This window comes from Clostridium thermobutyricum (genome assembly GCF_000371465.1).
GTDB classification, from domain to species: Bacteria; Bacillota; Clostridia; order Clostridiales; family Clostridiaceae; genus Clostridium; species Clostridium thermobutyricum.
Map to the genome: position 1 here is coordinate 1147960 of NZ_KB850956.1, position 115343 is coordinate 1263302.

108 protein-coding genes, 1 tRNA gene, 1 riboswitch and 2 other annotated features (2 of these 112 only partly in view) are annotated in these 115343 nt (G+C 26.4%); of the genes, 89 read left to right on the forward strand and 20 right to left on the reverse strand.

Annotated features, from left to right (window positions below):
* The 11 genes from HMPREF1092_RS05280 to HMPREF1092_RS05330 all read left to right on the forward strand — a co-directional run.
* A protein-coding gene (locus tag HMPREF1092_RS05280; RefSeq protein WP_002597595.1) for an FUSC family protein crosses the window boundary here: on the forward strand, positions 1–754 show its 3' portion. Its footprint begins 1181 nt before the window's first position; 754 of the gene's 1935 nt are visible here — the last part of the coding sequence; the start codon falls outside the window, past its left edge; the stop codon is at positions 752–754.
* Positions 755–810: 56 nt separating this feature from the next.
* Positions 811–1107, forward strand: a complete 297-nt coding sequence (locus tag HMPREF1092_RS05285) for a metal-sensitive transcriptional regulator (protein ID WP_002597596.1) — start codon at positions 811–813, stop codon at positions 1105–1107.
* A 159-nt stretch (positions 1108–1266) separates the two neighbouring features.
* On the forward strand, positions 1267–2118 hold the full coding sequence (locus HMPREF1092_RS05290) for a DMT family transporter (RefSeq protein WP_278244374.1): 852 nt from the start codon (positions 1267–1269) through the stop codon (positions 2116–2118).
* A 54-nt stretch (positions 2119–2172) separates the two neighbouring features.
* On the forward strand, positions 2173–2367 hold the full coding sequence (locus tag HMPREF1092_RS05295) for a hypothetical protein (protein WP_002597598.1): 195 nt from the start codon (positions 2173–2175) through the stop codon (positions 2365–2367).
* Positions 2358–3431, forward strand: coding sequence for an alkaline phosphatase family protein (locus HMPREF1092_RS16740; protein ID WP_081606291.1), 1074 nt, complete (start codon positions 2358–2360; stop codon positions 3429–3431). Before HMPREF1092_RS05295 ends, HMPREF1092_RS16740 begins: the two co-directional genes overlap by 10 nt.
* An 80-nt stretch (positions 3432–3511) precedes the next feature.
* The gene (locus tag HMPREF1092_RS05305; RefSeq protein ID WP_002597600.1) at positions 3512–4489 is read left to right on the forward strand and encodes an ABC transporter substrate-binding protein; all 978 of its coding nucleotides are present in this window, start codon (positions 3512–3514) and stop codon (positions 4487–4489) included.
* Positions 4464–5231 (forward strand): ABC transporter permease, encoded by a 768-nt coding sequence (locus HMPREF1092_RS05310; protein WP_002597601.1) that lies wholly within the window; start codon positions 4464–4466, stop codon positions 5229–5231. Before HMPREF1092_RS05305 ends, HMPREF1092_RS05310 begins: the two co-directional genes overlap by 26 nt.
* Positions 5221–5784: an ATP-binding cassette domain-containing protein gene (locus HMPREF1092_RS05315; protein WP_002597602.1), complete on the forward strand. Its 564-nt coding sequence runs from the start codon at positions 5221–5223 to the stop codon at positions 5782–5784. Before HMPREF1092_RS05310 ends, HMPREF1092_RS05315 begins: the two co-directional genes overlap by 11 nt.
* 99 nt (positions 5785–5883) lie before the next feature.
* Positions 5884–6435, forward strand: a complete 552-nt coding sequence (locus HMPREF1092_RS05320; RefSeq protein WP_002597603.1) for a hypothetical protein — start codon at positions 5884–5886, stop codon at positions 6433–6435.
* A 92-nt stretch (positions 6436–6527) separates the two neighbouring features.
* Complete coding sequence (locus HMPREF1092_RS05325) at positions 6528–7073, forward strand: cysteine hydrolase family protein (RefSeq protein ID WP_002597604.1); 546 nt, start codon at positions 6528–6530, stop codon at positions 7071–7073.
* A gap of 77 nt (positions 7074–7150) precedes the next feature.
* A riboswitch (SAM riboswitch) is annotated at positions 7151–7254 on the forward strand.
* A gap of 108 nt (positions 7255–7362) precedes the next feature.
* Positions 7363–8757 carry an amino acid permease gene (locus HMPREF1092_RS05330; RefSeq protein ID WP_002597605.1) on the forward strand — a complete coding sequence of 465 codons (1395 nt, stop codon included), beginning with the start codon at positions 7363–7365 and terminating at the stop codon, positions 8755–8757.
* A 35-nt stretch (positions 8758–8792) separates the two neighbouring features.
* On the opposite strand, the gene HMPREF1092_RS05335 is transcribed toward HMPREF1092_RS05330, so the two are convergent.
* Positions 8793–9755, reverse strand: coding sequence for a D-alanine--D-alanine ligase (locus tag HMPREF1092_RS05335; protein ID WP_002597606.1), 963 nt, complete (start codon positions 9753–9755; stop codon positions 8793–8795).
* A gap of 167 nt (positions 9756–9922) precedes the next feature.
* Entirely contained in the window at positions 9923–10648 is a 726-nt protein-coding gene (locus HMPREF1092_RS05340) for a sulfite exporter TauE/SafE family protein (RefSeq protein ID WP_002597607.1), read from the reverse strand.
* Positions 10649–10837: 189 nt separating this feature from the next.
* Here HMPREF1092_RS05340 and HMPREF1092_RS05345 point away from each other — a divergent pair, with 189 nt between their 5' ends.
* Entirely contained in the window at positions 10838–11272 is a 435-nt protein-coding gene (locus HMPREF1092_RS05345) for a UDP-N-acetylglucosamine pyrophosphorylase (protein WP_195970305.1), read from the forward strand.
* 44 nt (positions 11273–11316) lie between these two features.
* On the opposite strand, the gene HMPREF1092_RS05350 is transcribed toward HMPREF1092_RS05345, so the two are convergent.
* Positions 11317–11628, reverse strand: a complete 312-nt coding sequence (locus HMPREF1092_RS05350; protein WP_002597609.1) for a DUF1540 domain-containing protein — start codon at positions 11626–11628, stop codon at positions 11317–11319.
* 179 nt (positions 11629–11807) lie between these two features.
* Between HMPREF1092_RS05350 and HMPREF1092_RS05355 the strand changes: the two genes are divergently transcribed.
* The 5 genes from HMPREF1092_RS05355 (at position 11808) to HMPREF1092_RS05375 (ending at position 15210) form a co-directional block, all read left to right on the forward strand.
* Complete coding sequence (locus tag HMPREF1092_RS05355) at positions 11808–12431, forward strand: DedA family protein (protein ID WP_040413619.1); 624 nt, start codon at positions 11808–11810, stop codon at positions 12429–12431.
* A 76-nt stretch (positions 12432–12507) separates the two neighbouring features.
* Positions 12508–13155 (forward strand): Dph6-related ATP pyrophosphatase, encoded by a 648-nt coding sequence (locus HMPREF1092_RS05360; RefSeq protein ID WP_002597611.1) that lies wholly within the window; start codon positions 12508–12510, stop codon positions 13153–13155.
* 210 nt (positions 13156–13365) lie between these two features.
* Positions 13366–13785, forward strand: coding sequence for a hypothetical protein (locus HMPREF1092_RS05365; RefSeq protein ID WP_002597612.1), 420 nt, complete (start codon positions 13366–13368; stop codon positions 13783–13785).
* A gap of 152 nt (positions 13786–13937) precedes the next feature.
* Positions 13938–14606, forward strand: a complete 669-nt coding sequence (locus HMPREF1092_RS05370) for a TVP38/TMEM64 family protein (RefSeq protein ID WP_002597613.1) — start codon at positions 13938–13940, stop codon at positions 14604–14606.
* A 196-nt stretch (positions 14607–14802) separates the two neighbouring features.
* Positions 14803–15210, forward strand: a complete 408-nt coding sequence (locus HMPREF1092_RS05375; protein ID WP_002597614.1) for a hypothetical protein — start codon at positions 14803–14805, stop codon at positions 15208–15210.
* A gap of 34 nt (positions 15211–15244) precedes the next feature.
* Here HMPREF1092_RS05375 and HMPREF1092_RS05380 read toward each other — a convergent pair whose 3' ends face one another.
* On the reverse strand, positions 15245–16090 hold the full coding sequence (locus tag HMPREF1092_RS05380; RefSeq protein WP_002597615.1) for a patatin-like phospholipase family protein: 846 nt from the start codon (positions 16088–16090) through the stop codon (positions 15245–15247).
* A 173-nt stretch (positions 16091–16263) separates the two neighbouring features.
* Between HMPREF1092_RS05380 and HMPREF1092_RS05385 the strand changes: the two genes are divergently transcribed.
* From HMPREF1092_RS05385 to HMPREF1092_RS05410, 6 genes are all read left to right on the forward strand, one after another.
* Positions 16264–19731 carry an AAA family ATPase gene (locus HMPREF1092_RS05385; protein ID WP_002597616.1) on the forward strand — a complete coding sequence of 1156 codons (3468 nt, stop codon included), beginning with the start codon at positions 16264–16266 and terminating at the stop codon, positions 19729–19731.
* 86 nt (positions 19732–19817) lie between these two features.
* On the forward strand, positions 19818–20957 hold the full coding sequence (locus tag HMPREF1092_RS05390; RefSeq protein ID WP_002597617.1) for a tetratricopeptide repeat protein: 1140 nt from the start codon (positions 19818–19820) through the stop codon (positions 20955–20957).
* A gap of 142 nt (positions 20958–21099) precedes the next feature.
* Complete coding sequence (locus tag HMPREF1092_RS05395; RefSeq protein WP_002597618.1) at positions 21100–22416, forward strand: APC family permease; 1317 nt, start codon at positions 21100–21102, stop codon at positions 22414–22416.
* Positions 22417–22542: 126 nt separating this feature from the next.
* A complete protein-coding gene (locus HMPREF1092_RS05400) occupies positions 22543–23544 on the forward strand; it encodes a glycosyltransferase (RefSeq protein ID WP_002597619.1) in 1002 nt (333 codons plus the stop codon).
* A gap of 163 nt (positions 23545–23707) precedes the next feature.
* Positions 23708–25027: an efflux RND transporter periplasmic adaptor subunit gene (locus HMPREF1092_RS05405; protein ID WP_002597620.1), complete on the forward strand. Its 1320-nt coding sequence runs from the start codon at positions 23708–23710 to the stop codon at positions 25025–25027.
* Positions 25027–28029 carry an efflux RND transporter permease subunit gene (locus HMPREF1092_RS05410; RefSeq protein WP_002597621.1) on the forward strand — a complete coding sequence of 1001 codons (3003 nt, stop codon included), beginning with the start codon at positions 25027–25029 and terminating at the stop codon, positions 28027–28029. The genes HMPREF1092_RS05405 and HMPREF1092_RS05410 overlap by 1 nt, the downstream gene beginning before the upstream one ends.
* Positions 28030–28084: 55 nt before the next feature.
* Here HMPREF1092_RS05410 and HMPREF1092_RS05415 read toward each other — a convergent pair whose 3' ends face one another.
* Together HMPREF1092_RS05415 and HMPREF1092_RS05420 are read right to left on the reverse strand one after the other, a co-directional pair.
* Positions 28085–28558 (reverse strand): threonine/serine exporter family protein, encoded by a 474-nt coding sequence (locus HMPREF1092_RS05415; RefSeq protein ID WP_002597622.1) that lies wholly within the window; start codon positions 28556–28558, stop codon positions 28085–28087.
* Positions 28559–29323, reverse strand: coding sequence for a threonine/serine exporter family protein (locus HMPREF1092_RS05420; protein WP_002597623.1), 765 nt, complete (start codon positions 29321–29323; stop codon positions 28559–28561). It abuts the gene before it with no gap.
* Between the two features lie 188 nt (positions 29324–29511).
* Between HMPREF1092_RS05420 and HMPREF1092_RS05425 the strand changes: the two genes are divergently transcribed.
* The 4 genes from HMPREF1092_RS05425 to ymfI all read left to right on the forward strand — a co-directional run bounded on the left by HMPREF1092_RS05425 (position 29512) and on the right by ymfI (position 33469).
* The gene (locus HMPREF1092_RS05425; protein ID WP_002597624.1) at positions 29512–30747 is read left to right on the forward strand and encodes a serine hydroxymethyltransferase; all 1236 of its coding nucleotides are present in this window, start codon (positions 29512–29514) and stop codon (positions 30745–30747) included.
* A gap of 105 nt (positions 30748–30852) precedes the next feature.
* Positions 30853–31761, forward strand: a complete 909-nt coding sequence (locus HMPREF1092_RS05430; RefSeq protein ID WP_002597625.1) for a metallophosphoesterase — start codon at positions 30853–30855, stop codon at positions 31759–31761.
* 46 nt (positions 31762–31807) lie between these two features.
* Positions 31808–32719 (forward strand): dipeptidase, encoded by a 912-nt coding sequence (locus tag HMPREF1092_RS05435; protein WP_002597626.1) that lies wholly within the window; start codon positions 31808–31810, stop codon positions 32717–32719.
* Positions 32720–32728: 9 nt separating this feature from the next.
* Positions 32729–33469, forward strand: a complete 741-nt coding sequence (gene ymfI / locus HMPREF1092_RS05440) for an elongation factor P 5-aminopentanone reductase (RefSeq protein ID WP_002597627.1) — start codon at positions 32729–32731, stop codon at positions 33467–33469.
* A 63-nt stretch (positions 33470–33532) separates the two neighbouring features.
* On the opposite strand, the gene HMPREF1092_RS05445 is transcribed toward ymfI, so the two are convergent.
* Both HMPREF1092_RS05445 and HMPREF1092_RS05450 read right to left on the reverse strand, forming a co-directional pair.
* Positions 33533–35047 (reverse strand): HAMP domain-containing sensor histidine kinase, encoded by a 1515-nt coding sequence (locus HMPREF1092_RS05445; protein WP_002597628.1) that lies wholly within the window; start codon positions 35045–35047, stop codon positions 33533–33535.
* Entirely contained in the window at positions 35047–35718 is a 672-nt protein-coding gene (locus HMPREF1092_RS05450) for a response regulator transcription factor (protein ID WP_002597629.1), read from the reverse strand. Before HMPREF1092_RS05450 ends, HMPREF1092_RS05445 begins: the two co-directional genes overlap by 1 nt.
* Positions 35719–35885: 167 nt before the next feature.
* Here HMPREF1092_RS05450 and HMPREF1092_RS05455 point away from each other — a divergent pair, with 167 nt between their 5' ends.
* From HMPREF1092_RS05455 to HMPREF1092_RS05465, 3 genes are read left to right on the forward strand one after another with little or no spacing between them, the layout of a single operon-like run.
* Entirely contained in the window at positions 35886–37133 is a 1248-nt protein-coding gene (locus HMPREF1092_RS05455; protein ID WP_002597630.1) for a M16 family metallopeptidase, read from the forward strand.
* A gap of 4 nt (positions 37134–37137) precedes the next feature.
* Entirely contained in the window at positions 37138–37773 is a 636-nt protein-coding gene (gene recX, locus HMPREF1092_RS05460; RefSeq protein ID WP_002597631.1) for a recombination regulator RecX, read from the forward strand.
* Positions 37774–37785: 12 nt separating this feature from the next.
* A complete protein-coding gene (locus HMPREF1092_RS05465; RefSeq protein WP_002597632.1) occupies positions 37786–38847 on the forward strand; it encodes a transglutaminase-like domain-containing protein in 1062 nt (353 codons plus the stop codon).
* 33 nt (positions 38848–38880) lie between these two features.
* Here the strand turns inward: HMPREF1092_RS05465 and HMPREF1092_RS05470 are convergent, their stop codons facing one another.
* Complete coding sequence (locus HMPREF1092_RS05470) at positions 38881–39234, reverse strand: tetratricopeptide repeat protein (protein WP_002597633.1); 354 nt, start codon at positions 39232–39234, stop codon at positions 38881–38883.
* A gap of 193 nt (positions 39235–39427) precedes the next feature.
* Here HMPREF1092_RS05470 and HMPREF1092_RS05475 point away from each other — a divergent pair, with 193 nt between their 5' ends.
* Together HMPREF1092_RS05475 and HMPREF1092_RS05480 are read left to right on the forward strand one after the other, a co-directional pair.
* A complete protein-coding gene (locus tag HMPREF1092_RS05475) occupies positions 39428–43657 on the forward strand; it encodes a 2-hydroxyacyl-CoA dehydratase (protein ID WP_002597634.1) in 4230 nt (1409 codons plus the stop codon).
* Between the two features lie 77 nt (positions 43658–43734).
* Positions 43735–43953 (forward strand) — a binding site (T-box leader).
* A 45-nt stretch (positions 43954–43998) separates the two neighbouring features.
* A complete protein-coding gene (locus HMPREF1092_RS05480; RefSeq protein ID WP_002597635.1) occupies positions 43999–46644 on the forward strand; it encodes a valine--tRNA ligase in 2646 nt (881 codons plus the stop codon).
* A 37-nt stretch (positions 46645–46681) separates the two neighbouring features.
* Here the strand turns inward: HMPREF1092_RS05480 and HMPREF1092_RS05485 are convergent, their stop codons facing one another.
* Positions 46682–47896 carry an FprA family A-type flavoprotein gene (locus HMPREF1092_RS05485; RefSeq protein ID WP_002597636.1) on the reverse strand — a complete coding sequence of 405 codons (1215 nt, stop codon included), beginning with the start codon at positions 47894–47896 and terminating at the stop codon, positions 46682–46684.
* Between the two features lie 255 nt (positions 47897–48151).
* Here HMPREF1092_RS05485 and HMPREF1092_RS05490 point away from each other — a divergent pair, with 255 nt between their 5' ends.
* Positions 48152–49459, forward strand: coding sequence for a bifunctional folylpolyglutamate synthase/dihydrofolate synthase (locus HMPREF1092_RS05490; protein WP_002597637.1), 1308 nt, complete (start codon positions 48152–48154; stop codon positions 49457–49459).
* 45 nt (positions 49460–49504) lie between these two features.
* On the opposite strand, the gene HMPREF1092_RS05495 is transcribed toward HMPREF1092_RS05490, so the two are convergent.
* On the reverse strand, positions 49505–49750 hold the full coding sequence (locus HMPREF1092_RS05495) for a TIGR03905 family TSCPD domain-containing protein (RefSeq protein ID WP_002597638.1): 246 nt from the start codon (positions 49748–49750) through the stop codon (positions 49505–49507).
* Between the two features lie 152 nt (positions 49751–49902).
* On the opposite strand from HMPREF1092_RS05495, the gene HMPREF1092_RS05500 reads away from it, so the two are divergent.
* Positions 49903–50754, forward strand: a complete 852-nt coding sequence (locus HMPREF1092_RS05500; RefSeq protein WP_002597639.1) for a YncE family protein — start codon at positions 49903–49905, stop codon at positions 50752–50754.
* Between the two features lie 19 nt (positions 50755–50773).
* On the opposite strand, the gene HMPREF1092_RS05505 is transcribed toward HMPREF1092_RS05500, so the two are convergent.
* Positions 50774–51310: a DUF4364 family protein gene (locus HMPREF1092_RS05505; protein ID WP_002597640.1), complete on the reverse strand. Its 537-nt coding sequence runs from the start codon at positions 51308–51310 to the stop codon at positions 50774–50776.
* A gap of 127 nt (positions 51311–51437) precedes the next feature.
* Between HMPREF1092_RS05505 and HMPREF1092_RS05510 the strand changes: the two genes are divergently transcribed.
* Together HMPREF1092_RS05510 and HMPREF1092_RS05515 are read left to right on the forward strand one after the other, a co-directional pair.
* Positions 51438–52154, forward strand: coding sequence for a polysaccharide deacetylase family protein (locus HMPREF1092_RS05510; protein WP_002597641.1), 717 nt, complete (start codon positions 51438–51440; stop codon positions 52152–52154).
* Positions 52155–52291: 137 nt separating this feature from the next.
* Entirely contained in the window at positions 52292–52963 is a 672-nt protein-coding gene (locus HMPREF1092_RS05515; RefSeq protein WP_002597642.1) for a single-stranded DNA-binding protein, read from the forward strand.
* A gap of 35 nt (positions 52964–52998) precedes the next feature.
* Here the strand turns inward: HMPREF1092_RS05515 and dapD are convergent, their stop codons facing one another.
* Positions 52999–53709, reverse strand: a complete 711-nt coding sequence (gene dapD, locus HMPREF1092_RS05520) for a 2,3,4,5-tetrahydropyridine-2,6-dicarboxylate N-acetyltransferase (RefSeq protein WP_002597643.1) — start codon at positions 53707–53709, stop codon at positions 52999–53001.
* A 147-nt stretch (positions 53710–53856) separates the two neighbouring features.
* Here dapD and HMPREF1092_RS05525 point away from each other — a divergent pair, with 147 nt between their 5' ends.
* The 7 genes from HMPREF1092_RS05525 (at position 53857) to HMPREF1092_RS05555 (ending at position 61570) form a co-directional block, all read left to right on the forward strand.
* Positions 53857–54393, forward strand: coding sequence for a cob(I)yrinic acid a,c-diamide adenosyltransferase (locus HMPREF1092_RS05525; protein WP_002597644.1), 537 nt, complete (start codon positions 53857–53859; stop codon positions 54391–54393).
* Positions 54393–55526 (forward strand): pyridoxal phosphate-dependent aminotransferase, encoded by a 1134-nt coding sequence (locus HMPREF1092_RS05530; RefSeq protein ID WP_002597645.1) that lies wholly within the window; start codon positions 54393–54395, stop codon positions 55524–55526. Before HMPREF1092_RS05525 ends, HMPREF1092_RS05530 begins: the two co-directional genes overlap by 1 nt.
* Positions 55527–55942: 416 nt before the next feature.
* Positions 55943–56872, forward strand: a complete 930-nt coding sequence (locus HMPREF1092_RS05535; RefSeq protein ID WP_002597646.1) for an ABC transporter permease — start codon at positions 55943–55945, stop codon at positions 56870–56872.
* Positions 56873–56884: 12 nt separating this feature from the next.
* The gene (locus HMPREF1092_RS05540) at positions 56885–57826 is read left to right on the forward strand and encodes an ABC transporter permease (RefSeq protein ID WP_002597647.1); all 942 of its coding nucleotides are present in this window, start codon (positions 56885–56887) and stop codon (positions 57824–57826) included.
* A 12-nt stretch (positions 57827–57838) separates the two neighbouring features.
* Positions 57839–58861 (forward strand): ABC transporter ATP-binding protein, encoded by a 1023-nt coding sequence (locus HMPREF1092_RS05545; protein WP_002597648.1) that lies wholly within the window; start codon positions 57839–57841, stop codon positions 58859–58861.
* Position 58862: 1 nt separating this feature from the next.
* Positions 58863–59840: an ABC transporter ATP-binding protein gene (locus tag HMPREF1092_RS05550; protein ID WP_002597649.1), complete on the forward strand. Its 978-nt coding sequence runs from the start codon at positions 58863–58865 to the stop codon at positions 59838–59840.
* 59 nt (positions 59841–59899) lie between these two features.
* Positions 59900–61570, forward strand: a complete 1671-nt coding sequence (locus tag HMPREF1092_RS05555) for a peptide ABC transporter substrate-binding protein (protein ID WP_002597650.1) — start codon at positions 59900–59902, stop codon at positions 61568–61570.
* Positions 61571–61615: 45 nt separating this feature from the next.
* On the opposite strand, the gene dapB is transcribed toward HMPREF1092_RS05555, so the two are convergent.
* The 3 genes from dapB to HMPREF1092_RS05570 are packed head-to-tail and all read right to left on the reverse strand — an operon-like array spanning position 61616 to position 64264.
* Positions 61616–62371, reverse strand: coding sequence for a 4-hydroxy-tetrahydrodipicolinate reductase (gene dapB / locus HMPREF1092_RS05560; RefSeq protein WP_002597651.1), 756 nt, complete (start codon positions 62369–62371; stop codon positions 61616–61618).
* Between the two features lie 11 nt (positions 62372–62382).
* A complete protein-coding gene (gene dapA / locus HMPREF1092_RS05565; RefSeq protein ID WP_002597652.1) occupies positions 62383–63261 on the reverse strand; it encodes a 4-hydroxy-tetrahydrodipicolinate synthase in 879 nt (292 codons plus the stop codon).
* A 16-nt stretch (positions 63262–63277) separates the two neighbouring features.
* The gene (locus tag HMPREF1092_RS05570; RefSeq protein ID WP_002597653.1) at positions 63278–64264 is read right to left on the reverse strand and encodes an aspartate-semialdehyde dehydrogenase; all 987 of its coding nucleotides are present in this window, start codon (positions 64262–64264) and stop codon (positions 63278–63280) included.
* 184 nt (positions 64265–64448) lie between these two features.
* On the opposite strand from HMPREF1092_RS05570, the gene HMPREF1092_RS05575 reads away from it, so the two are divergent.
* From HMPREF1092_RS05575 to hslO, 3 genes are all read left to right on the forward strand, one after another.
* Positions 64449–64706 (forward strand): alpha/beta-type small acid-soluble spore protein, encoded by a 258-nt coding sequence (locus HMPREF1092_RS05575; protein ID WP_002597654.1) that lies wholly within the window; start codon positions 64449–64451, stop codon positions 64704–64706.
* A gap of 72 nt (positions 64707–64778) precedes the next feature.
* On the forward strand, positions 64779–65522 hold the full coding sequence (locus tag HMPREF1092_RS05580; protein WP_002597655.1) for a class I SAM-dependent DNA methyltransferase: 744 nt from the start codon (positions 64779–64781) through the stop codon (positions 65520–65522).
* A gap of 3 nt (positions 65523–65525) precedes the next feature.
* On the forward strand, positions 65526–66413 hold the full coding sequence (gene hslO / locus HMPREF1092_RS05585; protein WP_002597656.1) for an Hsp33 family molecular chaperone HslO: 888 nt from the start codon (positions 65526–65528) through the stop codon (positions 66411–66413).
* Between the two features lie 198 nt (positions 66414–66611).
* Here the strand turns inward: hslO and HMPREF1092_RS05590 are convergent, their stop codons facing one another.
* Entirely contained in the window at positions 66612–67313 is a 702-nt protein-coding gene (locus HMPREF1092_RS05590; protein WP_002597657.1) for a DUF6873 family GME fold protein, read from the reverse strand.
* Between the two features lie 162 nt (positions 67314–67475).
* Here HMPREF1092_RS05590 and ytxC point away from each other — a divergent pair, with 162 nt between their 5' ends.
* The 18 genes from ytxC to HMPREF1092_RS05680 all read left to right on the forward strand — a co-directional run bounded on the left by ytxC (position 67476) and on the right by HMPREF1092_RS05680 (position 89700).
* Positions 67476–68324, forward strand: a complete 849-nt coding sequence (gene ytxC, locus HMPREF1092_RS05595; protein ID WP_002597658.1) for a putative sporulation protein YtxC — start codon at positions 67476–67478, stop codon at positions 68322–68324.
* A gap of 193 nt (positions 68325–68517) precedes the next feature.
* Entirely contained in the window at positions 68518–69039 is a 522-nt protein-coding gene (infC, locus tag HMPREF1092_RS05600; RefSeq protein ID WP_002597659.1) for a translation initiation factor IF-3, read from the forward strand.
* A 22-nt stretch (positions 69040–69061) separates the two neighbouring features.
* Complete coding sequence (rpmI, locus tag HMPREF1092_RS05605; RefSeq protein WP_002597660.1) at positions 69062–69259, forward strand: 50S ribosomal protein L35; 198 nt, start codon at positions 69062–69064, stop codon at positions 69257–69259.
* A gap of 28 nt (positions 69260–69287) precedes the next feature.
* Positions 69288–69647, forward strand: a complete 360-nt coding sequence (gene rplT, locus HMPREF1092_RS05610) for a 50S ribosomal protein L20 (protein ID WP_002597661.1) — start codon at positions 69288–69290, stop codon at positions 69645–69647.
* 126 nt (positions 69648–69773) lie between these two features.
* Complete coding sequence (locus HMPREF1092_RS05615) at positions 69774–71120, forward strand: TrkH family potassium uptake protein (RefSeq protein WP_002597662.1); 1347 nt, start codon at positions 69774–69776, stop codon at positions 71118–71120.
* Between the two features lie 15 nt (positions 71121–71135).
* Positions 71136–71804, forward strand: coding sequence for a potassium channel family protein (locus HMPREF1092_RS05620; RefSeq protein WP_002597663.1), 669 nt, complete (start codon positions 71136–71138; stop codon positions 71802–71804).
* Positions 71805–71817: 13 nt separating this feature from the next.
* Positions 71818–72600, forward strand: a complete 783-nt coding sequence (locus tag HMPREF1092_RS05625) for a TrmH family RNA methyltransferase (protein ID WP_002597664.1) — start codon at positions 71818–71820, stop codon at positions 72598–72600.
* A 58-nt stretch (positions 72601–72658) separates the two neighbouring features.
* Positions 72659–72884, forward strand: a binding site (T-box leader).
* Positions 72885–72945: 61 nt separating this feature from the next.
* Complete coding sequence (gene pheS / locus HMPREF1092_RS05630) at positions 72946–73965, forward strand: phenylalanine--tRNA ligase subunit alpha (protein ID WP_002597665.1); 1020 nt, start codon at positions 72946–72948, stop codon at positions 73963–73965.
* A gap of 23 nt (positions 73966–73988) precedes the next feature.
* Positions 73989–76370 (forward strand): phenylalanine--tRNA ligase subunit beta, encoded by a 2382-nt coding sequence (gene pheT / locus HMPREF1092_RS05635; protein ID WP_002597666.1) that lies wholly within the window; start codon positions 73989–73991, stop codon positions 76368–76370.
* 141 nt (positions 76371–76511) lie between these two features.
* Positions 76512–78251 carry a cell division protein ZapA gene (zapA, locus tag HMPREF1092_RS05640; RefSeq protein WP_002597667.1) on the forward strand — a complete coding sequence of 580 codons (1740 nt, stop codon included), beginning with the start codon at positions 76512–76514 and terminating at the stop codon, positions 78249–78251.
* Between the two features lie 102 nt (positions 78252–78353).
* The gene (locus HMPREF1092_RS05645; protein ID WP_002597668.1) at positions 78354–80696 is read left to right on the forward strand and encodes a U32 family peptidase; all 2343 of its coding nucleotides are present in this window, start codon (positions 78354–78356) and stop codon (positions 80694–80696) included.
* Between the two features lie 3 nt (positions 80697–80699).
* Entirely contained in the window at positions 80700–83057 is a 2358-nt protein-coding gene (locus HMPREF1092_RS05650; RefSeq protein WP_002597669.1) for an endonuclease MutS2, read from the forward strand.
* Between the two features lie 634 nt (positions 83058–83691).
* The gene (locus HMPREF1092_RS05655; protein ID WP_002597670.1) at positions 83692–84642 is read left to right on the forward strand and encodes a carbohydrate kinase family protein; all 951 of its coding nucleotides are present in this window, start codon (positions 83692–83694) and stop codon (positions 84640–84642) included.
* Positions 84643–84726: 84 nt separating this feature from the next.
* On the forward strand, positions 84727–85164 hold the full coding sequence (locus HMPREF1092_RS05660) for a 2-thiouracil desulfurase family protein (RefSeq protein WP_002597671.1): 438 nt from the start codon (positions 84727–84729) through the stop codon (positions 85162–85164).
* Between the two features lie 99 nt (positions 85165–85263).
* Positions 85264–85860, forward strand: coding sequence for a 50S ribosomal protein L25 (locus tag HMPREF1092_RS05665; RefSeq protein ID WP_002597672.1), 597 nt, complete (start codon positions 85264–85266; stop codon positions 85858–85860).
* A 146-nt stretch (positions 85861–86006) separates the two neighbouring features.
* The gene (locus HMPREF1092_RS05670) at positions 86007–87734 is read left to right on the forward strand and encodes a phospho-sugar mutase (RefSeq protein WP_002597673.1); all 1728 of its coding nucleotides are present in this window, start codon (positions 86007–86009) and stop codon (positions 87732–87734) included.
* Between the two features lie 58 nt (positions 87735–87792).
* Positions 87793–88884 (forward strand): tetratricopeptide repeat protein, encoded by a 1092-nt coding sequence (locus HMPREF1092_RS05675; protein WP_002597674.1) that lies wholly within the window; start codon positions 87793–87795, stop codon positions 88882–88884.
* Between the two features lie 186 nt (positions 88885–89070).
* Entirely contained in the window at positions 89071–89700 is a 630-nt protein-coding gene (locus HMPREF1092_RS05680) for a cyclodeaminase/cyclohydrolase family protein (protein WP_002597675.1), read from the forward strand.
* 34 nt (positions 89701–89734) lie between these two features.
* On the opposite strand, the gene pdaA is transcribed toward HMPREF1092_RS05680, so the two are convergent.
* Complete coding sequence (gene pdaA, locus HMPREF1092_RS05685) at positions 89735–90508, reverse strand: delta-lactam-biosynthetic de-N-acetylase (RefSeq protein ID WP_002597676.1); 774 nt, start codon at positions 90506–90508, stop codon at positions 89735–89737.
* A 157-nt stretch (positions 90509–90665) separates the two neighbouring features.
* On the opposite strand from pdaA, the gene ychF reads away from it, so the two are divergent.
* Positions 90666–91763 carry a redox-regulated ATPase YchF gene (gene ychF, locus HMPREF1092_RS05690; RefSeq protein WP_002597677.1) on the forward strand — a complete coding sequence of 366 codons (1098 nt, stop codon included), beginning with the start codon at positions 90666–90668 and terminating at the stop codon, positions 91761–91763.
* A gap of 31 nt (positions 91764–91794) precedes the next feature.
* Here the strand turns inward: ychF and HMPREF1092_RS17145 are convergent.
* A tRNA-Sec gene (locus HMPREF1092_RS17145) sits at positions 91795–91891 on the reverse strand.
* Positions 91892–92076: 185 nt separating this feature from the next.
* Here HMPREF1092_RS17145 and mraZ point away from each other — a divergent pair.
* The 20 genes from mraZ (at position 92077) to HMPREF1092_RS05790 (ending at position 109651) form a co-directional block, all read left to right on the forward strand.
* Positions 92077–92505 (forward strand): division/cell wall cluster transcriptional repressor MraZ, encoded by a 429-nt coding sequence (gene mraZ, locus HMPREF1092_RS05695; RefSeq protein ID WP_002597678.1) that lies wholly within the window; start codon positions 92077–92079, stop codon positions 92503–92505.
* A gap of 14 nt (positions 92506–92519) precedes the next feature.
* Positions 92520–93452 carry a 16S rRNA (cytosine(1402)-N(4))-methyltransferase RsmH gene (gene rsmH / locus HMPREF1092_RS05700; protein WP_002597679.1) on the forward strand — a complete coding sequence of 311 codons (933 nt, stop codon included), beginning with the start codon at positions 92520–92522 and terminating at the stop codon, positions 93450–93452.
* A 34-nt stretch (positions 93453–93486) separates the two neighbouring features.
* Positions 93487–93927, forward strand: a complete 441-nt coding sequence (locus HMPREF1092_RS05705) for a hypothetical protein (RefSeq protein WP_002597680.1) — start codon at positions 93487–93489, stop codon at positions 93925–93927.
* 33 nt (positions 93928–93960) lie between these two features.
* Entirely contained in the window at positions 93961–96138 is a 2178-nt protein-coding gene (locus tag HMPREF1092_RS05710; protein WP_002597681.1) for a stage V sporulation protein D, read from the forward strand.
* 109 nt (positions 96139–96247) lie between these two features.
* On the forward strand, positions 96248–97699 hold the full coding sequence (locus tag HMPREF1092_RS05715) for a UDP-N-acetylmuramoyl-L-alanyl-D-glutamate--2,6-diaminopimelate ligase (RefSeq protein WP_002597682.1): 1452 nt from the start codon (positions 96248–96250) through the stop codon (positions 97697–97699).
* Positions 97700–97710: 11 nt separating this feature from the next.
* Positions 97711–99063, forward strand: coding sequence for a UDP-N-acetylmuramoyl-tripeptide--D-alanyl-D-alanine ligase (locus HMPREF1092_RS05720; protein WP_002597683.1), 1353 nt, complete (start codon positions 97711–97713; stop codon positions 99061–99063).
* A 46-nt stretch (positions 99064–99109) separates the two neighbouring features.
* Entirely contained in the window at positions 99110–100081 is a 972-nt protein-coding gene (gene mraY / locus HMPREF1092_RS05725; protein WP_002597684.1) for a phospho-N-acetylmuramoyl-pentapeptide-transferase, read from the forward strand.
* A gap of 25 nt (positions 100082–100106) precedes the next feature.
* The gene (spoVE, locus tag HMPREF1092_RS05730) at positions 100107–101246 is read left to right on the forward strand and encodes a stage V sporulation protein E (RefSeq protein WP_002597685.1); all 1140 of its coding nucleotides are present in this window, start codon (positions 100107–100109) and stop codon (positions 101244–101246) included.
* 146 nt (positions 101247–101392) lie between these two features.
* On the forward strand, positions 101393–102172 hold the full coding sequence (locus HMPREF1092_RS05735) for a cell division protein FtsQ/DivIB (protein ID WP_002597686.1): 780 nt from the start codon (positions 101393–101395) through the stop codon (positions 102170–102172).
* A gap of 2 nt (positions 102173–102174) precedes the next feature.
* Positions 102175–102900, forward strand: coding sequence for a DUF881 domain-containing protein (locus HMPREF1092_RS05740; RefSeq protein WP_002597687.1), 726 nt, complete (start codon positions 102175–102177; stop codon positions 102898–102900).
* Between the two features lies 1 nt (position 102901).
* Complete coding sequence (locus tag HMPREF1092_RS05745) at positions 102902–103240, forward strand: small basic family protein (RefSeq protein WP_002597688.1); 339 nt, start codon at positions 102902–102904, stop codon at positions 103238–103240.
* A 9-nt stretch (positions 103241–103249) separates the two neighbouring features.
* Positions 103250–103996: a DUF881 domain-containing protein gene (locus HMPREF1092_RS05750; RefSeq protein WP_002597689.1), complete on the forward strand. Its 747-nt coding sequence runs from the start codon at positions 103250–103252 to the stop codon at positions 103994–103996.
* Positions 103997–104074: 78 nt separating this feature from the next.
* Positions 104075–104737, forward strand: coding sequence for a YggS family pyridoxal phosphate-dependent enzyme (locus HMPREF1092_RS05755; RefSeq protein ID WP_002597690.1), 663 nt, complete (start codon positions 104075–104077; stop codon positions 104735–104737).
* A gap of 14 nt (positions 104738–104751) precedes the next feature.
* Positions 104752–105225, forward strand: a complete 474-nt coding sequence (locus HMPREF1092_RS05760; protein WP_002597691.1) for a cell division protein SepF — start codon at positions 104752–104754, stop codon at positions 105223–105225.
* A 10-nt stretch (positions 105226–105235) separates the two neighbouring features.
* Complete coding sequence (locus HMPREF1092_RS05765; RefSeq protein WP_002597692.1) at positions 105236–105502, forward strand: YggT family protein; 267 nt, start codon at positions 105236–105238, stop codon at positions 105500–105502.
* 1 nt (position 105503) lies between these two features.
* Positions 105504–106271, forward strand: a complete 768-nt coding sequence (locus HMPREF1092_RS05770; protein WP_002597693.1) for a YlmH family RNA-binding protein — start codon at positions 105504–105506, stop codon at positions 106269–106271.
* 19 nt (positions 106272–106290) lie between these two features.
* The gene (locus tag HMPREF1092_RS05775; protein ID WP_002597694.1) at positions 106291–106890 is read left to right on the forward strand and encodes a DivIVA domain-containing protein; all 600 of its coding nucleotides are present in this window, start codon (positions 106291–106293) and stop codon (positions 106888–106890) included.
* Between the two features lie 116 nt (positions 106891–107006).
* Positions 107007–107924, forward strand: coding sequence for an RluA family pseudouridine synthase (locus HMPREF1092_RS05780; RefSeq protein ID WP_002597695.1), 918 nt, complete (start codon positions 107007–107009; stop codon positions 107922–107924).
* 12 nt (positions 107925–107936) lie between these two features.
* Complete coding sequence (pyrR, locus tag HMPREF1092_RS05785; protein ID WP_002597696.1) at positions 107937–108476, forward strand: bifunctional pyr operon transcriptional regulator/uracil phosphoribosyltransferase PyrR; 540 nt, start codon at positions 107937–107939, stop codon at positions 108474–108476.
* Between the two features lie 11 nt (positions 108477–108487).
* Complete coding sequence (locus tag HMPREF1092_RS05790; protein ID WP_002597697.1) at positions 108488–109651, forward strand: THUMP domain-containing class I SAM-dependent RNA methyltransferase; 1164 nt, start codon at positions 108488–108490, stop codon at positions 109649–109651.
* A gap of 54 nt (positions 109652–109705) precedes the next feature.
* Here the strand turns inward: HMPREF1092_RS05790 and HMPREF1092_RS05795 are convergent, their stop codons facing one another.
* Positions 109706–111430 (reverse strand): Rqc2 family fibronectin-binding protein, encoded by a 1725-nt coding sequence (locus HMPREF1092_RS05795; RefSeq protein ID WP_002597698.1) that lies wholly within the window; start codon positions 111428–111430, stop codon positions 109706–109708.
* A gap of 89 nt (positions 111431–111519) precedes the next feature.
* On the opposite strand from HMPREF1092_RS05795, the gene dapF reads away from it, so the two are divergent.
* The 4 genes from dapF to HMPREF1092_RS05815 form a co-directional block, all read left to right on the forward strand.
* Positions 111520–112341 (forward strand): diaminopimelate epimerase, encoded by an 822-nt coding sequence (gene dapF / locus HMPREF1092_RS05800; protein ID WP_002597699.1) that lies wholly within the window; start codon positions 111520–111522, stop codon positions 112339–112341.
* Positions 112342–112360: 19 nt separating this feature from the next.
* The gene (locus HMPREF1092_RS05805) at positions 112361–113359 is read left to right on the forward strand and encodes a hypothetical protein (protein WP_002597700.1); all 999 of its coding nucleotides are present in this window, start codon (positions 112361–112363) and stop codon (positions 113357–113359) included.
* An 86-nt stretch (positions 113360–113445) separates the two neighbouring features.
* On the forward strand, positions 113446–114810 hold the full coding sequence (locus tag HMPREF1092_RS05810) for a GspE/PulE family protein (protein ID WP_002597701.1): 1365 nt from the start codon (positions 113446–113448) through the stop codon (positions 114808–114810).
* Positions 114788–115343 carry the 5' portion of a type II secretion system F family protein gene (locus HMPREF1092_RS05815; RefSeq protein ID WP_002597702.1) on the forward strand. It continues 473 nt past the right edge of the window, so 556 of the gene's 1029 nt are visible here — the first part of the coding sequence; it begins with the start codon at positions 114788–114790; the stop codon falls past the right edge of the window. The genes HMPREF1092_RS05810 and HMPREF1092_RS05815 overlap by 23 nt, the downstream gene beginning before the upstream one ends.

The following is a 115343-nucleotide window of genomic DNA, read 5'->3' on the forward strand; positions in this document are numbered from 1 at the left end:
TGGAACTCTTATAGGTGGAGCAATTTATTACATATTATCTTTAATATTTATTCATGAATTTGAAAGAATAATTATTATTTTAATAGCAGTTTATTTATATATTCATTTTAAGAAATATATGCAAAACGTTATTATGATAACAGTTATGTTTTTAGGATTAGCAACAGTTAATATAACTAATGCAACGGTTGCAACAGAATGGAGAATAGTATTTATCCTTATTGGAAGTTTAGTAGTTTTATTAGGAAACAAATATATATTCCCATACAATCTTAAAAAAGAAACAGTTGTTTTATTAGAAAAATATATAAAATGTTGTGATGAAGCTTTTAGAAGTGTTGTAAATATATATAATAATAAAGATGAAAGAGAAAAAATAAAAAATATAATTCTTCATGGAAGAGCTTTAGAAAATAAAATTATTCTAAATAAACTTTTAGTCAATAATAAAGAGATTATGAATTTAATGGATAATGAAAGAATAATAATAAATAGCATACAAAATACTTTTAATTTAGGAGAATATTTTGATATAAGATTAAAGCTAAATGGTAAAATTAGAATGAAGTGTATAAAATCTTTAATAGAAAAGCAAATAAATAAAGAGTATATAAATTTAAATAACTATTTAGAACTTTCAGATAACAATTCAGAAAAGCTTATATATAAAGATATGTATGAAATGGCTAGAGCAAAAAGAGAGATAATTGATATTGAGAAGGATTTAGATATTAAATTAACTTTAAATAAGTAATAAAATAAGGTAAAATTGGAATGGGATAATTTATAAGGGAGGCAAAAGAAAAAGATATGGACGAAAAAAATATAGATTTATATATAAAAGAAAATGAAGCGTTAAGAAAAGATATAATGAATAGATTAAAGAGAATTGAAGGCCAAGTAAAAGGAATTCAAGGAATGATGGAAAAAAATACATGTTGTGGTGATGTCCTTGTTCAAATATCAGCAGTAAGATCAGCCATAAATAATGTTGGAGGACTTATTATAGAAAACTACGCTAGAAATTGCCTTGGTATAGATGAAGGAACAATTGAGCAAGAAAATTTAAAGAAAATGATAAAAACTATAAATAACTTTGTAAAATAATATTTTTATATAAGAGAGATATTAAAAAATTAATTAAAAAGCTACCTTAAAAAGGTAGCTTTTTTAATATTAATGCTTTATTAAAAAGTTTATTTAATAAAAAAGTTATAATATAAAAGTAAGAATGGAGGAGATATTATCGGGAATAAGGAAAAAGGAATATTACTTCTTTTAATTTCATGTTTTTTTGGAGCAATAACAATAACATTAATAACTCTTGGAGGAAATGTTCCTGTTTATGAAAAAAGTTTTTTAAGAAATGTTACTACAATTATAGTTTCTATAATTGTAATAAAGAAAAGTGGAGGAGTATTTTTTGGGCATAAGGGAAGCAGATGGATTTTAATTTTAAGAGCTTTATGTGGTACTTTAGCAGTATGGAGTAGCTATTGGTCTCTTTCCCATATGATGATTGCAAACTCCACAATACTAACTAAAATAAGTCCAATATTTACTGTAATATTTGCAGCAATTTTCTTAAAAGAAAAAATAAAAAAAATACATATTATATCTTTTATAATTGCATTTATTGGAGTTATATTAGTAGTTAAGCCAACAGGAAGTAGTTATGCACTATTGCCTTCATTAGCAGCTATATTATCTGCATTTTTAGGAGCAGGAGTTGCTACTTGTATAAGAACTCTTAGAAAAAAAGAAAATCCAAATACAATAGTTTTCTTTTATGCATTTTTTTCAATGTGTTTATCTGTTCCATTAATGATTATACATTTTCAAATGCCAACAGAATATCAATTAATAGTTCTTCTTTCAGCTGGGATATCATCAACAGTAACACAATTTACTCTTACTTTTGCATATAGATTTGCAGCAGCTAAAGAAATATCTGTTTATAACTATTCAAGTATAATATTTGTTACACTTTTAGGATATGTTATATGGGGAGATATGCCAGATAAACTTGCATTTTTAGGATATGCATTTATAATTGGAGGCGCACTTTTATTATGGTTTGTAAGCAGAAAAGAAACAGTAGAGGAGAAAAGAATATAAATTAAAATTATTGGTATAATAGTATATATTAATTGAAATTATGGTGGTGAAGTAGTGTTAAATAAAAGTTCAATAAATGAAGTTAATAATAGTAAAATAGGTGAATTTACTATTCCTTTATATAATTCATATTGCTTTTCAAATATATTTGGAACTATAAAAAATTTATTTGGATTAGAAGATGAAAAGAGTCTTCCAAAGGATACTATAAAAAAAGGGAAAGAATGCAATAAAGTAATATTTTTTTAGTTGATGCATTTGGATGGAAATTTTATTCTAAATATAAAAATAAATCGAAAGTATTAAGTTTATTTGAGGAAAAAGGTATAGTATCAAAGTTAACAGCACAATTTCCATCTTCAACTTCTGGAGAAATAACGACTGCTTTAACAAATCTTGATGTAAACAATCATGGGATTGGAGATTGGTATTACTATGAGCCAATAGTTGATGATAATATAACTGCATTTCTATTTAAATCTACTTTTTTTAAAGGAAATGAAAATCTAAAAAATTTAGGAATTAAACCAGAAGATTTTCTTCCAAAAGAAAGTTTTTTTAGTGAGCTTTTAGATAATGGAATAAAAACTATAGCATATCAAAATACTAATTTAAATAGTAGTACTTATAGTAAATATATGTTTAGAGATGCAAATTTAAAAAATTTTGATAGCTATAAAGATTTAAGAGAAAAGCTTTTAGAAGATTTAAAGAGAAATAATGAAAAAGAGTATTATTATATTTATCTTCCTAAAATAGACTCTATAGGGCATGAGTTTGGAGATACTTCTAAAAATTTTGGAGAAGAAGTAGAAAACTTTTTAATATTTTTAGATAGCTTTTATGAAGAAATAAAAGACTCTATTGAAAATTCAGTTATGTTGCTTTCAGCAGATCATGGGCAAATAGAAAGTGATTTAGATGATATTATATATTTAAATTTAGAGATAGAAAATATATATAAATATTTAAAAAGAAATAAAAGAGGTGACATATATTCTCCATGTGGATATTATAGAGATGTTTTTTTACATGTTAAAGAAGAATATATAGATGAATTAAAAGAAATATTAAAAAAGCACTTAGAAGGAAAAGCCTTGGTTTTTACAATAGAAGAATGTGAAAAATTAAATATATTTAAGAATTTAACTAAAAAAGCTAAAAAAAGAATTGGTGATATTATAATATTACCATTAAAAAATAAATGTATATGGTTTTATGAAGAGGGAATGTTTAGTGTAAATGTGAAAGGAGTCCATGGAGGACTTAGCAAAGATGAAATGGAAATACCTTTTTTATATATTGATATTTAAAGTCAAAGAAAAATTTCTTTGGCTTTATTTTTTTTCAAAAAATGATAAAATTAAAATGGAAAAATATTCTAGGGGGATTTATGAAAAAAATAATAATAACATTATTAATAGTAATAACTTTTTTTATTATTTTAGGTGATGATATAGTCTCTGAAAAAAGAGAAATAAAAAATGATAAGAAGATAGTAAAAGTATATATTCCTGATGGTACACCAGCTATTGGAATGGAAAAAATGGTATCTTCAAAGGAAAATATAAAAGACTTTTCAATGAAATATGAAATAGAAGGGACACCTGATACACTTGTAGCAGAAGTTATGAAAGAAAATCCAGATATCTCTATAGTTCCTTCAAATTTAGCAGCACAAGCTTATAATAAAGGGCTTGATTATGAAATAATAGGAACAGTAGGATTCGGTTCTTTATACTTAATTTCTACAGAAGGGGAAGCTAAATTAGAGGATTTAAAAGGAAAAGAAGTGTTTGGAATAGGAAAAGGATTGACTCCAGATTTAGTTTTTAAAACAGTTTTAAAAGAAAAAAATCTTATAGATAAGATAAATTTAAGCTATGTTTGTGGTGGAACAGAAATTTTACCAGCTGTTTTAAGTGGAAAAGCTAAATATGCAGTTGTACCAGAGCCAGCATTAAGTACATTAATGAGTAAAAATAAAAACATAAAAATAATCCTAAATATAAATAAAGAGTGGGAGAAAATATTTGGTGTAGAAGAAGGATTTCCGCAATCAACTATTATAGCTAAAAAAAGTTTAATAAAAAATGATAAAGAATTTATAGATTTATTTTTAGAAAAAGTAGAGAAGAGTATTTTATTTTCTAATGAAAACAAAGATGAAGTAGTAGAGTTATTTATTAATAACGGTGGAAAAATAAATAAAGATATAGCTTCAAAATCAATAGAAAATAGTAACTTAAAGTTTAAAAAAGCTAAAGAAACAAAAGAAGAATATATTAAGTATTATGAAATTTTAGAAAAAGAAAATTCTAAATCAATAGGAGGAAAAGTTCCAGATGAAAAAATCTTCTATGAAGGATAGAAGACTTATGGCTATATCAGTCCTTATTTTAGGGCTGATATGGTTTTTAGTTTCTAGAAAAATAAATAATGATATATATTTTCCAACTTTAAAAAATATTTTAATAGAAATTTATAATATTTTATTTACTAAAGAAGTAGTATACTCAATAACAAGCTCAATATTAAGAGGGTTTATAAGTGTATTAATAGCCATTTTAATAAGCGTTATATTAGGAGTTATAAGTGCCTTTAATAAATACATATATAATTTTTTATATCCAATAAATTTACTAATAAAATCAATTCCAACTATTGCATTTATAGTTATAGCATTAATTTGGGTAGATAAAAGCTTTGCTCCATTTTTAATAGGGTTTTTTATTTCATATCCTATTTTTTATGATGTAATAATTTCATCTATATTAAATATTGATAGAGAACTTATAGAGATGTGCGATACATTTAAAATTTCATTTTTAAATAGAATAAAAAATATATATGGTCCTAAAATTATTTTTTCTTTATTTAATATACTAAGTTCAACTATTTCTCTTACTTTAAAAGTAGTAATTGCAGGAGAAGTTTATGGACAACCTGATTATGGAATAGGAACTTTAATACAAATGGACAAAATGAATTTTAATACAGTAGGAATTTTTGCATGGATAATAATAATAGTTTTTATAACTTTTATAATAGATATAATTTTAAAAATAATAAATAAAAACTTTATATTATATGGAGAGAAAGATGATTTTTAAAAATATAAATTTAACTTATAAAAAAGAAGTGTTTAAAGATTTTGAAATAAATATAAAAGAAAATGGATTTAATTTTATTATAGGAGAGTCAGGAGTAGGAAAAACATCACTTTTAAACATAATAAAAAATAGACTTTTAGAATCTAATAAAAAAGTTTCTTATGTATTTCAAGAAGATAGACTTATTCCATGGATTACAGTAGAAAAAAATCTAGAATTAATTTTAAAGGATAGAAAAGAGATAGAAAAATTATTGATTGAAATGAATTTAAAAGATGTTTTAGAAAAATATCCTTATGAATTAAGTGGTGGAATGAAAAAAAGGATTAATATAGCTAGAGCAATTTTATATGATGGAGATATATTTTTAATGGATGAACCTTTTAATGGATTAGATAGAGATAATAAAAAAAATATAATTGAATTAATTAAGAAAAAAGCTAAAGGAAAAACCTGTATAATAATAACTCATAATAAAGAAGAAATAAAAGCATTTAAGGGCATCTTTATAGAAATTTATGGGAATCCAGTAAAGATAAAATATAATTCTTAAGATAAAACTAAAGATTTCTTAAGTAAAAATTAAATAGATAAAATAACAATTTAAAGATGATATAATTATAAAAAACAATAGAAAAAGGAGTGATTATTTATGAAACGTAAAAGTTTAATAATAAGTTGGGTTATTGTTGGAATTTTAGTAGTTGCTATAATTGCTTGTGGAGTAGAAATATATAATAAAAATAAGAGAATAGAAAATCTAGAAAAGGCCCAAATACAAAATACAATTCAAACTAATAATGAAAACAATAATGGTGATATATTAAATGTTTTAGGTCAAAAATTATTTGGACAAGACTTTGATAATTTAAGTGTAAGTATAAATCCAGATGGAAAAAATGAAAAGATGGATTTAAAATATAAATTAGCAGGAAAAGATCAAAAAGAAGTAACATTAAATAATATAGAACTAAATAAAGACAATAATAAATGGATAGTTTCAAAAGATTCAAAATTAACTAAAGAACAAACAGAATTAGTAGAAAAAATAGCTAATAATGAAAATAAAGTTGGAACAGAGATCAGAAATAATATAGCTAAGCAAATGCAAGCAGAAAATAAAGTTATGCAACAAATACAAAATAATATGAATAAACAAATAAATGAAATGAATAATCAAATAAATAGTTTATTTAATAACTAATTTTAATAATAGAGACAGTATAAATTTATATTGTCTCTATTATTTATATAAAATATAATATTTATATAAATTTATTTAAGGGGAGTGGAAATATGGGAAAGTTATTAGTAGTTGTAGATTATCAAAAAGATTTTGTTGATGGATCAGCTGGCTTTGAAGAAGCTAAATATTTAGAAGAGGGAATATGCAATAAGGTTTTAAAATATTTAAATAGTGGAGATAGAGTTATTTGTACTCTTGATACTCATGGAGAAAATTATTTAGAAACTAGAGAGGGAAAAAATTTCCCCATAATTCATTGTATAAAGGGAACAAAAGGACATAGTATTTATGGAAAATTAGAAGATATAGTAAAAAATAATAAAGAAATATTTTTATTAGAGAAAAAAGCTTTTGGAATATCTCCTAAGTCACTTTGTGAAATCAAAAAAGATTTTGGAGATATAACTGAGATTGAAATAATAGGAATAGTTACAAATATGTGCCTTTTAAGCAATGTAGTAATGTTTCAAAATGCATATATAAATAGTGATATCATAGTTGATGCCAATTTATGTGCGAGTTTTGATAAAGAGATGCATGAAAAAACTTTAGATATATTAGAAGGTATCCATATAAAAGTGTTAAATAGAAAATAAAATTTATTTCAAATTTTCACATAAATTTAACTTGAAATATCATATAGATAATTTTAAAATAAGAATAAATAAATAATCTTTTATCAAGAAGGTGGAGGGACTGGCCCTATGAAGCCTAGCAACAGCTCAAATTTGAGAATTGTGCTAAATCCTGCAGAAATAATTTTCTGAGAGATAAGAGTATGTTACTTAGGAATATTTAGCTATCTTTTGTCTGAAAAATCAAAAGATAGCTTTTGTTTTTTCTCCTTCTTGGTTTAAGAAACAAAAGATAAAGGAGGAGTTAAAAATGAATAAAAAAAATTTAAGTATGTTTGGATTTTTATTTCTTACAAGTTCAATATTAATAGAAATTTATGAATATCCAACATTCGCTACTAGCGGATTTAATTCAATATTTTATTTATTAGTTGGTGGATTGTTTTGGTTTTTGCCAGTTTGTTTATGTGCTGCAGAAATGGCAACAGTTGAAGACTTCCAAGAGGGAGGAGTATTTACTTGGACAAGTAATACATTAGGAAAAAAATTAGGGTTTGCTCATATATTTTATCAGTTTATAGTTTTTACAATAGGAGCTGTAACAATGATTTATTTTATAGTTGGAGCTATAGCTTATGCCACAGGAATTGAAGAGATAAATTCAAATCCAATATTAAAGTTTTTATCTGTAATAATTATATTTTGGCTTATTACTTATGTACAGCTAAAAGGAATAAACAAAACTGCATTAATAGCTAAAATCGGATTTATTGGAGGAATATTAATTCCAGCATTATTTCTATTTATTCTTACAGGCATTTATATATTTAAAGGATATCCTATACATTTAGTAATGGATAAAAATACATTCTTCCCTAATTTACATAATAAGAGTTCTTTAGTTGTTTTAGTATCATTTATGCTTTCATATATGGGACTTGAAGTTTCAGCAACACATATTAATGATATGAAAAATCCAAAAAGAGATTATCCAAGAGCAATAATAATTTTACTTATACTTGCAGTACTTTTAAGTAGTATAGGTGCATTATCAATTGGAATGGTTGTACCAAAATCAGAATTAAGCTTAAATCAAGGTGTTTTTCAAGCTTTTACAAGTCTTTTAAATCATTTTGGAAATTTTAAGATAGTAGTAAAAATATTAGCGATTTTACTTTGTCTTGGTTCAATTGCAGAAGTTAGTGCATGGATAATAGGTCCAAGTAGAGGACTTTCATTAGCAGGAGAAAAAGGACTTTTTGATAAAAGAATAGCTAAAAGAAATAAAAATGATGTAGCATCATATATACTTATAATACAAGGAGTATTAGTAACTATATGGGCATTTATAATTACTTTTGGGGCAGGGACTTCAAATAATTCATTTTTTATGGCAATGACTCTTACAGTTATAGTATATCTTACAGCATATTTTTTATTTTTCTTAGCTTACATAAGATTAACATGGAAATATGATAATTTAGAAAGAAAATATAGAATATCAAAAAATAAATTTATTAAATTATTTATAGGAATTATTGGATTAATTTTTACTGTTATAGCATTTATAATTTCATTTATTCCTCCAAGTGGGGTAAAAGAGAGTCAAGTTAATTCATATACAAGTTTATTAATAATAGTATTTATAATTATACTTGTACTTCCATTTATAATAATGTCTGTTTCTAAAAAAATGGCAAAATAAAAAAGACCGAATTTATCGGTCTTTTTTTTATTTTACTATTTTTCTTTAACTACAACACCGTTGTTTCTTGCATCATCTAAAGCGAAAACTTTTTTTCTAACAGCAAGTGATTTTTCGATTATTGTATCTAAGAAGTCTGAAACTTCAATTCCAGCACCTTTTAAGCTTACTGGGTAAAGACTGTTTTTAGTCATTCCTGGTAATGTGTTAACTTCAAGAACATAAGGAACACCATCTTTAACTAACATATCAACTCTTGTGTAAACACTAGTTTTTAAAGCATAGTAAGTTCCAACAGCCATTCTTTCAACTTCTTCGTGTAATTCTTTTGGAAGGTTTATAACATATCTGTCAGCACCTTCAGCAGTATATTTTGATTGATAATCGAAGAATTCTCCTTTTGGATCTATTTGAAGAACAGGTAACATTTTACCATCAAGTACTGGACAAGTTATTTCAGTAGCACCTTCGATAAATTTTTCTATCATTATTTCTTCATCCCAAAGAAGACCTTCTCTTACAGCTTCTTCAACATCTTCTTTTTTCTTAACTATGAAAGTAGCAACACTTCCACCACCACTTACTGGTTTAACCATTACTGGGTAACCAAATTCTTCGATTTTGTCATAATCGATTTCTTCAACTGACTTAACAACGAACCAATCAGCTGTTCTTATATTATGGTATCTTAAGATTTGTTTACTTATATCTTTATCTACTCCTAATCCACCAGCTAAAACTCCACATCCTGAATAAGGAATTCCATAAGTTTCCAATATAGCTTGTACTCTACCATCTTCACCAAATTTACCATGAAGCATAAGAAGAGCAAAATCTAATCCTTTAACTTTTTCAAATACATCTAGTTTGTCATCTATTACAACAGGAATAACTTCATATTTTGATTTGTCTAAGTGTTCAATAACGTTATTTCCACTATCTAATGAAACTTCTCTTTCTGAAGAAATTCCTCCCATAAGTACTCCAACTTTTAACATGTAACTAACCTCCAACTAATCTAATTTAATTTTTAATTCCTCTTAATTATATCAATGCAGATTATGAAAAAATTACAAAAAGGTTAAAAATAAACTGGAAAAATGTAAAAAAACTTTGTACATATATATTATTTGTAAACAAATGAGATATATATACAAAATTTTTATTAAATATAAAATAACATTATTAACTGTTTAATAAAGATTCCTATTAATATTAATTTAAAAGATAGAGAAATTAATTCATTAGAAGCTTTTTTGTTGAAAAAAGTTCCAATTTTTGAACCTAATAAAGCACCAGGAATCATAAAAATACAATAAGTTAAGTTATGGTATCCTCTAAAATAATAATTACTAACTGTTATAAATGTACTTATAAATACAAGTGAAAGTGTTGTTGCAGATGCGCCTTTTTGATCAAACCCATAAAAAATTAAAAGAATTGGTATAAGCATTATAGCTCCACCAAGACCAAATAATCCAGATATAATTCCAATAGAAAGTCCAACAAAGGGTTTAGTCCAATTAGGAAGAATTATTTTAGGAAGCCTTTTTTCAAAAAACATAATCAATATTAAGATGAATAATAATATTATAAAGAACAAATTAAATATATGTACTGTTATAAAACTATTTATATATACACCTAGAGATGCTCCTGGAATTATACCAATAGCAATTAATACAGCTGTCTTAAAATCACCTTGATGTCTTTTTCTATATATAAATGTAGACATAAATGTCATAAAAAGCATTGTTAAATCAGTATTTATAGATATTAATGCTTTAGGTACACCAAGTGAAAGTAATAGGGGGATTATTATTATGTCTCCACCTAATCCAACAAAACTTCCAATTGAGCATGAAAGTAATGCAATTAAAAAGTAATTCATGTTAGGGCTCCTTAGTTTTTATTAAATATAATAAATAAAAATTATTAGTGTATAAATTTTTATTTACATAAATATTATACAATTAAAATAAATATTAAATTGTAATAAATCTGTTAAATAAGAATGATTTGCATATAGAAGAGTTTGAAATCCGAGTAAAATGGTAGTATTATATAGTTAATAAATTACATGAAGAAAGAGAGAAAAGAAATGGAATTAAATTTAACAACTTATAAATTAGGAAAATTATTAAAGGATGTATCTGAAAAGTATCCAACAACATTAATGACAAAAATAAAATTAAGTGGTGGATTTATGACTATGTTTGGAGAGGTAAAAGTAGAAAAAATACCACAAAATGTTCTAAGTTTTAATAAAGGAAATAATATTATAGATATAAACATAAAAACTGATGATAAAGAAGGTGCAACTTTAAAAATAACTGGAATGAAAGGTGGATTTAATGTCCAAATTGCAGATACAAGATATAAAGAAATTTGCAAAGGAAAATTTTCAGATGAAATAAAAATAAATTCAAAAGAATGTAAAATAAAAATTGATAATGATATGATATTTACTGTAAAAGCTACAAAAGAAGAAGTTATGGAATTAGTTGAAAAATAAAAATTAAAGGCGAATAGAAATATTCGCCTTTAATTTTATTATTATTATTTATCAAAATCGCTACAAAAAGTTTCTGTATAAATTTTAGTATCAGTATTAGTTTTTACAGTTATAGAAGAAAGTGAGCAAAGTTTATTTTTATTGTGTTCACAAGTTTCAGCAGAACAAACAAGTGCAGGTTCGCCTGTAAATCTATTTGTACTATTAGTTAAATCACCATAATGTTTATTATCTAAAAAAGATCCACAACAAGTAGCAGAAGCTTCACTAGCTAACGCACCTCCAATATCAACTCTATTAGCCTTACAATTACCATTAGCATTATGAGAACAATTTAGAACTGTGCAGTTTATCATTTTAAATCACTCCTTATTTTATTTAAAATATATTTTTAAACACATAAAAATATTAAATATTTCTTTTTTATAATTCCCTAAAAATATAAATTTAATAGAAAAATAATAATAATATTAAAATATTTATTTTATAATTAAGGCTAGAAATGTTAAAAAATTCAACTGAAGTGAGGAATTTAATGGATTTAATTCATATGATAATAAAAAATATAATGGGACTAGTTCATACTTCAGGATACTTTGGAGTTTTTATTGCATCCGGAATTGAATATGCATGTGTTCCAGCTCCTCCAAGTGAAGTTATAATTCCGTTTATAAGTGCTATGGCAGCTAAAGGAGAATATAATTTAATAGTAGCCTATTTAACTACAATATTGGGAGGTGTAATAGGATCATTAACAACTTATTTAGTAGGATATTTAGGTGGAAGAAAAATTTTAAATTTTATAAAAGTGAAAATAAAAAAATCAGGACCTATCATAAACAAAATAGGAATTTTATTTGAGAAACATGGAAATATGGTAGTTTTAATTGCCAGAGTAATGCCATTTACCAGAGCATACATATCTTTAGTAGCTGGAGTTGAAAGATTAAATATAAAATATTTTATTATTTTTACTTCTATAGGAATTGGAATATGGAATGGAATATTATTTATTTTAGGATACTTTTTTGGAAGTAATATAAAATATATATTTGAAATTTCTAAAAAATATATTTACATTATAGTCATAATTTTTGTTATATTATTTATTGGATATATTTTATATAAGATACTAAAGAAAAAATCTAATAATTTATAATAGAATAGATTTAATTGTTTTTATAAGAAATAAAAAGCTTTAAAGATTAATTAGTTAAAGTAAAGGAGTAATGAGGTTGAGTAAAAATTTTATAATGGCATATAGTTGTGGAAAAGATAGTACATTGACTTTATATAGAATGATAGAAAGGGGATATAAACCAGTTTGTATTTTAGTTACTACTGGAGATGGTGAAGATTCATGGTTTCATGGAATAAATAAAAATTTAGTTAAGAAGGTTTCTGAAAGTCTAGGAATAGATTTGTTATTTGCAAATTGTAGTGCAGATAAATATGAAGAAAATTTTGTTTCTGCTTTAAAAGAAGCAAGTGATAGATATGATGCTAAACTATGCGCTTTTGGAGATATTGATATAGAGCTTCATAGAAAATGGGATTTAGATATGTGTAAAAAAGCTGAAATTGAAGGCATTTTACCATTATGGAATGAAGATAGAGAAAAATTAACTTTAGAATTTATAAAAAGGGGTTTTAAGGCAGTAATAAAAAAAGTAAGATTAGATATATTAAATGAAGATTTTTTAGGAAAAATCTTAGATGAGGATTTAATTATTGATATAAAAAAAGCTGGGTCAGATGTATGTGGCGAAAATGGAGAATATCATACATTTGTATTTGATGGGCCTATATTTAAAGAAAAAGTTCAATTTAATGTTATAGAAAAGAAAACAAATGAAAAATATGGTGAAATAACTATAAATTAAATAAAATCAAAGTTATAATCCATAAATATAGACAAAAGTCTAGTTTTAAAATATAATCTATTTATAAATAAAAATGATATATATTGAAAAATTATGGCTATAATTTTTAATTTACTCATAATTACGGTATAATTAAAAAGTAAATTATTCAAAGTAGAGAGTTATTTTTTAAATAGTCGTAAAAATTTTTGAAAGAAGGTATTATTAATCATGGAAAATATGAAAGTATTTAACAAGAAAATTCATTGGGATGGATTAAATTTATCTTGTGTTATGGAAAGATATTTAGATACAAATAATTTAGCATTAGAATTATATGATGAAGATGGTGAATTTTATGAGTGTGTTACACTTGACTATAGAGAAAGCTTACCAAAGATTAATAATGCTATAATAAACAACAGAGAGCATTATGAGGGAATCTTAAATGTTTTAACAGCAGCAAGTTTAGTAAGAGTTGTTGGAAAAATAGATGTAAAAATGATAATGAGAGATTTAGTTGTAGTTAATAGTAGAGCGTTTGTTGAAATTGATGAAGATACATTCCAAGAATTCGCTAAAAGTTCATATAATGACTTAAATGAGTTCTTAACAAAGGCTGATGAACCATCAGAAGTTGAAGAAATATAATGATAATAATTTATAGTATAAAAAATAGTAAAAAGCGCTAAATGGTGTTTTTTACTATTTTTTATTATGAAAAAGAATAGTTATATGATATAATGAATATATAAAAATTGTAAACAAATGAAATTTATTTTAAACGACTAAGGAGATTTTTAATGATTGGAAGAGAAAAAAATAAATATATAAAATTGAAATTTTGTATATTTTTAGTCTTAATAGGTTTAGCATTATTTGTTTTATTTGAAAATAGACATGCAATAATGAATATTAAAATTGAACAAGTACTTAATTTTATTGAGAAAAGAGGCACATTTTCATCACTTATATATTTAGGAATATACGTTATTAAACCATTTTTCCTTATTATACCTACAAACATTATAGCAATAGCAGGAGGAATGATGTTTGGCCCTGTTAAAGGATTTATACTTACAATGATAGGATTCTTTATAACAGGAACAATAGCATTTTTTATTTCAAGGCTACTAGGAAGAGATTTTGTTGAAGGACTGCTTGGAAAGAGAATGCTTAGACTAGATGAAAATTTAGAACATAACGGCTTTAAAATATTATTTTTACTAAGATTACCACCAATTTTACCATATGACCCATTAAGTTATGCTTGTGGATTTACAAAAGTATCTTATAGAAGTTTTATAATAGCTTCTCTATTAGGTGTAATGCCTGAAACTATATGTTATTCAATTCTTGGTAAAAATTTTGACAAGCCTTTTTCACCAGAATTTATCATACCTATAATAATATTAATTTTAGGCTTATTATTTTCAAAAAAAATAATGAATAAAAGAAAGAAAATAGATTAAATTTTATTAAAGATAATTTAAAATGTTTTATTTTAAATTATCTTTTTTTTTTGTCAATTTTAAATATTTTATTTATTTAAAATTGACATAATTTTGTTAATTTCAAAATCGCATAAATAAGGTATAATAAAATTAAAGAATTAAATAAAATTAGTGTGAGATTATATATAATAGTTAAGGAATTGGAGGTATACATATGAACAGAGAAAATATGATGATAAGAGAAATAAGAGAGCAACTTCTAAATGCATTATTATGGAGCGGAAATGAAGCTCAATTAAAAGAGTTAGAACGTAAAGCAGTTGAAAATGATGTATTTGATGAAGATAATGGCGATGAAATAAAAAGAAAGCCAAAAGAAAGCTTAGGAGTTTATATAGAGAGATGTAATACATCACTTATGAAGAATTTTTCAAGAAAAAAATATGAGTTATTAAAAGCTCTTTATACTGAATACAATAATTTCGGAGATTCTACAATTGAAATGACAGAAACAGTTATTAAAAAGAATCCTGTAACAAAGAAAAAGGTAGCAATTGGAGTTGGAGTAACAGCAGCAGCTATAGGTATTGCTGGATTATTTAAAAAATTCAAAAATAAATAATAAAAAAGCTAGCAAAATAAAATTTGCTAGCTTTTTAGTTAGAAAATAATTTTTTAATTTCATCCATCCTAGACATAGCTAGTTTATAACCATTATCATAAGCTTCATGAAGTTTTTTTACATCTTTTTCAAAGCTTTCGATTTTTTCTTCTTCGCTAGGTCTAAGAATTATTGCTTTACCTTCTTTTTCTAGTTGTTCACAGAATTTTACTGTTTCATTGTATTTTTCATGTCTGTTTAAAAATACAGGTGTAAGTTTTGGGTATTTTCTCTTAAGAAGTTTTGCAGTTATTTTTACACCTCTACTAATTTCTTTTTTATAACTTTTAGGTCTAGTTAAAATTATTAAGTGCTTATCTGCTCCATCTTCTATGGCTTTTCTTATAGGAATAGGATCACAAAGTCCACCATCAAAATAAGGTGTTCCATTTATCATTATGCTAGGAAAAGCCATAGGAATAGCACATGTAGCTCTTAACATAGTACATTTTTTATCAAGTTCCATTCCATTTAAATATTCAGATTTTCCAGTTAAAGCATTAGTTACACCTACTAATACTTTTCCAGTGTATTTATTGAAAGTATCATAATCAAATGGATTAATTTCATTTGGTATAGTATCAAAAACAAAATCTAAACCAAATATACTTCTACAATTAAATAAATTTTTAAAACTTAAATAACGCTTATCATTTCTAAAGTTTTCTAATACCTCTAGATTTCTTCTTTTTTGTCTAGAAAGATATGAGAAAGCATTAGTAATTCCAGCAGAAACTCCGATGCAATAAGGTGCCATAATATCATTATCTAGAAGAGCATCCATAATTCCAGCACTAAATATAGGTCTAAATGTTCCGCCTTCTAATATTAAGCTTGTCATAATCATCTATCCTTTCATATTAAATTGTTATATAAAAAGTATATATTTAAATCTTTTATAAGACAATAGCATAGAATTTTAATTTAAAATAAATAATAAGAATGAGTTGAAATAAATAAAAAAAGAGCGTATATTATTATTTAATAATAATTATCAAATGAGGGGAGAAACAAATGATAAAAGATATTAAAAAAGAGTTAAATGAAATGTTAATAGGACAAGAAGAATTAATTAATGAAGTTTGCAATTATTTTTATGATAAGATAGATAAACAAGAAAAAAGTGTAATTTTTATTAAAGGTGAAAAAGATACTGGAAAGAAAGTTTTAGTTAAAAAGCTATTTGAATTATTACATAAAGAAGGAAAAACTAAATCATCAAAAATAGATACTATAGATTTAGGTTCATATAATTTTAAATTTGGATATAATGCATTTTTAACAGATTTATATAGAAGTTTAAATAGTGATTCAGAAGGAATAATTTTTAAAAATGTGAAAAAAGGAAGTAAAGATATCTTAAATTTAATAAATAGTATATATCCTAATAGTTGCTTAAACTTAATGGATAATTACATAATGAAAAATGATATTTTAGTAAGAGCAGAAAATGATGAGAAATCAGATTTTAATCAAATTGTTTGTCACAGTAAATTTTTTATTTTTGTATCAGATGATAGAGATTTAGATATAGAAAAATTATTTGGAAAAGATTATCTAAATAGAGTTGATAGAGTTTTTAAAAGTAAAAGTTTAACTCTTAAAGAAAGATACGAGATAATAAAAAGAATTCTTTCATCAAATATAGAAATGATAAAAGAAAACTATAAAATTGATTTATGGATAAACCTAAATGAAAGTATAGAAGATGGAAAATATGATTTAAGTAAATTTATTTATGAAAGTTTTAGATCAGATGAAGAGTTAGATATAAAAAAATATGTAAATTATACAGTATTAAAGCCAGTTAAAAATCTTATAGTTAGAGAAAGACTTGAAGAGGGAAGTAATCTAATAGTTTATAGAAAAGAAGATAGTATTTATTGTAGTGATGGAAGTGAAGAATATAATTTAAGTAACTATTCAGACACAACATTAGAAGAAGCTAAATATAAATTGAACTCTATAATAGGAGTTAAGGAATTAAAAGATTTCATTGAAAATGTTGAAAATAATGTAAAGGTACAAAAAATAAGAAAAAAATTAGGTTTAAAAGTAACTTCTCCTTCATTAAATATGATTTTTGCAGGTAATGCAGGAACAGGAAAGACAAATGCAGCAAGAGTAACATTTGAATATTTTAATGCATTAGGTCTTTTATCTAATGGAGTATTTAGAGAAGTAAGTAAAAGTGATTTTGTCTCTGAAAATGTAAATGATGCTTCTAAAGTAACAATGGATATTATAGATTCAGCTATGGGAGGAGTATTATTTATAGATGAAGCTTATTCTTTATGTGAAAGTGAAGATGATAAGTGGGGAAAAGAAATAGTAGATGCTTTATTAAAAGGAATAGAAGATAATAGAGAAAATCTTATTGTTATAATGGCTGGATATGAAAAAGATATGGAAAGATTCTTTTCTATAAATCAAGGATTAAAGTCAAGATTCCCAAATACAATTCATTTTTATGATTATACTCCAGAAGAAATGTATGATATTGCTATAAATATTGCAAAAGCAAAAGGTTATGAAATAAATCCAGAAATTAAAAATGAAATAATTGAATTATTTTATAAAAACCAAATATCAGGTAAAAATGATTTAGGTAATGCTAGATTTGTAAGAAATATAGTTGAAAATGCAATAATGGATGCTTCTAAAAAATATATTAGTGGAGAAGGAAAAGGTATAGATGTCCTTGATTTTGAAAACTTTAACTTTAAAGTAAAAACTAAATTTGATTTAGAAAAGAAGCTTTCAGAAATTATAGGGCTTCATAGCGTTAAGAGACTTTTAAGGGATCAATATAAATTAATTATTGCACAAGAAAAAAGAAAATCAGTTGGAATTCATACTGAAATAGACCAAAACTTAAATATGGTATTTGCAGGTAATCCAGGAACAGGAAAAACTAGTATAGCTAGATTAGTAGCAGAAATGCTTAATAGTATTGGACTTCTAAAAACTGGTCAATTAATAGAAACAGATAGAAGTAGCTTTGTAACTGGAGAAAAAGGAAGTACTGCAAAAAGAACAGAAGAAGTGTTTAAAAAAGCTATTGGTGGAGTATTATTTATTGATGAAGCTTATACTCTTGCAAATGATGAACTTGGAATAGAAGCCATAGAAACTTTATTAAAGCTTATAGAGGATTATGGAAATAGCGTAGTTGTTATTTTAGCAGGATATGAAAAGGAACTTGAAGATTTCTTTGATGTAAATATAGGATTAAAATCAAGATTCCCATTATGGACTAAGTTTGAAGATTATAATCCTGAAGAACTTTTAGATATGGCTGTAAAAATTATAAATAATAAAGGCTTTAAGTTATCTAAAAATGGATATGTATGGCTTAAAAAGAGCTTTGAAAATATATATGAAGAATCAGATGCTCAATCAGGAAATGGGCGTATGGTTAGAAACTATGTAGAGAATTTAATTAGAATTCAAAGTATAAGAATTTCAGAAACTGACATAAGTACTTATGATATGAATTTAATAACAGCTAAAGATATAGAAAGTGTCGGAGATTATGCTAGAAATGTAATAGACTTTGATAAGTTAACTTTAAATATAATAGGAAGAGAAAAAGAAAAGAGAATATTTAAAAACATAGCAGAACTAATAAAACTTAGAGAGTTTAGAAGAAAAAAAGGTATATCTGTATCAGCTCCTAAAGACTTAAATATAATTCTTTCCGGAGATGAAGGTTCAGGAAAAAGTATTTTTGCTGAAACTATAAGTGAAGAATTATTTTCTTTAGGTTTAACAAAAACTAAAAACTTAGTAAGAATAAAAGGAATAGAGTTAAGTGAAAAATTAAAAAATAATTCTGTTGATAGTATTTTAGGAAAGAACATAGGAAAAACAGTTTATTTATATAATTTAGATAGCATACTAAAAGATAAAAATGGAGTTTATTATATAAATGAATTAATAGATTTTATGAATAAAAATAGCGGAAAGATAGTACTTATTTTAGGAGGAAAAGAGAAAGAGATAAAAGAACTTCTATATAGAAATACAAAACTTGGTGGAATATTCTTAGAATATATAAGACTTAATGATTATTCAGAAAATGAAATAAAAAATATAGTTATAAATAAATTATCAATTAAAGGATTTTCATTTGATAAAGATGAAATAGAAACTTTAGAAGATTCATTAAGAGAAATTTATAATAATAAAAAGATAAAAATAAAAAATGGGGTATTAGCAGAAAATTATATGGATATTATAACTAAATTACAAGGAATAAGAGTTGGAAAGGATAAGATAACTAATTACTTAAATTCTAAAATAGAGAAAATAGATATATTAGAAGCTAAAGAAGAATTTTTAAACAAATTTACAATTGAAGATTTAGAGTATGAAGAAAAAGGTCATGATTTAGAAAATTTATTAAAATTAAAAGAATTATTAGATTTAAATTTAATAACTAAAGAAGAATTTGTTAATATGAAAAAAGACCTTTTTTAATCATTAAAAATAATAGTATAATATATTTATAAAAAATTAGTTGATTTTATGCGATATATTTAGAAATATGTATGGGAGGTAAAAGCATGGAGGGGTTGGAAAAAGAAATTATAGAGAAAAAAGAAGATATATTAAAAAATATAAGCAATAAAATAAATTTTTTAGAAAGTAAAATACAATATTTAATAGATGAAAATGCAGAATTAAAGAATAAATTAAGGGAAAACAGTTTGGAAAATAAAAAATTAGATTTAATTTTAGAGAAATTAGATATCATTAAAGAATTAAAAAAAGAAAATTATAATGATATTATAAATAAACAATCAGAAGAGCTTTCTTTAGAAAAACATAATTTAGATAGGAAAGAACCAAAAGAAATAGATAAAAGAGATATAAATGGATTATTAAAAGAAGGAGAATATTATTTAGATAGGTATAATAATCATGAAGATCTTATTATATCTATGGATTATTTAGGAGAAGCTTCTGATTTAGGAAGTATAAAGGCAAGCTATCTATTAGGAAATATATATTATGAAAATGAATTTTATAAAGATATAGATTTAGCAATTGAATATTATAAAAGAGCAAGTTTTGGAAGATATGAAGAAGCTATAGAAAAACTAATCCAAATATATGAAAATAAAGGTAATGAAGGAGAGTATATTTATTATCATTATCTGGGAGATATATTCTTTAATGGTGATTTTGTTGAAGAAAATAAAGAAAAATATATGGAATACTACATGATATCAGCTGAAAAAGGTGTAGAAGAAAGTATAAATAAACTTATAAACATATATATTGATTTAGCTACTCAAAATGACCCAGAAGCTTCATTTATGCTTGGAGAAATATATAATATTGGAGAATGGGTAGAAAGAGACGAAGAGGAAGCTTTTGATTGGTATAATAAATCTGAAACTGATGGTAATGAAGAAGGAAGGGTTAAAGCTGGAGAATTAGCTCTTGAAATAGGAGACATTTTATATGAAGAAGAAGATATAAAATGTATTGAATGGTATAGTATTGCTTCAGAAAAAGAAAATAGAGAAGCACAGTATAAGCTAGCTCAATTATTTGAAAAAGGCAACTTTGTTGGAAGAGATGAGGAAAGAGCATTAGAATTATATAAACGTGCTGCTGAAAATGGATATATAAAGGCTTTAACAAAAGTAAAAATAATTAAACCTATGAAAAGTTTATTTAACAAAGAAAGAGATTAGTAAAGAGATTAGTATGGAAAGAAGTAGAAATTTTAAATTTTTACTTCTTTTTTTATTGAATTTATGAACAAAAATTGACAAAAGTCACGAATTTGATACAATTACATTTGTGAGAAAAAGAATAAAAACATAGGAGGATTAAATGGAGGACAGAAATTTAAAAAAAGAAATAAGTCTTTTTATGGCTACCATGCTTGTATGTGGTAATATGATAGGTTCAGGAGTATTTATGTTGCCAGCAACTCTTGCTAGTGTTTCAGGACCATTATCTACAATAATAGCTTGGATAATAACAGCAGGAGGTTCTATATTAATAGCCTTATCATTTGCAAACTTAGGTACTAGATATCCTGAAACAGGAGGAGCATACCAATATACTAAAACAGCATTTGGAGAATTTACTGGGTTTCTAAGTGCATGGCTTTATTGGAATGGTTCTTGGATAGGAAATGCAGCAATAATTGTAACACTAGCAAGTTATAGTGCAGCTGTTATTCCAGTTTTAAATAATCCTCTTGTATCAATAATATATACAAGTGCTATACTTTGGATTTTTACAATAATAAATATAGTTGGAGTTGAAAAAGCAGGAAAATTACAAAGTTTTGCAACAGTTTTTAAAATTTTATTTTTCCTTGTATTCATAGTTATAGCTTTTTTAAATTTTGATTCAGGAAATCTTTTACCATTAATACCAGAAGGAAAAGGATTTAGCACAATTCCATTAGCAGCTACTTCGACTTTATGGGCATTTGTTGGTATGGAAAGTGCAACAGTTACAGCAGGAGAAATAAAAAATCCTAAAAAGAATGTAAGAAAAAGTACAATATATGGAATACTTATTGCATCTGTAATTTATATATTAATAAGCTTAGCTTCTATGGGAGCAATGCCAAATAGTGAGTTAAGCCAAAGTCAAGCACCGCTTACAGATATTCTTTCAAAAATTTTAGGAAGTTCAGTAGGAAAGCCAATAACATTCGCAGTTGTTATTTGTATTTTAGGGACAACTATTGGATGGCTTCTTTCAACTGCACGTGTTGCTTATGCAGCAGGAGAAGATGGAGTATTTCCAAAGTTTTTTGGAAAATTACATCCTAAATACAAAACACCAGCAAATTCATTAATAATTGGATCTGTATTAGTTAATATACTTCTTATAATGAATTATCAGCAAAGTATGGTAGATGCATTTACTTTTATAACAATACTTGCAACACTTTCATTTTTACCTATATATCTTTTAACAGCAGCTGCTGAAATAATGCTTATGTTTAAAGTAGGAGAAGAGTTTAATTTAAAAATATTTATAAAGAGAGCTATAGTTCCTCTTTTAGCTTTTGTGTATTCAATTTGGACAATATATGGTTCAGGGGCAGAAACAGTAATGTGGGGATTCATACTTTTATTATTAGGGGTTCCATTTTATATTTATAATTATCATAAAAATAAAGCTTAGTTAAGAAGTCTATCCATTTAGGATAGACTTTTTTGTTTACTTAATAAAATTAATTAAAACTATTCTAATATAAAATAAGTTTGCATAATTATAGATAACATTAAATTTTTAGTTTTGGAGGAGAAAATGGGGAGAAAAAAATTATCTTTATGTATAATAAGCAAAAATGAAGAAAGTTTAATTGGAAATGCAATAGAGAGTGTAAAAGAAGTTGTAGATGAAATAATATTAATTGATACTGGTTCAAAAGATAAAACAGTAGAGATAGCTAAAAAATTTGGAGCAAAAATTTATAATGAAGATTTTTATTATGATTTTTCAGATATAAGAAATAAAGGAATTGAAAAGGCTAAAGGAGATTGGATATTATTTTTAGACTGTGATGAAAAGATAAAAAATAAATATGATATTTATAAAGCATTAGAAGAAGTTAAAGATGAAGTTTGTATATCAATGAGAGTTTGTAGTTATTTAGATTCCGTAAAAAGGAATGAAAATAATATAATAAGGTTATTTAAAAAAGATGAAAATATAAAATTTGAAGGAAGAATACATGAAAGTATAGAAAAATCTGTAATAGAAAATTTCGGAATAGATAAAATTAAATACACTGACTTAGAAATCCAACATTATGGTAGTGATAAAAAGATAGTTGACGTAAAAGAAAAACTTAGAAGAAATTTAAAAGTATTTTCTTTAATGGGAGATGAAGAAAAAGATTGTAAATATTATTTTGATATAGGAAATGAATATGGCAGAATGTTTGATTTTGAACTTGCATTAGAAAATTATGATAAAGCATTTGAAATATATGATTCTAATAAGTTATTTAAAGCTAGTCTTATTTTGAATAAAGCTAAAGCTATGCATAAGCTAGGTTTATTTGATATGGAAATAGAATTTTTAGATAAAAGCATAAAAGAATATGAAGATTTTAAAGATCTATATTTTTTAAAATGTCTTTGTGAAGTTCAATTAGGTAATTTTAAAATTGCAAATGAAAGTTTAGAAAAATATATGGAATTAGAGAAAAATATAAAATATCCATCAAGTGAATTTGAACGAGTTATTGATATTAAAAGTTTTTATGACAATATAAAAGAAATATCATCTGTTGTTAAATTTTAAAAAAACAAGTCTTAAGAATATTAAATTCTTAAGACTTTTTCAAATTAATACAAATTTATCATAATTTTTTAAAAAATATATTTTTAAATTCAATAAATTTGAAAAAAGTGGTATACTAATAATGAACAAAAGGTAAATAAAAGATGAATAAGAGGTAAACGTTATGGGGAAGAAAAAGATATTGGGAATACTTATTTCTATTGGTTTGATTGGTAGCTTTACATGGACTTATATAAATAGAGTAAATGAAAAGAATACAAGAGAAGTAGAAACTAATAGAGATACAGCAGTATTAGTACAAAAAATTGGACAATCATCTTATGGGGATAAAATAAAATATTCAGGAAAACTTTCTTATGGAGAAGAACAAAAAATAATGTCTATATTAGATTCAAAAGTAGTTTACGTAGGCGTTAAGGAAGGTGACTATGTAAAAAAAGGTGACATAATATTAAAATTTGATTCTTCAGATATAGATAAAAACTTAGAAAAAGTTAAATCTAGTTATTCAGAAGCCTTAAATAAAGGAAAAGAAAGTTTAAAAAAATTAGATGGATTAAAGGATAATCTTAAAGCTAATGAAGATGAATTAAAAAAATTAAAAGAATCTAAGGAAAAATTAGAATCTGAAATAAAAGAATTAGAAAATAGTTTAAATAATTTAGAAGAGAAAAAAGATGAAATTTCAATAGAAGAATATGAGAAGTTAAAAGAAGAAAAAAATAAAGAAAATATAAAAAAGAAATCTGAACTTTTAAAAGTTTCAGCAGAAATTAAAACAAAAGAAGTAGAAATATTAGCTCTTAAAAAATCTGTACAAGGAATAGATAAAATAGATTTAGGAGCTTTAGAGGGTAATGGGAATAATAAAGTTTATGAGCAAATAGAAAAGCTAAAAGAAAGTTATACAATTAAAGCCGGAATAGATGGAAAAATAACTAATTTAAATGCTTTTTTAAATGAAAAAATAGAAAATAAAATGCTTCCAGCAGTTACTATTTCTAATGAAAATGTGTTAGAAATGAAGTTTGGAGTTGATGAAGAATATTTATCTAATTTTAAAGTTGGGGACAAGATAGAGGTTCAAATAGAAGGTGAGAAAGAAACATATAAAGATATTGGAGTTGTAAAAAAGATTGATAGAAAAAGTGATCTTAGAACAGGACAATATAATGTATATTTAGAGATAAAAAATAATGGAAATTATAAAATAAATGATTATGTAAGCTTCTTTTTACAGAATAATTCAAATGTATCAAATGATATGATAAGTAAAAACTGTATTATTAGAGAAGGAGATAAAACTTTTGTTTATGTAGTAAAAGATAATATAGTTAATAAAAAAGAAGTAAAAACTGGAGAAGAAGGAACTCATAAAATAAGAATAAAAGAAGGACTTTCCACAGATGATTTAGTTATAGAAAAAGGAAAGGAATATGTAAAAGAAGGACAAAAAGTAAATATTGTGGAGGGTGAAAAATAATGAAAATTTCGGAATTTAGCATTAAAAGGCCAATCACAATATTTATGGGAATAGTAGCTTTACTTATATTTGGGATAGTTTCATATTCAAGATTAAATTTAGATATGTTACCTACTATGGATGTGCCTATAATACTCGTTAATACTCAATATATTGGAGCTGGACCAACTGATGTAGAAGGAGAAGTTACAAAGCCTTTAGAAAATGTAATAAGTACAGTATCAAATGTAGAAAATGTAAAATCAATATCAAGAGAAGGAATGTCAACAATAATAATTCAATTTGCAGATGGAACAGATATGAATTTTGCTTCTTTGGAATTAAGAGAAAAAGTTGATATGATAAAAGAACTATTACCTAAAGAAATTATTCAGCCCATGATAGTTCAAATGGATCCTTCCATGATGCCAATAATGAATTTAGGTGTAAGCTTTAAAGGAGATAGAAACGATAAAATAGGAAATTTTGCTGATGAAGTTTTGAAAAATTCTATTGAAAGTGTAGAAGGAGTAGCTTCAGTAGATATATCAGGAAATGTGAAAAAAGGAATAAAAATAGAAGTAGATAATGATAAGTTATCTTCAAACGGAATAAACATACAAAGTCTAATAGCGGCTATAAAAAGTGAAAATGTCAATATTCCTATAGGAAGTATTGTTGAAGGTGATTATGGTGTATTAGTAAGAACTTCTAATAGTATAAAAAATTTAGATGATATAAAAAATATAAGAATAAAAACAAATTCAGGAGAAGTAGTAAAATTATCAGACATAGCTAATATAGGTTATGAAGATAAAAAAGAAGAATCTTTTTCAAAAATAGATGGAAATGATGCATTAATATTAACTATACAAAAGGAAAGTACAGCAAATACAGTTGATGTATCTAGAAAAATAAATAAAAAATTAGAAGAATTAAAAGAAAAGAATAGTGATTTAGAAGTAATAAAAATTATTGACCAAGGTGAAATAATTGAATTCATGGTAAGTGCAGTAAAGAAAAATGCAGTTATAGGAGGTATCCTTGCAATAATAGTATTATTGCTTTTCTTAAAGGATATAAGAACTACAATAATAATGGGAATATCAATTCCAATTTCTATAGTTTGGACTTTCGTTATGGTTTATTTTAGTGGATTAACACTAAATATGATATCTCTAGGAGGAATAGCATTAGGAATTGGGATGCTTGTTGATAACTCGATAGTAGTTATAGAGAGTATATATAGGTATAAGAAGCTAGGATATAATAATAGTGAAGCTGCTTTATATGGAACAAAAGAAGTTTCAAAGGCTATTATAGCTTCTACAATAACATCTATATGCGTATTTTTACCAATTGTATTTGTTCAAGGAATTGCAGCAGATATATTTAAAGAAATGGCGTTAACAGTTACATTCTCTTTAATATCCTCTTTAATAGTATCATTTACATTAGTGCCAGTATTAGCAAGTAAACTTCTTAAAAATGATTCTTTAAATAAAGAAAATAAAACAGTAGAAAAATTAAAAAAACTATATGAAAAAGCATTAATATACTCTTTAGATAAAAGAAAAAATATAATAGGATTAGTTGTTTTATTTATAATATTAGGAGGAATAGCATTTTCAGGTGTTGGAATAGAATTTTTCCCAACATCAGATCAGGGGATAGTAAATGTAAAGTTAGAAACTCCAAATGGAACTTTAAATAACATATTAAAAGAAGAATCTTTAAAATTAGCTGATGAAGTAAAGGAAGTAGATGGAGTAGCAAATGTTTCTTTAAAAGGAAAAGATAATACTGCAAGTATGTCTATTTTATTAGATAAAAATAGAAAGAAAAGTGATAAAGAAATTGCAAGAGATATAAGAAAAGTATTATCTGATGTTCCAGGAGTAAAAGTTGAAGTTAGCACAGGAGGAACTCAAATGTCACAAGGTTCTCCAATTTCAATTAGTGTTAAAGGTGCTGATTTTAATGTATTAGAAGAAGTATCAAATGAAGTTTTAAAAAGAATGGAAACTATAAGTGGAATAGAAAATATAAAATCAACTAATAGTGATAAATCAGAAGAAATAAAAATTTCTATAGATAAAGAAAAGAGTGCTAAATATGGATTAAATGCTTTAACTATATCTCAAAGTATAAGTGGATACTTTAAAAATACAAGAGTTATGAATTTAAGAATAGATGACTCTAATTATGAAGTATATATATCACCAATTTCTAATAAGAATCCTGATTTAGAATCATTAAAAGAAGTAACAGTAACTTCAATTACAGGAAGTAAAATTCCACTTCTACAGATATGTAAAATAGAAAGAGGAGAAGGATTTTCAGAAATATATAGAACTGATGGATTAAGAGAAGTTACAATTAGTGCAGGATTAGATGGAAAACCACTTAATGAAGCTGTAAAGGAAATAAAAAATAGTTTAAATGATTATAATATTCCACAAGGATATGAAATAGTTTATGGTGGAGAAATAGAGCAAATGAAAGATGCATTTTCTCAAATGGCATTAGCTTTAATTTTAGCTGTACTATTAGTTTATATGGTAATGGCAGCCCAATTTGAGTCTTTAATAAATCCATTTATAATTATGTTCACAGTTCCTTTAGCATTTATAGGAGCTATAATTGTATTATTTTATACTGGAGTAACAATAAGTATTCCAGCTATGATTGGATTTGTAATGCTAACAGGGATAATAGTAAATAATGGGATAGTTTTAATAGATTTTATAAATAAAGAAAAGGAAAAGGGAATAGATACTAGACAAGCTATTATAAACTCAGGAAAAACAAGATTACAGCCAATATTAATGACTGCATTAACTACAATAATTGGATTACTTCCAATGGCTCTTGGAATAGGAGAGGGAAATGAAATTCAATTACCTCTTGCTATGACAGTTATAGGTGGACTTACAATAGGAACTTTATTAACTTTAATAGTAATTCCAGTTGTATATTCTATATTTGAACAAATAGCTAAAAAATTTAAAAGAAAAAAATAAATAAAATAAAACTCTACAATAATAAAAGTTGTAGAGTTTTTTATTTATTAAATTTTTATTTATTATTAGAAATATTTTCTTTTTTTAATAATTTTTTATGTTTTTTAGAATAATAATGCCTTGTTATAGTTGATACAAATAGCGTTCCAAGAGCTAAAGAACCAGCACTTGATAATGTATCAATAGCTAAATCTAAAGCCTTTAATGTATCTCCAGTTACGGCTGCGTGCATTGTATAATACATACCAGAACCAGGAACAAGTGGAATAAGAGCACAAATAACAAGAGTAGTTACTGGAGTTTTTAATTTCCTTGCCAAAATTTCTGAATATGTACTAAAACAAACAGCTGATATAAACATTGCAAAAGATGTAGAAGGGTCAAATAAAAGACAAAATTTATATACAAACCAACTTAATCCTCCAGCAATTGAAGCGAAAAATAAATTTCTTCCTTTTATATTAAATACCACTCCAAATCCTATTGTAGAAATAAAAGCGAAAATACTTTGAACTATTACATTTTCCATCTAAATCCCTCCAAATATCCTAATCCAAAGGCTAAGAACCATACCTGTTCCAACAGCTATAGAAACAGCAACTAGTACAGCCTCAAAAGCTTTTGTAATTCCTGCTAAAAAGTCACCAGCTATTGTATCTCTAATAGCATTTGTTATTGCAAGACCAGGAACTAATAGCATTATACTACCTATTATAGTTTTATCAATTTCATTTACGAAACCTAAGTTCATAGCTATTATAGCTAATAAAGCTGATACACCAGCACAAATTAAATTTATGAAAAAATCATTTATTTGAAGTTTATAAAATTTAATAGAAAGTATTTTTATAAATCCCCCAATAAAAAATGTAACTGCAAAATCATTCCAATTTCCACCAAATAGCCAAGAAAAACAAGCAGCGGCTAAGGCTGAAAAGAAAATAGTTGTTGGGTCTGAATATCTTTTTTCCTCACTAATTTTTTCTAATTCTTTTTCTATAAAATCAAAGTCTGGAGAATTGCTTGTTATATATCTTGAAAGTGCATTAATTTCTTCGATTCTATGCAAATTTACTCCTCTAGAAGAAATTCTTGTAACTAATGAATATGTTTGATTATTTGCACAAATTGAAACCATTATTCCTGTTGGAGTAACAAAGCTTTCAGCAGAATCTATATCATATGAATTACATATACGGCATATAGTTTCTTCGACTCTATAAGTTTCAGCTCCACTTTGAAGCATTAATGTTCCAGCTCTAATAGAAAGTTTAAGCAATTTATTTATATCCATAATAATATACCTCCAAAATTCATACACTTTTAATATTACAACATATAAATGTATTTTCATAGAAAAATAAATTTATTTGAAAAAGAATTAGTTAATATAAAAAAAACAATATAAATTTTTAAAATATATTGAAAGATTTTACTTGAGCAACTATAATTTTATAAAAAAGTATATTTTGGGGTGATAAAATGAATTTTGAAAAAATAAGGAAAACTGATAAAGAAATTTACAGTTTAATAGAAGAAGAATTAGATAGACAAGAAGAAGGAATAGAACTTATAGCTTCAGAAAATTTTACTAGTGAAGCTGTTATGGAAGCAATGGGGTCATATTTAACTAATAAATATGCTGAAGGATATCCACAAAAAAGATATTATGGTGGATGTGAAGTTGTAGATAAAATAGAGCAAATAGCTATAGATAGAGCAAAAAAATTATTTGGAGCAGAACATGCTAATGTTCAACCACATTCAGGTTCACAAGCTAATATGGCTGTTTATTTTACAGTTTTAAATCCAGGAGATACGGTATTAGGAATGGATTTAAGTCATGGTGGTCATTTAACACATGGTTCAAAAGTAAATTTTTCAGGAAAATTATTTAATTTTGTTTCTTATGGAGTAAATAAAAAAACTGAAATGATAGATTATGAAGAAGTTAGAAAAATAGCTTTAGAAAATAAACCAAAACTTATAATAGCAGGGGCTAGTGCATATCCAAGAGTTTTAGATTTTAAAAAGTTTAAAGAAATAGCAGATGAAGTAAATGCTTATTTAATGGTTGATATGGCACATATTGCAGGATTAGTAGCAGCTGGAATTCACCAATCTCCAGTACCATATGCAGATTTTGTAACAACTACAACACATAAAACATTAAGAGGACCTAGAGGTGGACTTATTTTATGTAAAGAAAAATTTGCAAAAGATTTAAATAAAAATATATTCCCAGGTATGCAAGGAGGTCCTTTAATACATGTAATAGCAGGGAAAGCAGTATGTTTTAAAGAAGCTTTAGAACCTAGTTTTAAAGAGTATGCTAAGAATGTAGTTGAAAATTGTAAAGTTCTAGGAGAAGAATTAGTTAAAAAAGGTTTTAAACTTGTATCAAATGGAACAGATAATCATCTTATTTTAGTTGACTTAACTAATAAAAATGTTACAGGAAAAGAAGTTGAAAATCTTTTAGATAAAATAGGAATAACTTTAAATAAAAATACTGTTCCAAATGAAACAAGAAGTCCTTTTGTAACTTCAGGAGTTAGAATAGGAACAGCAGCAGTTACAACAAAAGGATATACAACAGAAGATATGAAAGAAATAGCATCAATAATAAATGCTGCAATAGAAAATAAAGATGGAGGTTTAGAAGAATTAAAGATTAGAGTAAAAAAATTAAGTTCTAAACATCCAATGTATAAATAAGTTTAAAAAGACCGATCAAATTTTGATTGGTCTTTTTTTATAGCAATGTTCCTAAAATAAGAAAAAGAATATATTATATTATAAAAAATTTATAGGAATGAGGTTATGGGTGCTAATAGACTTTTAAAATTAACTAAGACTTGTAAAAAAATAAATATAGATAAAGAAAGTAAAATTGTATTAATGAGTGATGTTCATAGAGGAGATGGAGGAAGTAGTGATAGTTTAATAGGAAATAAAAATATATATCTTTCAGCGCTTAGATATTATTATAAAGAAGATTATACTTTAATAGAAATAGGTGATGGAGATGAATTATGGAAAAATAAAAATTTCATAGATATAGGCTATATTTATAAAGAAGTTTTTAGAATGCTAAATAGATTTAATACAAAAAACAAACTATATATGCTTTATGGAAATCACGATAAGAAAAAAAATAGTAAAAAATTTATAGAAAAACAAAAAAAACTTTTTAAAAAGATAGATAAGGATTTTGGAAAAGACTGTTTAAATTTAATAAATAATATTGAATTTCTAGAAGCTTTATCTTTAAAATATATTCATAATGGAAAAGAAATTTTTTTAGCACATGGACACCAGCTTGATTTTATGAATGATGAATTAGAATTGGTAAGTAGATTTTTAGTAAGATATTTATGGAGATTTTTAGAAGGGGTGGCAGGTTTTAAGGAGCCAATATCATCTGCTAAAAATTATAAAAAAGGAAGTAAAGTAGATAAAAAATTAAATGATTTTGCTAATAAAAATAAAAAGATGATTATATGTGGACATACTCATAATGTAAAATTTCCTGAAGTAGGAAAAGGTCTTTATTTTAATGATGGATGTTGTGTAAATCCAGGTATAATAACTAGTTTAGAGATAAATAATGGGCTTATTACACTTATTAAATGGAGTATAGAAGTAAATGAAAATAACAATCTTTATATAAAGAGAGGAATCATAGATGGACCTGAAAGAATTGGCGATTATTTGAAATATACAGATTAAAAAACTATAATAAATTAAAAGAACATATTTATAGGAGGAAAAAGATATGAAGTTTATAGATTTACACTGTGATACAGCTAGCAGATTATTTTATGAAAAAAATTTAGAGTTAAAGGATAGCATATGTAAAGTTGATATAAATAAATTAAAAAAAGGGGACGCTTTAATGCAAATGTTTGCTTTCTTTATAGATTTAGGAGAAATAAAAAGAAGTCCTTTAGATGAATTTTTAGCTATGTATGATAACTTTAAAATTCAATTAGAAAAAAATAAAGATAGTATAGAATTATTTAATGGAAAAATAGATTTAAACAAATTATATGCTTGTCTTACAATAGAAGAGGGAGAAGTATTAGAAGGAAATCCTTACAATGTAGAAAAAATAAGTGATATGGGAATAAAAGCAGTTACACTTACTTGGAATTATGAAAATAGCATAGGATATCCAAACTTTAATTTTGTTCATAAAGACAAAGGATTAAAAAAGACAGGATTTGATATTGTTGATGAATTAGAAAGATTTAATATAATACCAGATTGTTCTCATTTATCAGATAGAGGATTTTGGGATTTAATAGAGCATTGTAAAAAACCATTTGTAGCTACTCATTCTAATGCGAGAGCTATTCAAAATCATCCAAGAAATTTAACAGATGAAATGATAAAAGCTTTAGGAAATAAAGGTGGAATAACAGGAATAAATTTCTGTAGTGATTTTGTTGCTGATTCAGAAATAACAAAAGTAAAAGATTTAGTTCGCCATATGAGCTATATAAGAAATAAAGGTGGAATAGATATTTTAGCTTTAGGAAGTGACTTTGATGGAATAGAAAATGAAGTCGAAGTTAAAGATTGTAGTTATATGGAAATATTAATAGATGAAATGAAAAAAGAAGGTTTTACGGTAAATGACATAGAAAAAGTATTCTATAAAAATGCAATGAGAATCTTTAAGTAGGAGAGCAGAATGGGAAAATTAACTGGAAAAGTAGCTATAATAACAGGAGCAACAAAAGGGATAGGTTTAGGCATAACTAAAGCTTTTTTAGATGAAGGAGCTATGGTTTTAGGAACTTATTCTAAAGATGAAAAGAGTAAAATTAAAGCTGAACAAGAATTAGAAAACTTTAAAGGAAATGTAAGATTTTTTAAAGCTGATATAAGTGATTTCAGCTTATCAAGTGAGATATGTAATAAAGCAAAAGAATATTTTGGAAAAATAGATATCTTAGTAAATAATGCAGGAATAAGCAAAATAGGTCTTTTTATGGATTCTACAAAGGAAGATATAGAAAATTTATTTAACATAAATCTTTTAGGTCCTATATATTTAACTAAAGAAGTAGTAAATCATATGATATCTACTGGAGGATCTATTTTAAATATATCATCTATATGGGGAGACTGTGGAGCATCTTGTGAAACTTTATATTCTGCTAGTAAAGGTGGAATAAATCTTTTTACTAAAGCATTAGGAAAAGAACTTGCTATGGCAAATATAAGAGTTAATGCTATTGCTCCAGGAGTTATTAATACTGATATGAATTCTTTTCTAAATGAAGAAGAAAAAGAAGAATTAAATGAAGAAATTCCAATGGGAAGGTTTGGAGAAACATCTGAAATTGGTAAATTGGCAGTGTTTTTATGTAGTGATGATTCTTCATATATAACTGGTCAAATAATAAAAGCAGATGGTGGAATGATATAAAAAAATAAGACAAAAGTCTAATTACTTTTGTCTTATTTTTTATAATTTTATGTTTTAAATATATTAATCAACTTGTTCTAAAGGAGCTTTAATAGTAAATAAAACACCTTCTTCTACGCTTCTTAAATCATAGTCAAATTTGTGCAAATCTAATATATTTTTTACTATTGCTAATCCTAAACCAGCACTATTTTTTTCACGATTACCTGATTTATCTAGTCTATAAAATTTATTGAAAAGATTGTCATATTCATTTTCAGGAATAAAAGCATTTGTATTTAATAATTTAATAATAACAAAATTGTCATCAGTAGATTCAATAGAAAGCTTTATTTCTGAATTTTCAGGAGTATATTTTATTGCATTAGACATTAAATTTGTTAAAACTTGATTTAATTGAAGAACATCTCCTTTTATATATGAATACTCATTTTTAGGTATAAACTCTAAAGATAAATTTTTTTCTAAACATTCTAAAGAAAAAGTATTAATAATTTTTTTTGCTAATCTGTTTATATTAAATATTTCAAATTGTGGAGTAACTGCACCAGATTCTAATTTTGATAATTGGAGCATATTAGAAACTAATTTACCCATTTTTTGTGATTCATCTATTATTATTTGTAAATATTCATCTCTGTCTTCGCCTTTTACTACTCCATCTTTTATTCCTTCTGCATAACCTTCAATTATTCCTATTGGAGTTTTAAGTTCATGACTAACACTTGCAATAAAATCTTTTCTCATAACTTCTAGTTGTCTTTCTTTTTCAATATCTTTTTCAAGCTTTAAATTCTTTTCTTTTAATTCACTTAAAGTAGATTCTAGTTTTTCAGAAAGAAAATTAAAAGTTTTAGCTAAGTTTCCAATTTCATCTTCTTTTTTTATATTACATCTTTCAGAAAAATCCATTTCGCTCATTTTTTTTGCAACATTATTTATTTGGATAAGTGGGCGAGAAATTTGTCTACTATAACAATAAGATAAAAGTATAGAAAGTATTATAGCTCCTATAAAAATATAAATATAAAATTCACTAATAATATTACTAGCTTCTAAAATAGGTTGAATTGAGGATACACAAAGTATTATAGAATCATTATTAGAATTAGTGGATATAGCAGAAGCAATTCCTATATTTTGACCTTCTATACCAGAAAAATGAGTTGAAACAGTTTTATTTTGTGAAAGTATATTATAAAGAACAGATTTATTTTTTAATATATCTGAACAAAAACTTTTTAATATTGTTAAATCATGTTCATCAGTATAAGATTCACCTGGTATAAATTTTAATTCTCCATTAAGCGAAAATATTGCAATTTTAGCGCCATTTACATCTTCAAAATTTTTTAAAGCAGAATATAATTGCATATTATTTGATAAATGTCCAGTATACTCATATTTAAATTTATTTATTGCTGTTATTAAACTATCTGTTTTCTTTTTTTCATAAAAGCTCTCAAATATAAAAGTTTGAGCTACAAGGATTAATATTAATAAAGTTACTAATATAAAAAAAGTTATAAAAAATATTTTTTTTGATAAAGAAAGTTTTTTAGATAATGAGAACTTCATTATTTCACCTCAAATTTATAGCCACTGCCACGAACAGTAACTATAGAAGAAGATTTATCAGATAATTTTTCTCTTAATCTTTTAATATTAGTATCTACAGTTCTTATATCTCCGTAATAATCAATCCCCCATACATGATCTAATATATTGTCTCTTGAAAGAGCAATTCCTTCGTTATCAGTTAGATAAACAAGAAGTTCATATTCCTTTGGTGAAAGTAAAATCTCTTTATCATGTATATAAACTTCATGAGATAGCTTGTTTATAAGTATGCCATTAAAATTTTTAGTACTTGAATCAACTTGTGTTCTAGTTCTTTTAAGTAAAGCCTTAGCTTTAGCTAATAATACTTTAGGACTAAATGGTTTAGTCATGTAATCATCTGCGCCAAATTCATATCCTTGAAGTTTATCTTCCTCTTCACTTTTAGCAGTTAATAAAATAACTGGAATAGTTGAAACCTTTCTTATTATTTCTAAAAATTCTAGTCCATTCATTTCAGGCATCATAATATCTAATATAATAATGTCTACTTTGTTTTCTCTAAAAAGTTTAAGACCTTCAGCACCATTATTTGCTTCTAAAACATCAAAGTTTTCACTAAGAAAATAGTCGCGTATTAAAAATCTAATTTTTATTTCATCTTCAATTATTAGCACTCTATTCCCCATAAAAAAACCTCCTAATTAAATATAGTATTAATTACATTATATATAAAAAAAATACCTTGTAAAACATATGTTTTTATAAACTGCTTTAGGTTTTATCATTTTTGTAGTAAAATACATAAAAAGATATTATATTTAAACTGACAATAAAACTGTAATGGGAGTGGGATATGATTAAGTTAAATTTTGATATAAAAAAACATAAATTGGAGAATGGATTAGAAGTAATAACAGTTAAGAAAGACACGCAAATAGGTGCTATAAATATAGGATTTAAAATAGGAGCAATGTTTGAAAGTATAAGAGAAAAAGGAATAAGTCATTTTGTAGAACATATGCTTTTTAAGGGAACTAAGAATTTAAACAATGAAGAACTTAATAGAGAATTAGAATCTTTAGGTGGGGAGTATAATGCATACACAGATTATGATGCTACTGTATATACTATAGGTTGTTTAGAGGAAGAAATGGAAAATGCAACAAAATTGTTAGGAGATATGGTTATAAATTCTGTTTTTGAAGAAGAAGAAATAGAAAAAGAAAGAAGTGTTATTTTAGCAGAACTTAGAACTGGAAGAGATGATATAGAAGATTTAAGTTTTAAAAAGACAAATGAAATAGCATTTGAAAAGGGATATTTAAAATGGGAAGTTATAGGACTTGAGGAAAATGTCAAAGCTTTTAACAGAGATGATATAGTAAATCATTTTAATAAATTTTATGTCCCAAGCAATGCAATAGTTACAATAGTTACTTCACTTGAACATGAAGATGCATTAAATATGATAAAAAGATCATTTTCAAATTGGGAAGACAAAAAAGTAAATAAAATATCTCCTATAAAAGAAAAAAATAAATGTATAAGAAAAATAAGTTATAAAGATGATATAGAGCAAAGCACTATAATTTATTTATATACTTTTGATGATTTATCAAAAGAAGATGAATTACCTCTTAGAATTTTAAATCATAGATTAGGAGAAAGTTCAAATTCAATTCTTTTTAGAGAAGTTAGAGAAAATAGAGGATATGCTTATGATATATTTACACATTTAGATATAAGCAAAGATTCAAAAAGTCTTTATATCTACACTTCTGTAGGAGATGAAGATGTTGAAAAAACAGAAAAAGTAATAGATTCTATTATAGAAGATATTACAAATGGTAAAATAACTTTTAATGATAGAGATTTAGATATAATGAAAAAAGTTCATAAAACTGCTGTAATAAGCACTTTAGAAGATTCATCAGAGCTTTGCAATTATATTCTTCATCAAGAATTATCAGAAGAAGATTTATTAGAATTTGTTAAGGACATGAATAGATTAAATCTAATTAAAAAGGAAGAAATACAAAAGGTTGGAAGTAAAGTGTTGAAAAGTCCAACAGTTCATATATTAAGAAGAAAAGAGGACTAAACTTTTGGGGAAAATAACAAAATTAGAAGAGGGAAAAAGAAATAAAAATAGAGTAAATGTATATATAGATAATAACTTTTCATTTGCTATGGATTTAGAACTAATTTATAAAATGGGTTTAAAAGTAAATTCTGAAATAAATGAAGATGAAATTAGAGAAATAGCAGAAAAAGAAGGTTTTTCAAAATGTAAGGAAAGTGCAATTAGGGCAATAGAGAGAAGTTATAAAACAGAAAAAGAACTTAGAAATAAATTACATGAAAAAGAATTTTCAGATGAACAAATAGACTATGCAATAGATTTTCTAATAAAATATAATTTTTTAGATGATGTAAAGTATGCAAGAATGTATGTAAAAGATAAACTTTTTAATCAAGGAAAAAATAAAATAAGATTTTCACTTGAAAGAAAAGGTATAAGCAGAGATATAATAGAAGATATTTTTCAAGAATTTGATAATGGAGAAGAATTAGAAAGAGGTTTATATCTTTGTGAAAAAAAATATAACTTATTAAAGAAAAGAGAGACAGATAAATATAAATTAAAAGATAAATTATTTAGATATTTAGTAGGAAGAGGTTATGATTTTTCAACATCAAAGGAAATAATAAATAAAATACTAAATGATAATGAATACTAAAATGGAGGAATAATGGAAGGAAATATACCGATATTAATATGTTTAATTGTAATATTATTACCAGCATTAAAAGCCGCATACAATTCCTTAAGAATAAAAGAATTTGATTATGTATTAAATGAAGTTACAGGAAGTTTTTCATTAATAGTATCTATATTTATAATATTTAATTTTTTTAAACCATTAAATAATTGGATAAATACTTTTGTATCTAGTTTAGACTTAAGCCATATTATAGAGTATTTATTAAAAATGGGACTACTTATAGGAAGCTTTTTAGTAATTAATTCAATTTTATATAATCTTTTTAGAATAATAAATAGATTTTTAATTTGGAAACAGATAGAATTTTTAGAGGACAAAGGTTTTTTTAGATTTATAATATCTACTTTTCTTGGAGCTATAAAAGGTTTTTTAACATTAATTCTTATATTTATAGCGATTATCTTTATAAATAAAAGTGGAGTAATAGATAAACAAATAAATATTTTTAATAATATAAGAGTTTATAATATATTAGAACAAAATGTTGATACACAAAAAATAAGCGAAATAAAAAGTGGGCTTATAAAAGATTCTAATATTCCTACAATTGTTTATTATAATGGAGTCACATTATCACAAGGGGTAAAAAGTGATTCTGCTATAAATGAAAAAGCATTAGAAATAACTAGAAATGCAAAAACAGATTTAGAAAAAGCGAGAATAATTTATGCTTGGATAGGAAGTAACATAACCTATGATGATAAAAAAGCAGAAGAAGTTATGAATGGAGATAAAAATGTTAAAAGTGGAGCAATAGTAGCCTTTAATACAAGAACAGGAATTTGCTTTGACTATGCATGTCTTTATGTAGCAATGGCAAGAGCTGTAGGTTTACCTGTAAGGCTTATTACTGGAACAGCATTTAATGGAAAAGAATATATAAGTCATGCATGGAATCAAGTATATATAAAAAGTTTAGGTAAATGGATAAATGTTGATCCAACTTTCTATAAAGCAGGAGATTACTTTAATAATAGCAATTTTAATGCAGATCATAAAGAAGAAAGTATAGCAGGACAATGGAATTAAAAAAAAGATTAGGAGAGTTTTATTTTAAACCTCCTAATCTTTTTTATATTTTGAAATTAAAAGTTTTATTGCCTTTTCACATTCTTCATCACTATTATTTAATGCCCAAGCCATATTAAAGTAAATTAAAGCCTTTTTATGAATATCTTGCATAGCGTAGCAATATCCAAGATTGAAAAAATATTTACTTTCTCTTTGGATGTCAATTGCTTTTTTTAACATATCAATTGCAGAAGAATACTCTTTTAACTTTATAAAACATACACCTGCATTATAATATGAGCATGCTTGATTATCATTAGATTTAACAGCTTTTTTGTAAAAATCAATAGCTTTTTTATACTCATGAGTATTATATAATCTGTTACCTTCATTAAAATAATTCAAAATATAACCTCCTAGATAGAATGTCTGTTATAATTATTTACATTATGGGCATTATTTGTATATTATATACATAAAATAAAAAAATATGATATTTTAAATTAATTTTAAATTTTACAATTATAGTTGATTTAGAATTAAATATTATATAATATCAATATATGCGATTTAATTTAAAAATAAAGAGGTGTAAACAATGGAAAAATTTAAACTGGGGCTAGATGTAGGGTCTACAACAGTTAAAGTTGTCTTATTAGATAAACAAGACCAAATGGTTTTTAGTGAATATAGAAGACATTTTTCAAACATAAAGCAAACCATAATAGACATTATGAAGGAATGTTTTGAAAAATTTGGAGATTTAAAATTATCTGTAACTATAACTGGATCAGGAGGACTTTCTATGGCCAATTGGTTAGGAGTAAAGTTTGTTCAAGAAGTTATAGCATGTACAGAAACTATTGAAAATGTAATTCCACAAACAGATGTAGCTATAGAGCTAGGGGGAGAAGATGCAAAAATAACTTATTTAAAAGGTGGAATAGAACAAAGAATGAATGGTTCTTGTGCTGGGGGGACAGGAGCTTTCATAGATCAAATGGCATCACTTTTAAATACTGATGCTACAGGGTTAAATGAATTAGCTAAAAGCTATACAGTTATTTATCCTATTGCTTCAAGATGTGGTGTATTTGCAAAAACAGATGTTCAACCACTTATTAATGAAGGTGCTAAAAAAGAAGATATTGCAGCATCAGTACTTCAAGCAGTTGTTAATCAAACAATTGGCGGACTTGCTTGTGGGAAGCCTATTAAAGGGCATGTAGCATTCTTAGGAGGACCTTTATATTTCTTATCAGAATTAAGAAAAAGATTTATAGAAACTTTAGAGCTTACTGATGAAGAAATAATATTCCCAGAAAATCCTCAGCTATTTGTTGCAATGGGAGCGGCTCTTTTATCAAAAGAAGAAGATCCTATAGATTTCGTAGACTTAATAGAAAAAGTAAATGGAATGAGCGATGCTAAGGATGATGAAGTATTAAGATTAGACAAACTATTTAAAACTGAAGAAGAATTTAATAAATTTAACGAAAGACATAATAAAGCAAAAGCTAAGAGAGCAGATATAAAAGATGCAAAAGGAAAAGTATTCTTAGGTATAGATGCAGGGTCAACAACAACAAAAGTAGTTTTAATAAATGAAAATGATGAAATAATTTACTCATACTATGGTGGAAATGGAGGAAATCCATTAAAGAAAATCGTAGATATTATGAAAGAATTATATTCTGAATTACCTAAAGAAGCAAAAATAGCAAAAGCTACTGTTACAGGATATGGAGAGGCTCTTATAAAATCAGCTTTACATATGGATTTAGGAGAAATAGAAACAATAGCTCACTATAAAGCAGCAGATCATTTCTTACCAGGAGTAGACTTTATTCTTGATATTGGTGGTCAAGATATGAAATGCTTAAAAATAAAAAATGGAGTAATTGATAGCATACTTTTAAATGAAGCTTGTTCATCAGGATGTGGTTCTTTTATAGAAACTTTTGGAAAGTCTTTAGGCTTAGAAGTTGAAGATTTTGCAAAATCAGCATTAGATTCAGATAGTCCAGTTGACTTAGGATCAAGATGTACAGTGTTTATGAATTCAAAAGTTAAACAAGCTCAGAAGGAAGGGGCTTCAGTAGGAGATATTTCAGCAGGTCTTTCTTACTCAGTTATAAAAAATGCTTTATATAAAGTTATAAAAATTAGAGACCCAAAAGAAATGGGTGAAAAGATAATAGTTCAAGGTGGAACTTTCTACAATGATGCAGTTTTAAGAACATTTGAGTTGATTTCTGAAAGAGAAGCAGTAAGACCAGATATAGCAGGACTTATGGGAGCTTTCGGAGCAGCTATAATTTCTAAAGAAAGATATGTAGAAGGAGAAGAATCTACTATATTAAAAGAAGATCAATTAAAAGATTTTGATATGACATCTGAATTTAGAAGATGTGGTCTTTGTGGAAATAACTGTCTTTTAACTATAAATAAATTTACTACTGATGAAGAATTTATTTCAGGAAATAGATGTGAGAGAGGATTAGGTATTCAAATAAAGAAAGATACAGTACCAAATCTTTATAAATATAAATTCAAGAGAACTTTTGGATATAAACCATTATCAGTTGAAGAAGCTAAAAGAGGAACTATAGGATTACCTAGAGTATTAAACATGTATGAAAACTATCCTTTATGGTTTACACTTTTAACTGAACTTGGATTTAGAGTACAATTATCACCTGTATCATCTAAATCACTTTATGAAAAAGGAATAGATACAATCCCATCAGATTCAGCATGTTATCCAGCTAAATTAGTTCATGGACATGTTGCATCACTTATTGAAAGAGGATTTAAAAATATATTCTATCCATGTATATCTTATGAAAAGAAAGAATTTAGTGATTCAAACAATCACTATAACTGTCCTATGGTAACTTCATATCCAGAAGTTATTAAAAATAATATGGATGCAATAAAAGAAAAAAATATTAATTATATGACTCCTTTCTTCTCATTAAATGATGAAAAAGTTCTTGCAAAAAGAATTGTTCAAGAATTTAAAATGTTTAATGTAACATTAGATGAAGCTAAAAGAGCAGTTAAAAAGGCATTTGAAGAAAGAGAAGCTTATAAACGTGATTTAAGAGAAAAAGGTGAAGAAACTCTTAAATATTTAAAAGAAAACAATATGAAAGGTATTGTTTTAACAGGTAGACCATATCATGTTGATCCAGAAATAAATCATGGTATACCAGATGTTATAGCCTCATTCAAAATGGCTGTAATACCAGAAGATTGTATTTCTCATTTAGGAAAATTAACAACTAAATTAAGGGTAGTTGACCAATGGACATATCATGCAAGACTTTATAGAGCAGCAGCTTTTGTAAGAGATTGTGATGAACTGGAAATGATACAACTTAACTCATTTGGTTGTGGACTTGATGCTGTAACAACAGATCAGGTAAATGAAATATTAGCTGAAAAAGGTAAAATTTATACAGTATTAAAGATAGATGAAGGAAATAACTTAGGAGCTGCTAAAATAAGAATAAGATCTCTTAAAGCTGCTATTGAAGAGAGAGATAGAAATAACTATAAACCAGTATATGAAGATAATTCATACAAAAATATAGTATTTACAAAAGAAATGAGAAAAACTCATACTTTACTTGTTCCACAAATGTCTCCAATTCACTTTGATAAATTAGAAGTAGCAGGTAGAGCAGCTGACTTTAATATAGAGATATTACCAGCAAATGATACACATGCAGTTGATGAAGGATTAAAATTTGTTAATAATGACGCATGTTATCCATCAATAATAGTAATTGGACAAATAATTGCAGCTTTAAAATCAGGAAAATATGATTTAAATAATACTTCAGTTATAATAAGTCAAACTGGAGGAGGATGTAGAGCAACTAACTACATTGGGTTCTTAAAACTTGCTCTTAAAAATGCAGGTTATGAAAATGTACCAGTATTATCATTAAATGCTGTTGGACTTGAAAAACAACCAGGATTTAAGATAACTCTTAAATTTGTTAAGAAAGCTCTTATGGCAATTATATACGGAGATTTATTCATGAGAGTTTTATATAAAACAAGACCTTATGAAAAAGTTAAAGGATCAGCAAATAAGTTATATGATAAATGGAATGAAATTGCAAAAGAAAATATAAGAAATGGTGGAAAAAAAGAATTTAATAATATTATCAGAGGAATAATAAAAGACTTTGATAATTTAGAATTATTAGACATTAAGAAGCCAAAAGTAGGAGTTGTTGGTGAGATTTTAGTTAAATACCACCCAACTGCAAATAATGATATTGTAAGCTTATTAGAAAGAGAAGGAGCAGAAGCAGTAGTTCCTGATTTACTTGATTTCTTCTTCTATTCAGCATATGATAGTGACTTTAAGCAAAAATTCCTAGGAACAGGAAAACTTGAAAGAAATATAAGTATGCTTGTTATGAAATATATGGATAGCTATAGAAAAGTTATGAAAGATGAACTTAATAAGAGTAAGAGATTTGAAGCACCTAGAGATATTAGGGATTTAGGAAAGCTTGCATCAGAAATACTTTCATTAGGACATCAAACTGGAGAAGGTTGGTTCTTAACAGGAGAAATGATAGAACTTATAGAATCAGGTTCAGAAAATATAGTTTGTATGCAACCATTTGGATGTCTTCCAAACCATGTAACTGGTAAAGGAATGATGAAGGCATTAAAAGCTAAATATCCACAAGCTAATATTGTTGCAGTTGACTATGATCCAGGAGCTTCAGAAGTAAACCAAGTAAATAGAATTAAACTTATGCTATCTGTAGCATTTAAGAAATTAAAAGAAGAAAAATAATATTTTTAGTAAAAAACAGAAATATTGACAAAAAGAAAATTATAATATAACATATTATATAAATTATAATTGTATAAAAAAAGGCTTAGAAAAAGAGGAGTAAGAATAAGAAATATTAAAGAGAGAAGGGATTAGGTGAGAGCCCTTTATAGGAATTATTCTGAAGGTAGCTTTGGAGCTTTCCTTGTGAAATTATAGTAGCTAGGAACGGTTGTAAATCGTTAATTAATTAAGTGCATAGAAAATAGTATAATTTTCTATGAATAAAGGTGGTACCACGAGCTTTCGTCCTTTCATAGGATGAAAGCTCTTTTTATTTTATAAAATTAGGAGGAATTTAAATGTCAGAAATAAATAACCTTCAAACTACTTATAGTCCTAAAGAGTTTGAAGATAGAATTTATAAAAATTGGGAAGAAAAAAAATATTTTACGCCAAAGGTAGATAAGAGTAAGAAACCTTATTCAATAGTTATGCCACCACCAAATATAACTGGTAAACTTCATTTAGGTCATGCACTTGATAATACACTTCAAGATATGCTTATAAGATTTAAAAGAATGCAAGGTTATTCAACTTTATGGTTACCAGGACAAGATCATGCTTCAATTGCAACAGAAGTTAAAGTTGAAAATGAACTTTTAAAGCAAGGTCTTAAAAAGAAAGAAATGGGTAGAGAAGCTTTCTTAGAAAAAGTTTGGGAATGGACAGATGAATATAGAGAAAGAATAAGAACTCAACTTAAAAAAATGGGTTGTTCTGCTGACTTTACAAGAGAAGCATTTACAATGGATGAGCATTTAGATAAAGCAGTAAAACATGTTTTCGTTAAGTTATATAATGAAGGACTTATATATCAAGGAAATAGAATAACAAACTGGTGTCCTAAGTGTCAAACTGCTCTTTCAGATGCAGAAATAGAATATGAAGAAAAAGAAGGACATTTTTGGCATATAAATTATCCTTTAGCTGATGGTTCAGGATATTTAGAAATAGCAACAACAAGACCAGAAACTTTACTAGGAGATACAGCAGTTGCAGTAAATCCAGCTGATGAAAGATTCAAGCATTTAATAGGAAAAACTCTTATACTTCCACTTGTAAATAGAGAAATTCCTATAGTTGGTGATGATTATGTTGATTTAGAATTTGGAACAGGAGCTGTAAAAATAACACCTGCTCATGATCCTAATGATTTCCAAGTAGGAAAGAGACATAACTTAGAAATTATAAGAGTTATGGATGATAAAGGAATAATAAATGAAAAAGGTCTAAAATATCAAGGTATGGATAGATATGAAGCTAGACGTGCTATGGTAAAAGATCTTGAAGATTTAGGACTTTTAGTTAAAGTTAAACCTCATACACATAATGTAGGAACACATGATAGATGCGGAACTGTTGTTGAGCCAATAATCTCAAAACAATGGTATGTAAAGATGGAAAGTCTTGCAAAACCAGCAATAGAAGTTGTAAAAAATAAAGAAACTAAGTTTATACCAGAAAGATTTGAAAAAACTTATTTTAACTGGATGGAAAACATTCAAGATTGGTGTATTTCAAGACAATTATGGTGGGGACATAGAATTCCAGTATGGTATTGTAAAGATTGTAATGAAATAATTGTTTCAGAAACAGAAGTATGCAAATGTTCAAAATGTGGAAGTGAAAACTTAGAACAAGAAACAGATGTATTAGATACTTGGTTCTCATCAGCATTATGGCCTTTTTCAACTTTAGGTTGGCCAGAAAAAACAGAAGATTTAGAGTACTTCTATCCAACAAATACTCTAGTTACAGGATATGATATAATATTCTTCTGGGTTTCAAGAATGATATTTAGTGGAATTCATAATATGGATAAGAGTCCATTTGAAAATGTTCTTATACACGGAATAATAAGAGATTCTCAAGGAAGAAAAATGAGTAAATCTCTTGGTAATGGAGTAGATCCATTAGAAGTAATAGAAGAGTATGGAGCTGATGCATTAAGATTTATGCTTGTTACAGGAAATGCTCCAGGAAATGATATAAGATATTATCCTGAAAGAGTTGAATCAGCTAGAAACTTTGCAAATAAAATTTGGAATGCATCAAGATTTGTTATGATGAATCTTGACAGAGAACTTATGGATGAATTTAAAGATTCAAAAGAATATACTTTAGCTGATAAATGGATATTATCTAAAATGAATACTCTTATAAAAGAAGTAACAGAAAACATGGATAAATTTGAACTTGGAATTGCACTTCAAAAAGTTTATGATTTCATGTGGACTGAGTTCTGTGATTGGTATATAGAACTTGTTAAACCAGTATTATATGGTGATGATAGAAAAGCAAAAGGTATAACATTTAATGTTTTATATACTGTATTAGAAACAGGATTAAAATTATTACATCCAGTAATGCCATTTATAACAGAAGAAATATTTACTCACTTAAATGACAAAGAGGAAACTATAACACTTTCAGCTTGGCCAGAATACAAAGAAGAATTAAATGATTCTAATGCAGAAGAAAATATGGCATATGTAATAGAAGGAATAAAAGGACTAAGAAATGTAAGAGCTGAAATGAATGTACCACCTTCAAGAAAGGCAAATGTAATTTGCTATATTGGAGAAGAAGCTAAAGAAGCATTCTTAAGTGGTAAAGGATATATAGAAAAACTTGCATCTGCAAATGAAGTAACATTTATAGAAGATAAAAAAGAAGTTCCAGAAAATGCAGTATCACTTGTAGTTAAAGGTGGAGAATTATTTATGCCACTTCTTGACTTAGTTGATAAAGAAAAAGAACTTGAAAGATTAAATAAAGAGCTTAAAAAATTAGAAGGCGAAATCGGAAGAATAGATAAAAAACTTTCAAATGCTGGTTTCGTTGCTAAAGCTCCAGAGGCAGTAGTTAATGGAGAAAAAGAAAAAAGAGAAAAGTATGTTCAAATGTTAGAAGCAGTAAAAGTTAGAATAAATGCATTAAATTAATAAATAAAAAAGGTAGATTTAAAATCTACCTTTTTTATTATATTTCGCCAAACATTTTCTTAGAGAAGTTTTCTCCGAATTCATTTAATTGTTTAATTTGATCTTCAGAAGCTCTGAATTTAATAGCAAATCCATCAGCTACTAGTTTCATTTTTAGTTCTTTTAATCTATTATCCATTCTAGGAACTGCTTCTCCGCTCCATCCATAAGAACCAAATGATGCTGCAAATTTACCACCATGAATAATAGGATTTAAATTTGCCATAAGAATTCTAATTGGAGGTAATAATTCATTAACTATAGTAGGAGAACCGAATAATATACCATCTGATTCTTCTATATCTTTAATTATATCTGCAGTTTCATGATAAATTACATCATATAGTTTAACTTCAACATTATGATTCTTCTTTATACCATCTGCTATAGCTTTTGCCATTTCAGCAGTATAACCATAAGCACTAACATAAGCTATAGTAACTTTTTTATCACCATTTATAGAAGGTTTAACTGGTGTACTCCATTCTTTATAGATATTTACTATTTCCATAGGATTATCTCTTAATACTGGACCATGACCAGGACAGATAACATCTATATCTAAATCTTTAATTTTATTTATAGCTTTAAGAACAAATGGTTTAAATGGTCCAAAGATACAATCATAATAATATCTAAGAGCTTCTAAATAATCTTCTCTATTTTCAACTAAATCATTAAATATATTTTCACTTGAGTAGTGGCTTCCGAAAGAGTCACAAGTTACTAATACATTGTCCTCTTTTATATAAGTATACATAGAATCTGGCCAATGTAAAAATGGAGCAGAAATAAATTTTAATGTTTTATTACCAAGAGATAGTTCATCACCATCTTTAGCTATTATATAATCAAAATCTCTATTTATAATTTCTTTTAAGTAGTTTATAGCTTGGGAAGAACCAACTACTTTAGCTTTTGGAGAAAGCTCTAATATTTTTCCAACTGATCCAGCATGGTCAGGTTCAGTATGATCAACTACAATATAGTCAATTTCATTTTCTTTTATTCCTAAGCTTTGAAGAGTTTTTAAATATTCATCAAAGCATTTTTCTTTAACTGTTTCAAAAAGCGCTGTTTTTTCATTTCCTTTAACAAGATATGAATTATAAGTTGTTCCAAATTTTGTATACATTATAATATCAAATACTTTTAAGTTTGGGTCTAAAGCACCAACCCAATAAATATCTTTCTTTATTTCTTTAAACTTCATCCTAAACACCTCACAAATAATAATAATAAATTTTATTAAACAATAATACTTATTACTCAAATAAGTATAACAAATTTTATCAGTTAAGTAAACAAACTATTAAAGTAAAATTTAAATTAGATAAAAAAGCAAAAATATTTTATAGTAATATTATAAACCTTTATTTAGACAATATTTTGGTTTAAAATGTTAATGAAGTTAAATTTATATTTGATATGTGTGAATAAAATACTAATAAAATGTGGAGGAGAAATTATGAATTATATAGAAGCAATGAATTATATACATAAAGTTGGGAATTTTGGTTCCAATTATGGATTAGAAAGAGTAGAAAGATTATTAGAATTATTAGGAAATCCACAAAAGAATTTAAAGGTAATACATATAGGTGGAACAAATGGAAAAGGTTCTACCACAGCTATGATAACTAATATGTTAATGGAAGAGGGATATAATGTAGGAATGTATACCTCACCTTTCTTAGAGGAGTTTGAGGAAAGAATTCAAATAAATAGGAATAATATAGAAAAAGATAAGTTAGCATTTTATGTTGAAAAAATAAAAGACGTAGTTGATATTGTAAAAGAAGAAGGATTAGGTAATCCAACAGAGTTTGAAATAATAACTTGTATAATGTTTAAATATTTTTATGATGAAAAAGTAGATTATGCAGTAGTAGAAGTTGGACTAGGTGGAAGATTAGATGCTACAAATGTAATAAATCCAATAATATCAGTTTTAGCTTCGATTAGTTTAGATCATATGAATATACTTGGTAATACTATTGAAGAGATAACCAGAGAGAAATGTGGAATTATTAAAGATGGAATAAAAGTTATAACATATCCTCAGATTAAAAATGTTATGGAAATAATAGAAGAGACTGCAAAGGCTAAAAATTCAAAATTAATAAAATTAAATGCTGAAGATAGTAAATTTATAAATATAGAAAAAATAAATGGTAGAGTATATCAAAAGATATTAATTAAAGGATCTATTAGGGACTATATTTTAAATATGAGTTTATTAGGAAAACATCAAATTTTAAATGGATTAGTAGCAGTTAGAGTTGTTGAAGAAGTATTAAGTTTAGAAAATAAAGATCCTAAGAATATAGAGAAGGCTATGGAGAAAGTAGTTTGGAATGGTAGATTAGAAACTCTAGGAGAAAATCCAACAGTAATTATAGATGGTGCTCATAATATAGATGGAATATCTAGATTAAAGGAAAATATAGAAGCATATTTTAAATATAATAAAAAATATTTATTAATTGGTATATTAGCAGATAAACAAGTAGAAGAGATGATAAAATGTATTGTTCCAGGTTGTGAAGAAATAGTAGCTCTTACTCCTCATAGTGAAAGAGCTGAACTTGCAGAAGAATTAAAGACAGAGATAGAAAAAATAAATAAAAATGTAGTAAGTTTTAAAAACTATGAAGATGGATTTAAATATATTTATGATAAAGCTAACAAAGATGATTTAATAATTGCAACTGGATCTTTATATATGATAGGAGAAATGAGAGGAATAATTAGAAAAAGTTTAAATAGAAAATAAATAAAAAGAGTTAACTTTTATATTTGTAAAGTTAACTCTTTTATTTTATTTATTTTTTAATTTCCTTAAAGCTATTGATAATTGATCTGGACAAGAAGTATCTTTATTTCCACATTTAATACCTTGTAATTTTTCAATAGCAGAATCAATATTCATTCCTTTAACAAGAGATGATATTCCAAAAAGATTACCTGGACAACCTTTTATAAATTCTACTGATTTTATAATATCTCCTTCAGTTTCAATATGGATTTCAGTTGAACAAACTCCTTGTGTTTTATATATAAACATTAGTACCCCTCCTAAAAATATTTACTAATATATTATAATTCTATATAAAAAAATAATAAAGGAGAAAAATGGAGTATTTTGTTCCCATAAGTAATTTTTTCACATACAATAGATTAAATGAAACTTCCAAATTTTAAGGAGAAATAAATACTATGAGAAATATTATTGTGTGTAATACTGATAATGATAGTTTAACCAGAATTAATATTGATAGAATGAGTGTGGACACATTGCCCTTAAAGCTTGGGGGAGAGAAGATTGGGCCTATAAGTATTGATGTGAAAGGCGAAAGGGGGGTAATAGCAAATTGCTATTCAGATAGCATAACTTTTATAAATACAAGAAAATTTATAGAAGAAAATAATTTTTTAATAGGAAAATATCCTAATGATATTAAATGGAGAGATGACTATATTTATGTAACATGTGGAGATTCGAATTCATTAATAATCTTTAATGAAAAAGAAAAGAGAATAGATTTTGAAATAAAAGTTGGAGATTATCCAAACTCTATTTCAATAGATAGTGAAAAAAAATATGTATATGTATCTAATATGAATAGTAATAGTATAACTATAATAGATAATGAGACAAAAAAAGTTGAAAGAGAAATATATTTAAAGAATTCTCCAACAAAAATATATTTATCAAAAGATAAGAAAAACATATATGTCTGTGAAAATACATTTGAAGAGAATATGGAAGGAATGCTAAAAATATATTCATTAAATGATTTTTCTCTTTTAAATGAATATAATATCGGAGCGTTTCCAATTGATATATTTGAGAAAGATGGTTTTGTGTATTCGGCTAATTTTGGAGATGGAAGTATAAGAGTAGTAAATTTAAAAAATAAAGATAGTTATAAATTTATATTAGGAGGTATGCCCAGAGAAATACTTAAAATAGATGAAAATATTATTGTTTCTGATTATTATTCAGGAAGAATATTTATAATTGATGAAAATACTATGCATAAAAAAATCATTGCATTAGGAAATTAGCCTAGTGCAATGATTTCTATTAATTTTCTTCATTGAATAGAAGCTTAATTATTTGATTATAAATTTCAGAAGGATTTTCTTGCCACTTATTGCAAACATAAGTGGCTTGTTTTTTTGTTGGAACTGAAAGTTTAAGGTCAATTAATGGAGAATCATCCTCAAGAGCTTTTATATGAATTAAAAAATTATTATTTTTAGTTATTGTATAATCGCTATGTATGGTTAATTCTTTTTTTATAAGATCTATATGAGACTTTATATATTCAGTTATTGAATTTAATTTTGAAGCGGATATTCTATCTTTAAAAAATGAAAGAACATTTTCACCTTTTTCAGTTAATCTTATTAGGTTTTTATCTGAAACTTCAATATAATTGATAAATTGGGCTTCAAGAAGCTCACTTATATATTGCTGTAGAGTAAAATAATTAATGAAACTATTTTCTAAAATAATCTCAGTTAGTTGAGAATTAGTAATTGGTTGTTTAAGTACTTTTAAAATATATAAAACCAATAACTTATTTTCAGCTAATTCTAAAGAACTTTCTTCATGCATACTAAAACCTCCACTTTACTTTGAAAATATATAGTAATTATAGCATAAATTTTTATATAGTGTAATTTAGTACTAAATAAAAATTTAGTTAATATAATGTAATATAGTAATTATATAAGAGGAAAATATGAAAATTATAAAAGGAATTAGTTTATTTTTTTGTATAATATTATTTTTAGTTATCGGAATAAAAGTAAAAAGTAATATAAAATTAGTAAACGATATAAATATAATAAAAAAAGAGCCGATATATAAAATAGATACAGAAAAAAAAGAAGTTTTTCTTACCTTTGATATAAATTGGGCAGAAAAAGATAATACTTATACAATTTTAGAGCTTTTAGAAAAGTATGATGTTAAGGCAACATTTTTTATCATGGGAAAATGGATAAAATATCCTGATGGAAATTTACCTAAACTAAAAGCTATAGTAGAAAAAGGACATGATATAGGAAACCATAGTTATGTTCATCCTGATTTTACTCAGATATCAAAGGAAAGAATGGAAAAAGAAATAAAAGACACAGAAAACATATTAAAAGAATCAGTAAATGTAGATACAAAAATATTTAGATTTCCAAGTGGAGCATTTTCAAAAGAAGCTGTTGAAAAGGTTTATAGTTTAGGATATATTCCAGTTGGATGGGATGTTGATTCAAAGGACTGGTTAAATGAGGGGGCTGAGAAAGAGTATAGGAATGTAAAAAGTAAAATAACAAATGGTTCAATAATTTTATATCATAATAATGGAAAATATACTCCAGAAAATATAGAAAGATTAATATTAGAATTAAAAAATGAAGGATATGAATTTAACTGTTTATCAAAAAAGTTAACTAAATAGACATAAAAGAAATAAAAATGAAATAAATTTTAAAAAATATTGATAAATAAGTTCATGATGTATTATAATGGAAATATATTTGTGTTGGGGTTTATAAGAGCACAAATCTTTTAGTACAAAGGGAGAGAGGGGTTACAATGGATAATTTAATGTTAAACAATAAGATTTACTTAGAAGGAAAGATAGTTTCAGAAAAAAAATTTAGTCATGAAATGTATGGGGAAGGTTTTTATACTTTTGATTTAGAAGTTATGAGATTAAGTGATTCAGTAGATATATTAAATATAACTGTTTCAGAAAGGCTTTTAACAGGAGTAGACATAAGTGTGGGAACTGAGGTAGTTGTTGATGGTCAGCTAAGATCATACAATAAATTTATGGATGGAACAAACAAGCTTATATTAACTGTTTTTGCAAGAAATATAGAGCCTTGTTTAGAAAGAAGTAAAAATCCAAATGAAATTTATTTAGATGGGTATATTTGTAAAGAGCCAGTATATAGAACAACTCCATTTGGAAGAGAAATTGCAGACGTTTTATTAGCAGTAAATAGAGCTTATAATAAGTCAGATTATATTCCTACTATAGCTTGGGGAAGAAATTCAAGATTCTGCAAAATGCTAGAGGTTGGAGATAATATAAGAATTTGGGGTAGACTTCAAAGCAGAGAATACCAAAAGAAAATTTCTGACACAGAAGTTATAAAAAAGGTTGCATATGAAGTTTCTATATCAAAAATGGAAAGAGTTAGAGATTCTGAAGAGAATACAGATGCAGTTCTTCAAAATAATGAAGAAGGAGCAGTATAAAATAAAGCAAGTACAATATTGTACTTGCTTTTTTATTATTTTCTTAAATCATCTAAAAGTTGTGTTTTATCTTTTGTTTTATCATCAACAGATTTTATTATTTTTGCAGGAGAACCAGCTACTACTACTCCAGCAGGAACATCTTCAGTAACAACAGAACCTGCTGCAACAACAGCACCATCTCCGATTTTTATTCCTTCTAGAATAACAGCATTAGCTCCTATTAAAACATTATCTCCTATTTCACATGGTGATTTACTTGGTGGTTCAAGAACACCAGCAACAACAGCACCTGCTCCTAAGTGAACATTTTTTCCTAGTTTTCCACGAGCACCTATAACAGCATTCATGTCAACCATAGTTCCTTCACCAATTTCAGCACCTATGTTAATAACTGCTCCCATCATAATAACAGCATTTTTACCAATTGCAACTCTATCACGAATTATAGCACCTGGTTCTATTCTTGCATCAATTTCTTTTATGTCAAGCATAGGGATAGCAGAGTTTCTTCTATCATTTTCAATTCTAAAATGTTTAATTTTATCTTTATTATCAAGAATTACTTCTGTAAGTATGTCTGATTCACCAATTAATATATAGAAGTTATCAGTTCCATACCATTCTATCTTATCTAGGTTAGCATCTTTAAGATTACCATTAACAAAAATCTTAAGAGGTGTAGATTTTTTAGTTTCTTTTATGAATCTTGCGATTTCATATGGATCAGTAAAATTATATTCCATAGTATCATCCCTTCTAATAATGTCGAATATTTATATATGTATTTAATTATAATAAAAAATTAGCTTTATTTAAAGAGGTAAACGAAAAAAAATCGCATTTGCGAGTATAGTGGTAATAATGTAAAATAATCAAAAGGAGTGATAAATATGAAGTTAGAAAAAGGATTAGTTCAAATATATACTGGAAATGGAAAAGGAAAAACTACAGCTGCTATAGGTCAAGGAATTAGAGCTTACGGAAATGGGCTTAAAGTAAAAATGCTACAATTTTTAAAAGGTGGATATACTGGAGAATTAAAAACAATAGAAGAACTTGGAGAAAATTTTAAAATATATAGATTTGAAACTAAAAAAGATTTTGTTTGGAATTTAAATGAAGAACAAATAGAGCTTTTAAAAAAAGAAATAAGAATGGGGTATAATTTTATATTAGAAAGATTAGAAAAAAATGATACAGATGTCCTTATAATAGATGAAATTATGGGAGTTTTAAAAAATAAATTTTTAACTGAAGAAGAAGTACTATACATAATAGAAAATAAACCAGAAAATATGGAAATTATAATGACAGGTAGAAATGTTCCAGATAAAATAGCTGAAAAAGCAGATTTAGTTACAGAAATGAAAATGATAAAACATTATTATGAAAAGGGGATTCCAAGTAGAAAGGGGATAGAATTTTAATGAATGAAAATGTTAAATCAGTACAAATATCAGGCATAAGAAAATTTTATAATGAGGTAGTAAAAGTTAAAGGTGCAATTTCATTAACATTAGGTCAACCGGATTTTAATACACCTAATTGTATAAAAGAAGAAATGAAAAAAGCTATAGATGAAGATAAAACAACTTATACTCCAAATGCTGGGATAATCCAATTAAGAGAAGAAATATCAAAATATTTAAAAACTTTAAATATAAATTATTCAAAAGAAGATATATGTATAACAGTTGGCGGAAGTGAAGGATTATATTCTGTATTTCAAAGTTTAGTTAATCCAGGAGAAAATGTATTAATACCTACTCCTGCATATCCAGCTTATGAAAGTATAGTAAAAATAATTGGTGGAAAAGTATTTAATTATAATTTAAATGAAGACTTTTCTCTTAACATAGAAGAAATAAAAAGAAGTTTAGATGAAAGTAATTCAAAAATTTTAGTACTTTCTTTTCCAACAAATCCTACAGGTGCTATTTTAGATAAAGAAGGAAGAGACAAGTTAATTAAATTAATTAAAGATAGAGAGATAATAGTTATAACTGATGAAATATATGCATCTATAATTTATGATGACTATTATTCAATAGCACAAGAAGATGAAATTTTAGATAAAGTAATATATATAAGTGGATTTTCAAAGATGTTTTCAGCAACTGGACTTAGAATTGGATATGTATGTTCTAAAAAAGATTTAATGAATGAAATAATGAAAGTACATCAATATGGCGTATCATGTGCAACATCTATAGTTCAATATGGAATGATTTCAGGTTTGAAAAATGGATTAAGTGAAGTAGAGAAAATGAAACAAGAATTTAAAAATAGAAGAGATTTTGTTTGTGAAAGACTTACTAAAATGGGGTTAGAACATACAGTACCTAAAGGAGCTTTTTATGTATTTCCATCAATTAAAAAGTTTAATTTAAGCTCATATGAGTTTTGTAGGAAATTATTAAATGAAGAAAAAGTAGCTTGTGTACCTGGAGATGCTTTTGGTGAAGGCGGAGAAGGATATATAAGAATATCTTATTGCTATTCAATAGAAGAATTAAAATTAGCTTTAGATAAAATAGAGGATTTTATAAAGAGATTATAATATATAAAATTATGTTATTAAAATAAGACTAGGATATATCCTAGTCTTATTTTAATTATTAGAAAGAGTAATATGTTTGTACTATATGTACAAAAAATAAGAAGTGTAAGATTGGAATAGAAAAAGAAAAAATGAAAAAAATAAATATAAATAAGTAAAATTTTAACATTATGATATAAATTGAATGTAGAATTTAATTCCAAATAAAGAATAAAAATCCTTTAGAATAGCAAATGAAAACGTAATCAAAAAATTTTGCTTAAAAAGTGTTTAAATTTAAAAAATGAATATTTTTTATTAAACTGTTAAAAATGAAGCAAATTATTTATCAAAGTAATTTGACATTAAGGTTAGATAGAATATAATTATTAATAAATTAGCCATTGTAAATGGCAAGAATGAATGGGGGGGTTAATATGGCAAAATACATAGGAGAAAGAATATTAATAAGTATTGTTACTATATGGGTAGTAGTAACTTTAACATTTTTCCTAATAAGATTAATGCCAGGTGGTCCGTTTGATGGTGAGAAAGTAACGGCAGAAATGAAAGAAATTCTAAATGAAAAATATGGTTTGGACAAGCCAATCGGAGAACAATATAAAATTTATATGAGTAATCTTCTAAAAGGTGATTTAGGAGAATCAATGCAATTTAGAGGAAGACAAGTTTCAGAAACTATAAAATATTCTTTCCCTAAATCAGCAAAATTAGGAATAGTTGCAGTGATTGTATCACTTATCACAGGAGTATTATTAGGAATAGTATCTGCTCTTAAATCAGGAAAATGGCCAGATAGATTATGTATGTTTATAGCAACGTTAGGAATAACAATTCCAAGTTTCGTAATAAGCTCATTATTAATTTATGTTTTAGTAGTTAAATTAAAAATAATACCAACTGCCATAGGTTTAGATAAACCAGTAAATTATATTATGCCAGTTATAGCTCTTGCGGGATCTTCAATGGCATTTATAACTAGACTTACAAGAAGTAAACTTATAGATGTTTTAAAATCAGATTATATAAGAACAGCAAAGGCGAAAGGACTAAGTGGAAGGGTAGTAATATTTAAACATGCTTTAAGAAATTCGCTTATACCTATAGTAACTTATATGGGACCATTAATTGCAGGAATTCTTACTGGATCATTTGTAGTAGAAAAAATATTTGGAATACCTGGACTTGGAAATGAATTTGTATCAACAATAACAAGTAGAGATTATACAATGCTTTTAGGAGTGGTTATATTCTTTAGTACATTAATAGTTGTTTGTAACTTAATAGTAGATATCTTATATGTAATTATTGATCCAAGAATAAAACTATCAAACTTAGAAAGTTAGGGGGGAAAACAAATGGAAAATTTAAAAATTAGTGAAGATATGTTTACTCCTATTTCTAAGGAGGAAAAACAATTTGAGAAAAATGTTAGGCCAAGTGTTGGATATTGGAAAGATGCTTGGAGAAGATTGAAAACTAATAAAGTAGCATTAGGCTCACTTATTGTGATAATACTTTTAGTTATTATGGTTATTGTAACACCAATGGTTTCTCAATATGCTTATGATGCACAAGATATGGCAGCTACTAGCCAAAGACCTGGAGGATCACATATATTTGGAACAGATACTTTAGGACGTGATTTATTTGTAAGAGTTATGATGGGTGCAAAATATTCTCTTATAGTTGGAGTAGGAGCAGCCATAATAAATCTTTTTATAGGTGTAATATATGGAGCTATTGCAGGATTCTTTGGTGGAAAAGTGGATACTATAATGATGAGAATAGTAGATTGTCTTTATTCCATACCAACAATGATATATGCTGTTTTAATAATGGCAGTATTAAAAGGATCAGAATTTGATAAGACGGGAATTATTAGTATAATGATAGCTCTTTCAATTTCTTATTGGGTAGGTATGGCAAGAATAGTAAGAGGAGATATTCTTCAATTAAAACAGCAAGAATTTGTACTTGCAGCAAAAGCTTTAGGAGCTTCAAAGGGAAGAATATTATTTAAACATTTAATACCAAATTGTATAGGATCAATTATAGTAACTATGACTTTACTGATTCCACAAGCAATATTTACAGAAGCTTTTTTAAGCTATATTGGGCTTGGAATAAATGCACCAAGAGCATCACTTGGTACACTTTGTAGTGAAGCACAAAGTGTAATAACAATTTACCCTTATCAATTATTTTTCCCAGCTCTTGTTATATGCATAATAATTTTAGCATTTAACTTACTTGGAGATGGATTAACAGAAGCATTAGATCCAAAACATCAAAGATAGGAGGAAAATGAAATGGAAAAAATTTTAGAGGTAAAAGAATTAAAAACTTCATTTAAGACTCATATAGGTGATGTAAAAGCAGTTAGAGGAGTAACTTTTCATGTTAATAAGGGAGAAGCTTTAGGAATAGTTGGAGAATCAGGGTGCGGAAAATCAGTAACTATGATGTCAATAATGAAATTGCTTGCTGAAAATGCAAAAATAGATTGTAAAGAAATTTTATTTAATGGAGAAGATATAAGTAAATATTCAGAAAAACAAATGGAAGAAATAAGAGGAGAAAAGATGGGAATGATATTTCAAGATCCTATGACATCTTTAAATCCTTTATATACAATAGGTGAACAACTTATAGAGCATTATATGAAACATAAAAAAGCTTCAAAGAAAGAAGCATGGGAAAAAGGAATAGAAATGTTAGGGTTAGTTGGAATTCCAAGTCCTGAAAAAAGAATGAAACAATATCCACATGAATTTTCAGGAGGAATGAGACAAAGAGCTATGATAGCAATAAGTCTTATGTGTGAGCCTGAATTATTAATAGCAGATGAGCCTACAACAGCTCTTGACGTAACTATACAAGCTCAAATATTAGATTTAATGAAAAGCTTAAAATCAAAGTTAAATACAGCAATTATACTTATAACTCATGATTTAGGAGTAGTAGCTGACCTTTGTTCAAGAATAAATGTAATGTATGGTGGAGTAATAGTTGAAACTGGAAGTGCAGAGGATATTTTTTATAGAGGAAAACATCCATATACATGGGGACTTTTAAAGAGTGTTCCAGATCCTATGAAAAAAGAAAAAGAAAAATTAATACCAATAGATGGACAACCACCAGATCTCTTAAAACCACCAGTAGGATGTCCATTTGCAGATAGATGTGATTATACAATGAAAATTTGTATGGAAAATTTACCTCCTTTATTTGATTTAGAGGATGGTCATAAATCTAGATGTTGGCTTTGTCATAAAAATGCTCCAAAAGTAGATAGAGCTTTAAATGAATTAGAGAAAGTAGGAGGAAGATAAAATGAGTGAAAAAAATGAAGTTATTTTAGAAGTAAAAAACTTGTGTAAGTATTTTCCTGCTAATAAAGGGGTTTTTTCAAAAAAAAGTTTTGTAAAGGCTGTAGATAATGTTTCATTTACAATAAAGAAAGGTGAAACTTTAGGATTAGTTGGAGAATCAGGATGTGGAAAAACTACAACAGGAAGAACTATATTAAAGCTTTATAATCCAACTTCAGGAGAGATAATTTTTAATGGAGAAAATATAGAAAATAAAAAAGATAATGAAATGCTTCCTCTTAGAAGAAAAATGCAAATGATATTCCAAGATCCATATGCTTCTTTAAATCCAAGAATGACAGTAGGAGATATTATAGGAGAAGCTATAGATATTCATGGTCTTTATAAAGGAAAAGAGAGAGAAGAGAGAATAAGATATCTTTTAGATAAAGTTGGACTTAATGGAAGTCACATAAATAGATATGCTCATGAATTTTCAGGAGGTCAAAGACAAAGAATAGGAATAGCTAGAGCTTTAGCTGTAGAACCTGAATTAATAGTTTGTGATGAGCCAATATCAGCACTAGATGTTTCTATACAAGCGCAAGTTATTAATATGCTTGAAGAGCTTCAGGAGGAACTTGGGTTAACTTATTTATTTATAGCTCATGATTTATCTATGGTAAAACATATTTCAACTCACATAGGAGTTATGTATCTAGGACAAATGGTAGAAAAAGGATTAAGTGATAACGTATATTTAAAACCAAAACATCCTTATACAAAAGCTCTTTTATCAGCTGTGCCAGTTCCAGATCCAAATTATTCTAAAAATAATATAAGAATAGTTTTAGAGGGAGATATACCATCTCCAATAGATCCACCACCTGGATGTAGATTTAAATCAAGGTGTAAAGAAGCTAAAGAAATTTGTGCATGTGAAACTCCAACTTTAAAAGAAGTGGAAAAAGGACATTTTGTAGCATGTCATTTATATTAGGAGATATAAATTTTCGTTAAGGAAATATATATTATTTAAAAATAAAAGGGGGAAAATTTATGAAATTAAGAAAAATAAAAAGTTTATGCACATTGGCAGTAACAGTTACAATTTGTGCAGGAATTTTTGCAGGATGTGGAGGAGCATCAGAAGGGGGAAAAGATGCGAGTAAACCTTTAGTTTATAATGTTGGAGCTGTTATTGAAACAATTGATCCAGCATTAAATACAGCTGTAGATGGAAGCACAATTATAGGAAATGCTTTTGAAGGGCTTATGAGGCTAGACGAAAATGATAAAGCAATTCCAGGAGTAGCAGAAAGTTATGAAATATCAAAAGATCAAAAAACTTATACTTTTAAATTAAGAAAAGATGCTAAATGGTCAGATGGAAAATCTGTAACAGCGAAAGATTTCCAATATGCATGGCTTAGGTGTCTAAATAAAGATACAGCTGCTGAATATGCATATCAAATGTTTTATATTGATAAAGCAAAAGAATATAATCAAGGTAAAGCAAAAGCAGAAGATGTTGGAATAAAAGTAATTGATGATAATACTTTAGAAGTTAAATTACATTCTGTAACTCCATATTTCTTAGGGCTAACTGCATTTGCTTCATATATGCCATTAAGAGAGGATGTTGTTGAAGGAAATAATACTTGGACAGAAAAAGGAGAAACTTATATTTCAAATGGTCCTTTCCAATTAAAAGAATTTAAAATGAAAGATTCTTATGAATTTGTTAAAAATGAAAACTATTGGAATAAAGATAATATAAAAATTTCTGGAGTTACTTATAAAATGGTAGCTGATGAAAATACATCATATGCAACTTTACAAAATGGAGAATTTGATGTAATAGGAAATGTTCCATCTGAAATGATTAAGTCAGGAACAGAAGAAGGAATAGTTCAAACTTTCCCTAATCTAGGAACTTATTTCGTTTGCCTAAATGTTAATAATAATACTGATAAATTAAATTCTGAAGTTAAAAAAGCACTTCAAAACAAAGATGTTAGAAATGCATTAGCATTAGCTATAGATAGAGATGCAATAGTTACTAAAGTAACTAAATCTGGACAAGTTCCTTCAGCTAGTTTTACTCCAGCAGGAATACAAGATCCATCAGGAAAAGACTTTAAGAAAAATAAATTTGATCCAATGGATTTTAAAGGAAATAAAGAAGAAGCTAAAAAGTTATTAGCAAAAGCAGGATATCCAGAAGGAAAAGGTCTTCCTAAATTAGAAGTATTGTATAACTCAGAAGGTGATGGACATAGAAAGGTTATGGAGATTATACAACAAAATTGGAAAGAAATTGGTGTTCAAGTTGAACTTAAGAATCAAGAATGGGCTGTATTCTTAAATACAAGAAATAAAGGAGACTATCAAATTGCAAGACATGGATGGTCAGCAGATTATATTGATCCAATGACATTCTTAGATATGTGGGTAAGTGGAGAAGAAGGAAACCAAGCTAGTTGGGGGAATAACGATGCTCACTTTAATAATAAAGAATATGATGAATTAATAGAAAAAGCTAAGACAGAATCAGATCAAAATAAGAGATTTGAATATATGAGAAAAGCAGAAGATATTCTTCTTGATGAAATGCCAGTAATTCCATTATATGATTATACAAAAACTTATGGAATAAATAAAAATATTAAAGGAATTCACGCATCAACACTAGGCCAAATTTATTTTGATAGAGTAACAATAGAATAATTTAAATAATAAAAACATCTAGATAAAAATCTAGATGTTTTTTTATTAAAGACCTATTACGTCATTCATATCATAAAGACCAGGTTTACTTATATTACCCATATATTCGCAAGCTTTAAGTGCTCCTATAGCAAATACATCTCTAGAAATAGCGTTGTGAGAAAGTGTAATAACTTCTCCAATACCAGCAAATATAACATCATGATCTCCAACAATTCCACCACCACGAATAGCATGGATTCCTATTTCATTTTTTTCTCTTTTCTTTTGACCATCTCTACCATGTACATATTGAGTTTCTTCACTTAATGAATTTTTTATTGTATCTGCAAGTAATATTGCTGTACCACTTGGAGCATCTACCTTTTGATTATGGTGTTTTTCAACTATTTCTATATCATAGTTTCCATAAAGAAGAGGAGATACCTTTTTTAATAACGAATTTATTAAGTTTATTCCAAGAGACATGTTAGCAGATTTGAAAAGAGGTAATGTTTTACTTTTTTCATCTATTAATTTTAAGTCATCTTGAGTAAATCCAGTTGAGCATATAACAAGAGGTTTATTTGTTTTTTCTGTAAGAGTTAATAATCCTCTTAAAGCATCAGCTCTTGAGAAATCAAGAAGAACATCGTATTCTATATTAACTTCTTCAGGAGAATGAAATACTGGATATGAAAAAGAATTATCATTTCTATCAATTCCACCAACGATTTCTAAATTATCAAAATCAGTTTCTGCAATTTTGCTTATAACAGTTCCCATTTTACCTGAACAACCATTTAATAAAATCTTAACCATTTTAAATCTCCTTAAATTAAATTGTGTTTTTCTAATTCTTTTTTCATAATAGACTCTAATTTCTTATCCATTTCATATAATGGAAGTCTTAAAGGTCCAACTTCTAATCCCATTAAATTAAGAGCAGTCTTAACTGGGATTGGATTAGTTTCTAAGAAAAGAGAATTAGCAAGTTCTAAAGTTTCTATTTGAATTTCAGTACTTTTTTTACAATTTCCATCTAAATAAGCTTTTGTCATTTCATGAACTTTTTTAGGCATTACATTAGCAAGTACTGAAATAACTCCTTTTCCTCCAAGAGACATAATAGGAACTATTTGATCATCATTACCTGAATAAATATCTAAAGCGTCACCACAAAGAGCTTTTATTCTTGCAACTTGACTTATATCTCCACTAGCCTCTTTTACAGCTACAATGTTTTTTAATTTTGAAAGTTCTTTTAATACTTCTGGTGACATATTCATGCTAGTTCTACCTGGTACATTATATAAAATAATTGGTGTATTTACAGAAGCATTAATGGCTTCAAAATGTTTAATAAGTCCAGCTTTATTAGTTTTATTATAGTAAGGTGTAATAACTAAAAGTCCATCAACACCAATACTTTCTGCCCATTTACTCATAGCTATAGATGAGGCTGTGCAGTTAGAACCTGTTCCTGCTATAACAGGAATTCTTTTGTTAACAATATCTACTGTAAACTTTATAACTTCTTTTTTTTCATCTAAAGTCATTGTAGTAGCTTCACCAGTTGTTCCGCATATTATTATTGAATCTGTTCCTTCTTTAATATGCCACTCAAGAAGTTCTTTTAATTTTTCGAAATTAACTCCGTCTTCTGTAAAAGGTGTAACTAAAGCAACACCTGAACCTTCAAAAATTGTCATTTGAAATCCTCCATTTCTACTTGTTTATCATTAATTCAGCAATTTGTACTGCGTTTAAAGCAGCACCTTTTCTAATATTATCAGCTACAACCCACAAGTTTAATCCATTATCTATGCTGAAGTCTCTTCTTATTCTTCCAACATAAACTTCATCTTTACCAGTTACTGAAAGTGGTGTAGGATATTTTAATTCTTCTATATTATCATATACAACAACACCTTTTGCTGTGTTTAAAAGAGAAACAATATCAGAAACTTCAAATTCTTTATTAAGTTCTAAATTAATGCTTTCACTGTGAGAATTTAAAACTGGAACTCTTACTGTGGTAGCAGTAATTTTTAAATCAGGATTATGAAGAATTTTTCTAGTTTCTTGAATCATTTTCATTTCTTCTTTAGTGTATCCATTTTCTAAAAATACATCTATGTGAGGAAGACAGTTTCCTGCAATAGGATAAGGGAATTTTTTTGGCTTAACTCCTTTAAGTCCATCTTCTAAATCTTTTATTCCTTGCATACCAGCACCTGAAACTGCTTGATAAGTAGAATATATAACTCTCTTAAGACCATAAGCATCATCAATTGCTTTTAATACAGGCATAGCTTGTATAGTTGAGCAATTTGGATTAGCAATTATTCCATTATGCCATTTTATGTCCTCAGGATTTACTTCAGGAACTACAAGTGGTACTTTAGGATCCATTCTCCAAGCACTACTATTATCAATAACTACAGCTCCAATTTTTGAGAAAATAGGTGCAAACTCTAGGCTTGTATCACCTCCGGCAGAAAATAAAGCAAAATCTAATTCTTTATCTTCAATATTCTCCTTACAAGTTTCAATTACTGTATATTCATTACCTTTAAAAGTCATCTTTTTTCCAGCTGATCTTTTAGATGCGTAAAGATATAGGTTCTTTATTGGGAAGTTTCTCTCATCTAGTATTTCAAGGAATTTTCTTCCTACATTACCAGTTGCCCCAACAATAGCAACATTATACAAATTAATCCCTCCTAAAAATTATATTTATAAAAATATTTATACAATAACTATAAGTTTTTATAAGAGAAATATCAAGGCTTATGGAAGAATTAGTGAAAAAATAAAAGTTAAAAATTTTTTATTTAGAATAAAGGAAAAAATAATGGGAATAATAAACATAAAATGAGTGCAAGGGGAATAAAAAATGAGCAAAACACCATTAAAAAAAATAATAAAATCTAAATTAAAAACAAATAAAGAATTGACTGAAGCGGAAAAGCTTAGAGAAAAGCTTAAATATGAAATAGCAGAAGAGTTAGGGTTAAAAGATAAGGTTGAAAAATTAGGTTGGGGATGTTTAACTTCAGAAGAAACAGGAAGAATAGGTGGGCTTATGACAAAAAGAAAAAAAGAACTTAAAATTCCAACTAATGACCAAATTTTAGGAAGAAAAAAATCTTAAGTTTGACTAAATAGGATAATAATTATAATATATGTTTATATTTGTTTAAACCGATTGGGGGATTATACTATTATGGCATATTGTGAATTTGCAAAAATATATGATGAACTTATAAATGAAGATATAGATTATAAAAAAATTGGTGATAAAGTATTAGATATATGTGAAAGATATAATGTAGATAAAAAAAGTTATCTTGATTTAGCTTGTGGAACAGGTAATGTTTCAATAGAAATAGCAAAACAATTTAAAGAAGCATTTGCAGTTGATTTATCTGAAGAAATGCTAAGAGAAGCTTTTGAAAAATTTAAGAAAGAAAAGATAAGAAGTAGAATAGTAAGACAAGACATGACAGAACTTAATCTTAATCATAAGTTTTCATTGATAACATGTGTATTAGATTCTACTAATTATATAATAGAAGATTCAGGAATAGTAAATTATTTTAAAAGTGTGTATAATCACTTAGAGAAGGATGGAATTTTTATTTTTGATATAAATTCTTATTATAAGCTTTCAGAAGTATTAGGAAATAATATTTATACTTATAATTCAGAAGAAGTTTTTTATAGTTGGGAAAATACATTTGAAGATTCAATAACAAATATGTTCTTAACTTTCTTTATTAAAGAAGGAGAACTTTATGAAAGATTCGAAGAAGAACATTATGAAAGAGCATATAAAGAAGAAGAAATAGAAAATTATTTAAAAATGGCAAATTTAAGTGTATTAGAAAAATGGGATGGATATTCTAATAAAGATGTAAATGAATATTCTGAAAGAATTCTTTATGTAGTTAAAAAAATGGAGGTATAGTATATGAAAGATAAAATTGTAAGAGGAACAGCAAAGAATGGAATGGTTAGATTCATAGGAGGTATGACTACTAACTTAGTAAATGAAGGAACAAGATTACATAATTGTACTCCAGTTGCATCAGCAGCATTAGGAAGAATGTTAACAGCAGGAAGCCTTATGGGATGTCTTTTAAAGAGTGAAAAAGAAGTAGTTACCTTAAAAATAGATGGTAAAGGTGAAGCAAAAGGAGTAACTGTTACAGGACATTTTGATGGATCAGTAAAAGGATATATTGGAAATCCTATTATAGATTTACCTTTAAAGCCTAATGGAAAGCTTGATGTAAGTGGAGCAATAGGAAAAGATGGTATGTTATATGTTATAAAAGATTTAGGTCTTAAAGATCCATATGTGGGACAAGTGCCTATATACACAGGAGAAATAGCAGAAGATTTTGCTTATTATTTCACTGTTTCAGAACAAACACCATCAGCTGTATCTTTAGGTGTATTAGTAGATAAAGATTTAAGCATAAAATGTTCAGGTGGATTTATTATACAAATGATGCCTGATGCAGATGAATTATTAGCTGATGTAATAACATATAGATTAGAAGAGATGCCACCAATAACAACTTTATTAGATCAAGGAAAAGATATAAAAGAGATTTTAGAAATGATATTTGAAGATATGGATATTAATTTCTTAGAAGAAATAGAACCATCATATAAGTGTGATTGTTCAGAGGAAAGAGTTGAAAAAGCTCTTATAAGCATTGGAGCAAAAGAACTTGAAGATATATACAAAGATGGAAAATCAGAAGAGATAAAATGTCATTTCTGTGGTAAAGCATATATATTCACAAATGAAAAAATAGGAGAACTTTTAGAAAAAGCAAAAAATAAATAATTGGATAATAATAAAAAGCTATCGAGGATTTTGTCGATAGCTTTTTTTATTTTCAAAGTATTTTTTGAATTTTATTGGTTAAAATACAGTGGTAAAGAAAAAATAATTAAATATTGTAGATAAAGATAAATTTTCGTTTAGCTTTATCTAATTAAATTTAGAAACATTTATTATACGTACGAGTATTATATAGAAGAATTAAATAAGGAATATTCCACCACGATCAATTAATGGTGAGTCTTTTAGGTTAATATAGGAAACTTTATTGGAATGTAAAAATTTTTTTACTTCATTTCCATACTTATAATGCTCTAAAGAACCAAAAAAAATCATAGTATTTTCATTTATTAAGCCACCTACACCACCTATAAAACCATAATCTAAACCAGGAAGTTCTATATCACCTGGTGGAAGAAGTAAAACATCATAACCGTTATTTTTTAACTCTTCACATGATTTTATATCTGATGTAATAAAAGAATTTCTAGATACTTTAAGTATAGAACAATTTGAATATCCTTGTTTTACATTTATTTTTTTTAAGTGAGAACAGGATGATAAAAGTTTTTCATCTGTAAATTTAAAATTGTGTAATATAAAATCTTCGGTAATAAGTGCATTTAAAGGAATATCATAAGGATAATTTTCTTTAAGCTCACTTTGAGAAAGAATATATGGAATTTGTTTTTCATTTAATATTCTTAAAAAATCTTTATCAATATTTTTTTGTACCACTAAAAATGTTTTTTTACAATTTACTAATGATAATTGGATGTCAACATGACCATCTATAGCAGGATAAAGTGAAGGACATTTAGGAACTAAAATTGGAGAAAGTCCTAATTTTTTTAAATTCTCTAATTCAGTAGAAGTTATTCTATAGTCGACAAAGCAAAACACAATATACCTCCTTTATTTTATATATTTGATTCTAAGTTACTACTAGAAACACAAAAAATCAAGTTATAGGAAAAGAGTTTAATTGTGGAATATATGTTAAATTAATGTTTGTATATACAAATAATTTTAAATACATACTATTACTAGAAGGGAGTGAACTCTATGCTTGTACTGAAATTGGCTTACATGGGAGAATTGGATTTTATAAAAGAGTTACAAGATTTGAAAACCCTACTTAAAACAAAAAATATAGTAATAGGATTAGTTGAAAAGATAGAAGGTGAAACTCATATTATAAAAGTTATGTGTGAGGATGAAAGTGAGAGTGTACACCAAAAAATAAAATTCTATATAAGTGATATTTTATATAGAATAGTAATAAGAGATTATAAAAAAAGAGAAATGTTTCAGCTTATAAAAGATACTTATTTTTTTCTTAGACAAGATGAAATATTAGAGATAGAAATTTTAATTATGAAAGTTCTATATAGAGAAAATAAAATAGAAGATGAAACAGGAGTTTTTTGTGAAAATAAAATAAATAAAATAATAGAAAAAATAAAGGAATGTTTAGAAGAAAATAATGAACTTAATATAAATGGATTTATAACATTTAGAATGAGGAGCTTAAGAGGAGATATAGAGGAAATAATAGATAAAGTAATACAAAGATATATGGTTGATAAAGAATATAAAGAATTTATAAAATTATTAAAATATTTTGTTGAGATTCAAGATAGCAAGATGAATAAGATAAATATAATAATTGATAAAGATGGGAAATACAGAGTAGAAGATGAAGGTGGAAAAGATATATTTAATCAATTTACTAAAGAAATTGGAGATAGTAAAATAGGAATAGATGCGAATATTGAAGATGTAATAATAAGTGGATTAATAACAAATGCGCCTAAAGAAATATTAATTATGGGTAGAGAAAACTGCTTAAATAAAGAATTTATGAGGACTTTAGATAAAGTTTTTGAAGAAAGAATAATTTATTGTGATTAATAATAAAAAAAAAGTGTTGACAATAAAAAATAAATAATATACAATAAGTTTTGTTAAGAAGAAACAGCCGTTTCTCACCAGCAACTCGGTAGATGTTCGCTTGGTTTTAAATTATCTTTTTAGTTTAGATAGTTCAGGACGGCTTAATGCCGTCCTTTTATTATATGTATTCTTTTATTAGTTAAAGACGGAGGTGGAAGCCATTAGTAAAAATTATATTGCTAACGAAGAAATAAGAGGAAAAGAAGCAAGAGTTATTTCAAACACTGGAGAACAACTTGGAATAATGTCAGTTAAGGATGCTTTAAATAAAGCATATGAAGAGGATTTAGATTTAGTGTTAATATCACCAAATGCAAATCCACAAGTTTGCAAAATAATGGATTTAGGAAAATTCATATATGAGCAATCAAAAAAAGAAAAAGAAGCAAAGAAGAAGCAAAAAATCATTAACATAAAAGAAATAAGATGTAGTCTTACAATTGAAGAAAATGATATTGCAATAAAAGCTAAAAATGCAAGAAAGTTCCTATTAGATGGGGATAAAGTTAAAATCACTGTTAGATTTAGAGGAAGAGAAATGGAATTAACTCACATTGGTGAGAGAATTCTAAACAACTTCTTAGGTAAGCTAGAAGACGTATGTATCGTTGAAAAGCCAGCTAAAAAAGAAGGAAGAAATATGACAATGGTTTTAGGCCCTAAAAAGGCATAACACTTGAGAGGAGGATTTTATCATGCCAAAAATGAAGACACATAGAGGTGCAGCAAAAAGATTTAGAAAGACAGGTACAGGGAAGCTTAAAAGAGCAAAAGCTTTCAAAAGCCACATACTAACTAAAAAAAGCCAAAAAACTAAGAGAAATCTTAGAAAAGGTGGATACGTAGATAGTACACAAGAAAAAGTAATGAAGAAATTATTACCATACCTATAAGAATTAGGATACAGGAGGTTTTTAAAGAATGGCAAGAGTAAAAAGAGCAGTTAACGCTCGTAAGAATCATAAAAAAGTTTTAAAGCTTGCAAAAGGATACTACGGTGGAAAGAGTAAGTTATTTAAAACTGCTAACGAATCAGTAATCAGAGCATTAAGAAATGCATATGTTGGAAGAAGATTAAAGAAAAGAGATTACAGAAGACTTTGGATCGTAAGAATAAATGCAGCAGCTAGAATGAATGGACTTTCATACTCAAGATTCATGAACGGAATCAAATTAGCTGGTGTTGACATAAACAGAAAAATGTTATCAGAAATCGCTATAAACGATGCTGCAGCATTTGCTGAATTAGTAGAATTAGCTAAAAAACAAATAAATGCTTAATTAATATAAGAATGCGACTTAGGTCGCATTTTCTTTATATTTTTTTAAATTAAAATTTTGTAAATAAAATATTTGAAAATTGTGTATAATAGGAGTATATAAATAAAAGCAACTATGAGGTGAGTAATGGAGAAAAAAACTATAAAAAAATTTAATTTGAGTGGAGTGCAAGTTTTATCATTAGGTTTTGCAATAGTAATACTTATAGGGGCAATACTTTTAAGCTTGCCAATTTCATCCACAAGTGGTAAGGCTACAAACTTCTTAGATGCTCTTTTTACATCAACATCAGCAGTTTGTGTTACAGGATTAATAACTCTAGATACAGGAACATATTTTAATATGTTTGGACAGACTGTTATAATGTTATTAATTGAAATTGGTGGATTAGGATTTATGTCCTTTGCTACTTTTATAGCAGTATTGTTAGGTAAAAAAATAACATTGAAAAATAGACTACTTGTACAAGAAGCAATGAATACTTTTAGTATACAAGGCCTAGTTAAAATGGTTAAGTATGTATTAGGTTTCACTTTTGCGGTTCAATTTTTTGGAGCATTATTACTTTCTACTCAGTTCATTCCTCAATTTGGAGTTTTAAAAGGAATTTATTTTAGTATATTTCATTCTATTTCAGCTTTTTGTAATGCTGGATTTGACCTTATGGGACATTTCAGTAGTGTAACAAGTTATGTGAATAATCCTGTTATATTATTGACTATTAGTGCTCTTATAATAATAGGTGGGTTAGGTTTTACTGTATGGCTTGAAATTTATAATTATAGAGGAATTAGAAAAGTATCAGTTCACTCAAAAATAGTAATTGTAACTACAATTATTTTAATAGTAGTTGGAACTATCTTAATGTTTATTTTTGAAATGCATAATAGTGCAACTTTAGGAAATATGAATTATGGTGAAAAATGGTTAAATTCATTTTTTGCTTCTGTTTCTCCAAGAACAGCAGGATTCAATAGTGTTTCTACAGATGGAATGACTATATCAGGTAAATTTCTTACTATACTCTTAATGTTTATAGGAGGTTCACCAGGATCAACAGCTGGTGGATTAAAAACAGCTACTTTTGGTATAATAATATTAACAGTAATATCTGTTATAAAAGGTAGAGAAGATACTGAAGCTTTTGGTAGAAGATTTTCAAAAGATCTTGTATATAAAGCATTTGCTTTACTTATGATAGGAATTATGTTAGTAATTGTTGTAACTATGATACTTGCAATTACTCAACCTAATGAATCATTTATAGATCTTTTATATGAAGCTACTTCAGCATTTGGAACTGTTGGTCTAACTACAGGAGTTACACAAAGGTTAAATACTATAGGGAAAATAGTTATAATGATAACAATGTATCTTGGAAGAGTTGGTCCAATGACAGTGGCATTAGCATTTATTAGAAATAAGGTTAAGCAAAGCCACAAATATCCAGAAGGTAAGATATTAATTGGTTAAGGGGATGATTAAGTTATGGCAAAAAAACAATTTGTTGTAATAGGACTTGGAAGATTTGGATCTTCCGTAGCAGAAACTTTATTTAATGTTGGACATGAAGTAATGGTAATAGATAAAGATGAAGATTTAATTCAAGATATATCAGATAAAGTTACACATGCAGTACAATTAGATGCGACTGATGAAAATGCATTAAGAAGCCTTGGTCTTGGAAATTTTGATGTTGCAGTAGTTACAATTGGTTCTAATATACAAGCAAGTGTAATGGCAACATTACTTGTAAAAGAATTAGGAGTTAAGTATATAATAGCAAAAGGAAATAGTGATTTACATGCAAAGGTTCTTTATAAAATTGGAGCTGATAAGGTTATATTACCTGAAAAAGATATGGGAGTTAGGGTAGCTCATAACCTTGTTTCAGAAAGTATACTAGATTTTATAGAATTATCACCTGATTATAGTATAATGGAAATTCAAGCTTTAAAAGAATGGAGTAATAAAACTGTAAGAGAACTTAAATTAAGAAGTAGATATGGCATAAATGTAATGGCTATAAAAAATAACAATGATATAAATTTATCTCCTTCTCCAGATGATGTTATACATGAAAAAGATATATTAGTTGCTATAGGATCAGCAGATGACTTAAATAAGTTAGAAGGTATGATAATTAAGTTAAATTAATAGAGGTGGGACTTTGATTTATATAGAAAGTAAAGATAATAGCTTTTATAAAGAAACAAAAAAGCTTAAGGAGAGAAAATACAGAAATAAACTTAAAAAATATTTTATAGAAGGGTTTAGATTAGTAGAAGAAGCCTTAAAAGCAAATGTAGAATTAGAAGCTATAATATTTGTTAAAGAAGTTGAAGAAAAAGTCCTAGAAATTTTAGAAAAATATAATTATAAAGGTAAGGTTTTTGGTATTTCAAAAACCCTATTTCTAGATATATGTGATACAGAAAATCCACAAGGTATTGGAAGTGTAGTTAAACTAAAAAATGAATCTAAGAAACTAGAAGGAAGTTTCTATCTTCTATGTGATAAAGTTCAAGATCCAGGTAATCTAGGAACTATAATAAGAACAGCTCATGCAGCAGGTGTTGAGGGAATTATATTGACTAAAGGAACAGTTGATATATATAATGAAAAAGTTATTAGATCTACAATGGGATCAATATTCTATGTAAATATATATTTAGATGATGAAAGTTTTTCTATAATTAAGGATTTAAAGAATAGAGATTATAAAATTATAGCTACGTCTCTTAAAGAAAGTAATAATTTTTTTGAAGAGGATTTAAGTGGAAATATTGTTTTAACTGTAGGAAATGAAGGAAATGGTGTTTCAGATGAAATATTTAATCTTTCAACAGTAAAAGTAAAAATACCAATGCCAGGTAAAGCAGAATCACTAAACGTTGGAGTAGCAACTTCTATAATTCTTTATGAAAAAGTAAGACAAAATATGTCTAAATAAAACATTTCCTTGAAATTATTATAAAAGGAATGTATAATTTATGTAGTAAATTTAATAAAAAAAAGTAATGATAGAGAGAGTAGGTATATACTAACTTTTAGGGAGAAAAAATCATAGACTGGAAGTTTTTTTAAGATTAGATATATTGAAGTTCACTCAGGAGCTCTAGCTGTGAAATTTTTAGTAGTAGCTAGCGGGAAACCGTTAAATTATACGAGTTGGGTTTATTTAATTTAAATATATAAGCCAATTAGGGTGGTAACGCGGATTTTTCCGTCCCTTGTTTATAAGGGGCGGTTTTTTTATGTAGAAAAATATATGTTAGAAAGAGAAAGGAGATTTAAAATGCAAGAAAAACTTAAAGAAATTCAAGCTTTAGCATTATCAGAAATCGAAAAAGCTACATCTTCAGCAGAAGTTGAAGAAATAAGAGTAAAATATCTTGGAAAAAAGGGTGAGCTTACAACTATACTTAGAGGTATGAAAGATGTTTCACCAGAAGAAAGACCATTAGTAGGTAAAATGGTAAATGAGGTAAAAGCAGTTTTAGAAGAAAAATTAGAAGCTGTGGCTAAAGAAATAAAAGGAAAAGAAAAAAATGAAAAATTAGCAAATGAAGTTATAGATATATCACTTCCAGGAAAAAAAGCTAGATTAGGAAAAAGACATCCTTTAGACTTAACACTTGAAAATATGAAAAATATATTTGTTTCTATGGGATTCACTATTGAAGAAGGACCAGAAATAGAGCTTGATAGATATAATTTTGAAGCATTAAATATACCAAAAAATCATCCAGCAAGAAGTGAACAAGATACATTTTATATAAATGATAATCTTGTATTAAGAACTCAAACTTCACCAGTTCAAGTAAGAACAATGGAAAAACAAAGTCTTCCTATAAAAATGATATCTCCAGGAAAAGTTTATAGATCAGATGATGTAGATGCTACACATTCACCTATTTTTTATCAAATGGAAGGGCTAGTAATTGATAAAGGTGTTACTTTTGCAGATTTAAAAGGAACTCTTGAATTATTTGCTAAAAAAATGTTTGGAGAAAAAGTTAAAACTAAGTTTAGACCACATCATTTCCCATTTACAGAACCATCAGCAGAAATGGATGCAACTTGTTTTGTTTGTAATGGAGAAGGATGTAAAGTTTGTAAAGGCAGTGGTTGGATTGAAATCTTAGGATGTGGAATGGTTCATCCTGAAGTTTTAAGAAACTGTGGAATAGATCCAGAAGTATATTCAGGTTTTGCTTTTGGATTTGGAGTAGATAGAATGGTTATGCTTAAATATGGAATAGATGATATAAGACTATTATATGAAAGTGATATGAGATTCTTAGATCAATTCTAATAGTTATAATAGGAGGGAAAGAAATGAAAGTACCATATAGTTGGTTAAAAGATTATGCAGATATAAATGTAGATGCTAAAGAACTTGGTGATTTATTAACATTATCAGGATCAGCACTAGAAGGAATAATAGTTCAAGGTGATAAAATAAATAGAGTTGTAGTTTGTCAATTTAAAGAAATTGAAAAGCATCCAGAAGCTGAAAGATTAAGTATATGTCAAGTTGATATAGGAGAAGAAGAACTTTTACAAATTGTTACAGCAGCAACAAATATGAAAGTTGGAGACAAAGTTCCTGTAGCACTTCATAAATCAACTCTTGCTGATGGAACAGAAATAAAAAAAGGAAAGCTTAGAGGAGTAGTTTCAAATGGAATGTTCTGCTCAGAAGCTGAACTTGGTTTAAAGGGAGAAGATGAAGTAGATGGACTTATGATTCTTCCAGAAGATGCGCCAATAGGAAAAGAAATAAAAGAATATTTAGGGCTTAAAAAAGAAACTTTAGATTTTGATATAACTTCAAATAGACCAGATTGTTTAAGTATGATAGGAATGGCTAGAGAAACAGCAGCTACTCTTAGAACTAGTTATAAAATGCCTAATCTTGAATACAAGGTTACAGGAACAGAAAATATAAATGATTTCTTAAAAGTGTCAGTTAAAGATTCTCTTTGTAGAAGATACATGGCTAGAATGGTTAAAAATATAAAAATAGAACAGTCTCCTAAATGGATTCAAGATAGATTATTAGAAGCAGGTGTAAGACCTATAAATAATATTGTTGATATAACAAACTTTGTTATGCTTGAAACTGGTGAACCTATGCATGCTTTTGATAGAAGATGGATAAAATCAGGAGAAATAGTTGTAGAGAAAGCTAATAACGGAGATAAATTTACAACTTTAGACGAAGTAGAAAGAGAATTAGATGACACTACATTATGTATAAAAGATGGAGAAGAAATAATTGCTCTTGCTGGTATTATGGGTGGATTAAACTCAGAAGTAAAACCTGATACTACTGAAATAGTATTTGAATGTGCTAACTTTGATGGAACTAATATAAGAGTTAATTCAAAAAAATTAGGAATAAGAACAGAAAGTTCTACAAGATTTGAAAAAGATATAGATCCAAATTTAGCGAAGTTAGCTTTAGATAGAGCTTGTGCATTAATTTGTGAATTAGGTGCAGGTGAAATAGTAGAAGGAACTATTGATATATATAATGAAGTTAAAGAAGAAAAAACTATAACAGTTGATTATAAATGGATAAATAAATTCTTAGGAACAGATATATTAAAAGAAGAAATGAAAGAATGTTTAGATCTTTTAGATGAAAAAACAGTTATAGATGGCGATAACTTAGTTATAACTATTCCAACATTTAGAATAGATTTAAATATAAAAGAAGATATAGCAGAAGAAGTTGCTAGAATTTATGGATATAATAATGTAAAAGGAACTATATTTAAAGTTCAAACTGAAAGAGAACCTAAATATAGAAATGAGTTATTAAATGAAAAAACTATTCAAATAATGACAAGTAGTGGATTAAATCAAAGTATAAGTTATTCATTTATATCACCAAAAGCTTTTGATAAAATTTGTCTTGCTGAAGATGATGTAAAAAGAAAAGTAGTTAAAATCAAAAATCCATTAGGAGAAGATTATAGTGTAATGAGAACTACAACTATAGCTTCAATTGTAGAATCTTTAGCTAGAAATTATACTAGAAATAATAGTGAAGCATTCCTTTTCGAAATAGGAAAAGTTTATATTCCAACAGAAGATCCAGAAGAATTACCTGTTGAAAAAAATATTTTAACAATAGGTATGTACGGAGATATAGACTACTTAAATATAAAAGGAGTAGTTGAAAATCTTATTGATGGACTTGGAGTAAAAGGAGTTAAATTCTTAAGAGAAAGTGAAAATAATAGTTTCCATCCTGGAAAAACTGCTAAATTAATAGTTGGAAGAAAAATTGAAGCAGGAGTATTTGGAGAAATACATCCAGATGTAAATGAAAACTTTGGAATTGACACACCTTGTTATGTCGCTGAATTAGATTTAGATGCAATATATGATAACTCAGTTTTAGATAAAAAATATTCTCCACTTCCAAAATTCCCAGCTGTAACAAGAGACATAGCTCTTTTAGTAGAAGATGATATTTTAGTTCAAGATATTGAAGATACAATAAGAAAAGCTGGTGGAAACATAGTTGAAAAAGTAGAGTTATTTGATATTTATAAAGGAGAACAAATTCCAGAAGGTAAAAAGAGTATTGCTTATGCAATAGCATATAGAGATCCACAAAAAACATTAAAAGATAAAGATGTAAATAAAGTTCATGATAAAATATTAAGAGCTCTTGAGCATAAATTAGGGGCAGCTTTAAGATAAAAATATATTTTTAGCCAATCTTCTTTAGAAGATTGGCTTTTTTACTTATTTTTTAGATTAAAATTTACTTAACATAATTGTTAAAAGGTCAAATATACAATATAATTAAAGAGAATAAATTAATTTTGAGGTGTATCAGGTATGAAAAAGATAACTGTTAATATAAATGGTGTAGATTATAATTTAAAAGGTAAAGAGAATGAAGAATATTTAAGAGATATAGCAGCTTATGTTGATGAAAAAATAAAAGAGATTTTAGCTAAGAATCCAGTTCTTAGTACTTCACAAGCATCAGTTTTAGCTTGTGTAAATATGGCAGATGAATTAAATAAATTAGATTATAAAATAGAAGAATTCACAAAAGAAAATAAAGGATTAACAAGTGAGAAAACTACTCTTTTTAAATCAATAGAAGAGTTAAAAGAGAATATAGATAGATTAAAAGAAGAAAATGAAAAATTAAATGAGACAAAAGATAATCAATTATTAGGCTTAAAAAAGGATAGAGAAGAGCTTTTAAATAAAAATAATAGCATTCAAAATAAATTAAATAATATTTTAAATGAAAAAAATACATTAGAAAATACATTAAAACTTAAAGGAAAAGAAATAGAAGATTTAAAAGCAAATAAAAAGGCTTTAGAAGAAGATAAGAGAAATTTAAACAATAATTTAAATAAGCTAAAAGAAAATGAAAATAAACTTATAAAAGAAAGAGATGAAAAGAATTTAAGAATATCTAATTTAAATTCCTCTTTAAATAAAAAAGATGAAGATTTAAGAAATAAAGAAAAATTAATAAATCTTAAAGACAAAGAAATAAATGAATCTAAAATAAGAGAAGAACGTTTAAAAAAGGAAAGTTTAGAATTTAAAAAATTAAAAGAAGATGAAATATTAAAATTAAAAGAAGCAAAAGAAACTGAATTAAGAAATCTTAAAGCTATAAAAGATAATGAAATTAAAACTGTTAAAATTTCAAAAGAAAATGAGATTAAAAATATAAAAGAAGAGAATAATAAAACTATTCAAAATATCAAAAATGAAAATAGTAAGAATTTAGAGAATTTAGCAAGAGAGTATAATGAAAAATTAAATAATAAAAATGCAGAGTTATCTAAAAAAGAAAAAGAGTTAAAAGATCTTTTAAATAAGTTTAATTCTATGGAAAAGATGTATAAAAATGAAATATTAGAATTAAATAATAAAAATAAAAACTTAAAAGATACTTTAGACCAAAAAGATTATAAAATAAATGTATTAGATAAAGAATTATTAGAAAGTAGAAAAGAAATACAAAACTTAGAAAATGAAATAGAAGTTTTAAATAATTCTAAAGCATCTCTTAAAGATGAAATGGACATGCTTAAAGAAAATAGAGATGAATTAAAAGAAGAAATAAAAATTTCTAATGGCTATATAAAAGAGTGTGAAGAAAATATAGAGAAACTTAAAGTCCAGGTAAAAGCTTTAGATTATGAAATTGATGAAACAAATAAAAAATATGAAAAAACTATAAATAAGTTAAATGAAGAAAAGAAGTTAAATTTAAATCTTAGTGATAAAATAAATTCCTTAGAAGTAGAGTTAGAGAGAGAATTAAATGATAAAAATGAAAAAATCAAAAGTATAGAAGAGGAAATAGAAAAGAAAAATTCAGAAATTGAAATAAATATAAAAGAAATAGAAGAGCTTAAGAAAGAAACAGAAAAATTAAAGAAAGATAGAAATAATATATTTGAAGCTGGAAAAGCAACTAGACTTAAACTTCAAAGCTATAAATATAAAACTATAGATTTAGAAAATAAATTAAAAGAAAAAAATATAGAACTTGCAGTTGAAAAAAGTAAAAATCAACCTGTTTTATTAAAGAAAAAATAAAATTGCTGGGTTTTAGCCCAGTATTTTATTTTGCTTTTAATTATGATAAAATTAAAAGAATTAAGGATGAATGTAGATATAAACTAGGAGAGATAAAGAAATATGAAAAAGGTAGAAATTTTAGCGCCAGCAGGAAGTATGGAAAGTTTGTATGCTGCAATAAATAATGGAGCAGATGCTATATATTTAGGAGGAGATAAGTTTTCAGCAAGAGCTTATGCCTCAAACTTTGATAATGAAAAAATGAAATTAGCAGTAGATTATGCTCATAGTTATGGCGTTTTTGTATATGTAACAATGAATACACTTCTAAAAGAAGAAGAATTAAAAAAAGCAATAAAATATGTAGGATATCTTTATGAAATAGGAGTAGATGCTTTAATTATTCAAGATTTAGGGCTTTATGAGCTTATACGTGAAAGATATAAGGACTTTGAAATACATGCATCAACTCAAATGAGTATTCATAATGGAGAAGGAGCTATTTATTTTAAGGATAAAGGCTTTCATAGAATAGTTTTATCAAGAGAGCTTTCTATGGATGAAATAAAGCATATTTCAACAGATTTAAAAATAGAAACTGAAATGTTTGTTCATGGTGCTTTATGTGTATCTTATTCAGGTCAGTGTCTTATGAGTTCTATGATTGGTGGAAGAAGTGGGAACAGAGGAAGATGTGCACAACCTTGTAGAATGGAATATGTTTTAAAAGGTGATAAAAGCCCAGAAGAGAAAAGTGGATATCTTTTATCTCCAAAGGATATATGCACTTTAGAAGATGTTAAAGGAATAATAAATAGTGGTACATATTCATTAAAAATAGAAGGAAGAATGAAAAGACCAGAATATGTAGCTGGGGTTGTAAGAAATTATAGAAAAGCAGTTGATAAAGAACTTAAAAAAGTAGAATATGACCTTCAAAAAGGAAAGAGTGAGTTATTACAACTATTTAATAGAGGTGGTTTTTCAAAGGCTTATTTAAATAAAAATGTTGGAAGAGATATGATGAGTTTTTCTTTCCCTAGAAATACAGGAATATTTATAGGAAAGATAGATAAAAATGGTGAAATAATTCTTGAAGAGGATATTCAACTTGGAGATGGAATGAGAGTTTCAGATGGTGGATTCTCATTAAGTAAGATACTTCTTAATAATGAAGAGGTTAAAGAAGCTAAAAAAGGAGATAAGGTTAAACTTTTCCCAACACAATATAAAAAAGGTGATCAAATCTATAGAATGTCTAATAAAACATTAACAGATGATTTAAGCCAAACTGTGAAACCTTATTATAAAAAATTACCTTTAGAAGTTGAAGTTTATTTTAAAGCTTTAGATAATATTAAAATAAAAACTATATTTAATGGAACTGAATATGAAGTTTCAGGAGAAGAGATACAAATTCCTTCAAAAAGTCCATTAGATATGGAAAGAATAGAAAAAGCATTATGTAAATCAGGAGAATATCCTTATAAAATTGAAAAAGTTATATTTAAAGAATTTAATGATGGATTCATGAGAATTGGAGAATTAAATGAATTAAGAAGAGAGTTATTACAAAAGATAGTAAAAGGTGAATGTTCAAAATATAGAAGAAGAAGATATAATATAGAAGAAGTTAGAAATGTAATACCTAAAGCTATAGATATCAAAACTTTAGTTAGAGTAGCTAAGATAGATCAATTAGAAGCAGTTAAAGATAGAGTGGAAAACATAGCTGTTGATGTATTTAATAGAAATAGAGATAGCTTAAGATTAGAAAATATAAAAGAATTAAGCAAAGAAAAAAATGTTTATTTAGCTTTACCAAGCATAGTTAAAAGTGAATTTGATCTTGTAGTAAAAAAAATAGAGGAATATAAACCTTATATAAAAGGTATTTTAACTGCTAACTTAGGAATTATAAATCTTTATAAAGATCAATTAGAAATTATAGGAGATTATAAGATGAATATCTTTAACTCAAAATCACTTAAATTTTATTCAGAAGATATAAATCTTATAACTATAAGTGAAGAGTTAAATAGAAAAGAAATTAAAGAAGTCTTAAAAGGAAAGAAAGCTAAGACTGCATATATGATTTATGGTAAAAGTGAGCTTATGATAAGTGAATATTGCCCTATTGGAAGTACATTTGGTGGTAAAAGTTCAAAATGTGAATGTTCAAGACCATGTGAAAAAGAAAATTATAGATTAATAGATAGAATGAATGAGTCCTTTAATGTAAAAACTGATATATTCTGTAGAAGTCATATATTAAATAATCTTCCATTAAATTTAATAGCTGAAAAAGAAGATATTAAATCTCTTGGAATTGACTGTTTAAGATTAGATTTTACAGACGAAAGCTTTGAAGAAGTAAATTGTATTTTAGATCAATTAGAAGGAAAAAGAGAAGTTATTTCAGAAAACTACACTAAAGGGCATTATAGAAGAGGTGTAGAATAATAAATGAATAGCAAAGCTAGTAGAGTTTTAGAATTTAATAAAGTTTTAGAAGAATTAAAAAAATATTCTAAAACAGTTGGTGGTAGAAGACTTATAGAAAATTTGAAACCATATAAGACTGAATATGAAGCTTTAAGTGTTTTAAATGAAACAAAGGAAGCTTTAGAAATTATAACTTCAAAAGGAGCACCTCCTTTTGAAGGATTACATGATGTGCGCGAGAGCATTTTAAGAGCAAGTAAAGGTGGGGTATTAACTCCAGGTGAACTTATGCATATTGGTGGAATGCTTAGATGTGCTAGAAATTTTAAAGACTATGTATATAGAAAAGAAGAAGAAAAATCTTATGAAAAAATAGAAGATTTAGTTTCTATTTTAAAACCTATTGCAAATTTAGAAAAAGGAATAGAAAATGCTATTATAGGTGAAGATGAGATAAGTGATAAAGCATCAACAACACTTTATAAAATAAGAAGAGAATTAAAAGAAAGAAATTATTCAGTAAGAGATAAAATAAATTATTTTGTAAAGAAAACATCTGAATATCTTCAAGATAGCCTTTATACTATGAGAGGTGACAGATATGTTCTTCCTGTAAGAGCAGAGTTTAAAAGCAAAGTTCCTGGTATAGTTCATGATCAAAGTTCAACAGGAGCAACTGTTTTTATTGAGCCTATGGAAATTGTTAATTTAAATAATGAAATTAAAGAATTAACATTAAAAGAAAAAGCTGAAATAAATAAAATACTAACTAATCTTTCTAATGAAGTAGGTTTAAATAAAGGAATTTGTAATACAAACAATAAAATTTTAGGAATTTTAGATTTTATTTTTGCAAGAGGTGCTTATTCTTCTGATATAGATGGAACTATGCCTAAAATAAATAAAGATAGAAGTTTTAATCTTATTTCTGCAAGACATCCACTTATAGATAAAAAAGAAGTTGTAGCTTCTGATATTTATCTTCAAAAAGGAATAAATGCATTAATGATAACTGGTCCAAATACTGGAGGAAAAACAGTTACTCTTAAGACTATAGGATTACTTCATATAATGGCATTAAGTGGATTATTAATTCCTGTAATGGAAGGATCATCAATAGGAATGTTTGATGAAATATTTGCTGATATAGGAGATGAGCAAAGTATTGAGCAATCTTTATCTACCTTCTCATCACATATGACTAATATAGTAAAAATATTAGAAGAAGCAAGTGAAGGAGCATTAGTTCTTTTTGATGAATTAGGAGCAGGAACAGACCCAGTAGAAGGTGCAGCATTAGCTGTTGGAATTGTAGAAGAATTAAAGGCTAGAAGAGTTAAGATAGCTCTTACAACACATTATAGTGAATTAAAAGGATATGCATTAGAAACAGAAGATGTTCAAAATGCTTCAGTAGAGTTTGATGTTAAAACATTAAAACCTACATATAGACTTATTATAGGAATTCCAGGTAAATCAAATGCATTTGAAATATCTAGAAGATTAGGATTAGAAGAAAGAATAATAGATAAAGCAAAACAATTTGTATCAGAAGATAATATGAAATTTGAAGAACTTATAAGCGAACTTCAAGAAAAAAGTATAAAAGCTCAAAAAGATGCAAGAGATGCTGAATATATGAGAAATGAAGCTGCTTTATTAAAGAAAAAATATGAAGAAAAGTTAAAGAGAGTAGAAGTTGTAAGAGATAAAACTTATGATGAAGCTAGAGTTAAAGCAAAAGAAATAATAAGAGAAGCAAAAGAAGAAGCAGATGAAATTCTTAAAGCTATGCGTGAATTAGAGAAGATGGGAATTTCAGGTGGTGGTCGTAACAGACTAGAAGAAGAAAGAAAAAAATTAAAAGATAGCTTAGAAAAGAAAGAAAAAGGTATAAATAAGAAGGAAGAAGAAAAAGGGGAAAAAGTAAAAGACTTTAAATTAGGAATGGAAGTATATCTTCCATCATTAAATCAAAATGTTATTCTTTTATCACAGCCTGATAGCAAAGGGGAAGTTCAAGTTGAAGCAGGTATAATGAAAATATCTGTTAAAGCAAAAGACTTAAGAATGATTGAAGGTAAAAAAGTGAAAAAAGAAAAGAAAAAGAGAGAATTAAAATTAAACATTGCTTCGGTAGAAACTAGTGTTGATTTAAGAGGATTAGATTCAGAAGAAGCTTGTTATAAAGCTGATAAGTATTTAGATGATGCATATAGAGGAAATTTAGGCGAAGTAACAATAGTTCATGGTAAAGGAACTGGAGTATTAAGAAAAGCTATAAATGACATGCTAAAAAGACATCCTCATGTTAAAGAATATAGATTAGGAGTTTATGGAGAAGGTGGAGATGGAGTTACTGTTGTAACTTTAAAATAACTAAATATGAATTGAATAGAATAAGTAGATATTTAAAAAGAGACTACTTATTTTTAAGCCGTATTCCTTTATTTAAAGAGGAGTACGGTTTTTTATTGATTAATAGAAATTTATTAATAATTTTCTATTAAAGTATATTTTTTATTTAATTTAGAAGAAAGCTATTCAAATACACACCTAGTTGCTCCAGCAAATATATATTTAGAAAAAGTACTATATGGTTAAGAAAGATTTAGATAAGATTTATTTAGTTGATAGGAAAATTAAAATATTAGAAGTTATATAAAATATTATAAAAAGGGTATATTTAAAAATTATTATATGATAAATTATCTAAAATGATTTAAATATAAATTATATAGATTGCGCTTAAAATAATGATTATAAATTAAAAGAAAATAGTGAATATGTATTTATTTTTTTAATAAAAAATATTTTATTAAGTGAATTTTATGCAGTTTTTTCAATTGTGCATTTAATTAAATTTATTTTAATGGATACAGATATTGTTTTTTTACAAATATAAATGTAAAAAAAAATAAAAAAATGAAAAAAAACTTTATTTTTTGTAACACCTAAACTATAATATTAATGTCTTTTAAAATTTGGGAAATGAAAGTGAGCGATATACAAAATGACAAATAATGATTCATACATACTAGTAATGGGAGCTTCAATAGTTGATATTTTAGGATTTTGTAGAAATAAATATACAGAAAAAGATTCTATCCCAGGAAATATAAAAATTTCTTTAGGTGGTGTATGCAGAAATATAGCAGAAAATCTTGCAAGAGTAGGAGTTAATACAAAATTTATTTCCATTATTGGAGATGATGAAAATGGAAGAAGTATTTTAGAAAATTCTAAATTAATAGGATATGATATGAAAGATTCACTTCTTTTAGACAATGGATGTACACCTACATATATGGCTATACTAGATGAAACTGGAGAAATGATTTCAGCAATAGTTGATATGGAAAGTTTAGGAGCTATGGATAGAGATTTTATAGATTCTAAAGGTGAAAAAATAAAAAATGCAGAATATACAATTTTAGATGCTGATGATGCAGAATTATTAGAATATATTTTAACTACATATAAAGGAAAAACTAAATTTGTATTAGATCCTGTTTCAGCAGTTAAAGCAGAAAAATTACCACATTTAGTTAAGTATTTTCATACAGTAAAGCCTAACAGATATGAAGCTGAAATTCTTTGTGGATTTAAGATAAAAGATGATGAAGACTTAAAAAAAGCAGGAAGATATTTTTTAGATCAAGGAGTAACTAATGTTTTTATAAGTCTTGATGCAGATGGAATTTATTATCTTAATGCTAAAGAAGAAGGAAAGATAAAAGCTATAGATGTTCAAGTAAAGAATACTACAGGAGCTGGAGATTCTTTTGTAGCTGGTCTTGGATATGGTTATATGAAAGGATTATCCATAAAAGAAACAGTAAAATATGCAATAGCAATGTCAATCGTTACTATTTCTCATGAGGATACAATTAATCCAAAGATGTGTGAAGATTATGTAGATTATTACTTAGAAAAAATAGTTTGGGAAGAAACAGAACTATAAAAGAGAGCCACAAATTTAAGTGGCTCTCTTTTTATGTTAAAATATATATTATTACAAAAATTTATAAAATGAGGAGAAAAGTTTATGATTTTAATAAGTGCTTGTTTATGTGGAGTAAATTGCAAATATAATGGATCTAATAACTATAACGAAAAAATAAAAGAAATATTAGAAGAATATGAATATATGCTTGTATGTCCAGAACAATTGGGTGGATTAACAACTCCTAGAAAACCAGCTGAAATAATAAAAGATAAAGTTATAGATAATGAAGGAAAAGATGTAACCATTAATTTTGAAAAAGGAGCATTAGAAACTTTAAAAATAGCACAATTAACAAATACAAAATATGCTTTGTTAAAAGAAGGAAGTCCATCTTGTGGAAGTAATTTTATATATGATGGAAACTTTAATGGAACAAAAATATTAGGAGAAGGATTAACGGCAAAACTTCTTAAGAAAAATGGAATTAAAATTTTTTCAGAAAATGAAATTGAAGATTTAAAAGATAAAATTAAATAATATAAATTAACTTTTTAAATTTTATTGAATAAAAAATTCTAGTTAGAGGAATAATTAAAAAGAGTTTTTAAAAGATAAAATTTAAGGAGGCTTTTAATAGTGAGCGGATTAAATATTGAGAAAAGAGATAATAGTATAATAAATAGTGGGAAAAAATGTAGACATAAAGGTAAAGTTCCAGGAGTATTTTATGGAAAAGAAATTGGAAATTTTATGTTTGAGGTTTCAGAATTAGAGTTAAATAGAGAAGTCTCAAATATAGGAGAGCATGGAGTTTTAAATTTTAGTTTAGATAATGAAGAAAAGAAAGCACTTATAAAGGAAGTACAAAGAGATCCAGTAACTCATAAAATAATCCATATTGACCTTGGAGAAATTAAAAACCAAGGTGAAATAGAAACTGAAGTACCAATACAGTATATTGGAGAAAAAAGACTTATTGGTAAAGGTGTAGTTCTTCAAAAAGAAAAAGACTCAGTAAAAATATCATGTAAAGTTGATAATGTACCAAAGAATATTAAAATAGATATTTCTAAAGGAATATCTGGTTCTGTATATAGATATTCAGATTTAGAAGTAGGAAATGAAATTTCAATTATTGAAAACATAGATTCTGTAATTGCTTCAATAAGTAACGAAAAGAAAACAGTATCTCAAATTAATGAACTTGATGTAGTTAACTATTCAGATAAATAGAAAAGATGGAAATTTAGGAGGCTCAAATTATATGAGTCTCCTAAATTTATTTTAAAAAAATTGAAAAATTAGTAATTAATAAAATGATTGTATTAATTTAGATATATAGTATAATGAAGAATGTAAGAATTATAGGAGGTCTAAAAATGGATTATAGAGAAAAATATAATGAGTGGTTAAATTCAAATATAATTTCTGAAGAAATAAAATTAGAATTGAGAAAAATTACAGATGAAAAAGAAATAGAAGATAGATTTTATAAAGATTTAGAATTTGGAACAGGGGGATTAAGAGGGGTTATTGGTGCAGGAACTAATAGAATGAATATTTATACTGTATCACAAGCAACACAAGGTTTTGCAGATTATTTAAATGAAAATTTTGAAAATCCTTCAGTTTCAATAGCATATGATTCAAGAAATATGTCAAAAGAGTTTGCAAAAGCTACTGCATTAACGCTTGCAGGAAATAATGTAAAAGTATATTTATATGAAACTTTACAACCAACTCCTGTTTTATCATATACAGTTAGACATTTAGATTGTAAAGGTGGAGTTGTTATAACAGCATCTCACAATCCAAAAGAATACAATGGTTATAAAGTATATGATGAATTTGGTGGTCAAGTAACTGATAAAAAAGCAAATAAAATAATAAATTGTGTAAATAACGTAAAAGACTTTAGTAATATAAAAACTATGGATGAAAAAGAAGCTATAGATAAAGGATTATTAGTTTATATAGGAGAAGATGTTTTAAAAACATATATAGATAAAGTAAAAGCTTTAACAATCAGAAATGAGTTGGTAGAATCAAAAGCAAAAGACTTAAAAATAATATATACTCCTATACATGGTAGTGGAAATATTCCTGTAAGAAGAGTATTATCAGAGTTAGGATATGAAAATCTTATTGTAGTTAAAGAACAGGAAAAACCAAATGGAAGCTTCCCAACAGCACCATATCCAAATCCAGAGGATCCAAAAGTATTTGAAATTGCTTTAAATATGGCTAAGGAAGAAAATCCAGATATAATATTTGGAACTGACCCAGATTGCGATAGAATAGGTGTAGTTGTAAAAGAAGCTTCAGGAGATTATAAAGTTTTAACTGGAAATCAAACAGGCCTTTTATTAACTGATTATGTTTTAAGTAGTTTAAAAGAAACTGGAAAGCTTCCTTTAAATGGTCTTGTTATAAAAACAATTGTTACTACAGAAGGAGCTAGAGAAATAGCAAACCATTATGGAGTAGAAATAATGGATGTTTTAACAGGATTCAAATATATAGGTGAAAAGATAAGAGAATATAATGAAACTGGGGAAAAGAAATATTTATTTGGCTTTGAAGAAAGTTATGGATACTTAGCAGGGGACTTCGTTCGTGATAAAGATGCTGTAATTGCTAGTATGTTAATAGCAGAAATGACTCTTTATTATAAAGAAAAAGGATTAAGTCTTGCAGAAGCTTTAAATAATCTTTATAATAAATTTGGATTCTTTAAAGAAGAGCTAGTATCAATAGAATTAAAAGGAAAAGAAGGTCAAGAGCAGATAGCTTCATGTATAGATAATTTAAGAGTTAAAGATATAAAGAATATATCTGAAAATAAAATAGATCTTAAGTTAGATTATAAGCTAAGCAAAGAAGAAAATTTCAAATTAGGTGAAGAGAAAGTAATTGATTTACCTAAATCAAATGTCCTTAAATTTATACTTGAAGATGGTTCATCATTTGTTGTAAGACCTTCAGGTACAGAGCCAAAAATGAAAGTATATCTTGCTGTTAAAGGTAAAGATAATGAAAATTCAGAAATAAAAATGAAATCTTTTAAAGAAAATGTAATGGCTCTAATAAACGAAAACTTAAAATAATTTAATATATTGCTGCTATCTTTTAGAGATAGTAGCATAATTTTTATGAGGTGAAATAATGGATTACAGAAGTGTTTTTAAAGAAAAATTAGGAAAACTTCTTTTTTTAGAAGTAGAAAAAGAAGGGTTTAAAAAAATGGTTAAGATACCAGAATACATACAATTTGAAAAAGAAGATTTATTTTTACCTATATCATCTGAATATTTAACTGAAAATATAGGAGATAAAGTAAAAATAAATAATCTTCCAATATATTATATAATAGAAGGAATTTTATTAACTTTAGGTGCAGATAAAGAAATAGGTTTTAGAAATGATTATATAAAGCTTATGATGCAAATACCAGAAGCAGAGGAATGTGGTAAATCTTTAGTTGCTAAAAAAGTAAATGAAGATAAATTAGTAGATGCTTATCTTATTTTAAAAGGTTTATTAACTTCATTTGAAGAAGAAGAATATATGAAAAAATTACTTCTTATAGGTGTGTCTATAAGAGAAGAAAATAAAGATTTTGAAGACATATTATTAGAAGATATAGAATATGCTAAGAAAAATTTTGAAAAATTAAAAGAGCCATACCTTTATAAAAGTATAATTTATAGAGATTTAGGAGATTACCAAGGTGCTAGAGTAGAAGTAAATGAATATTTAATTAGAGGTGGAGAACAAACACCTGAAATTGAAATGTTAATGAGAGATATAGAAAATATAACTTCATATGAAGAAGCAATAGAACTTTTAGAGAAAGATACTGAAAAGGCAATAGGGATATTTCTTGATTTAGTTGAAAAATTTGATACAAATCCACTTATATATTATTATCTAGGAGTTGGATATAGAAAAATAGGAAAACATGAAAAAGCAATTGAATATCTTCTTGAAAGTTTAAGAATAGATAGCGGTATCTTAGAAGTTGTAAATGAAATAGGAATAAATTATGCGTGTTTAGGAGCTTATGAAGAAGCAGAAAAGTATTTAAGAAAAGCTTTTGAAGCTTCAAGAGAAGTTGAAATATGTACAAATTTAATAATGTGTTATATAAACTTAGGAAGATTAGAAGATGCTAAAGCTCATTTAGAAATAGCAGAAAAATTAGATAAAGATGATGAAATAGTAATAAAAATAAGAAAGTTTTTAGATAAAAAATAATATTAAATATACTATTAATAGGTATATGTATAATAGTCATGTATATTTAAATAAATTTAGAGAATTATATAATAATGAATAAAAAATAAACTCTGCAATAAATTTTGCAGAGTTTTATTTTAAATATTGTCTTTCTTTAATATAAGGCTAATGATATAATATAAAAAAATAAATTGAGGTGTATGCATGATATTTAAAGATTATAAAATAGAAGAGTTTATAAATGATTTAGCATCAGATTCTCCAGCACCAGGTGGAGGGAGTACGGCTGCTTTAGTTGGAGCTTTATCAGGGGCATTAAATTCAATGGTATATTCATTAACTGTTGGGAAAAAATCTTTTGAAAAATTAGATGAAAATAAAAAAGAGGAATTATTATTATTCAAAACAGAATCAGAAAATTTTATAAAAAGATCAATTGAACTTATGGAAGAGGATAGAAAAGCTTTTAGTGAATTAATGAATGGTTATAAAATACCTAAAGAAAAAGAAGATAGGGAAGAAAAAATACAAAAATTAACTATAGGAGCTCTTATGGCACCATTAAAAATGTCAAGAGAAGCTTTAAAGTTTTATGAAAACATAAAGTTTGGAGTAACATATGGAAATAAAATGCTAGTTTCAGATGGAGGCGTTTCTGCAATATTACTTCATTCAACAATAGAAAGTTCAATATTAAATGTTATGGTAAATTTAAAATATATAAATGATTTAAATTTAAAAAAAGAAATAGAAGAAGAAATTGAAAATGCTATGAAAATTTCATTAGAAAAAAAGAATGAAATAATGAAATTAGTTTATAGTTCTGTAAAATAAAAATGTTCAGCAAAAATTTTGCTGAACATTTTTTTTAAGGTAAATCATTTAAAGTTTTAAAAGTATATCCTTCATTTTGAAGAGTAGTTAACACATCTTTTAGAATTTTAACGTTAGTATCAGAAACAGCATGTAAAAGCATTATACATCCTGGATGAACAGAAGATAAAATTTTCTTTTTACCTTCTTCTGGACTAGGCTGAGAATCTACAAGCCAATCTCTATAAGCAAAGCTCCAAAAAATACTTTTATAACCTAATTCTTTAGTTTTAATAAGAGAATCTTTAGAGTATTTTCCCATTGGTGGTCTAAAGAATTTAGGGATTTCTTTGCCTGTAACATCTCTATATGCATCTTCTACATCTTTAAACTCTTTATTGAAAGCTTCATTTGTTAAAGTTGGCATTGATAAGTGCTTAGAAGAGTGATTACCAACAATATGACCTTCATCTACCATTCTTTTAATTAGATTAGGATATGAAGTTATATAAGGTTTAACAACGAAAAAAGTAGATTTTACATTAGTTTCTTTTAAAATATCTAGTATTTTTTCAGTATTACCATTTTCATATCCTTCATCAAAAGTTAGAAAGATTTCTTTTTTTGAAGTATCACCTAAAAAATATGAATCGGTTTCTGATAAAAATGAAGCTGATTCTTTTGGAGCCTCTGGAGTAGTGTTTTTACCTCTAGAAACAAAATACCAACTATATTCACTATTAGATTGAGAAAAAACTTTTGTAAAAGGTATCATTAGAATAGAAATTATTAATACTAATCCTATCAAAAAAATTTTTTTATGTCTCATAAAAAAACCTCCTTTCAAAATTAGTATGGAAAAAATAATTGATAAATAAACATGGAAAATTTTATTTTAAAATAAAGTTTATGTACTTTGTTGAAATAAAAGGGGTAGTAGAGTATAATTTATAAGTATAGTTTAAAAAAGAAAGGAATGTACATAGATGAAGTTAGGAATCGTTGGTTTACCTAATGTAGGTAAGAGTACTTTATTTAATGCAATAACAAAAGCAGGAGCAGAATCAGCTAACTATCCATTCTGTACTATAGAGCCAAATGTAGGGGTTGTAAGTGTTCCAGATAAAAGATTAGATGTATTAGAAAAAATGTATAATACAAAAAAGAAAGTTTATACTGCAATAGAGTTTTATGATATAGCTGGATTAGTAAAAGGAGCTTCAAAAGGAGAAGGTCTTGGAAATAAATTTTTATCTCATATAAGAGAAGTTGCATCTATAGTTCATGTTGTAAGATGTTTTGATGATGGAAATGTTGTTCACGTAGAAGGATCAGTAGACCCAATTAGAGATATTGAAACAATAAGTTTAGAACTTATATTTGCAGACATTGATGTTCTTGAAAGAAGAATGGAAAAAGGAGCTAAACTTGCAAGATCAGGAGATAAAAATGCAAAAATAGAATATGCATTAATGGAAAGATTAAAAGCTCACTTAGAAGAGAATAAACCTGCAAGAACTTTAGAAGTTACAGAAGATGAAGAAAAAATTATAAAAAGCTTTATGTTAATAACTTCAAAACCAGTTCTATATGCATGTAATATATCAGAAGATGATATGATGAGCGGAAATTTAGAAAATGAATATGTTAAGAAAGTTAAAGAATTTGCAGCTAATGAAAATTCAGGTACAGTTGTAGTAAGTGCAAAACTTGAAGAAGAATTATCAGGTCTTGAAGATGAAGAGAAAATGGAAATGCTAAGCGAATATGGATTAGAAGAATCAGGATTAGATAAATTAATTCAAGCTAGCTACAAATTATTAGGACTTATAAGTTATTTAACAGCTGGAGTTCAAGAAGTTAGAGCTTGGACAATAAAAGAAGGAACTAAAGCTCCACAAGCTGCTGGAAAAATTCACTCAGATATTGAAAGAGGATTTATAAGAGCAGAAGTTGTAGCATATGATGATTTAATAGAATGTGGATCAGAAGCAGCTGCTAAAGAAGCAGGTAAGTTCAGATTAGAAGGAAAAGAATATGTTATGAAAGATGGAGATGTAGTAAACTTCAGATTTAACGTATAAAAAAAGGATGCAATAAGCATCCTTTTTTTATTGGCGGGAATATGTAGGAATTGAACCTACCCATGATGGTATTAGCACCACAACTCGGTTTTGAAGACCGGTAAGCCCACCAGGACTTATCTATTCCCATAACTATTTAAATTTTACATAACAAAAAAATAAAAGTCAAACTTGTTCAGAAAAAATTAACAAAAAAAGAGGAAATGGAGACTTTTGGTAGAATAAATAAATTAAGTGGTTAAAAGTGGTTGGATGTGGTTAAAAATAGTTGAAACTATACTAAAATCACGATAAAGTATAAAAGGAGAAAAATATGTTTATAGGAGAGTACAATCATGCCTTAGATAGTAAAAATAGAATGATAATTCCTTCAAAGTTAAGAGAAGAATTAAATGGCAAGTTTGTTATAACTAAAGGGTTAGATGGTTGTCTTTATGTATATCCTATAAATGAATGGACCAAACTAGAAGAAAAATTAAAAACATTACCCTTAACAGATAAAAATGCTAGAGCTTTTGTAAGATTCTTTTTTTCAGGAGCATGTGAAATAGAAATGGATAAACAGGGAAGAGCTTTAATTCCACAAAATCTAAAAGAATATGCTAAAATAGAAAAAGAAATAGTAAGTATAGGAGTACTAACTAGAATCGAAATATGGAGCAAAGAAAGTTGGATTGAATATAATGATTCTAATATAGATTTTGATTCAATAGCAGAAAGTATGAGTAGTCTAGGGATTTAAAAGGAGACAAAAGAATGGAATTTAAACATGTATCAGTTCTTTTAGATGAATGTATAGAAGGATTGAATATAAAAGAAAATGGAATTTATGTAGATTGTACATTAGGTGGAGCAGGACATTCATCAGAAATAATAAAAAGATTATCAAAAAATGGAACTCTTATAGGAATAGATCAAGATAAAGATGCTTTAAAAGCTGCAGGGGAAAGATTAAAAGACTATGAAAATAAAAAATTAGTACATAGTAATTTCTATAGAATAGGGTCTGTTATAGAAGAATTAGAACTAGAAGGTGTGGATGGAATTCTTATGGATTTAGGTGTTTCATCATATCAACTAGATAATGCAGAAAGAGGATTTAGTTATATGCAAGATGCACCTCTAGATATGAGAATGAATAGAGATGATGATTTTTCAGCATATGATATAGTAAATGGATATTCAGAAGAAGAACTATGGAAAATAATAAGAGATTATGGAGAAGATAAATTTGCAAAAAGGATTGCAAATTTTATTGTTACAGCAAGAGCTGAAAAGCCTATAGAAACTACACTAGAGTTAGTTGAAATAATAAAAAATGCAATTCCAGCAAAAGCGAGACGTGAAGGACCACATCCTGCTAAAAGAACTTTCCAAGCAATAAGGATTGAAGTAAATGGAGAACTTAAAATTTTAAATAAAGCTATTGAAGATGGAGTTAAAAAATTAAATAAAGGTGGAAGAATGTGTATTATAACATTCCATTCATTAGAAGATAGAATAGTTAAATTAAAATTTAGAGATTTAGCAGATCCATGTAAGTGTCCAAAAGAGTTTCCAATATGCGTATGTGGGAAAAAACCTACAGTTAAATTAGTAAAACGAAAAGCTATTGAGCCAAGTAAAAAAGAAGTGGAAGAAAATCCAAGAAGTAGAAGTGCAAAACTTAGAATAATAGAAAAATTGTAAAGTTTAGGTATAAAATTATTGGGGGGTTAATAAAATGGTAAAGAGAGAATTTGATTATATAAATGGGAGCACAGCTGTAAAACCTGAGAGAAAAATTCAAAGGAAAGAAAGAAATTATGAAGAGTACAGAAAAGCAAAAATTAGGAGACAAAAATTAAAAAAGCAAGAAAAATCAAAAAAATTTAGAAGCATGATACAAATAGCTATGGTAGTTTTAGTTTTAGGGTCAATAACTATTTATAGAGATGGAAAAGTTTATTCGTTAAAATCTGATTTGAAAAATGTAAATAAAGAAATCAAAATTTTAGATGCTGAGAATGAAGCTATTAGAGTAGATTTACTTAAGAATTCTTCTCTAAAGAATATTGAAAATAACGCGAAAAATAAAATTAAAATGTTAGAAAATTCAGAGGCAAAAAAGATAGAGATTGATTTAAGCACTAATCATTTAGGAGATTTAATGAACAATAAGTAAAAGGTTTTGAGTAATTAAACGGGGGAATTGGGTTTGAAAAAAAGAAAATTTGTTGATAGGGCATTAACATATAAGAGAATGCGTTTATTTTTAATTGTATTGATTTTCATTTTTGCCTTTTTATCTGGTCGACTTGCATATATAATGGTAATTCAACATGAAAAACTTTCAGCAGGAGCTGAAGAACAATGGACAAGTGAAGTTAAAATAGATGCTAGAAGAGGTAGAATATTAGACAGGAATGGAAGAGAACTTGCAGTTTCAGCAAATGTATATAGAGTAGATTTTGATTTGAATTCAATAAGAAAGTATATTGAAAGTAAAGATACAACTTTAGAAGCAATATCAGAAAAAATATCTGAAGCTGTAGGAATAGAAAATAAAGTTGTATTAAAAAAACTTAATACAAAACTGCCAAGTGGTAAGAATGCAGGTTCTGCAACTCTTATAAGGCGTATAGAAAAAGAACCAGCAGATAAAGTAAGGGCATTAAATATAAATGGTGTTATAGTTTCACCAGATACTAAAAGATATTATCCAAATAATAATTTTGCAGCCCATGTATTAGGTTCAACTAATATTGATGGTCAAGGACTTACAGGTATAGAGCTTCAATATAATGAAGAACTTTCAGGAGTTCCAGGAATGAAAATTTCAGAAATGGATGCAACAGGAAGTGATTTACCTTATACTATATCAAAATTTACACCTCCAGTTAATGGAAGTGATGTAACATTAACTATAGATGAAAACATACAATTTTTTGCAGAAAAAGCAGCAGAAAAAGCTCTTGCTGACAATAAAGCAAAATCAGTATCAGTAACTGTTATGGATCCAAATACAGGTGAAATTTTAGCACTTACAAATAAAGATGATTTTGATCCAAATGAACCATTTAAAGGTGCAGAAAATTTTTCAGGTTCAACTGAATTTGAAAAAGTTCAAAAAATGTGGAGAAATAAAGTTGTTAATGATACTTTTGAACCAGGATCAATCTTTAAAGTAATTACATCTGCAGCTGCAATGGAAGAAGGGTTAGTTAAAGAAACAGATACTTTTGTTTGTAATGGAAGCTTGAAATATGGTAATAGAGCTATAAAATGTTGGAAAAGAGGTGGACATGGTACTTTAACATTCCCAGAAATAATTCAAAATTCATGTAATGTAGGATTTATGGAACTTGGAAAAAGAATAGGAAAAGAAAAGTTATATGAATATATTAAAAAATTTGGACTTGGACAAGTAAGTGGAGTAGATTTACCTGGAGAAGCAAAAGGAATAGTTAAGCATCCAAAGAATATGTCAGAAACTGATTTAGCAACTATATCTTTTGGACAAACAAATACAGTAAATCCTATTCAATTCTTAACTGCTATAAATGCAGTTGCAAATGGAGGAAAACTTATACAACCACATGTAATGAAAGAAATAAATAGAGACAGTTCAGAAGGTGTTGTTGTAAATGTTGATACATTTAAACCTAAAACGAAACAAATAATCAGTGAAGCAGTTACAACTGAATTAAGAAAACATATGGAAAGAGTTGTACTTTATGGTTCAGCTAAAAATGCCGCAGTAGAAGGATATACAATTGCAGGAAAAACAGGAACAGCGCAAAAAGTTATAGATGGAAAATATGCTCCTCAAAAATATATATCATCTTTTATAGGAATGGCACCAGTTGACAATCCAAAAGTAACAGTTATGATAACAATTGATGAACCAAGTAATGGACAATATTATGCTGGAGTAGTTACAAGTCCAGTTGCAAAAGGATTATTTACGGATATTTTTAATTATATGGAAAATAGTTTTTCTAAAGAAAATAATTCTGCTATAATAAAGGATGTTATAATTCCTGAAATTAGAGAAAAAAGTTTAGAGGAAGCAAAAACTATATTAAAAAAAGAAAAAATAGATTATAATATAGAAGGAAATGGAGACACTGTAGTAGGAGTTAGTCCATATCCAGGATATGCTGTAAAGGAAGGTACTAAAATAAATATCTATACAGAAGAAAATAACACAAAGAAAAATGCTGTTGTTATGCCTAATGTAGTTGGATATACAAAAGAATCAGCAAGTGAAATCCTAAGCAAGCTTGGAATAAGTTATAATTTTAAAGGTGAAGGAACAGTTTCAAAGCAAAGTATACCAAGTGGTGAGTTAATTAATAAAGGAACCACCGTGGATTTAACTTTAAATTCTTAATAAAGTAGTTTATTATAGCATGTAGGAAATTCTTACATGCTATTTTTAATAATAAATATGTAATCTTATCAATCTTAGATGCATAAAATTTTAAGAGGAGTTGATTTTAGTGGAACTAAAGAAGCTTTTAGAAGGCTTACACTATGAGATAATAAAAGGGAAAAATGACGGGGAAGTAAAAAATGTAAACTATGATAGTAGAAAGGTTTTACAAGGGGATCTTTTTGTATGTATAAAAGGATTTACAAGCGATGGTCATAAATTTGCATCTAAGGCAATAGAAAATGGAGCTAAATATATAGTTTGTGAAGAAATAGTTGAATGTAATGATGATATTACATTAATAAAAGTTGAAGATAGTAGAAAAGCTTTAGCAGTAATTGGATCAAACTTTTATGAAAATCCAAAAGATAAACTAAAGATAATAGGCGTTACAGGAACAAATGGTAAAACAACAACTGCATTTATGATAAAAAGTATATTAGAAAATGCAGGGAAAAAAGTTGGACTTATAGGAACAATTGCTAATTATATTGGAGATGAAAAATTAGACACAGAAAGAACTACACCAGAATCATTAGAATTACATGAATTATTTTCAAAAATGGTTAAAGAAAATGTTGAGTTTTGTGTTATGGAAATATCATCACATTCTTTAGAGTTAGATAGAGTTTATGGAATTAGATTTCAAAGTGGATTATTTACAAATTTAACAAGAGATCATTTAGATTTTCATAAGACTTTTGAAAATTACTATAAAGCAAAATTTAAGCTATTTCCAAGAAGTGAACAATCTATAATAAATATAGATACAGATTGGGGAAAAAGAGTAGTTGAAGATTTAGAAGCTTTAGACATAAAAAATTATAAAACATATTCTCTTAAAGAAGGTAATATTATAGCTAAAGATATAGTAGAACATGGTATGGATACTAAATTTACTGTAGATTTAGATGGAGAAAAAGAAGAAATGTTACTTCCTATACCAGGAAACTATAATATATATAATGCACTAGGGGCTATTTTAGCATGTAAAAATGCTGGTTTAAAATTAAGAGAGATAAAAGAAGGATTAAAAGATGTATCAGTTCCAGGAAGATGTGAAAGGGTTATGAAAAATATAAATCTTCCTTATGAAATTTTAATTGATTATGCTCATACTCCAGATGGCCTTTTAAACATACTTGAAACTTGTAGAGAGTTTACAAAAGGAAGACTTATATCAGTATTTGGTTGTGGTGGAGATAGAGATAAATTAAAAAGACCAGAAATGGGTGATATAGGTACAAGATTATCAGATATAGCAATAATAACATCAGATAATCCAAGAACTGAAGATGAAGAATCTATAATTGAAGATATAATTAAAGGGGTTAAAGAAGGAGAATATATAAAAATAACTAATAGACGTGAAGCAATTAAAAAAGCTTTAGAGATAGCTAAAAAGGATGATGTTATTTTAATAGCTGGTAAAGGACATGAAACTTACCAAATACTTAAAACAGGAAAAATACATTTTGATGAAAGAGAAGTTATAGAAGAAATATTAAAGAAAAACTAGAGGTGTTTAAAATGGAACTTACAGTAAAAGAATTAAAAGAATATTCTAAAGGAGAATTTCTAACAGAAACAACAGATGCAAAAATAAATGTACTATCAACAGATACAAGAAAGATAGAAAAAGGAAATGTTTTTTTAGCTTTAAAAGGAGCTAATTTTAATGGAAATGAATATGCTAGCAAAGCTTTTGAGTTAGGAGCTGAAGTTTGTATAGTTGATGAAATTCTTTTTGATTTAGAAAAATACAAAGATAAAGTAATTATAAAAGTAGAAGATACTAAAAAAGCACTTTTAGATATTGCACATGGATATAGAAATAAATTAGGGATAAAAGTAGTTGGAATAACTGGATCAACAGGTAAAACTAGCACTAAAGATTTAACTACTGCATTTTTAAGTGGAAAATATAAAGTATTTAAAACAAAAGGAAATTTTAATAATGAAATAGGACTTCCACTTATGATATTACAATTAGATAGTAGCTATGATATAGCAGTACTTGAGATGGGAATGAGTGATTTTGGTGAAATTCACAATTTAGTTAAATGTGCTAGACCTGATATTGCTCTTATGACTAATATAGGAATTTCTCATATTGAGATTTTAAAAACAAGAGATAATATATTAAAATCAAAAATGGAAATAACAGATTATTTTTCAAAAGAAAATATCCTTATAGTTAATGGAGAAGATGATAAATTAACAAATATTTCTTCAAATGAGTATGAAGTGGTGAAAGTTGGATATAATTCAGAATATGAATGTTTTGCAACTGATATAAATGCAACTTTAGAAAAAACAGAATTTACTTTAAATTATAAAGGACAAAAAGCTAGAATATCATTAGATATGGTAGGAAAGCACAATGTTTTAAATGCACTTCTTGGAATAGAAGCAGGGTTTAAATTAGGATTAAGTATTGAAGAAATGATAAAAGGACTTGAAAATCTAGAAGCTACTTCTATGAGATTAGAATTTATAGATGGTAAAAGTGTAAATATTATAAATGACTGTTATAATGCAAGTCCAGATTCAATGAAATCAGGTTTAGATGTTTTAAAAATGAAAGAAGGAAGAAAAGTAGCTATATTAGGAACTATGCTTCAATTAGGTGCAGAGGCTAAAAAAGCACATAAAGAAGTAGGCGCTTATGCAAAAGATATTGCAGATTTATTAATAGTTACTGGAGATTTTAGAGAAGATTTCAAAGAAGGCTTTGAAAAAGAAAGCATAAAATTATATAATACTAAAGTGAGTCTTATAGAGGATCTAAAAAATGTTATACAAAAAGGTGATAATATTTTAGTTAAAGCTTCAAGAGGCGAAAAATACGAAGAGATAGTTAGAGAATTAAAAAATATCTAATTAAACGAAGGAGGTGAGCTACTAGGATTCTAGTAGCAAGAAAATTATGGGGGATTTTTCAAATTTAATTAACCCGACGATGCTGTTTGCATTAATAGTAGGATTAGTTGTAGCATTAATATTAGGTCCAATATTTATACCATTATTACACAAGTTTAAGTTTGGACAAAATATAAGAGAAGATGGACCTCAAAGCCATCTAAAAAAAGCAGGAACACCAACAATGGGAGGAATAATTTTTATTATAGCTATTATCGTGGTTATGATATCAATGAGATATAGTATTTCATCAGAAGGAATGGTTATTCTTTATTCAATGATTGCATTTGGATTTATAGGATTACTTGATGATATGCTTAAGATAATTCATAAAAATAATTTAGGATTAAGAGCATGGCAAAAAATGGTTTTATTATTACTTTTCTCAGTAGCAATGGCTTATTATGCATATGCTAATATAGGTTCAACTATATCAGTGCCATTTACTGATATACATCTAAGTTTAGGAATTATCTATATCCCATTAGTTATAATTTATTATGCAGCAACAACAAATGCAGTAAATTTAACAGATGGGCTAGATGGTCTTGCTACAAGTGTGACAATAATAGTTCTTATATTCTTTACTATTGTTTCTGTTAAAGAAGGTAAAGAAGATATAGCAGTATTTTGTATAGGGTTAATTGGAGCCTTATTAGGTTTCTTAAAATATAACAGATTTAAAGCAAAAATATTTATGGGAGATACAGGATCTCTTGCTCTTGGAGGAGCTATAGGAAGTATAGCATTACTTTTAAAAATGCCAATAATAGTAGTTATAGTTGGAGGAATTTATGTATTTGAAGCTGCTTCAGTTATAATCCAAGTTATTTCATTTAAAACAAGAGGTAAAAGAGTATTTAAAATGGCACCTGTACATCATCACTTTGAACAATTAGGATGGAGTGAAGTAAAGGTAGTTAGAGTTTTTTCATTAATAACAATAGCACTTTGTATTATAGGGTATGTTTCACTTTAGAAAAAAATAGTGGAGGAGTTTTGATATGAGAGGTAAAAAACTCGATATAAAAAAGGGTAAAAATGGTCAAATAGATATATGGTTATTTGCAATAATATCAACTCTTTTGTCAATAGGAGTTGTAATGGTATATTCAGCAAGCTCATATTTTTCTATGTTTGAATCAAATGATAGTACTGTATTTTTTAAAAAACAAGCTATGTGGGCAGTACTTGGAATAATAGCAATGATTATTACAATGAGAATTGATTATCATAACTATAGAAATAAGAGACTTATGTATGGGCTATATATTGTAACAGCTATTCTTTTATGTGCAGTTTTTCTTTTCCCAGCTACTAAAGGAGCTCAAAGGTGGATAAAGTTGCCTGGAGGAATGTCTTTTCAGCCCTCAGAGCTTGCCAAATATACTGTTGTTTTATTCTTAGCTTATAAGTTAACCAAACTAGGAAAAAATATAAAAAGCTTAACAAAAGGAGTAATTCCTTGTTTAGCATATGCAGGTATAATTGCAGGGATAATATTAAGCCAAAAAAATCTAAGTATAGCATCTGTAACGATGATGGTTTCATTTGCTATGATATTTATAGCTGGTGCAAGATTTAAAGATATGTTTGGAAAAATAGCACCACTTTTGGTTTTAGCAGCAGTAGGTTTTACATTTAGTTCGCCATACAGATACGCAAGACTTACTAATTTTGTAGATCCATGGAAAGATCCAGCGGGAAATGGATATCAGCTTATACAATCTTTATATGCATTAGGTTCAGGTGGAATAACTGGGCTTGGACTTGGTCAATCAAGACAAAAAACTATGTATATGCCAGAGCCACATAATGATTTCATATTTTCAATAATAGGAGAAGAATTAGGGCTTATAGGATGTTTAGTTATAATTACTCTGTTTATTGCATTTATATGGCGTGGAATAAAGATAGCTATGGAAGCTAAAGATAGTTATGGATCTTTAATAGCTGTTGGAATAACTTCTATAATAGGAGTTCAATGTCTTATTAATATAGCAGTTGTAACAGGTTCAATGCCAGTTACTGGAGTTCCTTTACCATTTATAAGTTATGGAGGTTCATCTTTGGTAATAAACTTGGCAGCTATGGGAATTCTCTTGAATATATCTAGGCAAAAACAAGTGAAAATTGAAAGATAAATTTTAAGGAAAACTTAGTTTAAACTAAGTTTTCCTTTTTTAATGAACTTTATTAAGAGATTATTAAGATATGATAGTGAAAAAAATATGGAAAAATGATATTATATTAGTATAAATAAAAAAATATACTAGGGGAATTATGATTTATGAGAAAAATTAAAAGTGTGGGGAGAATAAGAAAAAGGAAAGGAAAAGCTTTTCTAAAAGGACTTTTTATACTTTCTTTTCTTTTGATTGGAATATTACTTTTTTTAACTAAGTCTGACTTTTTCAATATTAAAGAAGTTTATGTAAAAGGTGAAAATCTAACTTTAGAGGAAAGTTTAAAAGAAAAAGGGAAGAATTTTATTGGTGAAAATATACTATTTTTAAAATCAAAAGATGTTATAAGTAGTCTAAATGAAAATCCTTATGTTAAAAGTGTAAATATTAGTAGAAAATTACCCAATAAGCTTATATTAGATGTAGAAGAAAGTGATGTAGCTTTTTATATAGGAAAAGGAAAAAATGCTTATATTTTAAGTAGTAATCTAAGGATACTAGAGAAAAATAATAATGGTAATTTAAATTCTGATATAAAAAATCTTGTTGAAATAACAGGGATTAAATTAGATGAAATAAAAATAGGGGATAAGCTTATAGATGCTGAAGATAAAATAGTAGATAATATATGTAAAAATATATATGAAATAAAAAAGGTAAATAAAACAAAACATAAGATAAATAGAGTAGATTTCTCTAATTTATCTAGAATAATAATATGGATAGGACAGGTAGAAATAAGGGTTGGAGATGGAACAGATTTTATAAGTAAGGTAAATACTGCTTTAAATATATTAGAAAATAAAGAATTAAAAATGGAAAAAGGATATATTGATTTAAGCTTTGATGGATCTCCAATTATAAATAGGGGGGAGAGTAAATAATTATGAAAAAAGTAACATCACAGATTTCCATAGGAATTGTTTGTGTATTACTAGGTTTTTTACTTACGTATCAATTTAAAGCTTTAACAAAAAAAAGCGATACTGATTATGATAAAAATGATATTTTACATCAAGTAGATGCTTTGAAAAAGCAAAAAGATGAATTGGAAAAGACAAATAAAGGCTTAACAGAGAAGGTTAAAGAATTAGAAGATGCAGCAACAAAAGAAGGAAATATAGGTGGAGAAATAAAAAGTAGGTTAAATAATTCTAGGATGATTTTAGGACTTTTAGATGTAGAAGGACCTGGAATTGAAATAACAATAAATCCCAAAACTTCTCTTTTTGGGTCAAACTCAGAAAGTGGTGGTAGTAGCCTAGTTACAGAGGATGAATTAGTCCATATAGTTAATTTATTAAAGTTTGCAAGAGCAGAAGCTATTTCTATTAATGGACATAGAATAACACCACAAACTGGTATAAAAAATTCTAAAAATTATATTTGGATAGGAACATCTGGACAAGTTAGTCCAGAGCAAAAAATAACTATAAAAGCAATTGGGGACAAAGCAAGATTAAAGGTTGCTTTGAATTTCCCAGGAGGTCTAGATTATGGATCACTTCAAAATTACAATTGTGATATTGAAGAAAAAGACAATATAATTATAGAAAAAACTACTCAAAGTTTAAAAACTGAGTATTTAAAACCAGTTAAGGAGGGGGAATAAAATGATTCCAACTATAGGAATTTTAATAGGGGTAATTTTAGGATTTATTTTTGATATAAATGTGCCAGAAAGATTTTCTCCGTATATGTCAGTGGCAATACTTGCATGTTTAGATTCTGTTTTTGGTGCAATACGAGCAAATATGTCAAAAAATTTTAAGGTTGATATTTTTATTTCAGGTTTTTTTGGTAATGCTTTATTAGCAGCCGGATTAGCATATTTAGGTGATAAATTAGGAATTCCTATATATATAGCAGCTGTTATTGTTTTTGGAGGAAGAATATTTGATAATTTTGCTATAATTAGAAGGCTTATACTAGAACGTATAAAGTCTAAATAGGTGAGATTAATGAGAAGTTATAGTAAGAAATTTATAATATTTTTCTTGTCGATATTTCTAGGAATACTTATTTCTTCTAATTCTAATTTTAATGGTATAAAAAAATATTTTTCATTGGACTTTAGAGAGTATAATGATGCTGCTATAGAGAGAAATGACTTATATAAAAAAATTTCTAGTTTAGAAAAAGCAAATAAGAAAAATACAGAGTTAATAGAATCTTATAAAAATAGTAATAGTAGTAATACTAAAGAAGTTATAGAACTTATGAAAGAGCAGACAGAATATTATGGAATGCTTACAGGTTCAGTACCAGTTGAAGGACCAGGAATTCTTTTAAAAATAAATGATGGAGATATTTATAATAAAGACAATAATAGTGTAGAAATAGCAAATAAGATATTTCATGATAGAGATGTACAATTAGTGATAAATGAATTAAAAAAAGCTGGTGCAGAAGCAATAATGATAAATAATTATAGATTAACGCCAACTACTGGACTTTCTTGTAATGGACCATTTATAATATTTCAAGATGAACATACTGAATATGCTCCTTTTTATATTTATGCCATTGGAAATCCAGAAGAAATGGAGGCTGCTATTCTTTCAGAAGAGAGTCATATAAGACAACTTCAGTTAAGAGAATTATCGATAGAAATAGAAAAAATGGATAATATAAAAATGCCAGCAGCTTCAAATGAAGTAAAATCTGAATACATGAAAGAAACTGTAGAAAATAAAGATAAAAAATAATAAAATTTTGATGTAAATAAAGGGTTTTAGAGATTTTTAGAGAATATATAATTTAGGGTCAAACAATGGAGGCTTATTATGAGTATTAAAGAAAATATTAAAAAAATAAAAGAAGAAATAGGCGATAATGTTAAGCTTTTAGTTGTATCTAAAACTCGTAGTTTAGAAGAGATGGAAGAAGCTTATGAAATAGGTGAAAGAGATTTTGCTGAAAATAAGGTTCAAGAGTTAGTTTATAAAGAAGAAAACTTCCATAAAGATGTTAATTGGCATTTAATTGGAAAACTTCAAACTAATAAGGTAAAATATATAGTTGGAAAAACTGCTCTTATTCATTCTCTATCAAGTGTTAAGTTATTACAGATGATTGAGAAAAAATTTGGAGAATCAAATGAAATAGCTAATGTTTTAATTCAAATTAACATAGGAAGAGAAGAATCTAAAAGTGGGATTCTTGAAGAAGATTTAGAAGAACTTATATTAGAAGTTGAAAAATGTAATTTTGTAAAAGTTAAAGGAATAATGGTTATTATTCCTAAAGGTGATGAAGAATCAAATAGAATGTATTTTAGAAAAACTAAAGAAATATTTGATGATTTAAAAACTAAAAAATTCAAAAATATAGTAATGGAAACTCTTTCAATGGGAATGACTCATGATTATAAAATAGCTATAGAAGAAGGTGCAAACACAATTCGTGTTGGTACAGGAATATTTGGAGAAAGAGATTATAGTAAATAGGAGGAAATGAAAATATGGCAAATATGGTTTCAAAAATGAAAAACTTTTTAGGATTCGGAGATGAAGATGAAGATATCGATGATTTCGATGATGATAGATTCGACGATGACGAATTAGCTCACAGTGATGATTATGAAGAAGAAAGTGGTCCTGTTATAATTGGTGGTGGAAGAAATAATAAGGTTGTAAATATTCATAATAATGCATCAGCAAAAGTATTAATAACAAAACCAACTTCATATGAAGAATCAATGGAAATTTGTGATGCTTTAAGTAATAGAAGAATAGTTGTTATAAATACAGCAAATCTTGAAAATAAAACAGCAAGAAGACTTCTAGATTTTATAAGTGGGGCATCATATGCATTAAAAGGAGATTTCCAAGAGATTGATAAAGGTGTATATATTCTTTCACCTTCAAATGTAGAAGTTACTAATGAATTAAAAAGTGAGTTATCATCAAAAGCTTTATTTAATTGGAGCAAGTAGGTGAAAATATATGTCAAGATTAGTACTGACATTTATAGATGCTTTATTTAATATTTTAGAATTGTTTATATTAGCAGATGTAATATTTTCATTTATACGAAATGTAAACTTAGGTTCGATAAGGGAGTTTGTATCAGCAATTGTAAATCCAATTTTAGCACCTTTTAGAAGTCTACTTTTTAAAATATTAGGATATAGCCAAATTGACTTCTCTCCACTTCTTGCTATAATAGCTTTAGATATTATAAAAAATTTAATTATAAGGTTGTTGTTTTAGCATGAATAAAGAAGATTTTTTTAAAAATTTTAAGGAAGAAGATAAAAATGAAATTATAAATCTTTACGATAAATTTAATTTAGCTTTAGAGAAAGATATAACTTTATTTTCAAATGAATTTTATACACCAAATATTTGGACTATATTTAGAGATAATATAAAAATAAAGGACTTTAAAATAGAATCTTATGGGGTATTCAATGAGGCAGAAAGAAAAATTATTAGTTTTAATAATTTATACCAAATTGAATATCCAATTAAGGTTGTAAAAATAAAAAATAAGTCTAAATTTAAAAATCTTTCTCATAAAGATTACTTAGGAAGTATTATGTCATTAGGTATAAAGAGAAATAAATTAGGAGATCTTATCGTAAAAGATGATATTTGCTATGTTGCTGCTTTTTCAGATATAGCAGAATATATAGCTTCAAATTTAAATAGAATTTCTAATGTCAGTTGTGATGTAGATATTTTAGAAGCAGATGAAGTAGATATAAGATATGAATTTACAGAAGAAGTAATAAATGTTCAATCAAAAAGATTAGACTCAATTGTTTCTAAGATAACGAGAAAATCTAGAAGTACAGCAGAAGAGATTATTTCTAGAGGTGATGTGCTTATCAATTATTCTGTATATAGAGATAAAAGTAAAGAAGTTAAAGAAAACGATAGGATAACTGTAAGAAAATATGGTAAGTATATTCTAGGAAGTATAATTGGAAATAGTAAAAGTGGTAAATTAAAAGTTATTATAAAAAAATATACATAGAAAAGGTGGTATTATTATTATGAAATTAACTCCAATGGATATAAACAATAAAGAGTTTAAAAAAGGGTTAAGAGGATATAATTCAGATGAAGTTGATGAATTCTTAGATGAGGTTATTGAAAATTACGAGGAATTATATAAAGAAAATTCAAAATTAAAAGAAAAGATAACAGTTTTAAATGAGCAAATAGATCATTATGCTAAAATAGAAAGTACAATACAAAATACACTTTTATTAGCTCAAAATGCAGCAGATCAAGCTAAAGAAAGTTCACAAAAAGAAGCTGAACTTGTAGTTAAAAATGCTAATGAAACTGCACAAAAAATAGTTGATAAGGCACACAATGATGTGATTCAAATAAATGATGAATTTGATAGAATAAAACAAGAGTTTATTAAATTTAGAGTTAAATTTAGAAACTTTATGAATACACAACTAGAGACATTTGATGATTTAGAAAGAGATTTAAATAAAAATTATTCAATTGCAACTCCAATTGATGAATTCATGCCAAAAGAAATTGGATATAATGAAGAAGTTGTTGATGAAGTTGTAGAAGATGTACAAGCTGATGATTTAGATGAAATAAAAAGCTTTTTTGCAAGTGATGTAGAATAATTATTAAAAGGTTGATATTACAAAATATAAGTAATATCAACCTTTTTTATTATATTATTGAGATAAATTATTTATTATATTATAATTGAGAAGTAATAAATTGTAGGAGTATATAAATGGAAGAAAAAATTTTTGAGATAAATGAAGAAAATAAAGGAATTAGAATAGATAAATTTATAACAGATATTATGGAAGGTAAATCTAGATCTTATATACAAGGAATGATAGAAGAAGGATATGTTCTTGTAAATAATAAAAAGGTTAAGAGTAATTATAAACTAAAATTAAATGATGTTATAAAAACAACTATAAAAGAGCCAGTAGAATTAGAAGTAAAAAAAGAAAATATTCCAATAGATATATTATATGAAGATTCTGATGTAATTGTAGTAAATAAACCCAAAGGTATGGTTGTTCATCCTGCACCAGGAAATTATGAAGGAACTCTTGTAAATGCACTTCTTTATCATTGCAAAGATTTATCCAGTATAAATGGAGTAATAAGACCTGGTATAGTTCATAGAATAGATAAGGATACTACAGGAGTTTTAGTAGTTGCAAAAAATGATGAAGCTCATGTTAAGCTTTCAGAGCAGCTTAAAGATCATAGCATGAAAAGAGAATATTATGCACTTGTTGAAGGAAGACTTAAAAAAGATAGTGGAACTATAGATAAACCTCTTGCAAGAAGTAAAAGAGATAGATTAAAGATAGCAATAACAGAGGATGGAAAAAGAGCTGTAACTCATTATAGTGTTATAGAAAGGTTTAAAAATTCTACTCTTGTCAAATGTGTATTAGAAACAGGAAGAACTCATCAGATAAGAGTACATATGTCTTCTATTGGATATCCATTAGTTGGAGATCCTTTATATGGATTTAAAAAACAGAAGTTTAAAGATGATGGACAAATGCTTCATGCAAAAGTTCTTGGATTTATTCATCCTAGAACGGGAGAATATATGGAGTTTTCTTCAGAACTACCAGAAAATTATAAAAAATTATTAGAAAATTTAAGAAAAGATTGTATTTAGGAGGAGTTATACTTGAAATTAAAAGCAAATCTTTTAGATGATAAAGCAATAAAAAGAAGTTTAATTAGAATATCTCATGAAATTATTGAAAGAAATAAAGGAGTAGCTGATTTAGTATTAGTTGGGATAAAGAGAAGAGGATATCCTCTTGCAAAAAGAATATCAAAACAAATAGAGCAAATAGAAGGTGTAAAAATAGAAGTTGGATATGTTGATATTACACTTTATAGAGATGATTTAACATTAGATAGTGATACTCCTAACTTTAAGGGAACTGACTTAGGAGTTAACATAAAAAATAAAAAAGTAATTATTGTTGATGATGTTTTATATACATGTAGAACTGTTAGAGCAGCAATTGATGCAATTATTGATGTAGGAAGACCTAATGGAATACAACTAGCAGTTCTTATAGATAGAGGACATAAAGAACTTCCTATAAGAGCAGATTATGTTGGTAAAAACATACCTACATCTAAAGATGAAGTAATTGGCGTTAAAATAGAAGAAATAGATGGGGAAGACTCAGTTAAAATATACGAAAAAGAATAGGGAGAACATAAATGGATTATAAATTAATTGCAACAACTACATTTGGGATAGAAGGAATAACTGCAAAAGAACTTAAAGCTTTAGGATATGAAAATCTTAAATCTGAAAATGGAAAAGTATTTTTTGAAGGTGATGAGATGGATATTGCGATTGCAAATACTCATTTAAGAACAGCTGATAGAATACTTATAAATATGGCAGAATTTGAAGCTAGAAGCTTTGAAGAATTATTCCAAGGTACAAAAAAAGTAAATTGGAGTAGTATTATTCCTAAAAATGGTGTTATGCACGTAACTGGTAAATCAATAAAATCTACTCTTCATAGTGTTCCAGATTGTCAATCTATTGTAAAAAAAGCAATTGTAACTAGCATGAGCGAGGCATATGGAATAAATACTTTTCCAGAAGATGGGCCAGTATATAAAATAGAGGTTGCTATTTTAAAAGATAAAGTAACTCTTACTATAGATACTACAGGACCAGGACTTCATAAAAGAGGATACAGAGAAAATTCAGGAGCAGCTCCATTAAAAGAAACACTTGCAGCATCTATGGTTTTACTTTCAAGATGGAAAAAAGATTATACACTAATAGATCCTTTTTGTGGTTCAGGAACTATACTAATAGAGGCATGTATGATAATGCAAAATATAGCACCTGGACTTAATAGAAGCTTTGTATGTGAAACTTGGCCAACTATGGATAAAGAAATATTTGATCAAGTTAGAGAAGGAGCTAGAAATGCTATAAAAGATTATGATTTAGATATTATAGGTTATGACATAGATAAAAGAGTTTTAAGAACTGCTAAAAATAATGCTGTAAAAGCTGGAGTTGATAAATGGGTTAAATTCCAAGAGAGAGATTTTAAAGCTTTTTCAAATAAACATAAATATGGATTTATAATTACAAATCCACCATATGGAGAAAGATTAAGTGATTATAAAGAAGTTGAAATGTTAAATAAAATATTTGGTAAGTATAAAAAGCAATATGATACTTGGGAATTTAATATCCTTACTTCTTTTGAGAACTTTGGTAAAGCTTTTGGAATAAAAGAAACAAAAAATAGAAAACTTTATAATGGTAAATTAAAATGTTATTATTATCAATATTTTGATAATGACAAAATAAAAAATGCTGGTGATACAGTAGTTCAGTGTTTAATTGGATAAGAAATTAAAGGTTAATAATAAAAAACGGATTTAAAAAAATCCGTTTTTTATTTATTACAGTTGTTTAATATTTAAATTAGGAAAATCTTTTGGCTCTGTATATAGAGTCCAGTTAGTATGATAAATTACCATTCCTGGTTTTCCATTAGCAGGTTTTTTTAAATTTTTAACAAAAGTATAATCTACAGGAACTTTTGAAGAAGATTTAGCCTTGCTATAATAAGCTGCAATAACAGATGCTTCTTCAATAGTATTATCTATTAACTTATCAGTACAGACAATAACATGAGAACCTGGAATATCTTTAGTATGAAGCCATAAGTAATTCTTTTTAGCAAATTTTAAACTTAAATAATCATTTTGTATATTATTTTTTCCAACATAAATATCTATGCCGTCAGAAGAAACAAAGTGAAGAGGTTTTGATTTTTTATGATTTGATTTTTTTAGCTTTTTAAATTTCAAATAACCTGTATCCATAAGTTCTTCTTTTATTTCATCAATTTCTCCATAATCCTCTATATTTAAAAGGTTTGTTAAAACTGAATTTAAATATTCTAATTCATGTGCATTCTTCTCAAGTTGAATAAAAGCTTCTTCTTCAGCTTTTTTCATTTTATTGTATTTTTTATAATATAGCTGAACATTTTGTGAAGGAGATTTATTTTCATTTAAAGGTATAGTGATATTTTCTAAATTTACGCTATAAAAATTTTGAAGGGTTATTGATTTTTCTCCTTCTTTTATGGAATATATATATGAAGTTAATAAATCACCATAAACTTTAAATTTTTCTTTTTGAGCACAATCTTCAATAGTTTTATTTAAAATCTTATCTTTCTTTTTACATCTATCAATATTAGTATTTAAAAATCTTTGAAGATCATTTGATTTGTTATGAAGTCTATCTTGTTTATCTTTTTTAAAGAAATAATCTTCTATTAATTCAGAGGGAGAATCATAAGTTATAAAATTGCTAAATTCTTTTTTAAATTTAAAGCAATGAAAATCTTTAAAATTACCATTCTCATCTATAAATATATTAAATGAAACATTTTCCTTTAAATTTTGGAACAAGTTTTTTAATACATAATATAATTTTGAATCATCCTTTATAGAAGATAAATTTTCTTCATTTTCTAAATATAATTCTTTAGATAGAGGTTTGCTTATACCTATGAAAGTATTTGAAAAAAAGTTTTCGTTTAATTCTTCTAAAGTATTTACAAAAGGTTTAAATTCCTCTAAAGTAAAATTATATGGATTTAATTTAGTTGATTTTGGTGGATAAACATATTCTGTACCAGGATATAAAACTCTAAAAGTATTTATATCAGGAGTAATATGTTTTATACATTCCATAACTTTATTATCTCTTTCACGTACAAGAGAAATATTGGAATGTCTACCCATTATCTCGATAATGAGAGAATATTTACTATTAAAGCCAAGTTCATCATTTGCAGATATTTTAATTTCAATTAATCTATCTCCATTTATTTGGACTACATCTAGGATTGTACCTCCTAAAAGGTACTTTCTTAAAACCATAGTAAATAATGGAGCTTTAAGTGGATTTTCTTTTGGAATGTTTGTTAGATGCATTCTAGAAAATCTAGGAGAAGCAGAAATTAATAGTTTATGATTTTTTCTATTATTTCTAATTGTTAATATAATTTCATCTTTTTCAGGCTGATTTATTTTATCAATTTTACCATTTATTAAATATTCTTTTAAGTTATCTATTAAACTATTTAAAAATATACCATCTAGTGCCATTTATATTTCCTTCTTTCTAAGATTGTTTAAGGATAGTATAACATTAGATGATTGGATTTATCAATAAAATAAGCGGAGGGGAATAAAACATGAAATTTGTTAAAATGCATGGAATAGGGAATGATTTTATCTTTGTAGAAGATTTAGAAAATAAATTAGTAGAAAAAGAAAGTGAAATCGCAATAAAAGTTTGTGATAGGCATTTTGGAATAGGAGCAGATGGATTAGTATTAATTAGAAGTTCAGAAGACTGTGATATACAAATGACTATTATAAATAGTGATGGTTCTAAACCAAATATGTGTGGAAATGCAATAAGATGTTTTAGTAGATATGTATATGATAAAGGTTTTGTAAAAGGAAAAGAATTCTCAGTAGAAACTGGTGATGGAAGAAAAGATATAAAATTAAATTTAAAAGACGAAGAAGTTACTGGAGTTAGAGTGTTTATGGGAAAAGAATCTTATAAAGCTTCAGATATTCCATTAAAAGAAGGATTAAAAGAAATAATAAACTTTAAAGTTGATGTTTGTGGGAATGAAGTATTATTAAATACTGCTTTAGTTGGAGTACCACATACAGTAATAATAGATAATGAAGATAAGTTTAAAACTAATTTTGGAAAAAATATAGAAAAATTAGAAATATTTAAAGAAGGTTCAAACATTAACTTTATAAAGATAATAGATAAAGATCATATTATAGTAAGAACTTGGGAACGTGGAGCAGGAGAAACTTTAGCTTGTGGAACAGGAGCATGTGCAAGTGTAGCAATTTTAAATAGATTGGGACATGTTTCTGAAAATGTGGAGGTAACACTTCCAGGAGGTAAGCTTAATATAGATTTAGAAGAAGAGGGAATTTATATGACAGGCCCAGGAGAATATATTTGTGAAGGTGAAATATTATAAGTTGTAAAAGGGATAAAAGATGAGAATAAAAAAGAAAGGAATATTTTTAATAACTAGTTTTATATTAATAGCTTTTTTATATTCATGTGGTAAGGAAGAGGATACATTAAGTCCTAAAACTAATATTATAGATATAGAATTGGGTTCATTAATAGAAGAAAAAGGATCAGGAATATCAAATTTAAATTTAACAGAAACAGGCTATAAAAAAGTGCGAAATGATGATGCTATAGTGGAATATAATAAGAAATCAGAAAATTATATTTTTATAAGGAATAATGAACATTACTTTTATTCTAGGGGAAAAGAAAAAAAGTTAGAAGAAAATAATTACGAAAATTTACATTTATCTGATGATGGAAAATTTTTAGGCTATATGGCTTATGATAATATATATACATTAAAAGTACTAAATATAGAAGATAATAAAGAAGTAAATATAAAATCAAAAGTATCAATATCAGGAAAATTATTTGATTTTATAGGAGAAAATAATTTAATATATTATGGTATATCTGAAAAAAATGAAAATGGAATTTTTAGTTATAATTTAGGAAGCGGAAAAGAAGAACTTTTATATAAAATAGATACAGGATACTTAGAGTTTTTTAAATCTTATAAAGATGAAATAATATTTCTACAAAGAGTTAATGAAGATGAAAAATTATTGAAAAGCTTAAATTTAAAAGATAAAAGTGTAGAGACCTTAAGTAGTAATATAGATTTATTAAGTGATGTTTTGAAAAGTGAAAACAATTATTATATTTTAGGATCTACAAAGAATGATAAAAATTCTTTATATATTTTAAATGATGGAGAATTAGAGAGAATAGTTTATGATTTCCCTGAAATAGTAGAAATGAAATCGGGACTAAGCATAAATAAAAATGGAGAAATTTTATTTATGGGATCAAATGCAGGAGAAAAAAATTTAGATGTATATAGCTATAGTAAAGAGAATGGGATAAACCTTTTAACTGAAAATAGTGGAAAATATAATTTTATAAAAATAAATTAAAAGAATATCAGAAATGATATTCTTTTTTATATGTTTAAATGTATAAAAATGGTAAAAGTGACAAGGATTTAAATGAGGTGATGCATATGAAAAATTTAATAGATGAAATAGATTTTAAATATATAGAAAAATTATCTTTAAATAAATGCTTTGAATTAGACTTAATCCCAATAAAGAAAGAAGATTTTGTTTATATAATTTGTGATAATTCTAAAAACAATTATATAGATAGGTTAAATCTTGTATATGGACTTCAAATAAAAATTTTAGAAATAAATGAAGATGAATTTTTAAAATTAAAGCACATGATATTTTTAGAGCTAAATGAAAATGTAGAAAATATAATAATTGAAGAAGCTATAAATGATAGAGCAAGTGATATACATTTTGAACCTAGTAGAGGTGGAGTTAATATAAGGTTTAGAATAGATGGTTTATTGGTAAGAAGATATAAAATATCTTATGAAATTTATGAAAAGGTTATATCTAGAATAAAGAACAATAGTAATTTAGATATAACGGAAAAAAGAAAACCACAAGATGGAAAAATGAAATTTAAGCTAAATAATAATGAATATAATTTAAGAGTTTCTATAATAAAAACTATAAATGGCGAAAAATTAGTAATTAGAATATTAAGAGAAGGATTAATAAAATTAGATTTTAGAGATTTAACAAATATAGAAGAACAAAGAAAAGATTTGATAAGAATAGTAAGAAAAAAAGAAGGACTTGTTATTATAAATGGACCAACTGGTTCTGGAAAATCTACTTCTTTATATTCAATTTTAGAAAGTTCTAAAGATGATGGAATAAATATAACGAGTATTGAGGATCCTGTGGAAGTTTCTATAGATGGAATAAATCAAATTCAACTTAATAGGAAAGTAAATTTAGATTTTTCAAATGCATTAAGGTCAGTTTTAAGACAGGATCCAGATATAGTTATGATAGGTGAAATAAGAGATAGTGAAACAGCTAAAATGGCTATTAGAGCATCTATAACAGGGCATAAAGTTTATTCAACTCTGCATTCAATTTCAGGGAGGGAAGTGTTTTTTAGATTAAAAGATCTTGGCATAGATGAAAAATTTTTAAGAGAAGCATTAGTAGGAATTATATCGCAAAGATTAATAAAAAAGCTTTGTGATAAGTGTAAACAAGAAGAAACAATAAATTTTAATGGAGAAAATATAAAATGCTTTAAAAGAGTAGGCTGTACTAAATGTAGTTATACAGGCTATAAAGGAAGAATATTATTGTCTCAAATATATAAACTTGATAAAACTTTTTCAATAGAAGAATTAGAAAAAGATAGTAATATGCTTTCAAATAATAAAATGAAAGAAATGGCTTACAAACATTTAATAAATGGAGATATAACTTATATCGATTATATAGATTTTATAGAAGAAGAGGAGGACTATAATGATCAATATAAGATCTTATGAAAATATAACATTAATAAGTGAAAATTTAAGTAAGCTTTACAAAGATGGTATAAATATAGTTTTAGCTTTTGAGTTAATGTTAGATTTACCATTAAAAAAAAGATATAAAGAAAGTCTTTTATGTATAAAAAAAGAAATAGAAAAAGGAAATAGTATATGGCAAAGCTTTAATAAATTTAAAGAGTTATATCCTGAATTTTTCATAAATATGATAAAAATCGCAGAAAAAACAGGAAAATTATCAGAGGTTTTAAATGGTCTTAGTAAATATTATAAAAGTAAATATGAATATAGAAAGAGAACTATTATAAGTTGTATTTATCCATCATTAATATTTATATTTTTGATTTTATTTTTTCTTATGATTCTATATTTTATAATTCCAAGCTTTAAGGAACTTTTAGAAGGAAAAACTGAGTTAAATTTGTTTATAAAAGGAATAATAAATTTTTCAAATTTTTTAAATGAAAACAAAATTTTAGGATTATTAAGTATAATAAATTTTTTTATTGTATTTCCAATTGTATTTTTTG

Coding starts and splice junctions, on each gene's coding strand:
- HMPREF1092_RS05285 (WP_002597596.1), top strand. CDS start 811: ATGGACGAAAAAAATATAGATTTATATATAAAAGAAAATGAAGCGTTA.
- HMPREF1092_RS05305 (WP_002597600.1), top strand. CDS start 3,512: ATGAAAAAAATAATAATAACATTATTAATAGTAATAACTTTTTTTATT.
- HMPREF1092_RS05310 (WP_002597601.1), top strand. CDS start 4,464: ATGAAAAAATCTTCTATGAAGGATAGAAGACTTATGGCTATATCAGTC.
- HMPREF1092_RS05315 (WP_002597602.1), top strand. CDS start 5,221: ATGATTTTTAAAAATATAAATTTAACTTATAAAAAAGAAGTGTTTAAA.
- HMPREF1092_RS05320 (WP_002597603.1), top strand. CDS start 5,884: ATGAAACGTAAAAGTTTAATAATAAGTTGGGTTATTGTTGGAATTTTA.
- HMPREF1092_RS05325 (WP_002597604.1), top strand. CDS start 6,528: ATGGGAAAGTTATTAGTAGTTGTAGATTATCAAAAAGATTTTGTTGAT.
- HMPREF1092_RS05330 (WP_002597605.1), top strand. CDS start 7,363: ATGAATAAAAAAAATTTAAGTATGTTTGGATTTTTATTTCTTACAAGT.
- HMPREF1092_RS05335 (WP_002597606.1), bottom strand. CDS start 9,755: ATGTTAAAAGTTGGAGTACTTATGGGAGGAATTTCTTCAGAAAGAGAA.
- HMPREF1092_RS05340 (WP_002597607.1), bottom strand. CDS start 10,648: ATGAATTACTTTTTAATTGCATTACTTTCATGCTCAATTGGAAGTTTT.
- HMPREF1092_RS05345 (WP_195970305.1), top strand. CDS start 10,838: ATGAAGAAAGAGAGAAAAGAAATGGAATTAAATTTAACAACTTATAAA.
- HMPREF1092_RS05350 (WP_002597609.1), bottom strand. CDS start 11,628: ATGATAAACTGCACAGTTCTAAATTGTTCTCATAATGCTAATGGTAAT.
- HMPREF1092_RS05355 (WP_040413619.1), top strand. CDS start 11,808: ATGGATTTAATTCATATGATAATAAAAAATATAATGGGACTAGTTCAT.
- HMPREF1092_RS05365 (WP_002597612.1), top strand. CDS start 13,366: ATGGAAAATATGAAAGTATTTAACAAGAAAATTCATTGGGATGGATTA.
- HMPREF1092_RS05370 (WP_002597613.1), top strand. CDS start 13,938: ATGATTGGAAGAGAAAAAAATAAATATATAAAATTGAAATTTTGTATA.
- HMPREF1092_RS05375 (WP_002597614.1), top strand. CDS start 14,803: ATGAACAGAGAAAATATGATGATAAGAGAAATAAGAGAGCAACTTCTA.
- HMPREF1092_RS05380 (WP_002597615.1), bottom strand. CDS start 16,090: ATGACAAGCTTAATATTAGAAGGCGGAACATTTAGACCTATATTTAGT.
- HMPREF1092_RS05385 (WP_002597616.1), top strand. CDS start 16,264: ATGATAAAAGATATTAAAAAAGAGTTAAATGAAATGTTAATAGGACAA.
- HMPREF1092_RS05390 (WP_002597617.1), top strand. CDS start 19,818: ATGGAGGGGTTGGAAAAAGAAATTATAGAGAAAAAAGAAGATATATTA.
- HMPREF1092_RS05395 (WP_002597618.1), top strand. CDS start 21,100: ATGGAGGACAGAAATTTAAAAAAAGAAATAAGTCTTTTTATGGCTACC.
- HMPREF1092_RS05400 (WP_002597619.1), top strand. CDS start 22,543: ATGGGGAGAAAAAAATTATCTTTATGTATAATAAGCAAAAATGAAGAA.
- HMPREF1092_RS05405 (WP_002597620.1), top strand. CDS start 23,708: ATGGGGAAGAAAAAGATATTGGGAATACTTATTTCTATTGGTTTGATT.
- HMPREF1092_RS05410 (WP_002597621.1), top strand. CDS start 25,027: ATGAAAATTTCGGAATTTAGCATTAAAAGGCCAATCACAATATTTATG.
- HMPREF1092_RS05415 (WP_002597622.1), bottom strand. CDS start 28,558: ATGGAAAATGTAATAGTTCAAAGTATTTTCGCTTTTATTTCTACAATA.
- HMPREF1092_RS05420 (WP_002597623.1), bottom strand. CDS start 29,323: ATGGATATAAATAAATTGCTTAAACTTTCTATTAGAGCTGGAACATTA.
- HMPREF1092_RS05425 (WP_002597624.1), top strand. CDS start 29,512: ATGAATTTTGAAAAAATAAGGAAAACTGATAAAGAAATTTACAGTTTA.
- HMPREF1092_RS05430 (WP_002597625.1), top strand. CDS start 30,853: ATGGGTGCTAATAGACTTTTAAAATTAACTAAGACTTGTAAAAAAATA.
- HMPREF1092_RS05435 (WP_002597626.1), top strand. CDS start 31,808: ATGAAGTTTATAGATTTACACTGTGATACAGCTAGCAGATTATTTTAT.
- ymfI (WP_002597627.1), top strand. CDS start 32,729: ATGGGAAAATTAACTGGAAAAGTAGCTATAATAACAGGAGCAACAAAA.
- HMPREF1092_RS05445 (WP_002597628.1), bottom strand. CDS start 35,047: ATGAAGTTCTCATTATCTAAAAAACTTTCTTTATCAAAAAAAATATTT.
- HMPREF1092_RS05450 (WP_002597629.1), bottom strand. CDS start 35,718: ATGGGGAATAGAGTGCTAATAATTGAAGATGAAATAAAAATTAGATTT.
- HMPREF1092_RS05455 (WP_002597630.1), top strand. CDS start 35,886: ATGATTAAGTTAAATTTTGATATAAAAAAACATAAATTGGAGAATGGA.
- HMPREF1092_RS05465 (WP_002597632.1), top strand. CDS start 37,786: ATGGAAGGAAATATACCGATATTAATATGTTTAATTGTAATATTATTA.
- HMPREF1092_RS05475 (WP_002597634.1), top strand. CDS start 39,428: ATGGAAAAATTTAAACTGGGGCTAGATGTAGGGTCTACAACAGTTAAA.
- HMPREF1092_RS05480 (WP_002597635.1), top strand. CDS start 43,999: ATGTCAGAAATAAATAACCTTCAAACTACTTATAGTCCTAAAGAGTTT.
- HMPREF1092_RS05485 (WP_002597636.1), bottom strand. CDS start 47,896: ATGAAGTTTAAAGAAATAAAGAAAGATATTTATTGGGTTGGTGCTTTA.
- HMPREF1092_RS05490 (WP_002597637.1), top strand. CDS start 48,152: ATGAATTATATAGAAGCAATGAATTATATACATAAAGTTGGGAATTTT.
- HMPREF1092_RS05495 (WP_002597638.1), bottom strand. CDS start 49,750: ATGTTTATATATAAAACACAAGGAGTTTGTTCAACTGAAATCCATATT.
- HMPREF1092_RS05500 (WP_002597639.1), top strand. CDS start 49,903: ATGAGAAATATTATTGTGTGTAATACTGATAATGATAGTTTAACCAGA.
- HMPREF1092_RS05505 (WP_002597640.1), bottom strand. CDS start 51,310: ATGCATGAAGAAAGTTCTTTAGAATTAGCTGAAAATAAGTTATTGGTT.
- HMPREF1092_RS05510 (WP_002597641.1), top strand. CDS start 51,438: ATGAAAATTATAAAAGGAATTAGTTTATTTTTTTGTATAATATTATTT.
- HMPREF1092_RS05515 (WP_002597642.1), top strand. CDS start 52,292: ATGGATAATTTAATGTTAAACAATAAGATTTACTTAGAAGGAAAGATA.
- dapD (WP_002597643.1), bottom strand. CDS start 53,709: ATGGAATATAATTTTACTGATCCATATGAAATCGCAAGATTCATAAAA.
- HMPREF1092_RS05525 (WP_002597644.1), top strand. CDS start 53,857: ATGAAGTTAGAAAAAGGATTAGTTCAAATATATACTGGAAATGGAAAA.
- HMPREF1092_RS05530 (WP_002597645.1), top strand. CDS start 54,393: ATGAATGAAAATGTTAAATCAGTACAAATATCAGGCATAAGAAAATTT.
- HMPREF1092_RS05535 (WP_002597646.1), top strand. CDS start 55,943: ATGGCAAAATACATAGGAGAAAGAATATTAATAAGTATTGTTACTATA.
- HMPREF1092_RS05540 (WP_002597647.1), top strand. CDS start 56,885: ATGGAAAATTTAAAAATTAGTGAAGATATGTTTACTCCTATTTCTAAG.
- HMPREF1092_RS05545 (WP_002597648.1), top strand. CDS start 57,839: ATGGAAAAAATTTTAGAGGTAAAAGAATTAAAAACTTCATTTAAGACT.
- HMPREF1092_RS05550 (WP_002597649.1), top strand. CDS start 58,863: ATGAGTGAAAAAAATGAAGTTATTTTAGAAGTAAAAAACTTGTGTAAG.
- HMPREF1092_RS05555 (WP_002597650.1), top strand. CDS start 59,900: ATGAAATTAAGAAAAATAAAAAGTTTATGCACATTGGCAGTAACAGTT.
- dapB (WP_002597651.1), bottom strand. CDS start 62,371: ATGGTTAAGATTTTATTAAATGGTTGTTCAGGTAAAATGGGAACTGTT.
- dapA (WP_002597652.1), bottom strand. CDS start 63,261: ATGACAATTTTTGAAGGTTCAGGTGTTGCTTTAGTTACACCTTTTACA.
- HMPREF1092_RS05575 (WP_002597654.1), top strand. CDS start 64,449: ATGAGCAAAACACCATTAAAAAAAATAATAAAATCTAAATTAAAAACA.
- HMPREF1092_RS05580 (WP_002597655.1), top strand. CDS start 64,779: ATGGCATATTGTGAATTTGCAAAAATATATGATGAACTTATAAATGAA.
- hslO (WP_002597656.1), top strand. CDS start 65,526: ATGAAAGATAAAATTGTAAGAGGAACAGCAAAGAATGGAATGGTTAGA.
- ytxC (WP_002597658.1), top strand. CDS start 67,476: ATGCTTGTACTGAAATTGGCTTACATGGGAGAATTGGATTTTATAAAA.
- rpmI (WP_002597660.1), top strand. CDS start 69,062: ATGCCAAAAATGAAGACACATAGAGGTGCAGCAAAAAGATTTAGAAAG.
- rplT (WP_002597661.1), top strand. CDS start 69,288: ATGGCAAGAGTAAAAAGAGCAGTTAACGCTCGTAAGAATCATAAAAAA.
- HMPREF1092_RS05615 (WP_002597662.1), top strand. CDS start 69,774: ATGGAGAAAAAAACTATAAAAAAATTTAATTTGAGTGGAGTGCAAGTT.
- HMPREF1092_RS05620 (WP_002597663.1), top strand. CDS start 71,136: ATGGCAAAAAAACAATTTGTTGTAATAGGACTTGGAAGATTTGGATCT.
- pheS (WP_002597665.1), top strand. CDS start 72,946: ATGCAAGAAAAACTTAAAGAAATTCAAGCTTTAGCATTATCAGAAATC.
- pheT (WP_002597666.1), top strand. CDS start 73,989: ATGAAAGTACCATATAGTTGGTTAAAAGATTATGCAGATATAAATGTA.
- zapA (WP_002597667.1), top strand. CDS start 76,512: ATGAAAAAGATAACTGTTAATATAAATGGTGTAGATTATAATTTAAAA.
- HMPREF1092_RS05645 (WP_002597668.1), top strand. CDS start 78,354: ATGAAAAAGGTAGAAATTTTAGCGCCAGCAGGAAGTATGGAAAGTTTG.
- HMPREF1092_RS05650 (WP_002597669.1), top strand. CDS start 80,700: ATGAATAGCAAAGCTAGTAGAGTTTTAGAATTTAATAAAGTTTTAGAA.
- HMPREF1092_RS05655 (WP_002597670.1), top strand. CDS start 83,692: ATGACAAATAATGATTCATACATACTAGTAATGGGAGCTTCAATAGTT.
- HMPREF1092_RS05660 (WP_002597671.1), top strand. CDS start 84,727: ATGATTTTAATAAGTGCTTGTTTATGTGGAGTAAATTGCAAATATAAT.
- HMPREF1092_RS05670 (WP_002597673.1), top strand. CDS start 86,007: ATGGATTATAGAGAAAAATATAATGAGTGGTTAAATTCAAATATAATT.
- HMPREF1092_RS05675 (WP_002597674.1), top strand. CDS start 87,793: ATGGATTACAGAAGTGTTTTTAAAGAAAAATTAGGAAAACTTCTTTTT.
- HMPREF1092_RS05680 (WP_002597675.1), top strand. CDS start 89,071: ATGATATTTAAAGATTATAAAATAGAAGAGTTTATAAATGATTTAGCA.
- pdaA (WP_002597676.1), bottom strand. CDS start 90,508: ATGAGACATAAAAAAATTTTTTTGATAGGATTAGTATTAATAATTTCT.
- ychF (WP_002597677.1), top strand. CDS start 90,666: ATGAAGTTAGGAATCGTTGGTTTACCTAATGTAGGTAAGAGTACTTTA.
- mraZ (WP_002597678.1), top strand. CDS start 92,077: ATGTTTATAGGAGAGTACAATCATGCCTTAGATAGTAAAAATAGAATG.
- rsmH (WP_002597679.1), top strand. CDS start 92,520: ATGGAATTTAAACATGTATCAGTTCTTTTAGATGAATGTATAGAAGGA.
- HMPREF1092_RS05705 (WP_002597680.1), top strand. CDS start 93,487: ATGGTAAAGAGAGAATTTGATTATATAAATGGGAGCACAGCTGTAAAA.
- HMPREF1092_RS05720 (WP_002597683.1), top strand. CDS start 97,711: ATGGAACTTACAGTAAAAGAATTAAAAGAATATTCTAAAGGAGAATTT.
- mraY (WP_002597684.1), top strand. CDS start 99,110: ATGGGGGATTTTTCAAATTTAATTAACCCGACGATGCTGTTTGCATTA.
- spoVE (WP_002597685.1), top strand. CDS start 100,107: ATGAGAGGTAAAAAACTCGATATAAAAAAGGGTAAAAATGGTCAAATA.
- HMPREF1092_RS05735 (WP_002597686.1), top strand. CDS start 101,393: ATGAGAAAAATTAAAAGTGTGGGGAGAATAAGAAAAAGGAAAGGAAAA.
- HMPREF1092_RS05740 (WP_002597687.1), top strand. CDS start 102,175: ATGAAAAAAGTAACATCACAGATTTCCATAGGAATTGTTTGTGTATTA.
- HMPREF1092_RS05745 (WP_002597688.1), top strand. CDS start 102,902: ATGATTCCAACTATAGGAATTTTAATAGGGGTAATTTTAGGATTTATT.
- HMPREF1092_RS05750 (WP_002597689.1), top strand. CDS start 103,250: ATGAGAAGTTATAGTAAGAAATTTATAATATTTTTCTTGTCGATATTT.
- HMPREF1092_RS05755 (WP_002597690.1), top strand. CDS start 104,075: ATGAGTATTAAAGAAAATATTAAAAAAATAAAAGAAGAAATAGGCGAT.
- HMPREF1092_RS05760 (WP_002597691.1), top strand. CDS start 104,752: ATGGCAAATATGGTTTCAAAAATGAAAAACTTTTTAGGATTCGGAGAT.
- HMPREF1092_RS05765 (WP_002597692.1), top strand. CDS start 105,236: ATGTCAAGATTAGTACTGACATTTATAGATGCTTTATTTAATATTTTA.
- HMPREF1092_RS05770 (WP_002597693.1), top strand. CDS start 105,504: ATGAATAAAGAAGATTTTTTTAAAAATTTTAAGGAAGAAGATAAAAAT.
- HMPREF1092_RS05775 (WP_002597694.1), top strand. CDS start 106,291: ATGAAATTAACTCCAATGGATATAAACAATAAAGAGTTTAAAAAAGGG.
- HMPREF1092_RS05780 (WP_002597695.1), top strand. CDS start 107,007: ATGGAAGAAAAAATTTTTGAGATAAATGAAGAAAATAAAGGAATTAGA.
- HMPREF1092_RS05790 (WP_002597697.1), top strand. CDS start 108,488: ATGGATTATAAATTAATTGCAACAACTACATTTGGGATAGAAGGAATA.
- HMPREF1092_RS05795 (WP_002597698.1), bottom strand. CDS start 111,430: ATGGCACTAGATGGTATATTTTTAAATAGTTTAATAGATAACTTAAAA.
- dapF (WP_002597699.1), top strand. CDS start 111,520: ATGAAATTTGTTAAAATGCATGGAATAGGGAATGATTTTATCTTTGTA.
- HMPREF1092_RS05805 (WP_002597700.1), top strand. CDS start 112,361: ATGAGAATAAAAAAGAAAGGAATATTTTTAATAACTAGTTTTATATTA.
- HMPREF1092_RS05810 (WP_002597701.1), top strand. CDS start 113,446: ATGAAAAATTTAATAGATGAAATAGATTTTAAATATATAGAAAAATTA.